This window comes from Halorubrum amylolyticum, assembly GCF_004114995.1.
Lineage (GTDB): Archaea > Halobacteriota > Halobacteria > Halobacteriales > Haloferacaceae > Halorubrum > Halorubrum amylolyticum.
In genome coordinates this window covers 136,457-247,557 of sequence record NZ_SDJP01000002.1, presented here as the reverse complement: position 1 = coordinate 247,557, position 111,101 = coordinate 136,457, and the positions used below count along the sequence as shown (strand labels likewise).

Here is a 111,101-nt window from a genome sequence, read left to right as displayed (position 1 = left end):
TGCCGGCGCGGGCTCGATCACCGTCGACGGAGCGGTCGGCGGGGACGTTCGCGCGGCCGCCGACTCGGTGGTCCTCGGTCCCAACGCGGACGTCGGCGGCGAGTTCCGGTACGACGCCGACGAGTTCGCACAGAGTCCGGACGCGACCGTCGCCGGCGGCGTCGTGGAGGACGCGAGCCTCCGCGGCGACACCGGAGTCGGGATCGGGGGCGACGAGCCCCTTCCGTCGTGGGTCGGGTCCGCGTACGGCGTCGCCGTCAGCCTCGCGCTGGGCGCGGTCCTCCTGCTCGCGTTCCCCCGGTTCTCGCGCGACGTCGCGGGCCGAGTCAGCGAGGGGCCGCTCGCCAGCGGCGGGGCCGGGCTCCTCGCGCTGATCGCCACGCCGATCCTCCTCGTCCTCGTGGCGATCACGATCGTCGGTATTCCGCTGGCGCTCGTCGGGGTCGCGGCCTACGTCGTCGCGCTCTGGGTCGGCTCCGTCTACGGTCGGTACGCCCTCGGATCGTGGGCGCTCGACCGGCTCGACAGGCCGAACCGGTGGGCCGCGCTCTTGCTCGGCGTCGTCGGGGTCGCCCTGATCGGGCTGGTCCCGTGGGTCGGCGGGCTCGTCGACCTGCTCGTCCTCCTGTTCGGGCTCGGCGCGCTCGCGCTCGGGCTCCGGGACCGGTACCGGGGGCGCATCGACGGAACCGCCTCCGACGACGGCCCGAACGGGACCGACTGATCGCGGCTCCCGGCCGCGTCGCTCGGCTCCGATCCCCTCCCGGCCGCGTCGCTCAGCTCCGATCCCCTCCCGGCCGCGTCGCTCGGCTCCGATCCCCTCCCGGCCGCGTCGCTCGGCTCCGATCCCCTTCCGCTCTTCTCGCTCCGCGGCGCTCCCGCTTCCGGCAACCCCCGCCACGGGACCAAAGTCTTTCTCGCGGCCTCCCGAACCGGCGCGCATGAAGGGTCCGGCGTTCCAGTACGGTGCCGTTTCGTCCCCGATCGTGACGCCGTTCGACGCCGACGGCGGCGTCGACAGCGACGCGCTCGCGAACCACGTCGAGACGCTCGTCGACGCCGGTCTCGACGGGGTCGTTCCCTGCGGGACGACCGGGGAGTTCGCCAGCCTCACCGACGGGGAGCGACGGACGGTGATCGAGACCGTCGTCGAGGCGGCCGACGGCCGCGTGCCCGTGATCGCCGGCGCGGCGGACACGACGGTCTCGGGCGCGCGAGACCGGCTCCGGTTCGCCGACGAGGCGGGCGCCGACGCGGGGCTCGTCACGCTCCCCTACTACCACACCTCGACGGGTCCCGACGGCCAGCGGGCCTTCTTCGAGCGGGTCGCCGACGACTCCCCCCTCCCGATCTACCTGTACGACATCCCGTCGACGGTCGGAGAGCCGATCGGCCCCGGCGTCGTCGCCGACCTCGCCGGACGCGAGTCGGTGGTCGGGCTGAAGGACACGTCCGGCGACCTCTCCGGGCTCGACGCCGCCCTCCGCCGGACGCCCGACTCCTTCACCGTCTTCCAAGGGGTCGATGCCCAGCTCTACCCGACCGCGTCGCTCGGCGTCGACGGCGGGATCAACGCGCTCTCGCAGGTGATCCCCGAGGCGTTCGTCGCGCTCGGCGAGGCGCTCCGCGCCGGCGACGACGACCGCGCGCTGGCGCTCCACCGGGAGGCGATCGCCCCGCTGTTCGCCCGGTGCGCCGAGCACGGCTTCGCGCCCGCCGCGAAGGTCGCGGCGGCCCACCGCGGCTTTATCCCCGACCCCCGGGTCCGGCCGCCGCTCACGCTCCCCGACGCGGCGGGGCGCGAGGCGATCGCCGCGGACGTCGACGCGGCGCTGGAGGTCGTTTGAAACCCGTCGGGCGCGCTCTCGCGCTCAGTCCCCGTCGATCGGCGTCCCGTCCGTCTCCTTCGCTCCCTCGGAGTCGAAGACGACCGCGTCGCCGTCGGCGCGCTCGGCGGCGGTCGGGTCGTAGCCGTCGCGCACGCCGATCGCCTCCTCCAGCTCGCGGACCGCGCGCTCCTTCAGCGACGCGGCCAGTTCCTCGGCGTCCTCGCGGGAGATGTCGCGGCCGAGCCCCTCGCACTCGTGGGCGCGGACGACGCCCTCGGCGTCGACGGCCTCGCCCATCGGCTGACTCGTCCCGTCGAGCGCGACGCTGAACGGGTAGGTCCGACAGATGAGCGGCCGGGCGTCGTGGACGGTGCAGGCCCCCTGCCCGCCCGTCTCCTCGTAGAAGGTGCAGTCGCCGCAGTCGTCGGTCGCGAGCGCCCACTCGAACGTCTCGCCCGCGGGCTCCCCGTCGTCGCCCTCGGAGAGCCCGAAGGGCATGGGGCGGGCGGCGTCGCGCCAGTCGTACGGCTCGCCGAACTCCGCCTCGGCGGCGTCGGCGACCGTGCGGACCTCGTCCGGGAAGACGGTGGCCGTGTGGGGCTCGCGGTCGGCCGAATCGTCGCTGTCGCTGTCGCTGTGGTCGTCGCCGTCGTCGCCGTCGTCGCCGTCGTCGCCGTCGTCGCCGTGGCAGTCGGTGCCGTCGTCGCCCTCGTCACCTGCCCCCGCCGGCGCGCCGCCGGGCTCGTCGGGGGCGTAGCCCGTACAGCAGCCCCCGCACCGCGTACACTCGAAGCCGATCGACTCGATGGCGTCGGCGAGCCCGTCGGCGTCGAGGTCGCGGGCGCGTTCGAGCTCGGCTTCGAGCGATTCCATGGGATCGCTTGCGTCGCGGCCGAGTTAACCCCGTCCCTTCGCGAGCCGCACCGTGTCGGCGGTGCGCGGGGTCACATCCGGACGCGCCGGGCGAAGGAGCGAAGTGCGACCGCCTCCTACCGACCGGGCGTGAAGGAGTACGAGCGGAAGGGGCTCCTCGAACGCGTCAACCGCGAGGCGGCGACGGTGGGCGCGGCGATCCCCGAGGCGATCGAGATCCAGGGGGAGCCGATCGAACTGCAGTCGTTCGTCTTCGAGATCAAGCGCCGCGACACGGTCCCGCCCGGCGAGCGCGACCGGGTCGAGCGGGCGAAGCGGAACCTCCGGCGCGAGCGCCTAGCGCGGCTCGAACCCATCGAGGAGAACGAGGTGAGCTACGACCGCGGCGAGGAGCTGGCGGCGTCGATCATCGGGATCGACCGCGCGCTCGACGCCCTGGAGGGGCTCGACGCGCCCGACCCGGAGACGGAGGCGAAGCGGCAGGAGGCGGCCGACCGGAAGCGCTGGATGAGCTTCCTGAAGAAGGCGCTGGGGCGGGACGGCGCGAGCGGCCGGACGCGGTTCTGATCGCCTCGTCAGGGCGCCCCAGTATCGGCCGACGTGAACCGGAGTCGGTAGTCGTAATACCGGTCCTCGTAGCGGATTCGCTCCGACCCCGACTCGGTCCAGCCTCCGTCCTTCCGAACGTTGCCGTCGAGGTACGGGCGCTCGTGAAACGCCCGGAGCAGTTCCGCGTACCCGTCCGAGTACGGGTGCGACTCCTCGTACCCGCCGTGTCTGGCGGCCTCGATCACCCGCCGGGCGTCGGTCGAGAGGTCGTCGTCGTCGTCGATCCGCGCGCCGACAGTCCGCGCTCGGAGGATCGCCTCCATCTCCTCGGGCGACTCCGAGACCGGTTCGCCGGTGGCGCGGTACACGGGTTCGTTAAACCGCTCGCGGGAGATATCGACCCGATAGACGGTGTCGCGGTACGTGACGCGGTTCGGTCCGTCGTCGTCGAGCAGCGCGCTCGCGTCGAGCGCGTCCTCGTCTCGGTAGACGTAGCCGCCGCGCTCCACCAGTCCGACCGGCATCCCCCCGACGTTGCCTCGCGCCCGCGCCGCGAAGTGGGCGATCTCGACGGCGCGGCGGTCGCCTTCGGGGAGCGCCGAGTGTTCGACGGCGTCGGCTCCGCCACCATCGTCGGCTCCGCCACCATCGCCGGCTCCGTTACCGGCGCCGGCTCCGTCATCGGCGTCGCCCCCGTCGGCCTCAAACAGCCGGAGCACGGGACGGGTCGCCTCCGCCTCGTCGACGACGACGGAACTCAACCGGTAGTACGTCCCCCCGTGGAGGGCGTAGGTCGGATCGTCCTCCGTCGAGAAGAACGGCGTCCGGTACTGGATGGTGTGCATCTCGCCGTTCCGGACGGCCGCGAACGCCCCGTCGTCCCACCTCGGATCGGTCTCCGCGGGGTCGACGACGGCGTTGTCCCGGAGCGTCTCTCCCGCGTCGCTGAGGGTGAGAGACAGAACGCGCTCGTCGCCGTCGTCGTTCGCGGCGCCGCCCGTCACTGACCCGTCGAGACAGCCGGCGAGCGCGCCCGCCGCCGCGGCGAGGCCGCCGACGAGCACACGGCGTCTGGAGGGCTTCGAATCGCTCATACGCGTCGTTCGTCCGCCCCGCATAAATGCGCCGGCGTTGCACAAGGAGCCGCTGTCGTCTCCGGGGGCGGCTCCGGTCGGTCTCGGTCCGGTCTCGGTCGCTCCGCCCTCGACTCAGTTCCCGGTGAAGTCGATCCGCGAGTCGCCGGCGTCGTCGTCGCGGGTCGCGTGGCCGAGCCGGACGAACTCGTAGGCGTCGTCGGAGAGGTACACCGCGTCGCCGTCGACGGTCACGTCGACCGATTCCAAGACGGCCCCCTCGCAGGGGCCGAAGTTGCAGTAGCCGCCGTCGGCCTCGAAGGTGGCGCCGTGCTTCTGGCAGAACACCTCCCCGTTGCGGACGAACGCACCGTCGTCCTTGTCGAGGCGCACGTCGGTCCAGTGCTGGCAGGAGTTGCGGAACGCGCGCACCTCGCCGGCCGCCCGCGTGAGGATCGCTTCGGCCTCCGGCGTCCCGTCCTCGGCCTCGCCCACGTCGCCCTCGCCGTCGTCGACCGCGTCGGCGTCGACCGGCCGCAGCGTCACGAGCAGCGTGCTGTCCTCGGGGACCTCCTCGACGGCGGCGATCCGGCTGTCCGCGTCCATACGCGTCCGTGACCGGCGGCGCGTTTCAACCTTCTGCGTCCCGCCGGCTGAGCCCCCCGCGTCGCTACCGGTCGATACCGCCCGCGCCGCCGACGACGCCGGCGACGTCGTCCGGCGTGACCACCGCGAGGTCGCCGTCGACGGTGCGCTTCAGGGCGGCGGTCGCGGCGGCCCACTCCAGCGCGTCGGCGAGGTCGCCGCCGTCGAGGCGCTTCGCGAGGTACCCGGCGACGAACGCGTCGCCGGTGCCGATCGCGTCGAAGGTGTCGGCCTCGAAGACCCCCTGCTCGTGGACCGCGCCGTCTCGGAGCGCGACCGCGCCCTCCGTGCCGCGGGTGACGACCACCGTCTCGAAGCCGAACGCGGACGCGAGCCCGTGGGCGATCTCGACCGCGTCGCCCTCGCGGCCCAGCACCTCGCGGGCGTCCCGTCGGGGGACGAACAGGGTGTCGACGTGCTCGAAGAGGTCCTCGTAGGCGGCGCGGGCGGTTTCGGGGTCCCAGAGCTTCGCCCGGTAGTTGAGGTCGAACGAGCGCGTCGCGCCGGCCTCGCCCGCGGCGCGGAGCAGGGCCGTCGTCGTCTCCGCCGCCCGGTCCGAGAGCGCGGGCGTGATCCCGGTCGTGTGGAAGCGCTCGGCCGACTCCAGCGCCTCGGTCGGCAGCTCCGCGGGCGTGACCGTCGTGATCGCGGCGTCGGCGCGGTCGTAGATCACGTTCGTCCCGCGCGGCTCCCCGCCGTGTTCGAGGTAGTACGTGCCCAGCCGGCTCGTCTCGGGGTCGGCCCACGCCACTCCCGTCCGGACGCCGTGGCTCCGGAGCTCGCCGACGATCCGACGGCCGAGCGGCGAGTCCGGGAGCTTCGAGAGCCAGACGGCGTCGGCGCCGAGCCGGGCGGCGCCGACCGCCACGTTGCTCTCCGCGCCGCCCGCCTGTACGCCGAGCGTCCGCGTGGTCTCCAGCCGCTCGCCGCGCGGCGGCGAGAGCCGAAGCATCGTCTCGCCGAACGTCACCAGATCCGTCACGCCGACCACCCCGTCGGCGCGATCGCCGCGGTCGCTTCGGTGTGCATACCGAAGCGTCGGCGAGGGAGTACAAAAGGACCCCCGATCGGCGGCGGAGCGGTCGTGGGAGGCGGAGCGGAGTGATCGTGCTACTGCTAGTTGATCGCGCGGGCGGTGCGCGCGAGGCGGCTGTCACCGCACCGCGGACGCCAGCGCCACCGCGCCGAACAGGAGCAGCGCGAGCGCGGCGACCGGCTGGTTCCCCGCGGCCGCGAGGTAGACCCCGTAGACGACCGCGACCGAGAGCCCGCCCGCGAGCAGGGACGTGCCGGCGTGGACGGCGACGTTGCGGCGGGTCCGCGCCTCGCGACCTACCTGCTCGCCGACGGCGATCCCGTGGTCCGCGAGGTCCCACGCGAGCGCGAGCGCGACCCCGGCCGCCAGCAGGGGCTCGACCGCCCCGCGGAGGTACCCCGCAACCGCGATCCCGCCCGCGCCGATCGCGGCCGCCCACGAGAGGGTTCGGGGGGACCGCCGGAGCGACCCGAAGAGGAGGCCGAGCGTCGCGAGGCCGACGAGCGCTCCGCCCATCGGGGCGGCGAGGAACGCGGACAGCGCCGCGACTGCGCCGGCGACGAGGCTCGCGGCGACCGCGCTCGTCGGGGAACGGGCGTCGCGTTCGCGGTCGTCAGCCGCGTCAGAGGCGCCCCGAACGCCGGGGTCCGCGTCGTCGTCGGCCGCCCCCCGCCGGCTCACCGCGACCACCTCCCGGTGGCCCGCGCGACCGCGACGGGGAACGACCGGCCGCCCCACTCGACCGCCCGTATCCCCGCCGAGCGCAGCTCGCGGAGGCGCTCGCGGCGTTCGAACGCGACCAGCCGCCTGCCGGGCGTGTCGGCGGCGGTCACGTCCGGGGAGAGCACCGTCACGAGGTGCCCGTGCGCGTCGATCCGGCGCGCGAGCGACGCCGCCTCGTCGTCGACGAGGGGGGTGAAGAAGAGCACCTGCGCGTCGGCCGGGAGCCGCCGGCGGAACCGCCGGAGCCACAGCGCCCGGTAGAATCGTCCCTCGCTCGGCGTCGGCGCCAGCGCGGGGTCGGTCCCGAGGGTCTCGCGGCCGCGGGCCGCGTGCGCCGTGCCTGCACCGGGGGAGAGCCAGCAGTCCCGCGGACCGAGCGCCGCGATCCCGACCCGGTCCCCCCCGTCGAGCAGCGCGGAGAACGCCTGCCCGGCCGCCTCGACGCTCGCCTCCACGGCGGTGTCGGCGTCGGGCTCGCTCGCGGCGTACGCCGACTCGCGGGCGTCGATCAGGAGCACGACGGTCGCGGCGCGCTCCTCGCGGAGCTCGAGCGTCGCCAGCTCTCCGGTCCGCGCCCGCCGGTTCCAGTCGATCCGCTTGGTGGGATCGCCGCGGCGGTACTCCCGGGTGGCGTGGAACTCGACGCCGGCCCCGCCGATGTCGGTCGGAACGCGGCCGTGGTATACCGTCGTTAGCCCCCGGAGCGGAAGGTCCCCGCCGGCCGATAGCTCCGGGGTACAGGCGATCCGGGTCGGGGTCGCGAGCTCGGTCGTGCGCTCCCGCGACCCGGCCGCGTCCCGCGTGATCGCCCGCGCCGGCTCCCACTCGTGTTCCCCGCGGCTCGCCCGGACGGCGTACTCGAAGGTCGCCGTCGCGCCGGGACGCAGCGCGGTCGCCGCCCGCGCCGGCCCGTCGACGACCTCCAGCCCGGGCGGCACCCCGTCGACGAGCCTGAGGTCCGGCAGAGAGGCGTCGCCGACGTTGCGCGCGCGGACCGTGACGACGACCTCGTCGCCGGGCGCCGGGGCGTCGTCGCTCACGGTCCGGTCGATCTCGACCGTCGCCTCGCGCGCCTCGCCGATCCGGGCGTGGACGGCGTACCCGATCCCGACGGCGCCGACGAGCACGAGCCCCGGCTGCCGGGCGACGACGCCCGCGCCGACGAGCGCGAGGGCGACGCCGGCGATCCCGTCCCAGCGGCCCGTCTCGATCTCCCGGAGGGACGTGCGCTCGGTGGGGGCGTCCGCCGCCGAACCGTCGCCGGGCTCGCTCACCGCCGGCCCTCCGCGGGGGCGTCTCCCGCCTCGGCGTCCGCGGACCCGTTCGCTTCGAGCCGCTCGATCGCGTCGAGCGCGGCGCGGAGACCGTACACGTAGCGAGGGCGCCCCCTGACGGCGGCCCGGAGGCGGACGCGGAGGGGGTACGGCTCCCCGCTCGCGAGGAACGCGGCCGCGGTCGGGCCGTCGGTCCACGACCCCGCGTCGACCGCCGTCGCGGCCGCGGCCGCGGCGCAGTTCCGGTCCCGCTCGACGGCCGCGACCACGACCGACCGCACCCGGTCCCGGAGCTCCCGACGAGAGGAGTGACCGCGGCGGGACGAGGTGACGGCCCGAGCGATCCGGTCGTCGAGAGCGGTCCCCGGCACGGTCGCGGGCACCCGGCGCTCCGGATCGCCTGGGTCCGCCGCCCGTCGGTCGCGGCCGCGGCGCCCCCCCGCGTACCGGACCCCCTGTGCGGCGCCGAGCACGCCGATCAGGGTGACGACCGCCGCCGAGGGATCGAGCGCCGCCGCGATCCCGCGGTCGACCGCGGCGACGAGGCCGACCGCGACCGCCGCGACCCCCACGAGCGCGATCGGACGCATCAGTCCGCACCTCCGGAGTCGCCTCCGCCTCCCGGCTCGCGGCGCGTTCCGTCCCCCGACTCGCGGTGCGTCCCGTCCCCCGGCTCGCGGCGCGTTCCGCCGCCTCGGTTCGCGTCTCGGTGCCGCTCCTCGATCCGGCGGAGCGCCTCGACGGCCCGGCGCTCTCGCTCCTCGGTGGCGTCTTCGCCGCCGTACCGCACCCGCTCGAACACGTCGGTGAGATCCGCGACCGGCCCCTCGTCGACGCCGGCGTCGACCGCGGCGGTCGCGAACTCGGCGGGGGTCGAGGAGGCGGGCCGGTCCACGTCGAGGGGGGCCGTCATGTCGCGCCACGCGCGGTACACCTCGTTGTCGGCGTCCGACTCCTCGATCCGGTCGGCCGCCTCGCCGGCGGTCCGACCGACGGCGCCGAGGTCGGGCTCCGCCTCCTCGGCGTCGTCGGCCGGGACCGCGGGGTCGTCGAGGGCCGCCTCGTCGTCGCCGCGAGCGAGGAGGAGCACCCCGAGGCTCGCGACGAGGGCGACGACCACGACGAGCGCGAACAGGAACTCCGGCGCCGAGGCCGCGCCCTCGCCGCCGCCGACGCCCGCCCCGCCCGCCCCGCCCTCGGGGAAAATCCCGTCGGCGCGACCGACGATGCCGAACTCGATGTCGAACGCCCCCTCGCCCGTCGACCCGCAGGCCGCCGCGGCCCACCACAACAGCCCGACCGGGAGGCCGACGGCCGCGGCGACCGCGACCGCGGCGACCGGCGAGCGCGTGTCCCGGTACGCGAGCGCGGCGCTACCCGCGGCGACCCCGGCGAGCAACAGCAGCGCCGGCGGCTCGCGGGGGAAGTCGTAGCACAGGGGCTGTAACACGAGTGTGGGGTCTCCTCCCGCCGACGGTGAGAGGCCGGGGGTCCCCGCCCCGTCGCCGGCGCTCGGGATCTCGCCCTCGGCGCCGCCGAAGCCGCTACCGCCGACGCTGACGGCCGAGTCGAGCGTCGCGGCGGCGGCGCCGAGCGCGACGACCGCGAGGCCGGCGAGGAGGACCGCGAGGAGGGCGTCCCGCTTCACGTTCGGGGATACGCCGTCCGGGAGGAATAGCTTTCGGCGCGAGGACGGCGGGGCGATTCGGGGGCGGTGGGGTGACGCGAGGACGACGGCTCGACTCGGGGGCGGTGGGGCGATCGCCCCCGATCTACCCCTCCGACCCGTCGACCGCGTCGTCGAGCGGGGTGGTCGGGAACAGCGCGTCGACGTCCGGCTCCGGCTCGACCAGCCGGTAGGCGGTTCCGTCGGCCTCGACGACGCCGGCGTCCGCGAGGTGATCGAGGTGCGCGAACGCCTCGCCGGGGCCGTGGAGGACGTGGATCTCCGAGAGCTCGCCGAACAGCGCGGCCGAGACCTCCCACGCGGTCGCGGGTCCGTCGTCGGCGAGCACGCTGAGCACCCGCCGGGTGCGGTGCCGGTGGTGGTCGAGGATCGTCGCGGCCCGCCGGCTCGGCTCGTCGATCCGCTCGCGGTGGCCGGGGTGGGCCGCGTCGAAGCCGCGCGCGACGATCCGCGCGAGGCTCTCGGCGTACGCAGCGAGGGGTCCGTCGACCCGCACGTCTGCGCCGCCGACGTTCGGGGTGTACCGCGGGAGGAGGGCGTCGCCGGCGAACAGCTCCGCGGGGGCGGTCCGATCGCTCAGGCGATCGCGACCAGTCCGCCCGACCGGCTCGTGACCGGGGACCTCGCGGGGGTCGAACGCGAACCCCGTGAGCCCGGCGGTGTGGCCCGGCAGATGGACCGCTTCGAGGGCGACGCCGCCAGCCTCGACCACGTCGCCGTCGCCGAACGCCGTCACGTCGGCGGGGCGCCCGCTGAGGTCGGCGCTCACCGCGTCGAAGAACGCGGTCAGCCGCTCCCGATCGGCCTCGGGCATCCCCCACCGATCGAACGTCTCGCGCTGGAGGTCGCGGTCGAGGAACAGCGGCGCCTCGCTGCCGTCGACCAGCGGGGCGTCCGCCTCGTGGACGTACACGTCGGCGTCGCCCGCGGCCTGGATCTCGCCGGCCAGCCCCGCGTGGTCGGGGTGCCAGTGGGTGAGCGCGATCGCGTCCACGTCGGCGAAGGCGACCCCGTGCTCGGCGAGACCGTCCGCCAACTCCGCGCGCACGTCCGGGAGCGAGACGCCGGTGTCGACGAGCGCGGTCGTCTCACCGTCGAGCAGGTACGCGTCGTTTTCGCCCTCGAAGACGGTGTTACCGAGCTGTATCCGTTTCACACGGATCGGTCGTCGGGAGCCCTTTTGAGGGTTGGCACCGCGGAACCGCGTTCCGCACCGGGACGGAACCGCCGCGAGTGGGCCGCGCCGATTCGGACCCGTTTCGGAGACCGACCCCCATGCGATCGGCATGGAGTACCAACCGTGCGTGTGCAACATCGGACCGGCCCAACGGCGACGGCGGCTCCTCCTCGGGGTCGGATCGCTGCTGCTCGCGGTCGTCACCGTCGCCGCGATCCTCGCGATGGGGTGGCCGCGCTGGACGCTGATCGCGTCGCTGTTTCCCCTGTACGGCGCCGCGATGGGCTACTTCCAGTACCGCGAGCGGTTCTGCGTCGGCTTCGCCGGGATCGGCGTCTTCGACGTCGGCGAGGGGACGCGGCAGGTGCGCGACGAAGAGGCGCTCGAAGCAGACCGGCGGCGCGCGGTGCGGCTGAACACGAAGTCGCTGGCCGTCGGCGCGGTCGGCTCGCTGGTGATCTACGGGGCGTCGCTCGTCGTCGCGTGAGCGCTCGCGAGGCGCCGTCGGGAGGGCGCGCTTCCGCTACCAGTCCGGGCCGAAGTCGGGATTCAGCTGTCGGTCGGTCCGGCCGAGCGTGTCGATCGTCTCGACGTCCTCGTCGTCAAGTTCGATCCCGAGGCTCGCCCAGTTGTCGCGGAGGTGGTTCTCTCCGGTCGCCTTCGGGATGGCGGTGACGCCCTTCTCGCGGAGCCACGCGAGGCTCACCTGCGCCGCGCTGACGCCGTGTTTGTCGGCGATGTCGGCGATAGTCGGGTCGTCGAGGATCTCCCCGCGGGCGAGCGGCGAGTAGCCGACGAGTTCGATATCGTTGGCGTCGGCGTACTCGCGCAGCTCCGCCTGCCGGAGCAGCGGGTGCATCTCAACCTGGTTCGCGAACGGCGCCTCGCCGAGGGCGTCGGCCGCGGCGTCGAGGTGGTGCGGCTCGAAGTTCGAGACCCCGATCCGGTCGATCAGGCCGTCGTCGCGGAGCTCCGCGAACGCGGGCAGCGTCTCCTCGGGGTCGTACTCGCCGGCCGGCCAGTGGACGTACAGCAGGTCGGCGTACTCGGTGTCGAGCTTCTGGAGGCTCTCGCGGGTCGAGGCGGCCACGTCCTCGGGCGCGAGGTCGTCGATCCACACCTTCGTCGCGAGGAACACGTCGTCGCGGTCCACGTCGGCGGCCGCGATCCCCTCGCCGACGGCGGCCTCGTTGCCGTAGATCTGGGCGGTGTCGACGTGGCGGTACCCCGTCTCCAAGGCGGTCCGGACCGACTCGGTACACTGCGTGGGATCGTCGTTCTCCCACGTTCCGAGCCCGAGCGCCGGCATCCCGTCGGTGGTCGGTACCTCGACAGACCGCGGCTCCTGTGACATACGCGAAAGTAGTCGCGTGAGCCGAAAGTCGCTTGCGGTCCCGGTGGTCGAGGTCGTCGCGGGGGGAGGGAAACGAACCCGAGCCCGGCCGGTCAGTCGTCCAGCAGCGCCCGCGAGGAGTTCGTCACGACGAGCAGGCTGGAGGCGCCCATCGCGACCGCGGCGAACAGGGGGTTCAGCAGGCCGGTAACCGCGAGCGGGATCGCGACCGCGTTGTAGCAGAACGCCCAGCCGATGTTCCCCTTCACGCGCCGACCCGCGGCCCGCGACAGCTCGAAGACGGTCGCCACGGAGCCGAGGTCGTCGTCGACGATCGCCACGTCGGCCGCGTCGGCCGCCATCGCGGTCCCACCGCCGAGCGCGACGCCGAGGTCCGCCGCGGCGAGCGCGGGCGCGTCGTTGGTCCCGTCGCCGACCATCACCGTCCGCCCGCGCGCCTTCAACCGCTCGACCGTCTCGGCTTTCCCCTCCGGCGGCACGCCCGCGAACACCGACGAGACCGCGGCGTGCTCGCTGAAGACGGTCGCCGCGCGCTCGTCGTCGCCCGTGAGGACGACCACCTCGACGCCCGAGTCGGCGAGTTCGGTCACGGTCTTCTCCCACCCCTCTCGCAGCTCGTCGCCGACCACGACGACCCCCTCCGCGGCGCCGTCGCGACCGACCGCGACCGGGACGCGACCCACGTCGCGCGCCGACGCGACCGCCTCGCGGATCCCGTCTGAGACCTTCCATCCGCGCTCGTCGAACAAGTCCGGGTGCCCGACGACGACCTCGATCCCGTCGACGACGCCGGAGACGCCGCGAGCGTGGCTCTCGAAGTCGGTGACCGCGGGGGCGTCGTCGGTGTCGGCCTTTCTCGAATCCGTCTCCGCCGCCGGCTTCGTCTCCCCGCCGTCGGCGACCACGGGCGATCCGGCGCCGGAGTCCGACGCGGCCCCGGCGTCTCCGAGAGCTTTGTCGCTCGCGCGCGCCGCGGCGATGGCCCGCCCGACGGGGTGCGCCGAGCGCTCCTCGACGGCGGCCGCGAGCCGGAGGAGGTCGTCGTCGACGTCGGCGGAGACGACCCGCATCTCGCCGGTGGTGAGCGTTCCCGTCTTGTCGAAGACGGCGGTGTCGGCGCCGCGGAGGCGCTCGAAGACGGTGTCGTCGAAGATCACGATGGAGCGTTCGAGCGCGTCGCGAACCCCGGCGGCGACCGCGAGCGGAGTGGCGAGTCCGAGCGCGCAGGGACACGAGACGATGAGCACCGTGAGCCCGACGAGCATCGCCTCCGTCACCCCGTTGCCGAGCGCGAGATTGGCGCCCGCGGCGAGGAGCGCGACCGCGAGCACGACCGGGACGAATATCGTCGCGAGCCGGTCGGCGAGCTTCTGGACGCCGTGATTCCCGCTCTGGAGGTCCCAGACGAGTTCGGCGACGCGGTCGAGGCTGGAGGTCGCGTCCGGGCCGACTTCGACCGTCAGCGAGCCGTCCGCGACCACGGAGCCGCCGACCACGGCGTCGCCGGGCGTCTTCCGGACCGGCATCGACTCGCCCGTGACGACCGACTCGTCGACGGCGGCGTCGCCCGCGATCGCCTCGCCGTCGACCGGGACGCGCTCGCCGGCGCGCACGAGCAGCCGGTCGCCGGGCGCGAGGTCGTCGATGGCGACCTCCTCGGTCTCGCCGGCGGCGGCGTCGGCGGCGCTTCCGCCGTCTCCGTCGCTGGCGCCGTCCCCACCGTCTCCGACCAGCCGCCGGGCGCTGTCGACCTGCACCGCGGTGAGATCGGAGAGGAGTTCGGTCGCGCGCTTCTTGATCGAGTCCTCGTAGTGATTGCCGACGGTGACGATCACGATGATCGCGACGGTCACGTCGTAGTAGACCGACGGCGACTCGACGAATATCACGGCGAGCGTGCTGTAGACGTACGCGCTGAGCGCCGCGAGCGCGACGAGCAGATCCATGTTCGGCGACCGCGTCTTCGCGCTGACGTACGCCCCCCTGAGTATCGGTTTCCCGGTGACGAACAGGACCACCGTCGTCAACACGGCGATCACGATGAAGAAGTACGTCCCCGAGGTCGAGGCCATCGCATGATTGAGGTACTCCAAGGTGCGCTCGTTGTAGAAGGGGAACGCGAAGTACGTCGGATAGATGATGACGATGTACTGGAGCATGACCGACATCCCGACGAGCACGCCGGCCGCGAGCCGCGCCGTCGCCATGTTGTCCGCCTGCCGGCGCGAAAAGGCGTCGTCGCGGTCGTACGCGCTGTAGCCGAGCCCGCTCACCGCCTCCGAGAGGTCGTCGGTGGAGACCGCGTCGGGATCGTGGTCGATCCGCACCGTGTCCGTGACGTAACTCGCGCTGGCGGCGCTAACGCCCTCGGTCTCGGCCGCGACCGTCTCGATGAACGCCTCGCAGGTGGCGCAGTGCATCCCGTCGACTTCGAGAAACGTCGCCTCGTGGGCGGCGGGGACCTCGGCGTCGTCGCTGGCGGCCGCGCCATCCTCGCTCCGGTCCTCGCCGCTCTGCCGCCGTTCTCGCACCGCCTCGGCGTCGACGTCGATGTCGCCGAGCGTCTCGTACACGTCCCGGCAGCCCGTACAGCAGAACTCGTTGCCCGCGTCGTCGACCACGTCGACGCCGTCGGTCGGGAGCTCACAGAGGGTGCAGTCGGGCGCGCTCATCCTCACATCCCCCCCATCATCCCGGCGTCGAGTGGGTTCCAGAAGGGCAGGCTCGGGTGCGGCACGTGGACGCCGACCGCCATCAGCCCGTGCGCGAACAGGACGTAGCCGAGCGCCACGAAGGCGACGCCGAGCAGGCGGTGGACCCGGCGGCGGTGGACCGCGTCGACGCCCTCGATGACGGTGCCGTAGAGGAAGACGGCGGGCATCGTGCCGACGCCGAGCGCACCGAGCGCGAGCGCGCCGCTGACGGCGGAGCCGCTGGCGAACGCGTAGAGGTACGCCGGGTAGAGGATCGGACACGGGAGCAGGCCGTGGACCGCGCCGAGCCCGACGATCCCGGGGCCGTTGGCGAGCCGGTCGACGTGGCCGGTGAGCCAGCCGGTGACGCGGTCGAGGCCGGGGAGGTGGACCCCGCCGGTCGCGCCGCCGAGGGCGTACCGGACCCCGACGAGGATCACGGCCGCGCCGACGCCGAGGCCGACGACGCCGCGGACCGCCTCCGCCGCGCCGGTCAGCGTCGCCGTCGTGACGAGGACGGCCCCGCCGAGCGCGCCGAGCGCCGCGCCGATGGTCGCGTAGCTCGCGGCCCGCCCGAGGTTGAACAGCGCGTGCTGGCGGACCTCGTAGGTCGTCAGGTGGCTCCCGCGGCGGTCGGCGGAGCGGCCGGGTCCGGCGTCGCCGGTCGCCGCGCTCCCGCCGTCAACGCGCTCGCTCTCGTCGCGCATCCGACCGGCGTACACCGTGACGAGCGGGCCGCACATCCCGATGCAGTGGGCGCCGCCGAGCAGCCCGATGGCGAGGAACAGCAGCACGTCGGTCCCGAGGAGCGGCGAGAGGTCCATGAGTCGAATCACCTGCGGTTGGAGTCGCGCGCGCTAATGGGTTTCGTCGCGGACGAGTTCGATGTCCTCGGAGACGAGTTCGATGTCCTCGGGAACGAGTTCGACGGTCCGTGACGAGGCCGGCGCACGTCATTCCTCCACGACGACGGTCCCGACCATACCCCCGGTCTCGTGGGGGATACACACGTAGTCGTAGCGGCCGGCGACCGCGAAGGTGTGCGAGTAGCGGTCGCCGCTCTCCAGGCGTCCCCCGAAGTCCCTGGACCAGGCATCGCGGGCCGTCTCCTCGCCGTCGTACCCGCCCGAGGCGAAGTACTCGGCCTCGTCCGGAATCGCGTTCTCGTAGGCGGTGACCGTGTGGCCGCGCGCGCTCGTGGTCTCCCAGACCACGGTGTCGCCGACGGCGACCGTCACCTCGACCGGCTGGAACGCGGACGCCATCATCCCCACGTCGTAGCCCGGGTCGCCGCCGACGCCGGCACAGCCGGCGAGCCCCGTTAGCGCGCCGACGCCCGCGGCGGCGCCGGTTCGCCGGAGAAACCGTCTGCGGTGCATGGTCGCACTGCGTTCCTCAGGCGTTTCAATACCGCGGTTGCACCCACCGAACGAGAACGGCGGCAGGTCCTCCGTCGACGACCGATCGAAAGAAGCGACCGGCGAGAGACAAACGCTAAACCCGCGGCGGCGGTGCGAACGGGTATGAAACAGGCCATCGTCGCCCGCACCGACATCGGGATGGGCGAGGGGAAGCTCGCCGCGCAGGTCGCGCACGCGTCGCTGTCGGCGTATCAGGACGCCGGCCGGCGCGCCCGCAAGAAGTGGCAGGGGGAGGGACAGAAGAAGGTGGTTCTCAAGGGCGACTCCGAGAGCCAACTGTTCGAGCTGGCCGACAAGGCCGACAAGGAGGGAATACCGTACGCGATCGTCCGCGACGCCGGCCACACCCAACTGGAGCCGGGAACCGTCACCGCGCTCGCCGTGGGACCCGCCCGCGACGACACCGTCGACCGCGTGACCGGCGACCTCTCGCTGTACTGATGGCCCCCGCCGACACCCTCCGCGAGGCGCACCCGACCGAGCGCGCCGCGGGCATCGACCACTACGTCAGCGACGCCGACGGGATCGGTGGCCGGCTCCGCGAGTCGCCCGAGGACTTCCGCGTCCGCGAGCTGGAGGCGTTCGAGCCGGAACCGCTCGACGCGGACACCGGGAGCTACCCCGCGCTCGTCGTCCGCGTCACCCTCCGCAACTGGGACACGAACGACTTCGCGCGCCGGATCTCCGACGCGCTCGGGATCAGTCGCGAGCGGGTCTCGTGGGCGGGGACGAAGGACAAGCGCGCCGTCACCACCCAGCTGTTCACGCTCCGCGAGGTCGACCCCGACGACCTCCCCGCGATCCGCGGCGCCGATATCGAGGTCCTCGGCCGCGCCGGGCGCGGGCTCTCGTTCGGCGACCTCGCGGGCAACGCCTTCGAGATCAGGGTCACCGACGCGGTGAGCGAGGCCCCCGAGCGCGTCGCCGACGTGGTGGCGGACCTGCGGGCGTTCGGGGGCGACGGGGAGGAGCCGGGAGCGAGCGATCCGGACGACGGCGTCTCCGCCACCGTCGGCGTCCCCAACTACTTCGGCCAGCAGCGCTTCGGGAGCCGGCGACCCGTCACCCACCGCGTCGGGCTCGCCGTCGTCCGCGACGACTTCCGCGAGGCGGTGCGGCTGTACGCCGGCAACCCCTCCGAGGCGGAGCCCGACGACACCCGCGCCGCGCGCGACCGCGTCGACGCCGCGTTCGGGGGCGGCGGAGGCGACGCGGGCGGCGCCGACGCCGTCGCCGACTCCACCGCCGACCCCGCCGCAGACGGCACCGGCGACGGCGACTGGGAGGCCTGCCTCGACGCGATTCCGGGCAAGCTCCGGTTCGAGCGCTCGATGGTCCACCGGCTCGCCGAGCGCGACGTGGCTCCCGACGCGCCGCCGGACCACGAGGACTGGCGGCACGCGCTGGAGGCGGTTCCCTCGAACCTCCAGCGGCTGTTCGTCAACGCCGCCCAGTCGTTCCTGTTCAACCGGGTCCTGAGCGAGCGGCTTCGCCGCGGGCTCCCGTTCGACCGCCCCGTCGCCGGCGACGTGGTCTGTTTCGCCGACGGCGACGCCCCCGACGAGCTGTACGCGCCCGACACCGACCGGCTCCAGCGGGTCGACGAGGACCGGGTGTCCGTCGTCACCCGCCACTGCGAGCGCGGGCGGGCGTTCGTCACCGCGCCTCTCGTCGGCACGGAGACCGACCTCGGCGGCGGCGAGCCCGGCGAGATCGAGCGGGAAGTCCTCGCCGACGCGGGGATCGAGCCCGGCGACTTCGCGCTCCCCGGCGACTTCGACTCGGCGGGCACCCGCCGGGCGATCCTCCTCCGGAGCGACCTCGACGTGACGTTCGAGGACGGCGACCCGCGGTTCGCGTTCGCGCTCCCGAGCGGGTCGTACGCGACGGTGCTGCTCCGGGAGTTCACGAAGCGCGGGCCGCTCGACCTGTGATCGATGCGGCCCCTCCGAAGATCGATCCACGTTCGTGTAGTATCGTCGCGTTCTAGCGGCCGAAACCATCACGATACTGCGCTCCGTTCCGAGCTGTTTTTGTGCGGGAGCCGTCAATCAGCGTTATGACCCGGATCGTCGTCATCGACCTCCACGGCCAGTTCACCCACCTCGAACGGCGGGCGCTCCGCGACGTGGGCGTCGACACCGAGATCGTGTCGGCGGACACCGACCCCGCGGAGCTCGACGCCGACGGCATCGTCCTGTCCGGCGGCCCCGACATGGACCGCGTCGGCAACGCCCCCGACTACCTCGATCTGGACGTTCCCGTGCTCGGGATCTGTCTCGGGATGCAGCTGATCGCGGTCGAGCGCGGCGGCGCGGTCGGCGGCGGCGACTACGGCGGCTACGCCGACGTCGACGTGGATATCGTCGACGACGGGGACCCGCTCGTCGGCTCGCTGGCTCCCGAGACGCGCGTCTGGGCCTCCCACGCCGACGAGGTGATAGAGGTCCCCGAGGGGTTCGTCCGAACCGCCACCTCCGACGTCTGCGACGTGGAGGCGATGTCGAACGCCGAGGCGGGGCTGTACGGCGTCCAGTGGCACCCCGAGGTCGCCCACACGGAGCGCGGCGAGGAAGTGTTCGAGAACTTCGTCGCGGTCTGCGAGTCGGCGTAAGCGAGCGGGAGAAGGGAAACCTACTCGCCGATGTGCGCCGTCAGCACCGGGAGCTCGCTGTACCGCACGACCCGCTCGGCGACCGACCCCGCCGTGACGAAGCGTCCGATCCCGGTGCGGCCGTGGGTCCCCATCACGATCAGGTCGACCCCGTAGTCGGCCGCGGCGTCGAGGATCTCCTCGTGAGGCCGGCCGCGCCGGAGGTGGCGCTCGGCCTCGACACCGCGTTCCGTCGCCGCCTCGGCGACGGCGTCGAGCGCGCGCTCGCCGCGCTCCTCCTCGCGTTCGACGACTACGTCCCACTCGTCGGCGCCGGCGATCGCCTCGTCGACGACGAACAGCGCATGGATGCGCGCGCCCGTCAGCGCGGCGAGGTCGCAGGCCTGCTCGATCGCGGCGGCGCTCCCGGCGCTCCCGTCGGTCGGACACAGGATCGCGTCGTACATGTCAGCCTGACCCACGCGCCGATAGGTGTTAACGGTTGGCAGGAAAGCGAACGGCTCCGACCAGCCGGCCCTTTCAGAGCCGGTATCGCCGGACGCGCTCGGTCCCGCAGCTCGGACACTCCCGGTGGTACTCGACGGTCGCGCCCGTGGTCACCGCCTCCCACGCACCCTCCTCGTCGACGAACCCGCACTCCTCGCAGGCGCGAGACCGCCCGTCGAGCCGCGCGCGGAGCCGATCGAAGGCCGAGGTGCCGCCGTAGCTAGATGACATACGGTACCAATACACAACAACATGGTTAATAATTATCGATCGGTGAGGTCGTGGACAGGGACCACGCAACCGGCGTGTGCGCCGCTCATCACCTCGATCAATGCACGGTCCGAAAAAACGACGCGCCGCCCTACGCCTCGAACAGCTCGTCGACCGCCTCGCCGGCGGTCTCGGCCGCCTCGCGGGCGACGGCGTCCGGATCGGGGTCATCAGGGGCGTTCAGGTAGACGTCGACGTCGAGGACGCCCTCCTCGAACGTGACCGTCACGTCCAGATCGGTCACCGCCGACTGGTCGTAGTGGGCGAACACGACGCCCTCGGCCGCTTCCGCAGCGGTCTGGACGACCTGATCGTCGGTGGGCTCGCCGTCGGCGGCCTCGTCGCCCACGGGGTCGTCGGCGCCGGCGTCACTGCCTGCGTCACGCGATCCGTCGGTCGATCCGTCGCTCGGTTCGTCGGACATCGGCGCTTACGCGCCGCCCGCGCCTGGACCGCCCGGACCCATCGGGCCGCCGCCGGCGCCGCCCTGAAGCATCTGCTGAAGCTCGCCCTGCAGGTCGTCGAACTGCTCCTGCACGCGCTCTTCCTGCTTCTCGAGCTGCTCGACGCGCACTTCGAGGGAGTCGACCTTGTCCTCGAGGTCGTCGTAGGCGGACTCGTAGTCCGTCTCGACGAGGACCTCGCCGATCTCGCGGTACATTCCGGCGTCCTCGTCGATGTCTTCGAGGGCGTCGAGGGCCGTCTTGGACTCGTTGAGCGCGGACTGCGCCTGCTCTCTCTGCTCGGCGACCTGCTGTGCGGTCTCCTGCAGCTCCTGTAGCTCCTCGATCTTCTCCTGTGCCTCGGGCGGCATGTTCCCTTGCATGGGCGCAACGAGGCGTCCCGGACGGAAAAACCCCCGACTTCTCCGCCGCCGATCGATTCGCCGGGTACAGGCCCGTTGTGCCGTGGTATCGGCGGATCGCCGCTACTCTCGACCGGTCCCCGAGCCGACGCGCTCGGCGACCTCGACGAGCCGCGACCAGCTGTTGATCCCGGCACGGAGGGCGACGAGGTCGTCGGCGACGACGCGAACCCGGACCGCGTCGCCGTCGCGGGAGACGGTCGCGGCGGAGCGGGCGTCGTCGATCTCGCCGACCTCGGGTTCGAGCGCGTCGCCGACGAGGCGTGCGCGCCGCTCGGAGGGGTAGCGGATCGACAGGAGCGTCTCGTGCGCGCGGTCGGCGGTCACGGCGACGGGATCGGAGGTCACGGTGACGGGTCGGGATCGGAACCCGGAGTTACTCGACGGTGACTTCCTTCACGTCGCCGCCGCGCTCCTTCAGGAGGACGCGGTGGCCGCAGTACGGGCAGCGCACGCCGCCGTACTCGTCGAGGGTGACGTCGCGCTTACAGCGGGAGCACTTGTAGCTCATGACCTATTCCTCGTCGGCGAGCGCGGCGCGGATGGAGCGGCGGACGGTGCGACCGCCGGGCGTCTCGGGGCGGTACGCGCCGCCGGTGAACGTCTCGCCGGTCTCCTCGTTGACCCAGATGCCTGTGCCCTTGCGCGTGACGTCGTCGCCGTCGACGGTGGCGTTCTGCATCTCCTCTTCGATGTCCTGGACCCGCTTGCGGGAGACCCGGCCGTAGCGAGCGCCGAATCGGCCCGCGCTGCCGGTGCTTCGTGCCTTGTCCTCAGCCATAGTGACTCCGTCTACCGCCAGCGCGGGTAAAAAGGCTACGAGTCGGGGACGCCGGAGAGCGCGAGGGATCAGCTCTCGTCGCGACCGCCGAGATCGGCGCCTCACCGATCGCGACGGGCGGCACCCGACCGCAACGCCTTTCACTACTTAGTAATACTACCAAGTTGTATGCACGGATTCGACGGCTTCAGCGACGTGAGCGAGACCGACGTGACGAAGGCGATCGGCAACGAGTGGACCGACGGGTTCCTCGAGTTCACCGACTCGGAGGTGATCATCCTCGGCGGCGGCCCGTCCGGGCTGATGGCCGCCAAGGAGCTGGCCGAGCGCGGCGTGAAGGTGATGATCGTCGAGAAGAACAACTACCTCGGCGGCGGGTTCTGGCTCGGCGGGTTCCTGATGAACACGGTGACGGTTCGGGACCCCGCACAGGAGATCCTCGCCGACCTTGACGTGGACTACGAGCCGGTGGAGGACGTGGACGGGCTCTACACCGCCGCCGGCCCCGAGGCCTGCTCCGGGCTGATCAAGGCGGCCTGCGACGCCGGCGCGCGCGTCCAGAACATGACCGAGTTCACCGACCTGGTCGTCCGCGAGGACCACCGCGTCGGGGGAATCGTGATGAACTGGACGCCGGTCCACGCGCTCCCGCGCGAGATCACCTGCGTCGACCCCATCGCGGTCGAGTCCGACCTCGTGATCGACGCGACGGGCCACGACGCGGTCGCGATCAGCAAGCTCGACGAGCGCGGCGTCCTCTCGGCGCCCGGCATCGAGCACGCGAAGGAGCACAACACCGGGATGGACCAGACCGGCGACGGCGAGTACGGCGCGCCCGGTCACGACTCGCCCGGCCACGACTCGATGTGGGTCGGCGAAAGCGAGGACGCCGTGGTCGAGCACACCGGTGTGGTCCACGACGGGCTGATCGCGTCCGGCATGGCGGTCGCGACCGCCCACGGCCTCCCGCGGATGGGGCCGACGTTCGGCGCAATGTTAGTCTCCGGGAAGCGCGCCGCGCAGGCCGCGCTCGACGAACTCGGCGTCGACGAGCCCGAAGTCCGGCTCTCCGCGGGCGACGCCCCCGCGCCGGCGGACGACTGATAGGTCGATAAGCAGACCGGCAAAACCGCAGTCGCTCGTTTATAAGTAGTCAAGTACGGGTCGGCAGAGAACACCTCCAAAGCCCCAGCCGCGACGACTCGCGCGGCTCCCTGCGCGCTTCAGTCGCTCGCTTCGCTCGCTCCTTCCAGTGCTTGCGTCGCCGAGCTTCGTCCTCGCGGCAGCGAGGCGCTTCGCGCCTCTGGCAGCCGGCGGCTTAGTGAGTGAGAAAACTTTTGGAGATAGAGGACAGACATGTTGTATGGAGAGAAACCGACGGAAAGAAATCAAGCGGCACCTCACTGAAGAGGAACTTGACACGTTGCTGTCTGAGGCAGACGACGAACACGCTCTCCGGCGGATAATCTTCGTGAAGAGCCTCTACAAAGGTGATACACTGAAGGAAGCAGCCGACCGCGTGGGTCGATCTGACGCAACCGCCAGTCGGTGGGCGAATCAATGGAATCGCGGCGGAATGAAGGAACTTGCACCGGATTTCGGCGGTGGGCGACCGCCGAAACTCGACGAGCAGGAACAAGAGCGATTTCTTGATCTCCTCGCCGAAGATGAACCATGGACCTCTCAAGAAATACAACAGTTACTCGATCAAGAATTTTCTGTGGAGTTCCACCCAGATTACCTCAGTTCGTTCCTTCGCTCACTCGGCTTGAAGTACGCAAAACCACGGCCTCGGCGTCCTTCTCGACCAGATGATGCCGACGAGATCCTCGAAGACCGCCTTGGCGACGCGGTAGCGGCGTCTGACGCACCGCAGAATCAGCGTGAAACCGACGAATCAGGCGGTTGGACGCTTGATAACGATGTTTCAACGGATGGCGGAACGGTGGTCGGCTTCTTTCGACGCAGCATGGCCGCAACCGACCGATAACAGCCGCCGCACGTGGTCTGTGGAAGATCCGCACATTGAACGACAACTTCTGCGTGTTGACTGTCCAGGCGTCGGATTCTACGCGCTCAACGGTGAGAGCGTCATCACATTCCCGGAAAAGCAGACGAAAGAGAACATCTGTGCGGCGTTCGAGAAAATCCGCGAGCAAAATCCCGGAAAACGGATTTTGCTCGTGTTAGATAACTTCTCGTCGCATACGTGCGAGTACACACGCAAACGGGCGACGGAGCTGGGCATCGATCTCGTGTTTCTCCCTGTCGCGTCTCCACATCTGAACCCAATCGAACAGGTCTGGAAAAGTCTCAAGTGGCATATCTCTCCAATTGTGGTTACTTCATGTGCGGAATTCCGCGAGGTTATTCGAGGCACGTTCGAGACGTTAACGCGCCGCGTGAGCTTTGCACAAGACTGGATTGATCGCTTCTTGAATATCCAAAAGTTATCTTGAGTACTACGCCGCCGGCGGCTGCCCCTTTGAGTCCCGCCCAGCACCGCAACCGCTCCTCACACCTCCCCAGCCTCGTCGCTGGCGCCGGCGGCGCCAGCGACTCCCTCGCGCGTGCGACTCGCGGCCTACGGCCGCTCGTCGGCACGCGCCACCGCACCGTTCATTTATAAAGAGTATCGTCACGACTCTCGACTGCGGGACCGCGACCGGGCCGTTCAGGCGACCATCACGAACGTTCACTCGGCGGCGACTCAACCGTGTGGCTTTTTCCGCCCCTGCGCCGAATCCGGCGACATGCGAAACGCCAAGATCGTCTGTACGATCGGTCCCGCCTCGGACGACCGGGACGCGATCCGCGACCTCGCCGACGCGGGGATGTCCGTCGTCCGGCTGAACGCCAGCCACGGGACGACGGCCCACCGCGAGGAGGTCATCGAACGCGCGCGCGCCGTCGACGACGAGATCACCGATCCCCTCGCGGTGATGGTCGACCTGAAGGGGCCGGAGGTCCGGACCGCCGAACTCGACGAGCCGATCCAGCTCGCGACCGGGTCCGAGGTGACCTTCGTCGAGGGCGACGACGCCACCCCCGACCGCGTCGGCCTCACCCACTCCATCGCGGCCGCCGGGCCGGACGACACCGTCCTCCTCGACGACGGCCGGATCGAGTGCCGGGTCGAGCGCGTGGACGGCGAGTCCGTGGTCGCTACCGTCGTCTCCGGCGGGAAGCTCAGCTCGCGGAAGGGCGTCAACCTCCCCGGCGTCGCCATCGACGTGGACCTCATCACCGCGGAAGACGAGGCCGAACTCGACCTCGCGGCGCGGGCGAACGCCGACTTTGTCGCGGCCTCCTTCGTGCGCGACGCCGAGGACGTCTATCAGATCGCGGACGCGCTGGAGGCGCGCGGCGTCGACCACATCCCGATCGTCGCGAAGATCGAGCGGGCGGGCGCGGTCGAGAACCTCGACGGGATCGTCGACGCCGCCGACGGCGTGATGGTCGCCCGCGGCGACCTCGGCGTGGAGTGCCCGCTGGAGGACGTACCCGTCATTCAAAAGCGGATCATCCGAAAGTGCGTCAACGCGGGCGTCCCCGTCATCACGGCGACGGAGATGCTCGACTCGATGGTCTCCTCCCGCCGTCCGACCCGCGCGGAGGCGTCCGACGTGGCGAACGCGGTCCTCGACGGCACCGACGCCGTGATGCTGTCGGGCGAGACCGCCATCGGAGACGACCCCGTCAACGTCGTCGAGACGATGGACCGGATCGTCCGAGAGGTCGAGTCCAGCGACGAGTACGCGGAGACGCGCGAACAGCGCGTGCCGGCCGCCGCGGAAGGTTCGCGAACCGAGGCGCTGGCTCGGTCCGCGCGCTACCTCGCACGCGACATCGGCGCCTCCACGGTCGTCGCCGTCTCGGAGTCCGGCTTTACCGCCCGCAAAACGGCGATGTTCCGACCCGGCGTCCCCGTGGTCGCGACGACGCCGAACGACCGCGTCCGACGCCAGCTCGCGCTCTCGTGGGGGGTTCGCCCCGTCCTGACCGAGTACGCCCACGACATGGAGACGATCCTCGACAACGCGGTCGACGCCGCGCTCGACCGCGGCGGGGCCGCCTCCGGCGACACGCTCGTCGTGCTCTCCGGCATGCTGACCGAGTTCGAGGGGACGAACACGACGAACACGCTCAAGGTCCACGTCGCCGCCGAGACGCTCGTGACCGGGAAGGCGGTCGTCGCCGGCCGCGTCGCGGCCCCGGTGTACCGCACCGCCGACGGCGACCTGAGCGAGATCCCCGACGGATCGATCGTCTCGCTCGGTCCCAACTTCGAGGGCGAGTTCACGGGCGATCTGGACGCGCTCGCCGGGATCGTCGATGCCCGCGAGGGGATGACGGGGTACCCCGCCGTGGTCGCTCGCGAACTCGGCGTGCCGATGGTCTCCGGCGCGCGCCTCCCCGAGAGCGTGACCGACGGGAGCGTGGTGACGGTCGACGGCGAGCGCGGCGTCGTCTACGACGGCGACGTGATCGCAGCGACGCGGAAGCGGTAGACGACGAACTCGCTCCCGTCTCCTCATCCTTCTCGTCCCGCCCGCCCGGTTTTTCCCTACCCCACCGCTTCCCTACCCGCCAGTCATTTACTGATGAGCCGCGTAGCCGGGGACATGAGCAGCGACGACGGCCGCGACGGCGGGGACCGCGACGACGTGCGGAGCCGGGCGAACGAGACCCGCCCGGACGACGACGGCGAGGGCGACGACGAGAGCCAGTGGCGGTTCGCCGTCGACGACGTGGGACCGGACGGCGTCGTCGAGGACACGCACACGCCCGAGACGGAGCCGATCGAACCCGGTTCGATCGACCCCGAGCACGCCGTCTTCGTCGTGCTGGGGGTCGTGCTCACTGTGGGCGTCCTCTTCGTCGGGCTCTGATCGGTCGGCGTCGCGTCTCGGGCGTCCCCCCGCTCCGCCGCCGTCCCGCACCACCACTTATACCGCCGCGGCCGTACGTCCGGACATGGACGTGCTCGCGCAGTCCGGACTCCTCTCTCCGGACACGCTCCCCCTGCTGTTGTTGACGGCCGGGCTGTTGCTCTCGATGGCGGAGGCGCTCGCGCCGGGCGCGAACTTCATCGTCGTCGGGATCGCGCTGATCGGGGCGGGGCTCGGCGGCCTCCTCCTCACGTCGTTCGGAGTCGTCGGCGCGGGGCTGACTCTCGTCATGGCGATGCTGACGCTCCTCTTCGGCGCGGCGGCCTTCTACGGCTACCACGAGTTCGACCTGTACGGCGGGAAGGGCCAACGACAGACGAGCGACAGCGACTCGCTGAAGGGGAAAACCGGCACCGTCACCGAGGAGGTGACCACCGCCGGCGGCGAGGTGAAGCTCTCCGGCGGCGGCTTCAACCCCTACTACTCCGCGCGCTCGATCGAGGGGACGATCGAGGAGGGGGAGGAGGTGATGGTCGTCGACCCCGGCGGCGGAAACGTCGTCACCGTGGAGACGATGGGGTACGTCGAGGACGACATCGACAGGGAGCTCGCCGCGGACAGGGCGCGGAAGGAGACGGGACGGGAGGACCGGGAGCCCGCCGACGGCGGCGAGCCAGAGCGCGAGACCGAAACCGACCGCGAGTGACCGGGGGCGTCGCCGGGGCGATGTCCCCTACAGCCGCTCGCCGTCGTAGTACCGCTCTTCCACGCGCCGATCGAACAGCCGCGAGAGCAGCGCGGTCAGCGGTCCCTCGACCGCCTCTCCGTCGCCGTCGACATCCAGCCCGTCCACCGTCTCGACCGGCCGGATCTCCCACGTCGAGTTGGTCACGAAGACCTCGTCGGCCTCGCGTACCGCGTCGGGCGCGTACGACCCTTCCTCGACCGGAATCCCCTCCTCCTCGGCGATCTCGATCACGGCGCGACGCGTCACGCCGGGGAGGATCGGGCCGTCGAGCGAGGGCGTTTTGAGGGCGGTGCCGTCGACGAAGAAGAGATTCGAGGTCGCCCCCTCGGCGACGTTCCCGTCGGGATCGAGCATCAGCGCCTCGTCGGCGCCGGTCACGCGTAGCTCCAGCCGCGCGAGGATTCCGTTGAGGTAGTTGTGCGTCTTCGCGTCGGCCGGGAGCGCCCGCGAGGCGGGCTTGCGCGTCTTCGTCGTCTGGAGCGCGGCGGGACCGTCGTGGACCGGCGCCGAGTCGACGCCGCCGCGGGGGAGCGGCTTCGCGATCACGACGACGGTGGGATCGACCTCGGGGTGCGGGTCGAGCGTGCCGGGTTGGACCCCGCGACTGATGGAGAGCTTCACGTACGCGTCCGCGAGGTCGTTGGCCGCGAGCGTCTCGTCGATCCGGGCCTCCAGGTCCGAATCCGCGAGACCGTGATCGAGCCCGAGCGTCTCGCAGGTGTCCGCGAGCCGCGCCGCGTGGTCGTCCCACCGGAAGATCTCGCCGCCGTACGCGCGCAGCGTCTCGAAGGCGGCGTCGCCGTAGGCGAACCCGCGGTCCTCGACGGAGACGGTCGCCGCCGACGCGGGAACGAGTTCGCCGTCGACGTGGTAGCGCAGCTCTTCGTCCGTGTCGTCCACGTCGCCCGCATCGCCTCCGACCGGTTCCTCACTCATCCCCACACACCTCCACGAAGTTCTGCACCATCGCCTTCCCGCGCGGCGTCAGGATGCTCTCGGGGTGGAACTGCACGCCGACGTGCGGTTTCTCGCGGTGCCGTACGCCCATCACGACCTCGCGCTCCTCGTCCGTGCGCGCGGTCTCGACCAGCTCGTCCGGGAGTTCCTCGCGCTCGACGCACAGCGAGTGGTACCGCCCGACGCGGAGCCGGTCGGGAAGCCCCGCGAACACGCCCTCCCCGTCGTGGGTGATCGTCGACGGCTTCCCGTGGACGACCTCGGGCGCGTGGCCCACCCGGCTCCCGCCGCTCGCGCACAGCGCCTGATGGCCGAGACAGACGCCGAACACCGGGCGCCCAAGCTCGAAGGCGTCGATCGAGACGCCGGCCTCCGCGGGGGTGCCCGGTCCCGGGGAGACGACGACGCCGTCGGGGTCAAGCGCGCGGATCCCGGCCAGATCGACCGCGTCGTTGCGTCGCACCGCGACCGCACCGGCGACCTCGCCGACGTACTGGACGAGGTTGTACGCGAACGAGTCGTAGTTGTCGACGACGAGGACCCGCGCGTCCGACTCCCCGGCGCCGGGGCGCCAGCCGGCGTCGTCATCGTCGCCGCCGGTCCCCGTCATCGCTCAGTTCCCTCCTCGACCGCCATCCCGCCGGCCGCGAGCGCCTCGTCGACCGCGGTCACGAGCGCCCGGGCCTTCGCGAGCGTCTCCTCGTACTCCGCGTCGGGTTCGGAGTCGTGGACGATCCCCGCGCCGACGCGCAGGTGGTACTCGGCGGCCCGCCGCACCAGCGTTCGGATGACGATGTTCAGCGTCGCCCGGCCGTCGAAGCCGGCCGCGAGCATCGAGCCGGTGTAGGGGCCGCGCCGCGTCTCCTCTAACTCGTCGATGATCTCCATCGTCCGCGGCTTGGGCGCGCCCGTGATCGTCCCGCCGGGGAAACACGCCGCGATCGCGTCGGCGAGCCCCGCGTCCGGCCGCGCCTCGCCCTCGACCAGACTCACGAGGTGCATCACCTCGCTGTACCGGTCCACGCGGCGGTACTCCGCCACGTCGACCGTGCCGAACCGCGAGACCTTCCCGAGGTCGTTGCGCTCCAGGTCGACGAGCATGGCGTGTTCCGCGCGCTCCTTCGCGTCGCCGGTCAGCTCCGCCTCCATGTCGGCGTCCGCCGCCGGCGTCTCCCCCCGCGGACGGGTGCCGGCGATGGGTTCGGTGACGAGGCGGGCGCCGCGGTCGTCCCCGTCGCGCCCGGCGCTCGTCCCGATCGCGCCGTCGGCCGGAACCCGCTCCAACAGCAGCTCCGGGCTCGCGCTCACGAGGTCGACGCCGGAGAGTGCGCCCCCGTCCCCGCCTCCGCCGTCCTCCACTCCGCCATCTCCCCGCGAGAACTCGATCAGCCCGGAGTACGGCGCCGGGTTCACCGCCCGGAGCGCGTCGTACGCCTCGACAGGGTGGACCGCGGCCGGGGCGCGCAGCCGCTGGGAGACGTTCGCCTGAAAGGTGTCGCCGTCCCGGACGTACTCCTTCACTCGACTGACCGCCTCGGCGTACCCTTCCCGGCCCGCGTCGCTCTCGAAGGTCGCCGTCGACGCGTCCGGGTCGGGCGCCGGCCCGACCGCGGGGTCGCCCGACTCGATCCGGTCGATCAGGTCGTCAGCGCGCGCTGCGCCCTCGTCGAACAGCGCGTCGAGCGCGTCGCGGTCGTCGTCCGGGTCGTCGAGCCCCTCCGGAACGCGCGGGCAGGCGGTCACCCGGAGGGTGAGTGAGGGGCCGTCGGCGTCGGTGGAATCGGGCGAGTCATCGGCGTCGCCGCCGTCCGCGGAAACCGGACACTCCCACGCCGCCACGCGGTCGAAGACGCCGATCCGGAGCCGCGGGAGCCCTCGGTCGTCGACCGCGCCGGGACCCGCCGGCACCGGCTCCGGGAACGACTCCAGCTCGCGGGCGGCGTCGTACGAGAGCCACCCGAACGCGCCGCACGGATACGGAACGTCGCAGTCGCCGCGCGCGAGGGCCTCGCCGTCGATCAGCCCCTCCAGCGCCGCGAGCGTGGGACTCGAGCGTCGGTAGTCGCCGGTGGACCCACCGTCCCTCGACGCGATCGCCGCGTCCCCGGAGACGGCGAGCCGCTCGACCGGGTCAACGCCGAAGTACCCCCAGCCGGACTGCCCGCCGGTGGTCTCGTAGAGGAATCCGCCCGGCCCGTCGCGGGCGCGCCGGTAGGCCGCGAAGGGGTCGTCGACGGCGACCCGGCGCTCAACCGGGACCCGGGCGCCCGCGGACGCCGCGGCGGCGACCTCGCGGAACCGGTCCCGGTCGGTGTGAACCGAACGCTGCATGCCTCTCGGTTCGGCGGAGGCGACGAAACAGTTGCGGTCGGCCGTCTCAGAAACAGTCGCGGTCGGCCGTCTCAGAAACGGGCGGAGTCGACGGAGTCAGAACTCCTTGGCGCGGTCGATCCACGTCGCTGCCCGGCTCTCGCCGACGCTCGCGCCCTCGGCGACGGCCTCGGCGTCGGCGGCCGCCAGATCCGCGACGGTCTCGATCCCGATCTCGGCGAGCCGCTCCGCGTAGGCCGGACCGATCCCCTTCAGCTCCTCGACGTCGGCGCCCGCGTCGTCGTCGTCGACCGCGACCTCTCCCTCGCCGGTCCCCGCGGCCTCCGCCGGCTCGGCCGCCTCGGACGGGTCCTCGGCGGCCCCCTCCTCGTCGACCAGCGACTCGGTGGAGGCGGCGGCCTCCGTCTCGGCGGCGATCGGTTCGTCGACCGCCGGCTCGTCGTCCGACCCCTCGGCGGCGACCGCGTCATCGGAGTCCTCCGTCGGTTCCGTCCCCGATTCCGATTCCGGCTCCGGTTCGTGCTCGACGGTCACTTCCGGGTCCGTCTCCTCGCGTTCGGCGCGACCGCTCCCGAACCCGAGCTTCTCTTTGAGCTTCTGCAGTAGGGCCATCGTCGGCAGGTACGAACGTCGGATATTTAAAAGCCGTCGCCGTCGCCGTCGGGACGTCTCTCCGACCTCCATCGGCGCCGACCGCCGCGGCCTCCCGTCGGTCGCGTCTCGCCGGTTTATAAGGACCACCGGCGCGTACGGATGGTATGGACGCTCTCAACCCGGTCATGTGGTCGGTCCACGTCGCCTTCGCGGTGCTGTGGACCGGCGGCGTGTTGTTCGTCGCGCTGGCGGTGCTTCCGCCCGCCCTCCGCGGCGAGATCGACGGCGGCGCCCTCGGATCGATCGTCGGTCGCCTCCGGTGGATCAGCCGGATCGCCGCGCTCGCGTTCATCGCCACCGGCGGCCACATGGCGGGCACGCTCTACACGTTCGAGTCGCTCACCGGCAGCGCCCGCGGGTACCTCGTGTTGACGATGATCGCCCTCTGGTTCCTGATCACCGGCCTCGTCGAGGTCGGCAGCGGGAAGCTCCTCGACGGCATCGACGCCGGGAAGCTCCGCGAGCCCGCCCGCGACGCGAAGCCGTTCCTCTACGCCGCGGCCGGGCTCTCCGCGGCGCTCGTCGTCGCGGCCGGTCTGCTCGCGAGCCCGACGCTGTTCTGACGCGGCCGCGGCTCACGTCGGGGTTCTACTTCTCCACCGCTCACTCCAGTTCCGCCCGCAGCGCCGCGTTCATCGCCTCCACCGGCGCGTCGGCGCCGGTCCAGATCTCGAACGCCTCGACGCCTTGGAACAGCAGCATCCACGCCCCGTCGATCGTCGTCGCGCCCGCGGCGGCCGCCTCCCGCAGGAGCCGGGTCTCGATCGGGGCGTACACCGCGTCGAGGACCGCGAGGTCGCCGTGGAGGTGGGCGGCGGGAACCGCCGTCGCCTCCGGTTCGTCCATCCCGACGCTGGTCGCGTTGACTAACACGTCGGTGCCGGCGACGCGGTCGCCGAGGTCGTCGAGCCCGCCGCCGGTCGCGTCGGGGACCGCATCGGCCAGTTCGGCCGCGCGCTCCGCGGTGCGGTTCGCGACGTGGACCGCCGCGCCCGCGTCGGCCAGCGCGAACGCGGCCGCCCGCCCCGCGCCGCCCGCCCCGACAACGACCGCGTCCCGGCCGTCCAGCTCGACCCCGTGGTGAGTGAACGCCCGTGTCACACCCGCGGCGTCGGTGTTGTGGCCGCGGGGGCGGTCGGCGTTGCCGGCGCGGACCGGCGCGAAATCGACCGTGTTGACCGCGCCGATCCGCTCGGCGAGGGGTGCGGGGTCGACCGCCTCCAGCGCGTCCCGCTTGAACGGGACCGTGACGTTGAGCCCGGCGACCCCGAGTGCCCCGGCCCCCTCGATCGCCGCGACGGCGTCGCGGGGGGCCGGCTCGAACGTCACGTAGCGCGCGTCGATCCCGAGCGTCCCGTAGCCGCCCTCGTGCATCGGCGGCGACAGCGAGTGGCCGACCGGGTTCCCGATCAGTCCGTACACGTCCATGCCCGCCCACGCGGCCGCGACCGACAAAAGGGGTGCGGTGTCCGGGAGAACAGCGGGAACACCTCGACGAGCCGCTCCCCGCCTCATTCCCCGTCGGTCTCCCGGTCCGCGTCGATCACGTCCTCCAGCGTCTCCGTGCCCACGTCGCTCGCGAGCTTGACGCCCACGAGCGAGACCACGATGCCGCCGACGATGAACGCCGCGAGCCGCTGGACCGGGGTGACGGCGACGCCCGCCAGCTCGAACGGGTCGAGGATCGCCTCCTGCGCGAGGAAGTAGCCGGCGAACCCGCGGACGACGAGGGCGACGGCGACGATGACGAACGGGAGGTTGAGGTACGGCGTCCGAATCCCCTCGTCGCGGATCAGCTCGTCGAGCAGTCGCCCGACCGCCGCGGTCACGCCCGCGACCGCGAACCACGGGACCGCGGCGTAGGTGAACTCGACCGCCCCCACGAGCGTCGAGGTATCGCCCAGATCCGACGCGGAGAGCACCCCGAAGAAGCCGCCGACCAGTGCGAGCCCCCCGGCGACCACGTAGGTCACGATCGACACCTGCCCGGCGTACAGCGCCTCGCGGACCCGCTCGGGCATCCCCGCGACGAACCGGTCGATGGCGAGGCCCTTGTACAGGAGCGCGGCCCCGAGCAGCCCGGCGACGCCCGCGATCGCCTCGCCGGCGGAGAACCAGTGGAACAGCGCGGGCACCAGGAGCAGCGCCACGCCGAACGGGACGAGGACCGTCGACCGAAGCTGCTCGTCGGCGAGGAACTGCTTGAGCAGGTAGTAGGTCGACTCGATGTCGCGGGCCTGCCGAACCACCACGCGGTCGACGGAATCGACCGGCATCCGCGACTCGACGATCGGGAGCACCTGCTCGTCCTCCGCGGAGTCGACGACGGCGATCGCGGCCCGCGGGTCGTAGCGGTCCACGAGGTCGTCGAGCTGGGCGGCGATCGAGCGGTCGGCGCCGACCGCGCTGTCGCTCTCGGCCGACACGACCGCGACGACCGACTCCTCGCGCTCGTCGCGGAGGTCGCGGGCGACCCGTAGCGATTCGAGCAGGCAGTTGACGCCGGCGTCCTCCGGGTCGCTCAGCCCGGCGTCCGTGACGAGCGAGCGGACCGCCTCCCAGCCTGCGACCGGCATGGGGACGTTCGTGGCCCGTCCGATCGCCCCGGACCGGTCGATGCAGATGACCAGCGTCGTCACGTTCCGACTCTCGATCCGCCCGAATAAAAAGCTCCCCGTCGCCGGGAGATCGGCGCGGTCGGGAGGGGGACCGCCGACCGCAACGGTCTACCGCAGCTCGACGTCGACGTCGCCGCCCTCGCTCGCGAACACGCTCGCGACGCCGTTGCCGGCCGCGAACGCGACGCGCTCCGCACCGATGCCGAGCCGCTCAACGATCCCCCGGTCGGGCGTGAACTCCCGGATCTCGGGCTCCGCGTCGATCAGCGCTTCGAGTCGGTCTTCCACGTCGTCTTCGGTGCCGAGCTCGTCGACGAGCCCGATCTCGGCGGCGTCGGTCCCGAGGTAGACGCGCGCCTCGGTCTCCCGGATCGCCTCCGGGTCCATGTCTCGCCCCTCGCTGACGGTCTCGACGAACTGCTCGTAGTAGCCGTCGATGATCCCCTGGAGGTACTCGCGCTCGTCCTCCTCGATCTCCCGGAGCGGGACGCCGGCGTCCTTGTACTCGCCGGCGGTGAACTGCTCGTAGGAGATGCCGAGCGTGTCGGCCAGCCCGGCCGCGTTGGGGCGGGAGCCGACGACGCCGATCGAGCCGACGAGGCTCGCGTCGCGCGCCCACAGCTCGTCGCAGCCGCTCGCGATCCAGTAGCCGCCGGACGCGCAGGTGTCGGTGGCGTACGCGACCGTGGGGCCGTCGAAGTCGGCCGCCGCCCGCCGGATGTCGTCGCTCGGCAGCACCTCGCCGCCCGGGGTGTTGAGCTCGACGACGAGCGCTTCCACGTCCTCGTCCTCGTCGGCCGCCTCGATCTGCTCGACCACGTCGTCGGCGGTCGCCCCGCCCGGTCCCGAGAGCGGGGACGGTCGGCCGGTGTCGCGGGTGATCGGTCCCGAGACCGTCACCTTCGCCGCGTTGTACTCCTCGGTCTCGCCGAACCGACCGCGGGTGAGTCGGGCGACGAGCCGCTTGCCCGCCACCGTCGCCGTCGCGCCCAGCACGGCGGCCGCGAGGAGGTTCCGTCCGGTCGAACGCGCGTCGCTTGCCATACCGTCGGTAGGACGCGACGCCGTTTATATGCTGTCGCTGCGGGGAAATCGAATCGCGGTCGCTGGCGAGACGAAAAAGACCGCAAAATCGGGGGAATGTCGGCGTCCGGAGTTACAGCAGGCCGGTCTTCTGGAGCTTCATCAGGTCCTCGGTGTCGAGGGTTTCGCCCTCCTTGAACTTCTGGTAGATCTCCTCGGCCTCCTCCTTCTCTTCCTCACGCTTCTCGGCGCGCTCGTCCTTGCGCTCCTCCTCCTCTTCTTTGTCGAGCTCGCGCAGGCGCTTCTGGACGCGCACGAAGTCCTCGTGGTGCTGGTCGGCGGCCTCCTGGGCCTCGACGAACAGCTCGTGCATCTCGTCGGCCTCGTCGCGGATGTCGTCGGCCTCGCGGTAGGCCTCGATCATCTGGTTGTGGTGCTCCTGGGCCTTGTCGGCGAGCTCCGTCACCTTCTGGTGGTGCTGGGACGCCTCGGAGCGAACCTCCTCGGCCTCCTCGACGAGGTCGTCGAGCTCGCTGGTGTCGTCGACCTTCTCCTTTTTCTCCGCGAGCTTCTCGCGCTTCTCGTCGATCTTCTCGATGAGCTCGCGCTCGTCCTCGGCGTCGAGGACCTCCGTCTGCTGACGGAACTCCAGGTCCTCGATCTCCGATTCGAGCTCCTCGATGGACTTGCCGGAGCCGAGCTCCATGTCCTGTTTGAGCTCCTCGACCTCGTCGAACAGCTCGTTGGCCTCGGCGTTGAGCTCGTTGCGCTTGTCCTTGTGCTCTTGGACCTGCTCGTTGAGCTCGTCGCGCTTCTCGCGGTGTTCCTGGGCCTCGTCGACCTTTTCGCGCGTCTTCGCGTTGAGGTCGTCGCGCTTGGAGGCGCGCTCGGAGGCCATCTGGTTCAGCTCGTTGCGTCGGTCGCGCAGCTGTCCGGCGCGTTTGATGAGCTGACCCTTCGACCCGTTCTCAAGGTCGTCCTCAGAAAGGTCCACGTTGTCCGCCTCGTCCATCGCCTCGATATCGTACTGTTCGATGACTTCTTCTTTCGTTACCATTTTTTATCTCTCCATCACCGCTCCGGGGATGGCGAGCGCTCGCCGTCGTGCGTCGAGCCGTACACAAGAGCTCCCGTTCATTTCAGCGTGCGATCCCACCAGCGCCGGAGGCGTTCTGGTACCAGATACTACCGGGGGCCGACATATAAATACTTCGGTGATTCGAGTGTACACCGGTAGCATGGGCCGTGTACCCGTCGATCCGTGATTATCAGTCACACACCGACCGCTATTTATCAATCGTCCCCGCCCGCGCCTCGACGCCTACGCCGCGTCGTTCCCGACCTCGTACGAGAGCACAACCCCGTCGTCGAGCCGATCGACACCGACCAGATCGAGCCGCGGGAACGACTCGGTGAACCCCTCGCCGTCGGCGAGCGTCGGCGCGTCGCGGCCGCCGATCACCATCGAGCCCACGTAGGCGTGGAGCTCGTCGACGACGCCGGCAGCGAAACACGAGTAGATGACCTCGCCGCCCCCCTCGACCATCAGTCGATCGACGCCCCGCTCCGCCAGCGCGTCGACTCCCGCCGCGAGGTCGACGTGGTCTCCGTCCGGCTCGCTCTCGGCCGCGACGCCCTCGACCACGACGACCTCGGCGCCGGCGGCTTCGAGGGCCTCGCGGCGTTCGGGCGGCGTCGCGGGGGAGACGAGCAGATAGGTCGTCGCCGCGTCGTCGAGGATCCGAGCGTCGGCCGGCGTCCGCCCGGTCGAGTCGACGACGACGCGGGCGGGGTTGCCGGGACGGCCGTTCCGGAGGCGCTCGACCCGCCGGTCCTCCTCGTCGAGCGTGAGGTGCGGGTCGTCAGCGAGGATGGTCCCGACGCCGACCAGCACCGCGTCTGCGGCCGCCCTGACGCGGTCGACCCGGTCGAAGTCCTCCGCGCCCGAGATCCGGAGCTGCTCCCGGCGCCGCGTCGCGATTTTCCCGTCGACGCTCTGGGCCGCGTTGACGACGACGTGCATACGCGAGAGTCGCGCGGACGGGGAATGGTCGTTTCGGTCGCGCACCGCGCCGGCGCGGACGGAGTGCCGGACGGAAGCGAACTGATTTAGGTTAGCCTAAATAACGGCCGGGCAACGATGACGATCGCAGACGCGGGGGCGGTCTCGGCGGCGGACGACGATCCGGGCCAGTGCGGGGACGCGATCGACGCGGTGGCGTTCCTCGCTCGCTCGAAACACCGGGTGCGGGTGCTCGAACTGCTGACCGACGGCCCGCGAACGCGGGAGGACCTCGCCGCGGGCACGGACGCGACGCGCGTGACGCTCAGCCGCATCCTCGGCGATCTGGAGGACCGTGGGTGGATCGAACACGACCACGCGGACCGGTCGTACGCGCTGACCCGGTTCGGACGGCTCGTGTTCGGGGACTTCTCGCGGCTGCTCGGCACGGTCTCGGTCGGCCGGGAACACCCGGACCTGGTGAACCGCCTGCCGACGGAGTGGTTCGGGTTCGACCTTCGGTGTCTCGAAGACGCGGAGCGCGTCGCCGCCGCGGACGCGGACCCCCTGTCGGCGGCCCGCGTCGTCGCGAACGCGATCCGCGAGGCCTCGTCGTGCCGGTCGCTGCTCGGGACGTTCATCGCGCTCCCCATGTACTCGGCCGAGGCGGCCGTGCGCGCGGGGGACGCCCTCGAAGGTACCGTCGTCTTCGACCCGAACGTCACCGCGACGATGCTCGGCGACCCGGACCTCCGGTCCCGGTGGAAGCGCCTCGAGGCGGCCGCGGACGGTCACTTCTACTACGCGGTCGACGAGGCGGTCCCCTGTAGCATCGATCTGGTCGACGGAACCGCGTTCCTGACGGTCGACCGGGAGGCCGAACGCGGCTTCGACATCCTCCGGACCGACCACCCGGACGTGGTCGAGTGGGCCGGCGAGACGGTCGAGCGGTACCGCGCCGAAGCGACACCGCTCGCGAACCTAGCCGACGCGAAAGGCGGCGAGTAGCGCACCGATCGCGAGCCACCGATCTGACCGCCACGACCGCCGTCCGACACGGCCTGCACATTCGTTCACGCGGTGAACACGGCGTCACGGCGTGTTACGGTGAACGCTGAGAATCACTAATACGTTTTAGGCGGGCCTAAAGACGTATGCCACGAAGGCGTCAGCTGTTGGCTAGTACCGCTGGACTCGTCACCGCCGGCTTCGCCGGTTGTCTGAACGGAGCGGACGGATCGACCGACGCTGCGGCGGGCGATTCCGGGACAGACGACGGATCGAGCGACGGCGACGAAGCCGATGACAGCTCCGCCGAGTCCGAGGACTCGGGAGCGATCGAACCGTACTCGGTGGAGATCCACCCTCACGGGGAGTTCACCTTCGAGGAGGTGCCGGAGACGTACTCCGTCATCCCGAGCGTCTACTTGGACATCGGGATGGCGCTCGGCAAGCAGCCCGTCGCGGCGACGGACATGGCGCGGGCGCCCCGGAAGTTCTACGACATCCTCCCGGATGTCGCCTTCGACGAGGAGGCGATCACGGCGCTCGCCGCCGGCTCCGAGTCCGGCTACGACAAGGAGAACTTCTACGCCGCCGGCCCCGATGTCAACCTCATCGATCCCCGGGATCTGGGGCGGTTCACCGACTGGGACGACGCCGATATCCGGGAGATCGAGGACGCGACCGGCCCGTTCCTCGCGTCGGGGATCCGGTTCGGCCCCACTCATCCGTTCGGACTCGAACAGGACACCTACTACGAACTGTACGACGTCTTCGAAAAGATCGCGACAGTGTTCCAGCGTCAGGAGCGCTATCAGCAGTGGGTATCGCTCCACGACGAGTTCATGTCGACCATCGAGTCGGACCTTCCCCCCGAAGACGACCGGCCCTCGGTCATCGCGCTGTGGCGCGGCATCGACCCGACCGCCGGGCAGTTTTACCCCTCGCCGATCCACCAGTACCACAACCAGACGCTCCCATTCTACCGGCTCGGCTTGGAGGACGGTTACGACGCCGAGATCCCCGGCGGGGGCACCATCGGCTACGAGGAGCTGCTCGAACACGACCCAGACTACATCGCCGCCGTCGGCTCCCTGACCTCCGACACGCACGAGGAGTTCGTCTCGAACATCGTGGAACCGTTCGAGAACGACTCGAACGGGCAGGATCTCACCGCGGTCCAAGAGGGGAACGTCATCCGGTCCGGCGGCCAGTACATGGGGCCCATCGTCGACCTGTTCGCCACGGAGGCGGTCGCCAAGCAGGTCTGGCCCGACCGCTTCGGCGAGTGGCCGGGTCCCGTCCGCGACGTGCCCGAGGACGAACAGCTGTTCGACCGTCAACGCGTCAGCGACATCATCAACGGGAACTTCTAGCGCGATGGGACAGGTACTCGACCGGCTCGGGGAGCTCCGCTCGGCGAGCGTCGACTGGTACTCCACCTCGAAGCTCGCCGTCATCGCCGTCGGCAGCCTCGCCGTCCTGCTCGGGTCGACGATCCTGCAGGTGAGCTTCGGGGCGTATCCGCTGTCGCTGGGCGAGGCGTGGCGGACCGTCTTCGACGCGGAGGTGCTGTTCAGCGCCGACGTCTGGCGGTGGGCGTTCCTCGGCGCGTCGGTTCCGGAATGGCTCACCCGCCAGCAGATCGTCGTGTGGAACCTCCGGCTGCCGCGCATCCTCGTGGGCGTCCTCGTCGGCGCGAACCTCGCGGTCTCGGGGGCGCTGTTCCAGATCATCACGCGCAACGAGCTCGCGAGCCCGTACATCCTCGGCGTCAGCGACGGGGCCGGCTTGGTCGTGTTGCTCACGCTGACGTTTTTCTACGGGCTCATGCCGGTTCTCCCGCTGTTCGCCGCCGTCGGCGGCGGACTGGCGTTCCTGCTCGTGTACGCCATCGCGTGGAAAAACGGCACCAGCCCCGTCCGACTGGTCCTCGCTGGCGTCGTGATCGGCACCGTCTTCGGCTCCGTCCAGCGCGCGCTGTTCTTCTTCATCGACGACCTCGGCGTCGCGATGGCCGCGCAGGCGTGGCTCTCCGGCACGCTGATGAACGCCGGCTGGCAGGAGGTGCGGATCGCGCTCCCCTTCACGGTGATCGCGATGGTGCTCGCGTTCGCCGTCACGCAGGAGCTGGACGTGCTGGCGCTCGGCGAGGACCGCGCCGACTCGCTGGGGATGCCCGTCGAGAAGATGCGCTTTGCCATCGCCGGGATCGGCGTGCTCTCCACGGCCGCCGCAATCGCGGTCGCGGGCCTCATCGGCTTCGTCGGGCTCATCGTCCCGCACATGGTCCGGAACATCGTCGGCAGCGACTCGAAGCTACTCTTAGCCGGCTGTCTGTTCCTCGGGCCGGCGCTGCTGGTGAGCGCGGACGTCGGCGCGCGGCTCGCGTTGAGCCCCGTCCAGCTGCCGGTGGGCGTTATCACCGGTATCGTGGGCGGCCCGTACTTCCTCTACCTGATGCGGAAGAAGACGAACTTGGGTGAAGTCTGATGAGCAACGGACAGCCCCTGACGAGCGACGAACAACCCTCGCGGACCGAGCGAGAACCGACCGAGGACGCCGTCGAGCGATCCGACGCCGGGCGATCCGACGCCGGGCGATCCGACGCCGAGCGATCCGACGCCGAGCGATCCGACGCCGAGCGATCCGACACCGAGCGATCTGACGCCGCGCGGTCCGACTCGGGGACGGCGGCGGCCGGCTTCACCGGGACGGACCTCGTCTTGGGCTACCCCGGCTTGGACGACCCAGTCATCGACGGCGAGTCGATCGCGGTCCCGCCGGACGAGGTGACCGCCCTCATCGGTCCGAACGGGAGCGGGAAGAGCACGCTCCTGAAGGGGCTCGCGGACAAGATATCGCCCGACACCGGAACCGTCCTCGTCGACGGCCAGCCGATCGACGCGTTCGGGTCGAAGGAGCTGGCGCGCACGCTGGGCCTGCTCTCGCAGGAGAACGTCGTCCCCTCCGGCATCTCGGTCGAGGACCTCGTCGAGCGCGGGCGCTACCCGTACACGGGATTCTTCGACTCGCTGTCGGACGAGGACCGGGAGGCCGTCGACGAGGCGATCCGGCTCGCGGGGATCGACCACCTCCGCGAGCGCGACGTCGACAGCCTCAGCGGCGGCCAGAAACAGCTCGTCTGGATCGCGATGGCGATCGCGCAGGACACGGACGTGCTGCTGTTGGACGAGCCGACGACGTTCCTCGACCCGCAACACCAGCTGGAGGTGATGCAGATCGTGGAGACGCTCTGCGACGAGAGCCGGATCACCGTCGTGCTCGTCCTCCACGACATCGCACAGGCGGCGCGGTACGCCGACCACGTGGTCGCGCTCAAGGACGGCTCGATGCACGCCCGCGGACCGCCGGAGGAGGTGATCACACAACAGCTGCTCGCGGACGTGTTCGAGATCGACGCCGCGGTCCTCGACACGGAGTACGGGCCGCAGGTGGTCCCCCTGACGCCGCTCGGCGACGGCGGTCCCTCCCGGAACGACGCCGACGCTCCGGCCGAGTGAGACGGCGAGGCGGGCGGGCGTCTTTCCCCGCGGTGCGGCCCGCTCCCTTCTGCGGTCCGCCGTTCACTCGGTCGCCCACAGCCCCGCCGCGATGATCGCCCCGAGCGCGAGCGCGCCGGCGAGCAGCCCGAACGCGGGCCGGAACCCGGACGCGTCGGCGACTGCGCCCACGGTCGCGGGGGCGAGCGCGCCGGCGCCCATCAGCAGGGTGCGGACGACGCCGAGCCCGCCGCCGGCGAGCCGGTCGGGGAGCGCCTCGATCAGGTACGCGCCCCGAACGGGGCGGAACCCGTGGGACCCGAGGCCGAACGCGACGACGAGGGCGCCGAGGGCGATCGGTCCCGCCCCCGCCCCCGTTTCCCCGCTTGCGAGCGCGACGACGCCGACGAGGGCCGCGGCCGCGAGCCCGAGCGCAGCGGCCATCACGGGGAAGCGGCCGAGGCGGTCGGAGAGGTCGCCGGAGACGAGCTGGACGAAGGTGACCGCGAACAGCGCCGAGTACAGGAGGTTCGCGGTCGCGGTCGACAGCCCGGCCGCCTCCGAGAGGTACAGCGGGAAGAAGGCGACGGCCCCGTTGTACGCGAACGAGAAGAGGACCGTCACGAGCACGAACGACGCGAGTCGGGGGTCGCCGAACAGCGCGAGGTAGTCGCGCGCGCCCGGTTCCGGTCCCTCCCGCTCCGGGCCGCGGTCGGCGTCGGCCGGGAGCCGCCCCGGAACGCGGAGGTGGAAGGCCGCCGCGAGCGCGAGCGCGACGACGCCCGTGACGACGAACAGGCCGCGCCAGTCAGCGCCCGGCAGCCGCGAGAGGAGGGCGGCGAGCGCGGGCGGCGCGGCGACGAAGAGGGTGACCGCCGCGGGCGCGGCCACTCCGCCGAGCGCGCCAACGGTGTCGTGGGCACCCAGCGCGCGCCCGGTCCGGACCGGGTACACCCGCGAGAGGAGCCGCACCGCGACCGTCTTGTGCGCGCCCGTCCCCGCACCGATCACGAGCATCACCCCCGCCAGCACCGCGAAGGGCGTGTCGAAAAGCAGCGCGAGGGAACCGACGCCCGCCACGGCCGCGCCCGCCGCGATCACCCGGACCGCGCCGACCCGATCCGCGATCGCTCCGCTCGGAAACTGCAGGGCGGCGTAGACGGCCATGAAGCCCGAGAACGCGGCGCCGACGGCGGCGTTGCTCACCCCGTAGCTCGCCTGCAAGGGCTCGAACAGCGGCGGGAACGCGTACCGCACGAACTTCCCGAGAAACCAGATCAGGGCCGTGAGCACGAGCACGTCGTACTCTCGGGTCCGGCCGAGATTCATCGCCCGTGAGTACCCCGGTCACGCTTAAAAACGGACGGAACCGACCGGACGCTGCCGGTCGTCGATCGACGGGTTTCCGGCGACAGCGACGATTTATAAACGGATACTGCGGTGGCGCGTGCCGCCGAGCGCCCGCAGGGCGCGAGGTGCACGCGCGAGGGACGCGGTGAGCGCTCGGAGAGCGCGAACCGCGAGGCTGGGGAGGCGTGAGGCTGCGGTTGCGGTGCGGGCGGGCGGGACTCAAAGGGGCAGTCGCGAGGGCGAAGCACGACGACGCAAGCACCACAGCGAAGGAGCGTCAGCGACTGAGCGAGGAGCGCAGCGAGGCGCGCAAGTCCTCGCGGCTGGGGCTTTGGCGGTGTTCACCGTCGTGTCACCGATCGCGTAGTACCGAGCGGCTGGGGCTTTGGCGGTGTTCACCGTCGTGTCACCGATCGCGTAGTACCGAGCGGCTGGGGCTTTGGCGGTGTTCACCGTCGTGTCACCGATCGCGTAGTACCGAGCGGCTGGGGCTTTGGCGGTGGTCACCGTCGTGTCACCGATCGCGTAGTACCGAGCGGCTGGGGCTTTGGCGGTGGTCATCGGCGGGCCGCCGTCAGTCACTTATCAATCTCCCACGTACGGGGGTCGACACCGTTTTCTCGACGACCACCGATCCAGCGACCGTGTCCGATCCAACCGCCCACCACGTCGGGATCACCGTCGCCGATCTGGACCGCGCCGTCGACTTCTACACCGAGACGTTCGACCTCGACCTCCGCTCGGAGTTCACCGTCGGCGGCGATGCCTTCGCCGAGGCGGTCGCCGTCGAGGGCGCGTCGGCCGAGTTCGCGCACCTCAACGCGGACGGCGCCCGCATCGAACTCGTCGCGTACGACCCCGCCGCCGAGTCGATTGACGCCGCCGACCCCGAACTGAACCGCCAGGGAGCGACTCACCTCGGCCTCTCCGTCGACGACGTGGCGGCCTTCTACGCCGATCTCGACGACGACGTGGAGACACTGAGCCCGCCGCGCACGACGGAAAGCGGGACGACGATCCTGTTCGTCAGGGACCCGGAGGGGAACCTGATCGAGGTGCTCGACGCCTGAAGCGGGCGGGCAGACCCGTGGTTTTTCGCCGACACGCCGCGATCCGAGACCATGCAAACGGACCTCCCGCTGGCCGCGGTCTGCGGGCTCTCGGTCGCGGTCGGCGTCTACGTGCTCCTCGCTTCTGATCCGTTCGTCGCGACGGCGGTAGCGACGGTGTACGCCGCCGCGAGCTACTTCTACCTCGCGTTCGACGCGGCGCTGCTCGGGAGCGCCTTCGAGTTCACCGATCGATCGGACAGGGTCGGCTACGCGCTCGGGATGTTCGGGCTCAGCGTCAGCCCGGTGGCGGTCTGGGCCTACTCCGGGAGTCCGGGCGCCTCGTCGCTCCCGTTCGTGGTCCTCTTTCTCGGTACGATCGCATTCCTGATTCTCGCCGCACAGGCGGACCGTCAGACCGACCCCGCCTGATCGGCGCCGCGATCACCTCTCACGTCAGCCCTGACTGAGTCGGCTCCGCCTCACTTCACCTTCGTGCCCGGTCCGGCGTCCTCGTGGGTGGTGAGGAGGTCGGCCTCCTCGCCGGCGGCCAGCACCATCCCGTTCGACTCGACGCCGAACAGCTCCGCCTTCTCCATGTTCGCGAGCACGGCGACCTTCGTGCCGGGCAAGTCGTCGACGTCGTGGAGCTGTTTGAGCCCCGCCACGATCGTCCGAGTCTCCGCGCCGAGGTCGACGCGGAGCTTCAGGAGGTCGTCGGCGCCCTCGATCCCCTCGGCCTCCTCGATCCGGCCGATCCGAATGTCCAGTTCCTGGAAGTCGTCGAAGCCGATGCGGTCGTCGCTGAGGGGTTCGATGTCGGGCATGTCGTCGGTGTCACCGCTTTCGTCGGCGGTGTCGTTCTCGTCCGTCCCGCCGTCGTCACCGCTCTCCTCCCCGTCTGCCTCGTCGTCTTCTTCGCCGCTTTCGCCGTCTTCTTCGCCGCTTTCGTCGTCTTCCGCGTCGGCGACGCGCGCTTCGAGCTTCTCGTTCAGCGCCGCGACGCGCTCGTCTTCGATCTGCGCGAACAGCTCCGTCGGCTCCGCGAGGTCGCCGGCCGGCCCCTCGCGGGCCGCCTCGACGGTCGTCTCGTGGACCGAGCCGTCCTCGCCGAGCTGGTCCCAGAGCCGCTCGGCCTTCTCCGGCGCGATCGGCTCGAACAGGACCGCGATCGCCTTCGCGATCGCGACGCAGTCGTGGATGACCTGCGCGGCTTTTTCGGGCTCGTCGTCGACGAGCTTCCACGGCTCGCTGCGCTGGATGTACTCGTTGCCGAACCGCGCGAGGTCGGTGACGGCGTCGCCGACCGCGCGCACGGAGTAGTCGTTGACGGCGGCCGCGAACGCATCGATCGCCTCGTCGATCCGCTCGGCGACCTCGTCGCTCGTCGCGTCCGCGATGGGGGCGTCGTCGTAGTTGCGGTGGGCGAACAGCAGGGAGCGGTAGAGGAAGTTGCCGACCGTGCCCACCAGCTCGGTGTTCACGCGGTCGCGGAACTTCTCCCACGAGAAGTCCACGTCCTGCTGGAACCCGCCGTTGGTCGCGAGGTAGTAGCGCAGCGGGTCCGGGTGGAACCCCTCGTCGAGGTACTCGTCGGCCCAGACCGCGCGATCGCGGCTCGTGGAGAAGCCCTTCCCGCCGAGAGTGACGAACCCGCTCGCCATCACCGCGCGCGGCTCGGCGTGCCCGGTCGCCTCCAGCATCGCGGGCCAGAAGATCGTGTGGTGCTGGATGATGTCGCGACCGATCACGTGAACGATCTCGCCGCCCTCGGGGTGGGCGTCGCTCGCGCCCTCCTTCCACGCGGCCTCCCAGTCGAACGCGTCGGCGCCGACGCCCTCGGAGTACTGCTTCGTCGAGGAGATGTACTCGATCGGGGCGTCGACCCAGACGTATAAGACGAGGTCCTGTTCGGCGGTTTCACCGCCTTCCCGAGGCGACTCCGTCGCCTCGCCGCCGGGGTAGTCGATCCCCCAGTCCATGTCGCGGGTGATACACCAGTCCTGGAGCCCCTGCTCGATCCACTCGCGGGGCTGGTTCCGGGCGTTCGAGGTCCCCTCCAAGCGATCGAGGAAGTCGGAGAGGTACTCGGCGAACGCGGAGACCTCGAAGAACTTGTGGGTCCGTTCGCGGTACTCCGCGGGGTTGCCCGTGATCGTCGACTCGGGGTCCTCGACCTCGCCGGGTTCGAGGTGGCGCTGACACCCTTCGTCGCACTCGTCGCCGCGGGCGTGCGCCCCGCAGTACGGGCAGGTCCCCTCGACGTAGCGGTCGGGGAGGTACTGGTCGTCGACGGGGTCGTACGCGACCATAATCTCCTTCTCGTAGAGGTGGCCCGCCTCGTCGAGGTCGCGGACGAGCTGCTGGGTCACCTCCGTGTTCGTCTCGTCGTGGGTGTGGCCGTAGTTGTCGAACTCGACGTTGAACTTCGGAAACGTCGCGGCGTACCGCTCGTGCCAGTCGAGCGCGAACCGCTCGGGGGAGACCCCCTCCTGCTCGGCGTTGACCGCGACGGGGGTGCCGTGCATGTCGGAGCCGGAGACGAACGCGGTCTCTTGGCCGAGTCGTTCGAGCGCGCGCCGGTACACGTCGCCGCCGACGTAGGTGCGGAGGTGGCCGATGTGGAGGTCGCCGTTGGCGTACGGCAGTCCACAGGTCACCACCGCCGGATCGTCGGTGGGGAAGTCGTCGTGGCTCATGTGATGTGTGTATCGAGGTGTCGTGGATACGGGCCTAAAGCCCGCTGGTTCGGGGCCGTCGCCGGAAGGCGCTAGTGCGAGCGTCGCCGGCTCGGGACGCGACTACCGGGGAGACGGACCGGGCGCTACGGGGAGGCGACGGGGTTCGCCGCGGCGTCGGCGCCGACCGCGCTACCGGCCGCCGGCGACGCGGCGGGTCCGCCCGCCGCTAGGAGAGGCGCATCCGCATACCGAAGCGCCCGCGTCGGGTCACGTCCGTCGATTCGGGCGGTCGGCGCTAAAACCTGTCGGCGTCGGTGGAAAGGGGAGGAAGAGGAACGCGACCGCGCCGGCGCTCAGATCAGCCCGCGGACGACTTGGGCCGCGTCCGCCGCGGTCGGCGCGAGCACGTAGACGATCGGCTCGACGCCGACCGCGCCGGTCTGATAGAGGACGAGGGCGTCGCGGGCCTCCGGTATGTCGGCGCCCGCGACCGCGTCGGCGACCGCCTCGCCGGTCGGCCGCTCGGGGTCGAACTCCACGGTCGGGTGCTCGGCGGCGAGCGCCTCGACGGTCTCGGGGGCGTACCGCACGTTCACCGCGCCGCGGGCGGTGGCGCCCGCCTCGCGCGCGGCGAGGAGGACCGTCGCGACGTGCTCGCTCACGCCGAACTCGGGCTCGCCCGGCACCATCGCCTGCCCCTTCACGTCGACGAGCCGGCCGGGCACGGCCGCAACGTCGTCGATCGTCTGCGCGCCGTCGATGCACTCCGCGACGTTGGCGCCGACGTTCGGGATCAGCCCGGCGAAGCCGGAGGCGTTCGTCAGGGTCCGGAGCCCGCGCCGGACCGACGAGAGCACGCGCTCGCGCTCGCGGAGCCCGCTGTCCGGGTCGTGGACGGAGAACTCCACCTCGGTGTCGGCGAGCGCGGGCATCGCCTCCTCGTGGAGGTCCGCGAGGAGGTCACCCTCCTCTAACCGGCGGATCAGCACCTCGATCTCGACGAGCGCCGCGACCGGAGTCATCTCGCCCGCCGCGAGCCCCTCGCCCACGCGCTCCACAAGTTCGCGGACGCGCTCGTCGGCGACGATCCGGTCGTGGCGGGCCACGTCGCCGTGGGCGTACTTCGAGACGGCCGACTGCGAGATGCCGAGCGCGTCGGCCACCTCGCGCTGGGTGAAGCCGCGCTCGCGGAGGTCCTCCGCCAGCATCGAGCGCACCGTCGGGAGGAACTCGTCGACGACGACCTCCTCGATGAACTTCATCTGTGGTCCCCCCTCGCCTCAGCTTCGTCGCTCTCCTCTTCGCTCTCGTCGCTATCGAACTCCGGATCGGCGCCGATCCGGGAGGCCTGCGGGCCGTCTTGGTCCTGATACTTCGACCCGCGCTCGACGCCGTACGGGCGGTTCGCGGGCGACTTGAGCTCCGTGAAGATGAGCTGCGAGACGCGCATGCCGGGCGTGAGCGCGACGGGAGCAGTGCCGAGGTTCGACAGTTCGAGGGTGATCTGGCCCTTGTACCCCGGATCGACGATCCCCGCGGTGGCGTGGATGACGATCGCGAGTCGCCCGAGCGACGACCGCCCCTGCACGGTCGCGAGCAGGTCCGGCGGGATCTCGACGCGCTCCGTCGTCGTCCCGAGCACGAAGTCGCCCGGGTGGAGGATGAACTCCTCGCCCTCTGGCACCCGCGTCTCCGTGACGTACTCGCCGACTTCGTCGGCCTCGGTCGGGTGGATACAGGGGATGTTCGTGCGCTGGAACTCCAGGAAGCGCTCGCCGAGCCGCAGGTCGACGCTCGCGGGCTGGACCTGCTGGTCGACGTCGTCGAGCGGCTCGACCACCAAGTCCCCGTCCGCGAGGCGGTCGAGGATGTCCGCGTCCGACAGGATCATGTCGGGAGAGGGGCTCCGACCGGGTTAAAAACTCCCGAATCCGCGGACGCCCGCGGAGCCGGGTCGCCGCCGGTTACCGGAGCGCGCATCACACCGCCGCGATCAGGAGCCCGAGCGCCGCGAAGCCGCCGGCGACCGCGCCGGCGACCCCTCGATCGAGGTCGTGATACGCCTCCAGTCCGCCGACGACCACGACCCACTGGACCGCGATCACGACCGCGGAGGCGGCCAGAAGCGGTCCTTGCATCGCCGATATCGCGGCGACGATCTCCCTCGAGACCGCCTCCATCGTGGTCCCCCCAACCTCCGTCGACGCGAGCGCGTACCAGATCGCCGCGAGCCCGGCGGCCAGCCGAGCCAGCTCCGCGGCGAGCGCCCACGCCGCGACCGCGAACGAGTCTCCGAGGGAGCCGGCGCCGCCCGCGAGGCGCGCCCCGCCGTGGAGTGCGAGCGCGAACACGACCCACCAGATCGGCACCCCGATCAGCGCGTAGCCGACGTAGTCGCCCGTCGCGCTCCGTAGCTCCTCGCCCACGTCCACGTCGATCCGCTCGGGTCGGTCGCACTGCTCGGCGAAGACCGAGTTGTCGTCGTCATCCCCGAACGCCTCGCAGGTCGACTCCGGCGGGCGGTCGGGGTTGTCGACCGTCACCTCGCGGTCGATCGTCGCGTCGAAGGCGGCTCCGAGTCCGAAAATTCCCAGGGCCGTCGCGAAGGTGACGACCACGACGACGCCGACCGCGATACCCCCGCCGCCCGGCTTGAGTCGGCGGAATGCGGCGCGCGAGCGATCGAGGAGGCTACCGACGAGTCTGGAGAGCGGAGCGAGCGGGGAGGGCATACGCGGAAGATTCGCGAGATCCGACAAGTGTCTTGTCCATCGATCGGTTCAAGACTGGGTAACTACGGCTCTTTATAAACCGATCTGCGGTGGCGCGCGCCTCCTCGCGACTGGGGCTTTGGCGGTGTTCACCGTCGATCGACAGTTACCCGCTTATAAGCGAGCGGCTGGGGCTTTGGGGCTGTTCGCCGTAGCGTCACCGACAACCACTTATAAGCAAGCGGCTGGGTATTCAGCGGTGGTCGACAACGCTCTCTCGGCAACCACCTAAAAGGGATCAACGACCTCATCCTGATCGTCACCCGCCCCGATCGCTCTCACTTATTAGTACCGTCCGGCCGAACCCCCACCCAATGAGCCGCAATGACGAGGTCGCCGCCCTCTTGGAGGAGTTCGCCGATCGGCTCGAAGCGACCGGCGTCGAGTACAAGCCGACCGCCTACCGGCGCGCCGCGGAGAACGTCCGCGAGCACACCGCGCCGATCGAGAACCTCGCGGGGGAGGGCGAGGACGCCGTCGCCGAGATCGACCGCGTCGGCGACGCGATCGCGTCGAAGATCGTCGAGTACTTCGAGACCGGCTCGATCGAGGAGTTAGAGGAGCTGCGCTCGGAGCTGCCCGCCGACATCGAGGCGCTGACCGCGGTCGAGGGGGTCGGCCCGAAGACGGTCGGGAGCCTCTACGAGGCGCTGGAGATCACCACCCTCGACGAGTTGGAGGAAGCGGCCGAGACAGAGAAGATCCGCGAGGTCTCCGGCTTCGGCGCGAAGACCGAGGAGAACATCCTCGACAACATCCCGTTCGCGCGCGAGGCCCGAAAGCGAACCCGCCTCGGCGACGCCCGCCCGGTCGCCGATGCCGCGCTGTCGTACCTCGCCGACCTCGACGCGGTCGCTGAGGCCGAGGTGTGCGGCTCGATCCGGCGCTGGAAGGACACGATCGGCGACGTGGACCTGCTCGTCGCCAGCGACGCGCGCGAGCCCGTCGTCGAGGCGTTCACCGACTGGCCCGAGGCGGACGCGACGATCGAGGCCGGCACCGGGAAGGCGAGCGTCCGCGCGAGCGGCACCCGGGTGGACCTCCGGATCGTCGACGGCGACGAGTTCGGGTCGGCGCTCCAGTACTTCACCGGCTCGCGAGCGCACAACGTGGCGGTGCGCAACCGCGCGATCGACCGGGACCTGAAGCTCAACGAGTACGGCCTGTTCGACGTGAGCGACGTCGACGACCCGGACGCGGGACAGCGGGTCGGCGAGCGCGTCGCCGGCGCGACCGAGGACGGCGTCTACGAGGCGCTCGACATGGAGTCAGTCCCGCCCGAACTCCGCGAGAACAACGGTGAAGTCTCGGCGGCCGCCGCGGAAAGCAACCTCCCCGGCCTCGTCGAGACCGCCGACCTCCGCGGCGACCTCCACACTCACACCGACTGGTCGGACGGCGGGTTCTCGATCGCCGAGATGATCGAGGCGGCCGCGGAGCGCGGCTACGACGTACACGCGGTCACCGACCACGCCGCCGGCCCGGGGATCTTCGGCAACACCGGGCTCGACGAGACCGAGATCGCGGAGCAGGCGGAGGCCGTTGACGAAGCCGTTGACGTGGTCGACGCCGACATCGAGGTCCTCCACGGCATCGAGGCCAACATCGACGCCGAGGGGGCGATCACCACCGACGACGAGACGCTCGCCGACCTCGACATCGTCGTCGCCTCGCCGCACTCGGCGCTGGGGCAGGACTCCGACGCCGCCACGGAGCGGCTTATCCGGGCGGTCGAACACCCGCACGTCGACGTTCTCGGACACCCAACCGGCCGGATCATCAACAGCCGACCCGGGATCGCGCCCGACGTGGACGCCGTGGTCGAGGCGGCCGCGGCCGCCGACACCGCCATCGAGGTGAACGCGAACCCGGCCCGGCTCGACGCCGACGGCGACGCGGTGCGGGCCGCGATCGACGCGGGCGCGACGATCGCCGTTGACACCGACGCGCACGCCCCGCGAGAACTCGACAACGCCCGGTACGGGGTTCACACCGCCCGGCGCGGCTGGGCCGAAACCGCAGACGTGCTCAACGCGCGCTCGCACGAGGAGATTCGGGCGTTCCTCGACGCCTGATGCCGGCCGACGACGACACGCCCGCCGGCGACGACACGCCCGCCGGCGACGGCGAACTCCCTCGCGTCATCCTCGACGCGCTCTGACCCCCGCCGGCCGAGCGAAACCGGTTTGCCCGCGACTCGCCTACGGACTCGCAATGGACCGCGAGCAGGCCGTCGCCCGGCTGGAGACCTTCGTCGACCACGTCGAACGCGAGACTATGCCGGTCCCGGTCCGCGAGGTGTGGGCGTTCGGCGACGTGGCGCTCGGGCTCGACCCGGTCGAGCGCCTCGACGTGTACGTCACCAAAGACGTGATCATGGGCGGCGATCGCGAGGCGGCCGCCGAGTTCGCGGCCGAGTACGGCGTCAAGGGCGTCGGCACCTCCGTCCGCGCCGAGTGGGCCGAGGCCAACCCGGACCGCGTGCGCGTGAGCGACAACGGGTACGCCGCGCCCGAGAAATGCCTCGCGGCCGAGCTCGTCGACGACAGCGAGGGACGTAGTCCCTCTGGCAGCCGGACGCAGCCCGGCGACGACGAGCCGATCCACCTCGAAGTGTGCAACGCGAGCTTCGAGGACAACGTGCGCCAGCGCCTGAAGGGAGCGCTCGCCCGCGACGCCTACGAGGAGGTGCTCGACCCCCGCGGCGTCTGCCTGTGGGTCGACGGCACCCGCGACGAAGAGGCGTTCACCCGGCTGCGCGAGGCCTCGCTCGCGATGCCGACACTCCCCGCCGCCCTCGGCATGCTCGGCGCCGACGAGGGCGTGGCGAACGAGGCCGCAGACGTGCTCAAGCGCCAGCGCGCCGAGCAGGAGGGGGCGTCGGTACGCGGCGACATGGTGTGAGTCGAAGCGAGGGCGGGTGGGACTCAAAGGGGCAGCTGCGAGGACGAAGCTCGACGACGCAAGCACTGGAGGGAGCGAGCGTAGCGAGCGACTGAAGGGCGCAACGAGTCGCGCGAGTCGTCGCGGCTGGGGCTTTGAAGGTGTTCACCGCAGAGTCACCAATCACGTATTAACGGCCGACAGCGACGCCACGACCCGATTTATAAACAACCACCCAGACAGTCCGCTTCACGTACTCCCGTCCCTAATCACGCCACCCGTCCCACGGTCACGTCGAAGGGGACGCGCTCGACGCGCTCGTACTCGCCCGCCTCGATCTCGCCGACCACCTCCCGGCCCATCTCCCGCCAGCGCCGCCGCAGGTCGTCGTACGCGGCCTCGGAGGTCGCCGCGATCAGCTCATCGCGGTGGTCGGCCAGCCCCGCGCCCGAGGCCTTCCGCGCCGCGGCGGTCAGCGCGGGCTCCGCGTACGGCGCCGCGATCCGCTTCTCGTGGACGTAGCGCCGGGTTCGAATCCCCTCCAGCCCCGCCGCCGAGAACGCCTCCCGCACGCGGTCGCCGAGCGCCACGTCGGTGTCGACGCCCTCTAGGTACGCCTCCCGCGCCTCCCGCTCTAAGCGCTCCTCGCTCGCGACGCTCGACGAGACCGTCACGTCCGCGTTGCCGGGCTCGATCGCGGCGACCAGCCCCGAGGAGACCCGTGCGGACTCCCGGACCGCGGCGGCCGGGTCGGGGAGGTTGATGAGGAGCGCCTGACAGGCCGCGAGGTCGACGGCGTCGTCCGAGAGCGGAAGCCGCGTCGCGTCGCCGACGACGTACGGGAGCCCGGTCTCCTCGCGGGCGACCCGCAGTAGCGCCGGGTCCGCGTCGGCGCCGATCACGGTCGCGTCGGGCGGCGTCTCCGCGTCGAGGACGCGAGTGAGCTCTCCGGTGCCGCAGCCGGCGTCGAGGACGCGGCGGCGGTTCGAGAGGTCGAGGTCCGTCAGCGCCTCCCGGCCGTCGGTCCACATCCCGCGGCGGGTGTGTTCGAGGTAGTCCGCGGAGAAGCGTCGCACGCCCCCGCGTTCGGCGTAGGGGAGAATAAACGCACGGAACTCAGTCGGCGGCGGCGGCGTCGTCGACTCACTTCTCGCCGCCTGCCTCGTCCGACTCGCCGTCTCCGCCGTCTCCGCCGCCGACCCCCGCTAGGTCCGCGAGGAGCGCGGCGGTGACCCCGGCGCAGTAGCCGACGAACGCCCCGCTCAGCCCGACGAGCGCGAACGACAGCGTCACCCCGCCGAGCGCCGCGTCGCCGCCGCCCACTCCGGGAACGCCGAACACGGTGCCGACGACCACGAGCGCGGCGAACACGAGCGCGGGCACGACGCCCACCGTCAGACACGCCGGGCCCCCGCAGCGCGCGTACGCACCGGCGGCCGCGATCGGTGCCGGAGCGTAAAACACCAGTAGCGGGACGAGCCGATCGGTCAGCGCCGCCGCGGTCTGGATGTCCGCGAGCTCGGCGACGACCGCGACCGCCAGCGCCAGCGCCACGACGCCGGCGAACCCCCCGACCATCGTGAGGGCCAACCGGCGCCGACGCCCGATGAGCAGCGCCTCCGTGGTGGTCATATCCGTGGATCACGGCTCCGACTACATAAAGGCGCGTCGGACACTTTTAAGCGATTCGACGAATTTCCGCGGGTTCGCCCCCGTGACGGCCCACTCGGCGATGGGTCGTTTCCCCCGACCTCACTCCGCGCGCAGCTCGCGGACGCGGTCAATGTTCCACGCGAAGCTCTTGCCGTCCTCGGTCGGCGTCTCCAGTGCCAGCGGCACGTCCGCCAGATCCGGGTGGTTGAGGAACCGCTCCATCCCGGCTTCGCCGATGAGCCCCTCGCCGACGTGGGCGTGCTCGTCCTTGTTGGTGCCGCAGGCGTGTTTCGAGTCGTTGAGGTGGACGTACTTGAGGTGTTCTAACCCGACCACGTCGTCGAACTCCGCGATCGTCTCGTCGACGGCTTCGGGAGTCGAGAGGTCGTACCCCGCGGCGAACGCGTGGGCGGTGTCGACGCAGACGGCGATGTCGGTCTCCGTGCGGTCGATGACCTCCGCTAGGTGCTCGAACTCGCCGCCGAGCTTCGTGCCCGCGCCCGCGTCGCTCTCGATCAGGATCGTGACGCCGTCGGGCACGTCGAGCTCGTCGATCACCGACGCAGCGTTGTCGAGCCCGCCCTCGACGCCCGCGCCCGTGTGCGCGCCGAGATGGACGTTGACGTACGGGATTCCGAGCGTGTCGGCCGCGTCGACCTCCTTCTGCATCGAGTCGAGCGACTTCTCGCGGAGCCCCTCCTTGGGCGTACAGAGGTTGACGAGGTACGACGTGTGAATCACCCACGGTCCCTCCAGCTCGCGTTCGGTGCCCTCGCGGAACCGCTCGGCCTCCTCGTCGCCGATGTTCGGGTCCTGCCACACCTGCGGAGAGTGGGTGAATATCTGTCCGCAGTTGCCGCCGACCTCCACTTGGTTATCGACCGCGTTATCCACGCCGCCCGCGATCGAGACGTGTGCGCCGACCTTGTGAGTCATACCGTCTCCAGGTGGGCGCCGGAAAAAGCCCCTTCGGAACCGGTCGACTCTCGTCTGCGACGTCGTCGCCCCTCTGAACCCCCGCGGCGCTCTCTGAACCCCCACGGCGCTCTCTAAACCCCCGGCGCTTACCCGGTTTCGGCTCCGTCTCCGTTCCCGTTCTCGTTCTCCTTCCCCTTCCCGGGACGCGACCGCACCCACTCTTCATCCCGATACTTCGTCTCGACGAGTTCCTCGGCCCGTCGCAGCTCCGCGTCGGTCCACGATCCGTCGCGACCGAGAGCAACTCTCCCGCTTCCGTCGCCGCCCTCGCGGTCGTCGTTCTCGCGGTCGCCGCCCTCTCCGACCACCCACGCGACGAGCGCCTCTTCCACCGCGGTCACCGCGTCCGCCCGATCGAGGTCGGCGAGTTCGTCCATCCCGACGACCCGATCGCGGAACCCGTCCGCCGTCACGGGTGGGTCCGCGAACGTTCCGAGGTGCCGCTCCGCCTCGACCGAGAACGTCAGCGAGCCGTGCTGGATGACGGCGTCCCGCTTTCGGTACTGGGCGTTGCCGGCGATCTTCCGCCGACGATCGCCGCTCTCACCGCCGTCACCGGATCGGCCGGCGACCACGTCGTGTGCCGGATGCAGTTCCCGCAGGTAGCAGGCCGGGTGGTACAGCTCCGGCACCCCCTCCTCGACGTAGCCTGCGTCGAGCCCGAGCCGGTCGAACGCGTCGAGGACGGGTTCACAGAGCAGGTGGTAGCAGTCGAGCAGTTCGCCCGGCACGTCGGCGGCCGGGACGACGATCGAGTAGGCCACGTCGCCGCGCGTGTCGTGGTAGATCCCGCCGCCGCCGGTCTGGCGCCGGGTCACGTCGATCCCCTCGCGCTCGCAGAACGCCCAGTCGACCGTTGCCGGGTCCTGTCGGTAGCCGAGCGTGAGACAGCTCGGGTCCCACCGGTACGTTCGCACCGTGGCCGGGCCGCCGGCAGCCACCGTCTCGGCGGCGACCTCGTCGAGCGCCATCTGCATCGGTCCCGGCCGCGACTCCTCGCGGATCAGCCGCCAGTCGCCCGCCGGCGCGCTCACCGTCCACCACCCGCGCTCCGCGATCGGCTATCGCCTCCGCCCTGCGCTTCGTCGGCGTGCATACGTCCTCCGTCGGCGCCCTATCCGAAAGCGGTTGCGTTCGGGGAGCTGCGACGGCGCGGCACCGTCGCAAGCGGAACCGCCGGACGCGTCTCGGTCGTAGCGCTCCGGCCGCGCTCATCGCCACCTCGGTGTGAAGCGGGGCCGCCGCGGCGAACCATCATCCCCCACGTGCGAGACGAATCAGTTCGACGGAGTGATCGGTCTGATACCCAGAAATATAGTTATTGAATGTATTAGTTATAATTGATATTTAGATTTCGTCGACTTGAGACCTGCTTGAGTGTGAGAAAAAACCCGGGTTTAGGTATTTCAAGCCGGAATATCGATCGGGAATATTCCGATCGAAACGGGGTCGACGCCGGCACTACTAAAATATTCCAACAGTATATTTGGAATATATCGGAATATCCCGTCTATACTATCATTATATGAGATATAGTGAAAAACATCGCATAAATTTTAAAATAATAAATGCGGTGGGGTAGAATAATTCTATATTTTGATACATATTTGGAGATATATGATTACAGTTATTTCTGTTGTCGTCGGATACGACTCGACGGCTCGTTCGGCACACCGAATCACGCCGAATCCGAACCCCGAGCGTTCGACTACTGCATTACAATACTACTGATGTAATTGATTTCCATTCGATGCGTCGCTGGCTCGCCACCGTGAGCGCCGTCTCGCGGTGGCCCCTTCCCTGACGCGCACGGTCGACATCGCAGTAGAACGCGTCGAAGCCTTCCGAGCAGCCGGGCGCTCCACGCGACTCACGCGACGTGTGCTGTTCTCTCGCACGCATTCACGATCACTAACGATCATCTATATTACGACCCGCCATGCGGGACAGAGTTCGCGTCCAGGCAGTTCGATCCGCGTCAGTTTCCTCGATGAATCCCCCGGATGTCGGACGAAACGAGGAGATGGCTCCGCCAGTCGCCACACCTGTCGGTCGGTTCCGTTTATCCTCATCCCGCATCGCGGGAAACACGCTGACCGACTCGTGACGCCGTCCGCCGGTCGGTCGTTTACGGATCGGGCGCGTGCAGGGTGGACAGTCGGTCGCCTCGGTGGGCGCCCGGGGCGGTCACAGGTACTCGATGTTCAACTCGATCTCGTTGACGGTGCCTAAGAGGAGGTTCGGCAGTCCCTCGCGGAAGTAGTCGCCCGTCAGCCGGTTCGCCGGTCCCGACACGCTGATCGCCCCGAGCACCGTGTCGGTCTCGTACTGGACCGGAACGCCGACCGCCCGAAGTCCGGACGTCGACTCCTCGTCGTTGAACGCGTACCCCCGCTCTCTGACGGTTTCGAGCTCCTCGTCGAGCGCTTCCCGTTCGGTCGTTTCGGGCGCGGCGACCCCGTCGAGAATCCGCCTCCGGCGATCGGCCGGTAGGTTCGCCAAGATCGCCTTTCCCGCCGCGCTCACATGAAGCGGGCCGCGCTTCCCGATCGTCGCGTCAGTCTTGACCGCGTCCGGACCCGCGTGGGTGTACATGTACACCCGCTCGCCGTGCTCCTCGGTGATGAACTGGACGCGTTCCGACGTATCTTCGCCCAGCTGTCTGACTTTCTTGTGTATCAGCTCGTTCGCGGGGAGCGTCTTCCGTCGCCGTCCGCCGTGGGTCAGGAACCGGAGGCTCAACTCGTACTCGTTCCCCTCGCGTACGATGTATCCGCGCTCGTGCAGCGTGGTGAGGTGGCGGTGGGCGGTGCTCGTTCCGACCCCGACGCCCTCCGCAACCTCCTCGATGTTCGCCGACCCCGCCCGGTGGAGGTACTCGACGATGTCGAGCGTCGTGTCGACCGCTTTGACCCGCCCGCGATCCGGCGTGTGTTCCATGCCGCTTCCAACGAGACCGAGTGTGATAATTGTCCCGCACCGCGGGATGAGCTGTGGTCATTTCCGTGCGATCGACTCGCACGAAGTCGGTCCGCGATCGGTCCGCGACCGGTCCGCCTCCTGAATCCGTGCCGTCAGGCGGACGGTGGCACGAACGAGTTCACTCCGGGCGGTAGTATCCCGTTCCGTCCATCAGGCGACGCTGCGTCCGGTAGACGGTGACCGACTCGACATCGGGGATCGACCGATCGACCTCGGCGGTCGCGGTCATCGTGCCCTTCGGGTGCCCGAGCGTCACCGTCGACTCGGGGTCCGCGGCGACTTCGTTGGGGATCGTCCCGGGGATCTGCGCCGCGGCCGCGGTACAGGAAACGCCGGTGACCGCGTACACCGGATGGAGCTTCCCCATGCTCATGTACCTCGCCGTCAGGTCGGTCTCCTCGGCCGCGACGTCGCCTCCCTCCGGCGTCGTGTAGTCCGTCGGCGGAGCCACGAAGACCAACTTCGGGTAGCCGGGCGTCTCGATCGAGGCCTCGTCGGGATCGTCGACGAAGCCGAGTTCGACCGCGACCGTCCCCCGAATCCGTTCGAGCCGTTCGAGGAGTTCCGCGTCGCCGTCGATCTCCGCCCGACCCTCGGTAGCGGTGAGTCCGATGTCCTTCGCGCGGACGAAGGCGATCGGCGTCGTGACGTCGAGCACGGTCGTCTCGATCGTCTCCCCGTCGACGTCGATATCGATCGTCGGGCCGCCGAGCGGGAACAGCCCGTTCGTCATCGCGCCGGCCGGATCGTGGAACGTCGTGTCGATCTTCGCACCGGTACCGGGGACGCCGTGGATCTTGAAGTCGCCGACGCTCGCCGCGCGGCCGTCGGCAAGCGGCACCGTCTGAGTGATATCCGCGCCGGTGTTCGTGTTGTACAGCTCAACCGTGACCTCCCCGTCGTCGGGGTCGACCGGAACCATCCCCTCGTCGACGGCGAAAGATCCGATCGCGCAGGTGAGGTTCCCGCAGTTGCCGCCGTAGTCGACGACCGCCTCCTCGACGGCCACCTGCCCGAACGTGTAATCGATATCGATCCCCTCCCGATCGCTCGGAGAGACGACCATCAGCTTCGAGGTCGTCGACGTTGCGCCGCCGAGTCCGTCGATCTGTCTGTCGTCGGGGCTGCCGAACAGCGAGAGGATCGCTTCGTCTCGGTTCTCTTCCGGCAGGTTCGACCGGGGGATGAACACGCCCTTGCTCGTGCCGCCGCGAACGATGGCGCAGTCGATCGCGCGCTGATCGCCGACCAGTGTATCGTTCATTCGCCCGACCCGACGTAGTCGACGGTCTCTTCGGCTGCGATCTTCCCGAACACCGCTCCGTTAGCGAGGCCGGTCCCGCCCGGGTAATTGTCGAAGAACAGCCCGCCGGTCGTGTTCCCGGCGACGTACAGGCCCGGAATCGGTCGGCCGATCGTGTCGAGCGCCCGGGCGCGGTCGTCGGTCGCAGCACCGCCGAAACTGAAGGTGATTCCGCCCGTGACCCGGTAGCCGTGATACGGCGGCTCGTCGAGCGGAAGCGCCCAGTTGGACTTTTCGAGGTCGAGCCCCGCGGTTCGGTTCCCGTCGAGCGAATCGGGGTCGAACTCCCCGGGATCCGTCGCCGCGTTGAACTCCTCGACGGTCGAGGCGCCCGCGTCGGGGGCGTCGCATTCGAGCGCTTCGAGCACTTCCTCGACGGTGTCGCCGGTGACCCAGTCGCCCGGACCGGTCGCACGCATGTGCTGTTTGAGAGGGTCGTCGATGACGATGAACGCCTCGTGTCCCGGCTCCTCGAAGATGATCCGACCGAGCTTGGCGTAGGTGTGCGCCCGGGCGTCCTCGCCCTCGTCGAAGAACCGTTCCCCGTCGTTGTTCAACAGCACCCCGTACTGGTAGCCGTCGACCCGGTTCGCGCCGCCCTCGTACTCGGGCGACTCGCTGTCGATGAGCGCCATGTGGGCTCCGCCCCACTGGCCGTCTGCCCGGGCGCCCGCGTCGAGGACCATCTCGATCCCCTCGCCGGTGTTGTACCGGCTCCCGCGGACCGTCATCGCGTCGTAGTCGGAGCCGTAGTACCGGGTCCGCTTCTCCTCGCTCGACTCGTAGCCGCCGGCGGCGACGACCACGGCGTCGGCGCGATACTCGACATCACCGTCGTCGTTTCGCGCGCGGAGGCCGGACACCACGCCGTCGTCGAACAGGATTTCGCGGGCTTCGGTTCGATACTCGAACGTCGCGCCCTCCGCCTCGGCGGCCTCGACGAGGTCCGCGACGAGTTCCTCGCCGTCGAAGAAGGTCCGAGCGACCGTGTATCCGACGTTGAGCGGCTCCATGTCCCACTTGACGCCGCGCCCGGTGAGCCAGTCGACGGTGGGGCCGATGTTGTCGACGATGGTCCGGGCCAGGTCCTCGTCGGCCCGCCCGTTCGTCTGTTTCATGATGTCCGCGTAGAAGTCGTCGGGCGTGTAGTCGTCGATGTTGTACTCGTACCCGTGCTCTTCGAGGTCCGAGTCCGACGACGCGACCCGGAAGGACTCGCTGTACCGCGTGTGTCCGCCTCGCTTGTCTTTCGGCGACTTCTCCAGGACGGTGACGTCTAACCCCTGCTCGACCGCGCGGTTGGCCGCGCTCAGTCCGGCGATCCCACAGCCTACAACGACGACATCCTGGTCGGTGACGATTTGCATCTCCGCTGACCATCTATGATGAACGGACATAGACGTTTCGTCCCTTTACCGTCGCCGTCAGAGGATATATTCGTGCGGCCGTCGAGGTGAGCGGTATGGACGCAGTCGTGATAGACGAGTTCGAGTCGTTCGACGTGATCGACACCCCCCGTCCGGAGCCCGGATCGGGAGAGGTCCTGATAGACGTGTCGCGGGTCCAGTTGAGCGTGACCGAGTGCCTGCTCTACCGCGGCGAGTCGGTCGCGCACTACGACGCGGTGCGACGGCGAATCAGGGACGAGAAGCCCGGTGCGCGGCTGTTCGGTCACGAGTTCTGCGGGGTCGTCGCCGAGTGCGGTCCGGACGTCGGCGGCTACGAGGTCGGTGACCGCGTGTACGCCCCCGGCAAGATCCACTGCGGAGCGTGTCCGTACTGTCGGTCCGGGTACGAGAACTACTGCCCGGACACCGAGGCGATCGGCTACGATCGGCCGGGAGCACTCGCGGAGTACGTCCGGCTCCCCACCGAACCGCTCCGGCCGGTCCCGGAGGACGTATCGGACGCCGAGGGAGCTGCGCTCCAGCCGCTCGCGAGTTCCGTGCTGTGCGTCGCGGATGCCGAGATCGATCCCGGCGACGACGTGCTCGTCGTCGGCGCGGGCGTCATGGGGTTCCAGTGCGCCCTGCTCGCGAAGCGATTCGGGGCCGGGACGGTGTACGCCGCGGACGTTCGCGACCGCCCGCTGGAGATCGCGGCGGCCAACGGCGCGATCCCGATCGACGCGACCGAGACAGACCCCGTCGCGGCGGTCCGCGAGGCCACCGGCGGCCTCGGAGCCGACGTGGCCATCGAGGCGGTCGGCGGCGGTCAGTCGCACGCGACCGACGGAGACGACCCCCTGGCACAGGCGTTCCGCGCGGCTCGCCGCGGCGGGACTGTCCTGCAGGTCGGTCACCTCTCCGGCGACGTCGAGATGACTCCGCGATCGGCCCGGTCGAAGGCGGTCCGCTGGGAGAACCCGCGGAAGGGCGTCGCCGACCTCGGCCCGGGGACCGACACGGGGACGCTCGCGGGCGACCTCATCGCGAGCGGCGCGGTCCCGATCGGCGAGTACGTCACCCACGAGTTCCCCGGCCTCGATTCGTTCGGGACCGCCGTCGATGTCACGCTCGACAAGGGCGCACACGACGCGCTCGGCCCCGCACAGATCGTCCTCGACTGACGATTTCGACTGACGATCGCCGCCCGAATCGGTGCCGACGGCGGCGGTGGCAGTCACCGGTCCCGACGTTTTCGAGAACGACCGTGCCGTTCAGTCGAAGAGCGATTCGACGAGCGCGCCGTCGTCGACGACGACCTCGCCGTCGAGTCGGACGGTCGGCGTCCGGACGACGCCGTCGAGGTGGATGTCGCTTTTGAGCGTGCCGCCGAGCGACTCGTTGTCGCCGACCGCGAAGTGGACGGTCCCCGCCTTCTTCTTGTCCTCCGCGAGGTTCCCGATGAGCTTCGCCTCGGGGTTGGTCCCGATCGCGAACTCCGCGATGTTGCCGGCGTTCTCGTCGTTCTCGTCGATGATGCGCCGGAGTTCGTCGGCGTCGTCGCCCCCGGTGACGCCCGTGACGAAGCCGTCTTCCACCTCGAGGGTGATCGGTTCGTCGACCTGCCCGAGGTTGTCCATCGAGACGTCGATGACGATCTCGCCGTTCGCGGTTCCCTCCGCCGGGTGAGTGGGTGATTCTCCCGGCGGGAGCGTCGCGAAGCCGTAGTTCTCGTGGTAGTAGCCGTCCAGCGAGAACGCCGAACACCCCTCCAGGCTGAAGGAGATGTCCGTCCCTTTGTCGCTCGTGATGTGGGCCTCCGTGGCCGCATCGAGCACGTCGCGGACCGCCTCGGTCCGTCGGCGGAGCTCCTCGAAGTCGACGCTCATCGCGCCCTCGACCATCATGTCCTCGGTGACGCTCCGCAGGATGCCGAACCGAGTACCGGCCTCCGCGGCCGCCAGCCGCGATCGCGTGTGCGTGATCGCGTGGCTCGTGCAGGTGAACGCGACGTCCGCGGCGGCCATCGCCTCCGCGACCGTCTCCGGCGGCTCGTTGCCGTGGCTTTCGAGGAGGGGCATCGTCGTCGTGATCGCCTCGGCGCCCGCTCCCGACGCGGCCCGAGCGACGCTCCGGGCGACCCGTTCTTTTCTCGCGTCCGCGATAACGAGGACCTCCTCGCCGGGTTGCACGTCGAGACAGTCCTCGACGATACCCCGTGCTGCCGCCGCCATCTCGACATCTAACATGAACGATTCACCAGATTCGCTCGGATATAATAAACACACCGGTGGAGGCTCTCTTCTCGTTTCTCACCTCATACTCGAGAATGTTCAACCGTATTTTATTTCAATTGGTCGTTGCTATACGTTTCGCCGAACCGTCCGCACCGCGCCCGCGTCGATTAGGCGGCGGCGCTCGGTCGGCGGCGCTCGGTCGGCGGCGCTCGGTCGGTCTTACACGAGTAGCGACGCGGCAGGGGAAGACGATGTACACGATCGAACCCGATCGTATCAGGAACGTATTTGTAACCCGCTGCCCGTTCTCTGTGTATGGACTCCGTTCAGGAGATGAAGGGAGCGAGTATCGTCGTCGACACCTGTGCCGCGATCGAGGCCGGTGAGGACGTGCTGGTGGTGACCGATTGGCAGGTCGCGGATGTCGCCGAGCGCGTCGCCGCGGCGGCCAACGAGCGCGACGCCAACGTGACGATGACGATGATGGACCCCCGCGAGTACGACGGGAACGAGCCCGAGGACACGGTCGCGGCCGCGATGATGGAGGCGGACGTGATCATCACGCCGGTCCACCGGTCGATCACGCACTCGAGCGCGACCGCCGAGGCGAAAGCGAACGGCGCGCGCGTCATCAGCATGGTGAAGTTCACCGACGAACAGCTCGTCCGCGGCGGGCTGTACGCCGACTACGAGGGCATGCGCCCCCACTGCGAGGAGATGGCGCGGAAGTTCTCCGAGGCGAGCGAGGCGCGCGTCACCTCTCCGCAGGGGACTGATGTCACCGTCGATCTGGAGGGGCGAGACGGCAACGCGCACCCGGGAATCGCGGACGAGCCGGGAGAGTTCACCGCGCTGGTGCATATCGAGGCGAACATCGCGCCGGTCGAGGGGGGCACCGACGGCACCGTCGTCTTCGACGGCGCGATCCCGAACCTCGACATCGGCGTTCTCGAGGAGCCGGTTCGGATGGAGATCGAAGACGGCGCGGTCACCTCGGTCGAGGGCGGCAAGGAGGCGAAGACGATCGAGCGCGTTTGGGCGGAACACGACGATCCGGCGGTCTACAACATCGCCCAGCTCGCGGTCGGCATGAACCCCGAGTGTCCCGAGTTCAACGGCTGGTTCTCGAACGACCACGGCCGCTACGGTAACGTCCACTTCGGGATCGGTACCAGCAGCAACCTCGGCGGCACCACTCGCGCGCCCGTCCACTTCGATGCGATGATGGCCGAGCCGACGCTCGAACTCGACGGCGAGGTCGTCGTCGACGGCGGGGAGTTCGCGTTCTTCTGATCTGTTCGCTATTTCTTTATAGCACAACTTTCACTGCCGGATGAACGCGAATAACTTGAGATACAGAACTTATTAGCTCTCCACAGTAAATTTGTTAATAAACTCAATTTAGTAACAGAGTCTTGTACCAAAAGGTTCAAATAGGTATCTTCCATTTGCTGCGATGTATGGGAGACAATAACGATCGATCGTCTGCTACCCGTCGGGACTACATCAAGTACGCCGGTGCCGCATCGGCTGCGGCAATGACCGGCCTCGCGGGCTGTTCGGACGGTGGCGACGGCGAGTACCCCAACGAAGACATCACGTACATCATCCCCTTCTCGGAGGGCGGCGGAACCGACACGTACGCCCGTCAGTTCATCAGCCACATGGGTGACGAGCTCGGCGTCAACATCGCGATCGAGAACGTCCCCGGCGCGGCGTCGCTTCGGGGTACCGGACAGCTGTACAACTCCGACGCCGACGGCTACACCATCGGCGGCTTCAACCCGCCGTCGACGCCGGTCTCGGCCATGGTCAACCCGCCGGAGTTCGACATGACCAAACTCGAGGGAGTCGGGACGTACGCCCGGACGCCGTTCGTCGTCGTCGCCAACCCCAGCTACGGGATCGAGGACTTTGACGACCTGCTGTCCCGCTACGCCGACGGCGAGCTCGAGATCTTCTCGGGCAAGGAACGCGGGGGCGTCGACCACGTGCTCGCCTTACTGATGCAGGGGAACGACAGCTACGACTTCCAGTGGGACCGGTACGTCGGCTACGACGGAACCGGTCCGGCGGTTCAGGCGACGATCTCCGACGAGGTACCCGCGGCGATCGCTACCGACACCGGCGCCGCCGGCGCGGTCGAGGACGACCGTCTCGACGTGATCGCGTGTCTATCGAGTCAGGGATCCGAGGTGTTCCCCGACATTCCGAGCACCACCGATCTCGGATACGAAAACATCGACTTCCTCGGGCAACTCGTTCGCGGTATCTTCGCTCCGGAAGGGACCTCCGAGGATCAAATCCAGGTGCTGACGGAGGCCCTCGAAGCCGCCCTCCAGACGGACGAAGTCCAGAACTGGTCCGAGGAGACCGGTAACGTCGTCGAGTACGGCGGTCCCGAGAGCGCGTCCAACGCGGTCACCGACGCGTTCGAACAGATCCCCGAACAGGTCGACCTCGAATCGGTCCGCGAGGCCGCGGACGAGTAGGCGCACCGCTTTCCCGCCCCGGGTTTATCATCCGCCGCACCACCAGTCGAGACCATGTGTATTAATATCAGTCAACCTCCAGCATCACACAGGCATGTCACGTAACTCGCTGTATCGACGGCTGTCCGAACGGTTCGATCAGGAGCGATTTCTCCTGATCGTGTTCATCCTCGGATCTGGTATCGCACTCGCCGAGACCTTCCGCTTCGACATCAGCTCAGCCGCACGCTTCCCGCGACTGACGGGATCGGTCGTGTTCGTCGGTGCGCTTCTGCTGTTCTTCTCGAAGTACCTTCCGGGGCCGATCCGAGCCGCCGTGGAGGAGTCGAGCAGCGTCTTCGAGGCCGACGAGGAGTTCGAGAAGCGTCAACAGAAGACCACGGACCAGCAACAGGAGGGACGGGGCACGACCGAACCCGACGCGGCCGAGACGGACCGAAACGAGCTGTCCACCGTCGGGCGCCCGATCCACGACTCCGTCTTTACCGGTCTCATCGCGACCGGATACGCCGCGCTCGGCTTCGCGATCGGCATCCTCTGGGCGACCCCGATCTTCGTCGTCGTGTACGGCTACTGGTTTAAACTGCCCCGGTACCTCACGGCGGTGCTCGCCGTCATCGGATTCGCGATCGCGTACGGATTCATGTCGGTGCTCGGCGTCCCGCTCGATCGCGGTCAACTGCTCGTCACGAGCGGGGTGTTCTGAATGACGGCGCTCGCTGCCTTCACGGAGGCGCTCTCGATCGTCTTCAGCTGGCCGACGCCGATCTGGATCGTCATCGGGCTAACGCTCGGCATGATCGGCGGAGCGCTTCCCGGGATCGGGTCCTCTCTCGGGATGGCGATCGTCTTGCCCTTGACGCTTCCGTTGGGTCCGATCAACGCAATCATCCTTCTCGTCAGCATGTACAGCGGGGCGATGTACGGCGGCAGTATCTCCGCCATCCTCGTGAACGTCCCCGGGACCGGCGGAGCGGCCGCGACGACGTTCGACGGGTATCCGATGGCGAAACAGGGGCGAGCCGTCGACGCGCTCTCGATGTCGGCGACCGCGTCCGCGACCGCCGGGTTCCTCTCGGTGCTCACGCTGCTGCTCATCTCGCCGATTCTGATCGAGGTCGTGCTGCTGTTCGGTTCGCCCGAGTACTTCCTGATGGCGATCCTCGGGCTCTCGATGATCACCATCGTCGCCGACGGGTCCATGGTCAAAGGGCTCGTCGCCGGCGCGGCCGGCCTGCTGATCACGACGGTCGGTATCGCCCCGAACTCACCGGAACTCCGGTACACCTTCGGGAGCCTCGGGCTCTACGACGGGATCGACTTCATCGCGGCGCTCATCGGGATGTTCGCGGTCGCCGAGATGTTGAAGCTCGCCGGCCAAGAGGGCGGGATCGCCGACGCCGAGATCGATCTGTCCGGAAACACGTTCTCGGGCGTTCGGGAGACGCTTTCGCACCCGTGGCAGATCATCAAATCCGGCTACGTCGGCATGTTTATCGGTGCGATTCCGGGCGCCGGCGCCACCGTCTCAAACTTCCTCGCGTACGGCGAGGCGATGCGGAGCTCCGACGACCCCGGTCGGTTCGGCAACGGGGAGCCCCTCGGCGTCATCTCCAGTGAGGCGTCGAACAACGGCACCATCGGCGGATCGCTGATCCCGACCATCTCGTTCGGGATCCCCGGCAGCGGCTCGACCGCCGTGCTGCTCGGCGGACTGCTGATGCACGGACTGCGCCCCGGCCCGCAGCTGTTCGAGGCCGACCTTCACATCACCTACGCGTTCCTGATCGCGCTGCTGTTCGGTAACATCTTCATCGTCCTGATCGGCGTGCTCGTCGTGACGCGCCTGGCGAAACTCACCCAGGTCGACACCCACGTCATCATCCCGCTGATCCTCGTGTTGTCGATGGTCGGCGGCTACACGCTCCGATCCAACTGGGTCGACGTGATCACCGTTCTCGTCCTCGGATTCCTCGGGTACATCATGGTTCGGAAGAACTACTCGATCATCGCGTTCGTGCTCGGGGTCGTCTTGGGACCGATCGCCGAGGAGAACCTCATGCGATCGCTTCAGATCTCCGGCGGCTCCTACGACATCTTCGTCACCAAGCCGCTGTCGCTGCTCATCACGGCGGGGATTCTCGTGATCCTCCTCGGACCGTACGTCAAACCCGCGCTCGAACGGCGGCTCGGATAGCCCCGTTCCGGGCGCGGGTCCGGTTCGTCATCCCTTCTGATCGGCCGTCGCGACCGTACCGTCCGCCGGTGGCTCCCTTCTCGACCGCTTGCGACGGAGCGCGCCGCCGCCGCTTCCGACGGTCCGCCCGCGCCGTCCGGACGGGATACCCGGTGCGTCGACTTCGTCCTCGGCACCACGCCGGAGAGCCCGTCACACGACGAGCGGCCAGTAAACGAGCCACGACAGCGCGATCACGACGACCCCGTGGACCATCGTCACGAGGCCGAAGACGAGCACCTCTCGGAGCCCCAGCGGTCCCTTGTCGTACGAGAGCAGCACCGAGGTGGTGTTGAACGGGAAGAACGTCGTCGAGCCGACGGCGATCAGCACGGACAACGCGAGGTAGAGGCGGTTGAGTTCGAGGACGTTCGCGAACTCCATGATGATCGGCAGGGCAACTACGATCGCGGCCGATGCGGTCGAGAACCACGAGCGGATGACGACGGCGAGCGCGAGGAGCGTCCCGATCACCAGCCACGGCGCCATCGCCGCGAACGGGACGACCTCGATGAGCGTCTCGACGACGTAATCGAGCGTCCCCGTCGTCTCCATCGCGTCGAGGATGGAGAACATCGCTCCGATGAGAAAGAGAATGCCCCAACTGACATCGGCGATCAGGTCGCGATCGACGATGCCCACGCCCGGAACCGAGAGCACTGCGACCGCCGCGGCCGCCGGAACGATCGTCGGGACGCCGACGAAGGAGCCGGCGATCCACGCCACCACCGCGCCGAGCATGACGACGCTGACGATTCGCTGATCTCGCGTCAGCGTGACCCCGCCGTCGCTCGAATCGCCGATCCCGTCCGCGTCGAACGCGTCACCCGTCTCGTCTTCCGGCTGCCCCCCGTTCGACGAGGCGTCGCCGTCCCGCTCGCCCGATTCGAGCGTCAGGTCGTCGTCGACGCCGTACACGACGAGGACGCTGACCGTCGACAGCCAGAACAGGAGGATCATCGGGGGGATCATGTACACGGCCCACTGGACCCACGTGATCGTCCGAACTGATTCGTTGATCAGCTGTGACGTGATGATCGCCATCCCCCCGCCCGTCATCAGCATCATCGACCCGATCGGGTTAATGTGGCCGAGAACGATGAAGCAGGCCCTGCGAAACGTCCCGTCGTCCGAAAGCCCGTACGCGTCCGTCATCCGGTTGACGACGGGAATGAACGTCACCGTCCGGGCGACCGCCGACGGCATCAGGAGCGACAGTCCGAACAGATGCGTCGCAAGCGATCGAACGGTCGTTCGCGGCGTGCTCCGCGTCGAGAGCATCCGCCCCGCGACGATCCGCCCCAGACCGACCTCGGAGATCGCCCCGCCGAGGAGCAACAGAAGCAACAGAAAGAACACGAGCGTCGAGGCGAATCCGCTGACCGCGTCCTCGAACGTCGGGACGAGTTCGAGAGCGAACAGCAGGACCGACGCGGCCGTGCTCGAAACGACGTACGGGACGGCTTCCGTCAGCCACAACACGAGCGCGAAGAGAAAGACCGCGAGCACGAGCTGCATCTCGCGCTCGAGGCCGCCGAGCGGCGGCGCGAAAATCCCACCCACCAGCACGGCGATCGATATCCAGATCCCCGCGACGCCGAAGCTCGGGAGCGATATGCGATTGACGGAAGCGCGCAATCCGCCCTGGGAGGGTGGCATGTTGCCCTACCAACGCGGGTACACCTCAAAAACACCACGGACCCAGCAAGCGCGACGGTCGCGATCCACTGAAATCGCGATCCACTGAAAGTTATAAGGGTGCTCGCCACGGAGAAGATGGCAACCATGACTATCGTCGCTGGGGTCGAACGGATCGATCGGGAGAGCAACGCCGTGATCGAGGGGCGAAACCACGCCGAAGCGTTCGGGGAGGACCTCCACGTCGTCCATGTGTTGAGTCAGTCCGCGTTCCGCGACCTCGAACAGGACAGCCTCAGCGACACGGGGAAGACCGTCCCCGTCGACGACGTTCGGGCGTACGCCAAAGAGACGGCCGAAAGCGTCGCGAGTCGAACGACCGACGACTACGAGGCCGTCGGCCTCGTCGGCGACGCCGGCGAAGAGATCGTTCGGTACGCGAACGAACAGGACGCGAGCTACATCTGCGTCGGCAGTCGCCGCCGCTCTGCGGTCGGCAAAGCGCTGTTCGGCAGTGTCACCCAGGACGTGCTGTTGAACGCGGAGTGTCCCGTCGTCACCCACGTACGACCGGATCGAGAGGAATGACGGGCGGAGCGCCGCGCGCGCTCGTCGATCAAGACGTGAAGCCGCGCGACGCGCTCGAACGCGAAGTCGGCGACGCCCTCGCGCTCGAAATCGGCGTCGAGCCGACCGAAGAGGCGCTTATCGAGGCGCTCGACGGCGTCGAGATCCTCTTTACCACGTCCCGGCTTCCGGTCACTCGACGGGTGCTCGAACGGGCCGACTCGCTGCGGCTCGTCGCGAAGATCGGGACGGGGATCGACACGATCGACCTCGACGCCGCCGCGGACACCGGCGTGGCCGTCGTGTACACTCCGGGAATGAACGCGCTCTCGGTCGCCGAGCACGCCCTGACGCTGCTTCTGGCGGTCAAGCGGAACGTCTTGACGGGCCAACGCGCGCTGGAGGCGGGGAAGTGGCGCGACGAGGTACCGAACGCGCAGGCGGTCGCGGGCACGTCGGTCGGGATCGTCGGCTTCGGCAACGTCGGATCGCGGCTCGCGGGCCTGCTCGACGGCTTCAACGTCGACGTGTACGCCTACGATCCGTACGTCCATGACATCGACACGCAGATCACGGGCGCGACGCTGACCGATTTCGAGACCGTGCTCTCGGAACCCGAAGCCGTGGTCGTCACCGCCGAGCACACGTCCGAGACGCGGGGGATGATCTCCGAGCGCGCCCTCGCGACGATGGACGACGACGCCGTGCTCGTGAACACGGCCCGCGGGCCCATCGTCGACACCGAGGCGCTCGTCGACGCGCTCAGGGCCGGCACGCTCGGGGGCGCCGGCCTCGACGTGTTCGAAACCGAGCCGCTCCCGTCCGATTCGCCGCTTCACGACTTCGAGAACGTCGTGACGACGCCCCATATCGCGGCGTCGTCGGTTCGAGCGCGCTCGGCGATCATCGAGACGCTCGTGGAGTGCGTGTTCACGTTCCTCGACGGGGAGGCCCTTCCGGAGCGGTTCGTCGCGGTCGATCCGGCGGCGGGAACGCGCGTCGCCCCCGCCGACTCCGGCGGGAGCTAGTCACACGGCGGACGCCTCCGTCGATCCCGCCGTTTTCGGCTCGCGGGATCCGTTGCCGTTCGGTCGCCAATTCCTCGATCTATCCGTCGCCGAACTTCCCGTCACCCGATGAATCGTGGGCTCGCCGCAGCTCTCGGTATATATCGCTTCACATGTTCGGGAGAACTGTTTCGGCAGTCCGCCCTCCAGTCGCAGGTGGTTATCGAGATATATGTCCAACGAACAGTACGATGCGGTCGTCGTCGGCTGCGGGCTCGCCGGGCTCGCCGCAGGGATCCGTCTCGCGGAACGCGACTGCTCCGTGGTCGTTCTCGAGAAATCCCCGAAAGCGCACCGAGGCGGTCACACTCGCTTCACCGAATCGTTCCGGATCCCCACGGCGGACATCGACCTCGACGTCGAGTTCAACGTCGAAGACTACACCGCCGCGGACTTCTACTCGGACCTGATGAAGACGACGAACTACCGGGCCGACAACGAGTTGGCTCGCACGGTCACCGAGGGGGCCGCGGACACCTTCGAGTGGCTCACCGAGATGGGACTCGACTGGGAGTATCAGGCACCCCATCCCGGGTACACCGCGGGCCGCGTCTGGCTCGACGGCGAAACGATGATCGACGACTTGGTCGAGCACTACGAGTCGCTCGGCGGGGAGGTGCGGTACGACGCCACGGTACGGGACGTGCTCAGGGCCGACGACGGCTCCGCTTCCGGTGTGTCCGGATTCGTCGACGGGCGCCGCGTTCGGTTCGAGGCGGACGCCATCGTCCTCGCCGCCGGCGATTACGGCTCCAGCAAGGAGAAGCGGACGCGGTACTTCGGGCCGGGGTACGGGAACATGAAGGTCCGCGGGAGCCGATACAACACCGGCGAGGTTATCGATTCCGCGATGGACGCCGGCGCGAAGTCCGACGGCGAGTGGGGCGACGCCCACATGGCGATCATCGACGCGGGATCGCCCGACGTCGAGGGCGGGATCACCCGGATCGACGGGTACCAGTACGGGCTCATCCTGAACCACGACGGCGAGCGGTTCGTCGACGAGGGCGAGGACTCGCGAGCGCACACGTACGCGAAGTTCGGTCGGCGGATCTTCGAACAGCCGTACCACGAGGCGTTCATCGTCGTCGACTCGAAGGTGGTCGACGACGTGGCGCACATGGGGCCCTCCCGGGCGATCACCGCGGACTCGATCGAGGCGCTGGTGCGGCGGCTCGACATCGAGAACCCCGAACGGGCGGTCGAGACCGTCGACGCGTACAACGAGGCCTGCGCCGCCGACGCCGCGGCGGCGTACGACCCGGACGCGCTGGACGGGAACGCGGCGACCGATGTCGATCCGCCCAAGTCGAACTGGGCGCTTCCCCTCGACGAGCCGCCGTTCACCGGCTATCCCGTCACCGGCGGCATGACGTTCGCCTTCGGCGGCGTCGCGATCACGCCGGACGGCGAGGTGCTGGACACTACCGACACCGTCATCCCCGGCCTGTTCGCGGCCGGCAACGTCACGGGCGGGCTGTTCTACGACAACTACCCCGGCGGCTCCGGTCTGACGAACGCGGCGGTCTACGGTCGCATATCCGCCGACACCGCGGCCGAGTACGTCTCGGAGACGGCTCCTAGACGATCGATCGACGACTGACCGGGGCGACGGGAGGTGTCTCGCAGAGCCGGTCCACGGCTCCGCGCCCAAGTACGCGGGCGAAGACAAGGTAAACCCCACGGCGATGATCCTCTCCGGTCGCGAGATGCTCGACTACCTCGGCTGGTCAGACGCCGCGGACCTCGTGCGCGACGCGGTCGAAGAGACGATCACGTCCGGGAAGGTCACCTACGACCTCCACCGACAGATCGAGGGCGGCGAGAAGCTCGCGTAAGCGATCGGTTCGTTCCCCTTCGGGAGACCGCGGATACCCATTCTTCGCGGACCGTCAGCCGTCGGCGGCGACGATCGCCGTCTGCGACGGGGATGTGAGGCCCGTTTGACCCTCCGCTTTTAACTTCTCTTCCCCGCTCGGTAGGGTATGGTACGCAAGTACGACCCGGAAAGCATCCCGTCGGTGTACAACCTCTCTGACGCCCCCGTCGCGAAGGAGGGGCCCGGGTTCGAACAGGTCGTCTTCCGAGGCGTCGACCAGATGGTCGGCATGACGACGATCGGACCGGACAGGGAGGACAAGCCGCAGCACACCCATCCGTGGGAACAGACGACGATCGTCATCGAAGGGGAAGTCGACTTCCTCGTCGACGGTGAGCGGGTCTCGCTCGGCGTACACGACGCGGTGGAGATCCCGCCGGATGTCCCGCACGCGTCTCGCGCCGTCGCGTCGGAGCCGGCGCGCTTGCTCGCCTTCTGGCCCCTGCGGGAGGACCGACTCGACGCGACCGATTACCAGGCGGAGTTCGATATCTAACCCCAGCGACCGGCCGAGCGAGGGTCGCGAGGTGACCCGGGAACTCGACCGCGTGCTCGCCGTCAACTTCAGAAGAGGTTCCAGACGACGCAAGCGGTCGTCCCGGACACGATCGATCGGGACGGCGGGTCGATCGTGAACCTGATCGGGGCGATGGTGTATCTCGGTGAACACGGCCACGCTCACAGTAGACGCGAACTCCACCCGCCGTCGACGGGCAACACCGACCCGGTGACGTACGACGCGGCCGGGGAGGAGACGAACGCAACCGCCTTCCCGAACTCCTCGGTCGTTCCCATCTCCGGCAGCGGGAGTTCCGCGACCCGGAGATCGCGCACTTCCGCCTCCGTCAGCCCCTCGCGTTCCGCCCGCGCCGAGATCTTCGACTCGATCCGGTCGGAGAGCACTCCTCGGGGGGCGACGCAGTTCGATCGGACCCCGTTTTCTCCTTCCTCGTTGGCGATCGTCTTCGAGAGCCCGTAGATGCCCGGTCGGAACACGTTTCCGAGGGTTCCGTGTGGAGTCGGCTCCGCCGCAGAGGCGGCGACGAGGTGCGTGATCGCGCCGCCGCCGTCGCGGAGCCCGGGCAAGGCGGCCTTGCACTGAACGACCGTGCTCCGGAGCACGTCGTTGTACCCGGCGTCGAACGCCTCCAACGAGGTGTCCTCGAAGGAGGCGTTGTTCGGACCGCCGTGGTTGGTCACCAACACGTCCAGTCCGCCGAACTCCTCGACGGCGGCCGCGATTCCCGACTCGATCGCGTCGGCGTCCGTGAGATCCATCTCGACGGTGAAGATCGCGTCGTCGTCACAGCCGGTCTCGTCGAGTATCGTCTCGCGGGCCGCGGCGAGGTTGTCCGCGCTCCGAGAGGCGATCGCGACGTTCGCTCCCTCCGCGGCGAACTGCGTCGCCGCACCGAGTCCGAGTCCTTTGCTTGCCGCGGCGACGAACACGGACGCTTCGCTGAGTCCTAACTCCATGGGTTGTTGTCTCTTTGAGGCTAGGTAACATTTCTGTTCGCGGTAGGACGCGAGGCAGGCGCACGACCGACCACTCACGCGTGTCGGTCGGCGTTCCCGCCGTCGACGGTGCCGGTCAAGCCCACCGGTGGGCCGCTACCGGTGCGCCGCGTCCACCCGCTCTCGCACGTCGGCGACGAACGACCCGAACTCGGGGTTTCCGCCCTCGCGAACCCACCGGTACGTGACGATCCCGTCCGAATCGATCACGAACACGCTTCGCTGAGCCGACTCGATAGAGCCGTACATGTCCGGGTAGACGACGTCGTACGCGCGGATGACCTCGTGATCCCAGTCCGAAAGCATCGGCACGTCGAACCCCTCCCGCTGTATCCAGACGTTCTGGGCGAACGGGAGGTCGACGCTAACGCCGTACACCGACGCATCGAGCGCCTCGAAGGAGTCGAGTTCGCTCCCGAAGGTACGCATCTCCTCGGTACACCCCCCGGTGAACGCTCCCGGCACGAACGCGAGCACGATCGGTCCGTCGCCCACTGCCTCCGACAGCGTAAACTCGGAGACATCGTCGTAGCGTCCTCCTCCGGCCAGCGGAACGGTGAAATCGGGTGCGCGGTCGCCTTCGAAGACCATGTCGGATCATGGCACGTACAGCGACCTAATGATACCGGGTCGCCACCGACCACGAGTACTTCTGGCGCTTCTGACGGTGCAAACTCGATCGTCGACTTGACGCACCGGAGAGTACCGGTTCTCCCCGTGTGCTATCCAACGACGGTGTGTGTCCGTCCGCGTTTCTCCGTCGTCGATCGGTGAGCGCCCATTCATATCACAAAAGGTGTTCTTTCCATCAACAATCAAAAATAATGTGCTTGAATGAAGAATCGCAATTCTCGGTCGGTTCGGTGAGAGTCACCGACACGATCGGGGCCAAATGCGCCCGATGAAACGACATTTACCGGTGTCGGAGCAACCGCGACGCTCAGTTGCCTCGGTCTGCCGTTCGATCGGAATTAGCTACCGATCTGACGAATCACAAGCCGTCATTCGAGAGAAAACCGCATTTCGGTCTCGATTTCGAGCTGCGATCCGATTTTGCTCGAGTCCCCAACCCATCAGCTGATGTATCTGTATATCAGATCGACAGTATCGGAAGCGATCGTGACTACTCGCTCCGACGTGGCGCGCCGACCCAAAATCATTTGATATCGCGTGATGCGATTTATCCCGCCGCCCACCCAACGCGCGTCCCTTTTAGGAATCGCCGGAGTAGGGGCGCGTATGGTTCGAAACGTCGCCGGCGACATGGCCGAGCTCGACCCCGAGGACTTCTATCTCCTCTCGGGCGTCGAGCAGGGGATGCGCTTCTCCGAATGGGTCCGCCGGGACAAGATCCCCGACTACGCCGACCTGACGCACGAGGAGGTCGACTACCGGATCGACCGGTGTCTCGACCGCGAGCTGATCGAACGCAAGACGATCCAGTACGAGGGGTACCAGCTCACCTTCGAGGGGTACGACGCCTTAGCCCTCCGCACCTTCGCCGAGCGCGAGACCATCGACGGCGTGGGCTCACCCCTGGGGTTCGGCAAGGAGGGAGACGTGTACGAGGCGCAGTCGTTCAAGCCGCTCGCCTTAAAGTACCACCGCGAGGGGTACACCAACTTCCGCGAGGTGAACCGCGAGCGCGAGTACACCGCCGACCGCGACCACGTCTCGTGGCTGTACACCGCGCGCAAGGCGGCCGAACGCGAGTACGAGGCGATGGAGGCGCTGTACCCCGACGTGTCGGTGCCGCGGCCGGTCGATCACAACCGCCACGCCATCGTGATGGACAAGTTCGACGGCGTCGAACTCGCTCGCGCGAAACTCGATCCCGAACAGGCGATCGGCGTCCTCGATCTCGTCCTCCGGGAACTCGTCACCGCCCACGACCTCGGATGGGTCCACGCGGACATGTCCGAGCACAACGTCGCGGTCGCGGAGAGCGGGATCACGATCTTCGACTGGCCGCAGGCGGTCCCCGTTGATCACGAGAACGCCCGCGAGTTCCTCGAACGCGACGTGGAGAACCTCCTGCGGTTTTTCGGACGAAAGTACCCCCACGAGGTGTCGCGAAACGAGGACATCGACGGGATCGCCGACGCGATCGTCGACGGCTCGTTTACCACGATCCGGACGTTCGGCGAAGAATAAATCACGCTCCGCTATATCGAATCGATTAGCGACCTCGCGCGCCCGTCGGGGTTCCAGTTTTGTTCCCGATCTCCGCGCCCCCGCGGCGCTTCTGTTCCCGATCCGTAACCGATTTATATTTTTAGGGTGGCCTAAAACCATGGCGCACGTCGGCGAACCGGGGTCCACGCGGACGGCCCGGTACCTTCTCGCGCTGTACATCGCGGAACACCGAGCGTCGCCGCCGATCTCGCCCGGACGGATCGCCGAGATGCTCGACCGCTCTCCGGCGGCGACGACGGAGATGCTCCAGCGGCTTGCGGCCGACGGGCTCGTCGCTCGGGAACCGTACGAGGGGGCGACGCTCACCGACGCCGGCCGAGCGCGCGCGGACGAGCTCCACGAGACGTACGTCGCGCTGTCGTGGTTCTTCCGCGACGTGCTCGACCTCGACGCGCACGAGCGCGAGGCGATGGAGATGGCCGGGCTGGTCAGTCCCGCGGTCGCCGAACGGCTCGCCCACCTGCTGTTCGAAGACATCGACGTCGATACCGAGACCCGTCCCGACGACCTCGGCGTCTCACCGACACGCACGGAATGACCGTCGCCGTCGATCGCATCCTTTTTGTTTTAGGTCCACCTAAAGACACGTAATGTCCGCAGGCGCTCGGTCTCGCACCGACTCTCGTCGCGAATCGGAATCCGAACAGATCCCGGCTGTCACCGTCTGTGAGGGATGTCCCGGCCGATCGGTGTTCATGGAATCCGAGAATACGGACGGGTGGATCGCGAGCGACCACGTCGTCGACGTGACTCGGTGAGATGACGGACGAATCAGCTTCGGACGAGGCACCGTCGTCCGCCGCTGACGACGGCCGGACGGTGATCGCGGGTCGGAACTTCGAACAGGAGTACCGACTCGACGCGAGCGAGGCCGGCGAGTTCCTGATCGCGCTCGGCGAACAGCTGCGCGACGGCGACGAGCTTCGGATCGAGGCCGACGAGTGGGAGCTACCGTTCGCGTTCGGCGAGCCCGTGGAGCTCGAGATCGACTTCGAAGGAGTCGGGGAGCCGGAACTCGAGATAGAGCTCGAACTGCCGGGGCGGACCGATCAAACAGCGCCGGACGTTCGGTAAAAAGCAGCCGTTTCTCCGTCAGTTCGTCGCGGACTCGGTCACGAGCGTGTCGTCCTCGAGGTAGTGTTCGATGTGGTGCGCGTGCTCTTCGATGTCCTCCAGCTGCTCGCGGAGCATCTCCGCGGTCGCGTAGTCGCCGAGCCCCTCCGCGAGTTCGATGTGTTGCCGATAGCTCTCGATGATGTCGCCCATCATCTCCAGATCGTTCGCGAGCGACGTGCGGATATCGTAGACGTCCTCGTCTTCCGGCTCGACGGTGGCGTTCTCCGCGAGCGTCGTCATGCTGGCGTGCGGCACGCCGCCGAGCGCCTGCAGCCGTTCGGCGAGCTCGTCGGCGGCCGCCTCGACGTCCTCGTACACCTCTTGGAGGAACACGTGGATGTCCAGGAACTCCGCGCCCTCGACGTTCCAGTGGTGTTTGTGGAGCTGGTGGTAGAGGACGTACGCGTCCGCGAGGTCGACGTTCAGCGCCTCGATGATCTGTTCCGCCTTCTCGGGTTCGAGCCTGAGAGCGTTCTCTTCGACGGTGTCGGCGCGCTGCCGAGTCTCCTTTTGCGTGCTCATAACACTAACTCGTACGCCCTCTACCTACTTATAAGTTATCAATGTAAAAACATTTTTTCGTACGACCTAAAACTCTACCACACCGGTAACAGAGCCCACGTGGGCGTTGAATCTTCTATTTATATAGAGTATATTATATTTCGTCGGTCGGTCGACACTCGGGGGAGGAACGCGCGAGATGGGCGCAACCTCTCGATTTAGGCCCACCTAAGATTCGAAAGCGATTTAATTCTTTAGGGAGGCCTAATCAATATGGAAAAGGACGCGGACCGAACCCCTCCGACGCGCCGGAACGTGATCAGGTACGGCGGCGCGGTCGCGGGGGCGGGACTGCTCGCGGGCTGTCTCGGAGGCGGTTCGGGCGAATCCGGCTCTGCTGGCTCCGACGGCGCCGACGGATCTGACGGTGGTGACGCCGGCGGGTCGGACGGCTCCGATGAGGGGTCGGACGGAGGCGACGGGTCCACGGACTCCTACTCCGTCGAGATGGCGCCGGTCGGCGAGGTGACCTTCGACTCGGTCCCCGAGGACGTGATGGTCTACAGCCTGCTGTACGCGGACATGGCGGTCGCGTTCGGCCACGGCGACGCGGTGAACTCGCTCGGCTTCGACGCGGACGCCGGCGGGAACACGCTCGACGCTTACTACGCCGAACTCGACGGCGTCGCCTTCGACAGAGAGGGAGTCCGGCAGCTCAACACGGGCTCCGGCGACGGGATCACGGTCGACCGGGAGCTGCTCTACGAGCTCGACTCCGACCTCCACCTCGCCGACCCCTGTCTGTTCGTCTCCTTCGAGGGGTGGGACGAGGGCGACGTGGCGGAGATCCGCGACAACGTCGGTCCGTGGTTCGGCAACGTGCTCAGCCGCCGGAACTCCGAGCCGCCGGAGTCGTGTCGCGACGGCTACGAGTACCACACCCTCTGGGAGATCACCGAGCGCGTCGCCGGCGTGTTCCGGGAAGAAGAGCGCTTCGAGGCGCTCTCGACGGTCCACGACGACCTGATCGAGACGGTGCAGGCGGACCTCCCGCCGGCGGAGGAGCGCCCGACGGTCGGCACGCTCCTCTACATGGACGGGACCCACTACCCCTCGCGGATCGACGACCCGGGGTTCGCAAACGCCCACGTGCGCCCCTTCGGGGTGCCCGACGCGTTCGGCGCCGACGGCGTGAGCTACGAGACCGCCTACGATCACGAACAGCTGCTGGAGATCGACCCCGACGTCATCCACCACCAGTACGGGATCGAGTCCTACTACGACGTGGCCGGCATCCGCGAGGAGCTCGCCGATCACCCCGTCGCCGGCGAGCTCTCCGCGATCGAGAACGACCGGTTCTACCCCTCGGGGGACCCGGTACAGGGGCCGATCATGAACCTCTTCCAGATCGAAATGACCGCCAAACAGCTGTTCCCCGAGCGGTTCGGCGAGTGGCCGGCCTACGAACTCGGCGACGGCTACCCCGAGATCCCGGAGTCCGAGCGGCTCTTCGATCGCGACCGGGTCGCGGCGATCGTCGCCGGTGATTCGGAATGAGCGACGGGAGAGACCGGGACGACACCGACCGCAACGAGATCGACCGCGACGAGGCCGCCGACGTCGACTACGACGCGGTCGTGGTCGGCGGCGGCCCCGCCGGCTGCTCGGCCGCCGTCTTCCTCGCCCGCGAGGGGGTCGAGGTGGCCGTGTTCGACCGGGGTCGGTCGTCGATCGCGCGATGCGCGCACCTCGGCAACTACCTCGGATTTCCGGCCGGGCTCGACGTCGAGACCGTCTACGGCCTCATCCACGATCACGTCGAGCGCGCGGGCGGCGAACTCGTCGACGACCTGATCGAGTCGGTCGACCCGATCGAGTCCGGCGAGCAGCGCGGTGACGACGCGGCGGAGACGCGCTTCCGCGTCACCCCGCAGGAGGGCGAGCCGGTCACCGCCCGCCGCGTGGTCGCGGCGACCCGGTACGACGGCGAGTACCTCCGCGGGCTCGACGACGACGCGGCGATGTTCGAGGCCCACGACCACGGCGGCGAGACGCACGAGCATTTCGACCGGGAGTACGCCGACCCCGACGGGACGACGCCGGTCGACGGGCTCTACGTCGCCTCGCCCTCCGAGGCCGCCCAGCAGGCGATCACGGCGGCCGGGCGCGGCGCCCGCGTGGCCCGGCGAGTCGTGACGGACGCCCGGATCGCGGACGGCTGGTGGCCCGCGGCGGCCGAGGGCGTCGACTGGGTGCGCCGCGAGGCCGAGCGCGAGGAGGAGTGGGCGGACCGCGATCGGTGGGTCGAGTGGTTCGACGAGCGCCACGCCGACGCCCCCGTCGATCCGGACGCGGAGCGGTTCGCCCGGGTCCGCGAGGCGGCGATCGACGCCGCGCTGTCGGCGTACGTCGACGCCGACGAGGCCGAGGCGCGGGCGTCCGAGGGGCGGCGCGCGCTCGCCGACCACCTCGACCCCGACGCCCTTGTCGACGCTCACGGCGCCGAGGCGCTGCTCGACGCGATGGACGACGAGGACGTCGCCGCGTACGCGGAGGAGGCACGATGAGCGGCGGGGGGTCGGTCGCCGGGGGAGACGCGGCGCGCCGGCCGACGGAGGGGCGGATCGGCTGGCTGTTCGATCCCAAGCTGATCACGGTCGCGTTCGCGAGCGTCGCGGTCGTCGTCGCCGGCGGGCTCGTGCAGGTGAGCTTCGGCGCGTACTCGATGACGGTCGGGGAGGCGTGGCGCGCCGTCCTCGACCCCGCGGTCCTCCTCGACCCGCGCTGGCTGCTGAACTTCCTCGTCGGCGAGGGACTGATGCGCTCGATCACGGGCTTTCAGGGGGAGCTGCCCGAGCTGGCGCACGGGACGCTCATCGTCTGGAACATCCGGCTCCCGCGGGTGTTCGTCGCCGCCATCGTCGGGATGAACCTCGGCATCTCGGGGGCCATCTTCCAGGCGGTCACCAGAAACGAGCTGGCGAGCCCGTTCATCCTCGGCGTCTCCTCCGGCGCGGGGCTGATGATCCTGCTGACGCTCGTGGTGTTCGGGGGACTCTCGGCGTTCCTCCCGCTGATCGCGGCGCTCGGCGGCGCGGTCGCGTTCCTGATCGTCTACGCGATCGCGTGGAAGAACGGGACGAGCCCGGTCCGACTCGTGCTCGCGGGCGTGATCGTCGGGACCGTCTTCAACAGCCTCCAGACGGGGCTGTTCTTCTTCGCGGACGACATCGGCGTCGTCCAGTCGGCGATCCAGTGGACGACGGGGTCGCTGACCAGCACCGACTGGGAGCAGGTGCGGATGGCGCTGCCGTGGACGGTCGTGGCAGTGGTGCTGTCGCTCGCGGGGTCGCGCCAGCTGAATCTCCTCCTCCTCGGCGAGCAGACGGCGAAGTCGCTGGGGATGTCGATCGAGAGGGTTCGGTTCGCGCTCTCCGGCGTCGCCGTGCTGGCGGCCGCCGCCAGCATTGCGGTCGCGGGCATCGTCAGCTTCGTGGGACTCATCGTCCCCCACATGGTGCGGAACCTCGTCGGCAGCGACTACAAGCGGGTGATCGTCGGCTGCCTGTTCGTCGGGCCGGCGCTGATGGTCGCGGCCGACGTGGGCGCGCGCCTCGGGATGGGCGTGATCACGGGCGCCGACGCGCAGATCCCGGTCGGTATCGTCACCGGGCTGATCGGCGGCCCGTACTTCCTGTACCTGATGCGGCGGCAGCAGAACATGGGTGAACTCTGAATGTCAACGGAAAACGCGGACACGACACAGATCGACGCGACGGACGGACCGGACGGATCGAACGGCGCGGACGCCTCGGCGGTGGAAACTCCGGACGAGTCGGCCGCGACGGACGCGAGCAACCTCGACGGCGAGGAGCTCGTACTGGGGTATCCGGACGCCCCGGAGCCCGTCATCGACGGCGAGTCGATCGCGGCCGAGCCCGGCGCGGTCACGGCCCTCGTCGGCCCGAACGGCTCGGGGAAGAGCACCCTGCTGAAGGGGTTGGCGACGCAGCTCGCGCCGGAGGACGGCTCCGTGCTGGTCGACGGCGGCGACGTGCACGCGATGGACACGAAGGCGCTCGCCCGGAAGATCGGGCTGCTCTCGCAGGAGAGCACCTCGCCGAACAGCATCACGGTCGAGGATCTGGTGTACCACGGTCGGTACCCCCACCGCGGGTTCTTCGAGCGGACGACCGACGAGGACGCTATCGCGGTCGAGGACGCGCTCGAGCTGGCCGGCTGCGGCCACCTGCGCGACCGCGAGGTCGGGAGCCTCAGCGGCGGGCAGAAACAGCTGGCGTGGATCGCACTGGTGTTAGCGCAGGACACCGACGTGCTCCTGTTGGACGAGCCGACGACGTTCCTCGACATGCACCACCAGATGGAGGTGATGGAGATCATCGAGACCCTGCGCGACGAGAGCGACGTGACCGTCGTCGTCGTGCTCCACGACATCGAGCAGGCCGCCCGGCTCGCCGATCGGATGGTCGCGCTCAAGGACGGGGAGATCCGCGCCCGCGGCGCGCCCGAGGAGGTCGTCACCGAGGACCTGCTCGCGGACGTGTTCCGCGTCGACGCCGACGTGGTGCAGACCGAGAACGGACCGCGCGTCACCCCCCTCCGCGCGCGACACGAGGGCGCCGAGTAGCCACCGGACGCTCCGGCGCGTACGGTACCGCCGGATCACCGAGTGTTTTAGGTTGGCCTAAAGATCGGAACGGTTATGTTCTTTTAGGTGAGCCTAAAATATATGTCGAAGGACGAGACCGCATCCCGGCGGTGGAACGGCGAGACCGCACCTCGGCGGACGCGACGGGAGTACGTGGCACACGCGGGCGCGGTCGTCGGCGGGGGACTGCTCGCCGGCTGCACCGGAAACGGCGGGGGAACCGACGGAGCCGGGAACGGCTCGCAGGCCGCGTCGACGACGGGCGAGGGGAGCGACGGGGGGGACGCCTCCAGCGGCGGGGACGCATCCGACGGGCCCGACGGGAGTCCGTACGCCGTCACGATGGCGCCCGCCGGGGAGGTTCGCTTCGAGACGGTCCCGGAGCGCTGGGTCGCGTCCGACGGCGGCTTCGCGGACATGGCGGTCGCGCTCGGACGCGGCGGCGGGCTGGCCGGCGTCGGCAACGCCAGCCGGTACTACCGGGAGGTGTACGACGAGCTCCCGGGCGTCGACGTCGACCGCGACGCGATCGAGTCGCACCCGGAGGTCAGGACGAAAGAGGAGTTCTACGAACTCGACGCCGACCTCCACCTGTACGATCCCCAGATGCTCGTCAACTGGTTCGACTGGGGGGACGACGACGTCGCAGAGATACGGGACAACGTGGCACCGTTCCTCGGGAACCTGATCTTCCGGCGCTCCGACGGGTGGCACGACTACCGTTACTACACGCTGTACGAGGCCTTCGAGAAGGTCGCCGAGGTCTTCCAAGAGCGCGAGCGGTACGAGGCGTTCGCCGAGCTTCACGACGAGTTCGTCGCGGACGTGCAGGCGCGCCTCCCCCCGGCGGACGAGCGGCCGAACGTGTTCCTCACCTTCGAAGGGACCGACGAACCGGAGACCTTCTCGCCGTACCGGCTGGTCGACAAGGGGACGAGCAAGAAGCAGTGGCTCGATCTGGGCGCGGTCGACGCGCTCGCCGGAACGGACATCGAGAACCTGAGCAGCACCAACCGCGGCGAGCTCGACTACGAGAACCTGCTGTCGATCGACCCGGACGTGATCCTCGTCCGAGGCCACGAGCGCAAGTCGCCGGCGGAGTTCCGAGACACCGTCCTCGCGTACATGGAGGACCACTCCGTCGGCGGCGAACTCACGGCCGTCCGGAACGGCCGCGTGTACCGCGGCGGCTACCTCCACCAAGGGCCGATCCACAACCTCTTCCTGACCGAACGGGCGGCACAACAGCTGTATCCCGAGGAGTTCGGCGCCGTAACGAGCGACGAACGGCTGTTCGACCGACAGGCCGTCGCGGACATCGTCAACGGGGAGTTCGAAGCGTGAGCGACGCGGCCGACGCGACCGATGCGATCGACGCAGCCGACACGGCCGACGCGACCGATGCGATCGACGCAGCCGACACGGCCGACGCGACCGATGCGATCGACGCAGCCGACGCGACCGACGCGACGTCGGGACCGACCCGTCGCGGCTACCTGGCGTGCGCGGGCGCCGCGATCGGCGGCGGGGCACTCGCCGGCTGTCTCGGCGGCGCTTCCTCCGCGGAATCACCGGAGGACGGCACCGAGTCCGGCGGTTCGGCCGAGTCCCCCGCCTCGGAGGAGAGCGGCCGGGAGGCCGCCGATGAAGAGGGGAGCGACGGAAGCGGCGACGGAACGGGGAGTTACACGGCGTCGATCTCGCCGGTCGGCGAGGTGACCTTCGAGGCGCCGCCGGAGACGGTATTCACGCGGCTCACGCACCACGCGGACATGGCGCTCGCGCTCGGCCGCGGCGACGGGGTCACGGCGATGCACGCGCCGGACTACTACGACGCGCTCTGGAACCAGTTCGTCGCGCGCCTGCCGGGCGTGTCGCTCGACTGGTCGGGGCTCTACTCCTCGTGGGGGCCGGACAAGGAGACGCTGTACGAGCTCGACAGCGACATTCACCTCGCGGACCCGGCGTGGGTGACGCAGGTCGAGGGGTGGGACCGGTCCGACGTCGACGAGATCGCCGAGAACGTCTCGCCGTGGTTCGGCAACTCTCTCAGCGATCGCCATCAGGAGCCCGCCGCGGAGTGGGCCGACGGCTACGAGTACTACGAGCTGTGGGAGCAGTTCGGGCGCGTCGCCGACGCGTTCGGCGAGCGGGCGCGGTACGAGGCGCTCGCGGCGGTCCGCGAGGAGCTGCTCGCGGCGATCGACGAGCGGCTCCCGCCCGAGTCGGAGCGGCCGAACGCGGCGTTGATCGCCTCCGGCGACATGGAGACGGTGTACGCCTACGCGCTTGACAACCCGGGGTTCCTCACCTCGCACGCGCGCCCGCTCGCGCCGAACCCCGCCTTCGACGGGTCCGTCGAGTCCGGCGCGACGGTCGACTTCGAGCGGCTGCTCGAGGCCGACCCCGACGTGATCCTCTTCCTCGGCGGGATGCAGCCCGGCACGAGCATGGCCGAGGTCCGGTCGACGCTGGAGGGCGATCCGGTCGCCTCGGAGATCACGGCGGTCCGGAACGAGCGGGTCCACCCGCAGGGCGCCCGGTATCAGGGGCCGATCTTGAACCTCTTCCAGCTGGAGATGACCGCCAAGCAGCTGTACCCCGACGCCTTCGGCGAGTGGCCGACGTACGACGAGGGGCCGTACCCGGAGATCCCCGAGCCCGAGCGGCTGTTCGACCGCCAGCGCGTCGCGGACGCGATCAACGGGGAGCCGTAGATGCGCGCCCGCGAGTGGACGGTCGCGGCCGCCTTCGGCGACCCGACGGAGTACGACGTGCCGGCCCTGCCGGCGTGGCGGGTCGAGCGCGGCGACGACGGCGACCTCGCGTTCGCGGCGGCCGGCCGCGACGAGCCGTTCATCGCGGCGGAGCGACCGGTTCGCGTGCGGCGATGATCGCGCAGCGCCCCCGTCCCGACGAGGCCGCGGGTCGGGCCGGAGCCGAACCGGTCTCGGACCGAAGCGACTACGACGGCTCGCGCGCGCCGACGGGTATGGCGAACGGAAACGACGACTCGCGACTTGCACGGGGGATCGACCGATGAGCGGGGACGAGGCGCCCGCGAGGGGCGAAGCGGGTGCGGACCGCGACCCGCACGCGGACAGCGACCCGAACGGCCCCCGTGACGTGGTCGTCGTCGGCGGCCTCTCGGCGGCCGTGTTCACGGCCCGGCAGGGGCTCGACACGCTCGTCATCGACCCGGGCGAGTCGCTCCTCCGACGGAACGCGCACTTGGAGAACTTCCCCGGCTTCCCGCTGGGCGTCAACGCCCGGCAGTTACTCGATCTCCTCGGCGAACAGGCCGGGGACGCGGGGGCCGACCGGCTCGACGCCCGAGCGACGCGCGTCTCGGCCGTCGGCTCCGGTGACGCGGACGGCCCCGATCCGGGAGACGACATCCGGTTCGTCGTCGAAGTCGACCGCGGCGACGCGAACGACCACGGCGACGCGAACAGCCGCGGCGACGCGATCCGGACTCGGTACGTCGTCGCGGCGACGAAGAACGAGGTCGGCTACCTCGCGGACGTCGACGGGATCGGCATCCTCGACCGGGGGAAGTCGTACGTCGACACCGACGAGCGCGGGCGGACCGGCGTCGACGGGCTGTACGCGGCCGGCCGGCTCGCGGAGAAGCCGCATCAGGCGGCGGTGTGCGCGGGCCACGGGGCCGAGGTCGGCGTGACGATACTGGAGGCGGACGACCGCGGGTTCTACCACGACTGGGTCGCGCCCGAGGGGTACTTCACCGACCGCGGCCGGCAGGTGCCGCCGGGCTGCGAGGAGATCGGCGACGGCGAGCGCCGCGAGCGCGAGGAGGAGTCCCGCGAGGCGATCCGGGAGCGGTTCGCGGCGCCGCACCCGGACCCGCAGGAGACGCACCCGAGCCTAGAGGAGTGAGCCGCGAGAAGAGGTGACACCACGTGATCGGAACGACGCTACTCGAGATCAGCGACCACATCGAATCGCTCGCGAGCGAGACGGGCGAGTACTCGCTCGTCTGCGCGCGGTACGGCGACCGACCGGTCCCGGCGGCCGGGCTCCGGTTCGAGAGCCGCGCCGTCGCGCGCGCCGCGGCGCGGGCCACCGAGCAGTACCGCGACGCGCTCCGCCGGTACGACCCGCGGCTGCCGTACTACGACGTGATCGTCCGACAGGAGTTCGTGGGCGACGAACCGGGAGCGACGCCGTCGGCGCTGACCTCCGGAAGGCGAGGCGGTCCGGCGGCCGAAACCGACGCCGGCTCCCGCAATTCGGACGGCTCTCCCGATCCGGACGACCCCCGCGATCCGGACGATCCCCACGACGTGCGTCGGTTTTCCGCGACGGAGGCGGCCGAGTGGAGCCTCTCCGACCCCGTCGTGGAGGGCGGGGGCGACGACCGGCGCCGCGACCGCGTCGAGTTCTGCCACGAGGCGGCGGCCGCGGTGTTCGAGGCGCTGTCGGCGGGCGGTCACGACGACGCCGAGTCGGCGGTGATGGACGCGTACTTCGAACTCGCGGAGCGGGTGAGCGACCCGGACGACCTCTGTCTGTGCCTCCTCGAAGCGATGGCCGAGGCCCTCCACCGGCGGCTCACGCCGGACGAACAGGCGTCGGTGCTGTCGGCCGCGGCGGCGGGGCTCCCGCCCGTCTCGGGGGGCGATCCGGTCTCCGGCGCGTTCGACCGCCTCTCGGGGGCCGGCGTCGTCGACGGCTACGTCCGCGAGTCCGACTCGGCGTCCGGGAGCGCGGCCGAACGCGCCACCGTGCTGGTGTCCGACTGCGCGCTCACGCCCCGAGACGGCCGGTTCCCGACGCTGCCGCTCGTCCTCGAACTGTACCGCAGAACGGAGCCGAGTCGCCGACACGACGCGGTCCGGATCGCTTCCGCCGAGGAGGGATGGCGGATCAGCCTCGCCGCCGGCTCCGGCGACGGCCCGGTCGGGCTCGCCAGCGCGGCGATCCGGTCGTAACCGGCTGCGAGCCCGCTGCCGTCTCGCCGTTACTCGTCGTCCGCCACGTCCGCCTCGTCGGAGCTTTCTTCGTCCGTCTCCGCGGCCCCTTCCTCGTCCGCCTCGATCCGCACGAGGTCGGCCTCAACGTCCTCCACGAAGGCGCCCTGCCCCCCGACCGTGACGGTCTCGCCGTCGTCGGTCTCGACGACGAGCGAGTGCTCGACGGGGAACTCGTTGGTCGTCGGCTCCACCATCCCCTGTTTCGCCTCGACGACGCGGCCGCTGATCTCGACCGACTCGTCGTCGTCGGTCCACCGACCGCCCACGGTGACGCGGGGGGGTTCCTCGGCCCGGAGACGGAGCGTCGCCTGGAGGACGGTGTGCCTGAAGTTCGCGTACTCGATCGGAAGCGGCGCGGGCGCCGCGGTCGCGACCTCGTTCGCGGCCGGCCAGTAGTTCCCGAGGAACGAGCCGACGATCACCGGCGCGAGCTGCTCCTGCGAGAAATGGATCGCCTGTCGGTCGGTGTCGGACCGGCGCAACAGCTCGGGGGGGACGACGACGCCGGCCGCCGAGTCGACGGTGAGCAGCGTCGGCATCGCCTCGCTCCACGTCCGGACGACGCTGGCGACGCCGTCGAGGCCGCCTTCGACGTCCGCCGGCTCCCCGCCGGCGTCGGAGACGATGAGCAGCACCAGGACGCCGCGGTCGACCGCCTCGACGAGGGAGTCGCGGACCTCGGGGAGGTGACCGGCGGTGATCGACAGCGTCACCTCGTCGTCGGCGTCCGCGAGCAGCGACCGGACCCGCTTTATCACCGTCGCCCGGGACTTGATCACCTCGAACTGCTCGGTCTGTCGCTCCACCCGCGAGAAGCGCTCCTCCAACCCGGGGCGGATCGCGTCCACGTCCGAGCGGAGCCGGTTTACCACCTCGTCCGGCGGGTTCGCGCGGATCGTCGTCGGCACGACGTGGTCGTTCACCTCGACGAAGCCGCGCTCCGCGAGCGACTCGCTCACGCTGTAGACGTAGCGTTTCGACACGCCCGCGGCGTCGGCGACGGTGCTCGCCTTCGCCTCGCCGTGCGCCAAGAGGCTGAGGTACGTGTCGACCTCCTTGTCCGAGAGCCCGAACCGGCGGAGGAGATCGGTCAGCGTCCGGTCGTCCATGGCGGAGATGCGCGAGGGGACCACTTATAAGAGTCGGAGGACCGGCGCGGCGGCGGGCGCGTCGCGGATGGCCCGCTCGTAGGTTCCGCCGGAATCGGGGCTCCGCGGGGCCATCTCGACGGATTCGCCGACTCTCGTCGTGCGCGGCGAACCGGGTTCGTGCATGCGGGCTACCGGCGGCACCCCGGGTTGAGATCCCCGTCTTTCAAATGAATGAATAATAATTACACCAAAACTTCATACGCGGAGGGGTCGTTTACCAGCGTAATGCAACTCCGCGACGCGCTCGACGACTACAAGCGAAACACCGGGCACGCCACCCGGTTTCCCGGCGAACGCCGGACCGTCACCGGTCGGTTTTCGGGCGGCGAGGGGCGGCTCGTCCACGTCGACGCCGACGGCGAGATCCGGGACTTCGGCTACCCGCTGACCGGTCGGACGGGACTCGTCCGCTCGCGCGTCGGCCTCGCAGTCGGCGACGAGGTCACGTGGCTCGACGAGGTCGCGACCGAGCAGCGCTACGTCGGCGACACGACCCTGATCGAAACCGTTCACGAGACCGACCGCGGGACGGTGATCCGCCACGACGCGACGATCGGCGACGCCCACCTCACGCGCGCGGCGATCGACGTGGGCGACGACGGGCACGCGAACGTCGACCCCGCCAACCTCTCGCTCGTCGTGTACGCCCGGTTCGCGCCCGACGGGCGCGACGACCGGGTGGGGCAGCTCCGGTACGACAACGCCATCGAGGTGTACCACGACGACGAGCACGACTTCCTCGCGAGCGACACCGGCTTTTCCGACCTGCGCGGCCAGCTCCCGGCGACGTTCCCGGAACTGCTCGACGACGCGCCCACCGACCTCCCCCGCGACCGCGACGGCGACCGCTACGAGGAGGAGCGGCTCTCCGGCGAGGTCATCGTCGACGCCCCGTTCGAGGAGGGCGTCGCGACCGTCGGCACCCTGCTGACCGACCGCGAGGAGACGACGCGCGAGGCCGCCCGCGACCGGCTCGCGGAGCTGTTCGCCGAGAGCGACGACGTCGACGCGCTCGCCGCGGCCGCGGGCGAGACGACCCCCTCGGTCCCCGAGTCAGTCCCGTCCCGAGAGTCGGCGGTCGCCGACCTCCGGGTGCTCTCGCTGCTCTCCGCGGCGTCCGGGCTCCGGATCGCCGGCCCCGACTTCGACCCCTTCTACGCGACCTCCGGCGGCTACGGCTACACGTGGTTCCGCGACGACGCCGAGATCTCGGCGTTCGCGCTCGACGCCGACGACCGGCTCGGGCTCGGGCTCGACGACTGGCACGCGCGCTCCGCCGAGATGTACGTCGCCACCCAGCGCCCCGACGGCTCGTGGCCACACCGCGTGTGGCCGCGGAACGGCGCGCTCGCGCCCGGCTGGGCGAACGCGCGCATCGAGGACGGCCCCGACGTGGACTACCAGGCCGACCAGACCGGCAGCGTCATCGCCTACCTCGCGCAGGCGCGCGCCGCGAGCGTCGGCGTCGAGGGGCTCGACGAAACCCTCGTCGCCGCGCTCGCCGGGCTCGACGAGACCCTCGCGTCCGACGGTCGCCCGGTCGTCTGCCAGAACGCGTGGGAGGACAGCGCCGGGCGGTTCGCGCACACGACCGCGACGTTCCTGGAGGCGTACAGCGAGTTCGCCCTCCACGGCGAGGGGCTGGACGCGGGCGCGCTCGACGCGGGCGCGCTCGATCCGAACGCCGATCTCGACCCCGCCCTCCCCGACGACCTCGTCGGCCACGCCCGCGATCAGGCGACGCGGGTGTACGGCGCCCTCGACGATCTCTGGGTCCCCGAGCGCGGCTGTTACGCGCTCCGCGAGACGCCTCAGGGGGCGATCGACGATCGGCTCGACTCCTCGACGCTGGCGCTGGCGAGCGCGCACCGCTCGTTCGACGCGCTCGGGAGCGACGGCGGGGACGGGAACGGAGGCGACGGCGACGACTCCGACGAGGGCGGCGCAGTCGACGCCGAGCGCCTCGACCGGCTGGTCTCGCACGTCGAGACGGTCGTCGACGGCCTCGCCCACGAGACCGACGAGATCGCGGGACTGATCCGGTACGAGGGCGACGGCTGGCGGCGGGCGGGTCAGCGCTCCGAGAAGGTGTGGACCGTCTCGACCGCGTGGGGCGCGAACGCCTGCGCCGAGCTGGCGATCCTGCTCGCCGACCGCGACGATCCGCGCGCGACCGGCATGGCCGAGCGGGCTCGGGAGCTGCTCGCGCGCGTCTCGCCCGGCGGAGCGCTCTGCGAGTCGACCGGCTACCTCCCCGAGCAGTTCTTCGACGACGGGACGCCCGACAGCGCGACGCCGCTCGGGTGGCCCCACGCGATCCGGCTGGCGACCGTGGCGCTGCTCGACGACGCGCGGTTCCGCCCGGCGGACCGGGTCGCGGCCGCCGACTGACCGCCCGCGCGGTCGGGCGACCGGACCGCCTCACCGAACGCTCGTCTCTCGGGACCGACGGGTACACAAGCGGGCCGCCCCCACGAGTCGGTATGGACGACATCGACGTCGAGCCGGTGGATCGCGTCGAGGAGTCGGAGCGCGGAGGGGACGGCGACGCCCCGAGCGACCACGGGGACGCTCCCGACGCCTCGGCCGACGGGTCCGACCTCCCGACCGAAACCGACGCCGCCACCGACCTCCCGGCCGGCGTCGACGCCCCGGAGTACGTCCTCTACGGCGGGAAGGGCGGCGTCGGGAAGACGACGATGGCGGCCGCGACCGGGCTCGCCTCGGCGGCGGGCGGGGTCAACACCCTGGTGGTCTCCACCGACCCGGCCCACTCGCTGTCGGACACCTACGAGACGGATATCCCCGCGGAGCCGTCGCGCATCCGCGAGGAGATCCCGCTGTACGCCGCCGAGATCGACCCCGACGACGCGATGGAGGAGGGAATGTTCGGCGCCGACGGCGACCCCCTCGGCGGGATGGGGGAGATGGGGGACGCGATGGGCGGGATGATGGACGGCGCGGGCGGTGCGGGTGGCCCCGCCGACGGCGCGGGCGACGAGGAAGCGGAGGGCGGCCTCGGCTCCCTGCTCGGCGGGACGATGCCCGGCGCCGACGAGGCGGCCGCGATGCGCCAGCTGCTGGAGTACCTCGACGACCCGCGCTTCGACCGGGTCGTCGTCGACACCGCGCCGACCGGGCACACCCTCCGGCTGCTCCAGCTGCCCGAGATCATGGACTCGATGATCGGCCGGGTGATGAAGCTCCGCAACCGCTTCTCCGGGATGATGGACGGGATCAAGGGGATGTTCGGCGGCGGGGACGACGACCCCGACCCCTCCGCCGACCTCGACGAGCTCCGCGAGCGGATCGAGCGCCTCCGGAGCGTGCTTCGGGACCCCGCGAAGACCGACTTCCGCGTGGTGACGATTCCGGAGGAAATGAGCGTCGCCGAGTCCGAACGGCTCGTCGCACGCCTCGACGAGTTCGGCATTCCGGTGAACACCCTCGTCGTTAACCGGGTGATGGAGGGCGTCGGCGACGTGACCGACGGGAGCGGGGCCGCGATCGATCCCGACTGGATCGTCGAGCCGAACCCGGACACCTGCGAGTTCTGCGCGCGGCGGTGGGCGGTCCAGCAGGACGCGCTGCGCCGGGCGGCGGACCTGTTCCGCGGGCGCGACGTGAAGCGGGTCCCGCTGCTCGCGAAGGAGGTCCGCGGGGAGGCCGCGCTGCGGGTCGTGGCCGCGTGTCTGCGCTGAGCCTTCCCCGTCCGGACCCTACTCGTCGCGCCCCGGGAACAGCCCCTCCCTGACCAGCTCGGCCACGCCCGTGAGGTGCGCCTGTCCGAAGGTCGCCACGAGCAGGGCGCCGATCGAGTTGTACAGCAGGTCGAGCACCGTGTCGTCGAGCCCGTGCTGGGCCAGCGGCATGGAGACCCCCGTCGCGTCCGCGGCGATGTCGAGGGCGAACTCGAACAGCTCCCAGACGACGCCGAACGCGAGGACGACGACGAAGATGAAGACGAACGCGAAGCGCGGCGGAATCCGGATCTCGTCGCTGTGGAGGTCGACAGCGCGCAGCGTCGTGTACCCCGCGCCCGCGACGAGCGACGCCGAGAGCGCGTGCGTGAGGTGGTCCCACCACCCGATCTGCACGTAGAACCACGCGGACCCCAGCGTGTGGAAGAACACCGCCGACGTGATCCACACGCCGAGCCACGGGTCGAGCGGGATGTCGTAGTTACGGTCGACCAGCGCCGGCACGAACGTGACGAACAGCCCGAGCCCCCCGTTGGTGATCGCCTTCGGCTCGCCGGCGACCGCGCCGTAGACGATGATCGCGGCGAGGAGGACCTGCATCCCGCGGGTGAGGCGGCGCTGGTTGGCGACGGACGGACGCGGGAGCGACAGGCGAGCGACGGTCATCGGCGCACCACCCGCCGGAGGGCGCGTCGGAGCCGCAGCCCGCGGCGCCGGAAGTAGGCGTCGAAGAGGGCGCCGGCGACGAGCCCGGCCAGCGTGACGTAGATCCACTCGACCATCAGCACCTCGTTCGTCGTCAGGTAGGCGGTGTCGTACAGTCGGTCGGCGTTCCACCGGAGGACCGTCCACACCGCCGCGGTCGCCATCGTCGTCATCACGACGAGGACGACCGCGAACCAGTGGGTCACCCGCAGCGCGGTGAACATGTGGAGATCGACGGTGATGGCGAGCGCCAGCGCGGCGATCGCGAGGTACGTCGCGAAGACGCCGAGCTCCCCGCCGAGCAGCGCGCGCACGAGGATGGGCAGCAGCGCGAGTCCGAGCAGCTCCCACGGGAGCATCGCGCGCGGCGTGCGCGCCGCGACCGCCGGCGCGACCACGACGGCGGCGATGGCCCCGACGAGAGCCATCGAGAGCAAGTCGAAGTCGAGCAGGCTCTCGACGAACACCCCCGCGAGCACCGCCACCATCGCCCACGCGATCGCCGCGTTCGTCCGCCCGTTTCGGAACAGCTGTAACGCCCACCCCTCGTCGACGGTCTCCTCGACGAGGTCCGCGGGCGGGTCCGGCCCCGGGAGCGTCGACCCGTCGCCGGTGTCGGTCGGTTCGACCGCCCCGTCGGCGCCGTTCGGATCGGTCGGTTCGACCGTCCCGTCGGCGCCGTTCGGATCCCCCGGCTCGCCGCGGTCGGTGTCCATACCGCTCATCGGGACGGCGACCACTAATATGGGTTGCTTCGCCGAACGGACGCGCTTTTATCCGCCACGGCCCTGTCTTCGCTATGAACTGCCGGCGGTGTGGAACCCCCCTCCGCAAGCCCGGGGACTACTGTCTCACCTGCAACACCGCCAACGCCGACGCCGTCGTCGTCGTGTTCGAGGAAGACCGCGCCCGGCTCACGATGCTCGACGAGGACGAGGTCGTCGGCGAGACGACCGTGACCACGCGCCCCGAGAGCGACGAGCAGCTGACGGAGATCCAGCTCCGCAACTTCGCCGGGCGCGTCGCCGACGAGATCCGCCGGAAGCGGCCCGACACCGTCCACGCCGCCGGCGCCCGAGAGCCCCTCCGCGAGACGCGGGCGCAGGTCCACCACGAGTTCTACCGCGTCCCCGACGCCGGCGTCGACGAGGACACCGGTGACGATCCGGAACGCGAAGGCGAGAGCCCCGTCGTCTCGTGGGTGCTCGACCGCCGCGGCGACCGCGCCTTACAGGTCGTCGAGACGCCGCCGCGCGAGAAGATCGGCGGGTCGCACTCGACGCTCATCGGCGACCGAAAGGGCCGGAAGGCGGTCAGCACGGTCGCGCAACACCCCCACGTCAAGAAGATCGTCCCCGGCCCCATCGACGCCGGGGGCACCGGCTCTCGGACGGGACTGCGCGCGAAGGCGACGCGCGCGGGCACGAACGGGAACGTCCGGCTCCTCCTGCGGGACGGCTCCAGCGTGCAGGAGAACCGGATCGTCACCACCGCGATGGACCGCGAGACCGGCGAGCGCGTCCGCGAGGACCTCAACGAGGCGCTGCGGGACGCGGAGCTACAGGACGAGTGAGGTCGGGGTGAGCCGGCACCCGTACCGCTTCCCGGTAGGTATTTCCGCCGGCGCCCGCGATCGCTTATAAATGCTGAGCGACGTGATGGAGGACTACCTGAAGGCGATCTACGTCCTCCAGTCCGAGCGGGAGCCTCCCGTCTCGACATCCGCGATCGCGGAGTACCTCGACAAGACCTCCCCGTCGGTCACCGACATGCTGGGCAAGCTGGAGGAGCGCGGGCTCGTCGAGCGCGAGCCGTACCGCGGCGCGGAGCTGACGGCGGAGGGCGAGGTGGTCGCCCTGGAGATCGTCCGCCACCACCGACTGCTGGAAGCGTTTCTCGCGGAGCGGCTCGACTACGACTGGAGCGAGGTCCACGAGGAGGCCGACGCCTTGGAACACCACATCTCCGAGGCGTTCGAGCGCCGCGTGGCGGAGGCGCTCGGCGATCCCGCCGTCGACCCCCACGGCGACCCGATCCCGAGCGCGGACCTCGAACCGGTCGACGAGGGCAGCGGCGCGCGGCTCGCGGACCGCGAGGAGGGCGACCGCGTGGTCGTCGCCCGCGTCTCCGACCGCGACGAGGACGAGCTGGAGTACCTCGCCGACGCCGGAATCACGCCCGGCACCGAGATGGAAGTCGTCGACGTCGCCCCGTTCGGGATGGTGACCGTGACGACGCCGACCGGCGAGCAGAGCCTCCCGGCGGAGATCGCCCGCTCGATCCGGGTCGAGGACGCGAGGTGACCGCGGCCGAGGGCGACTCGCTCCCGCCGACCGCAACACCCGATCTCGCTCCCCGACCGCAACACCCGACAGCAACCGCCCATACTCGTACATCGATGCGGATTCCTCGGCCGTGACGACCACCATTCGTTCGCGAGGTTTTTCACGAAAACGACCCTCTCGAACGGTGTGAGTCTCCTCGTAACGCTCGGCGCCGGCGTCGTCTTCGGACTGGCGCTCGCGGCCCCGCCCGGACCGATGAACGCCGTGATCGCCGAGGAGGCGGTGCTGCGCGGTCGCCTCGCCGGCTTCCGCGCCGGCCTCGGCGCCGCGACCGCCGACGCGATCTTCTTCGTGCTCGCGTACCTCGGCGTCGTCGCGATCGTGGAGTCGTTCCCGCTGTTACAGGGCGCCATGGTCGCGGTCGGCGGCGTCCTGATGCTGTACTTCGCCGTCGACGCGGCCCGCGGCGCGCGCGCGTCGTTCCGACCCACCGCGGGCGACGAGCCCGCCGTCGCGGAGGGGAAGGGGTTCCGCAAGGCGCTGGTGCTCGCCCTGACGAACCCGTACCAGGTGCTGTTCTGGCTGACGATCGGCGTCGGGCTCCTCCGTCCGGGCGAGCTCGACGTGCTCGCTCAGCTCCCCGTCGTCGGCGAGGACCTCGCCGGGACGCTCGTGGTCGCCACCGGCTCGCCGGCGCTCATCGGCGGGTTCTTTCTCGGCGTGTTGACGTGGGTCGTGGGGTTCCCGACCGGGCTCGTCGCCGCCGAGCGCCGGATCGAGACGTTCGCGCCGCTCGTCGCGGTCGGCTCCGCGGTCGTGCTCGCCGGGTTCGGCGTCTACTTCCTCTACGACGCGGCGACGACGCTAACGACGCTGGCGGCGGTCGGGGTCTGAGTCTCCGGCGGCCGAAACCGCTCGAAGAGCCGGGCCGACGCCGACGATCCGCATGGACAACGGCTTTCACCCGCGGGCGCGACCGCCCGGTATGTTCGAGAAGACCACGTGGATCAAGCTCCCGCGAAACGTGCTCGTGGGTCACGGCGTCCTCGACGACCTCGGGGCGGCGGTCGGCGAGCTGTACCTCACGGGGCGGCCGCTGATCGTGACGAGCCCGACGCCCAACGAGATCGCCGGCGACCGGGTGCGCGCGCAGTTCGACGACCCCGCGACCGCAGTCGTCGAGGAGGCCTCCTTCGAGGCGGTCGAGGAGCTCACCGAGACCGCGGAGGCGGTCGACCCCGGCTACCTGATCGCCCTCGGCGGCGGGAAGCCGATCGACATCGCGAAGATGGCGGCCGACCACCTCGGCGTCGGCTTCGTCTCCGTCCCCACGGTCGCCTCCCACGACGGGATCGTCTCGGGACGCTCCTCGATCCCCGAGGGCGACACGCGCCACTCGGTCGCGGCCGACCCGCCGCTGGCGGTCGTCGCGGACACGACGCTGATCGCGGAGGCCCCGTGGCGGCTCACCACCGCGGGCTGTGCGGACATCATCTCGAACTACACCGCGGTGAAGGACTGGCGGCTCGCCCGGCGGCTCCGCAACGTCGAGTACAGCGAGTACGCGGGCGCGCTCTCGGAGATGACCGCGGAGCTGCTCGTCGAGAACGCCGACATGATCCGGCCCGGGTTAGAGGAGTCGGCGTGGGTCGTCGTGAAGGCGCTCGTCTCCTCCGGCGTCGCGATGTCGATCGCGGGCTCCTCGCGGCCCGCCTCCGGCGCGGAACACCTCATCTCCCATCAGCTCGACCGGACCGCGCCGGGGAGGGCGCTCCACGGCCACCAGGTCGGCGTCGCCTCGATCATGACGGAGTACCTCCACAGCGGCGAGAACGGCGAGTGGACCGCGATCCGGGACGCGCTCGCCGAGCTGGACGCCCCGACGACCGCCGCCGAACTCGGGATCGACGACGCGGAGCTGATCGCCGCCCTCACCAGCGCCCACGAGATCCGCGACCGGTACACGATCCTGCAGGGCGGGATCAACGAGGCGGCCGCGATCGAGGTCGCGACCGCAACTGGCGTCATCGACGGGTGAGCTGCCCCCCTGACAGCCGGCGACGCGTTCCGCGCTCGAAAGCGAATTAACGGTCCCGCGACAACGGCGCGTATGTCCACCGCCAGCGTTCGCGATCGGGTCAAAGAGCGGGCCGGCGCGGTCACCGTGCTACTCACCGTCGTCGGCTACGGCGCGGTCGGGGGCGTGTTCCTCGTCCCGCAGTTTCAGGCGCTGTTCCCCGAGCTGACGCGGGGGACCGTCGACCTTCTCGCGCACGCCATCGCCGCCGTCAACACCGTCACGATCATCACGCTCTCGCTCGGCTGGTACTGGATTCGCAACGGCGAGGTGAAGAGACACGCCGCGGCGATGACGACCTCGTTCGCCCTCATCCTCGTGTTCCTCGGGCTCTACCTCCCGAAGGTCGCCGGCGGCGGGACGCGGGAGTTCGTCTTGGAGTCGGCGTACGCGTGGGTCCCACTGTGGAATTGGATCTACTACGCGTACCTCCTCATGCTCGCGATCCACATCGTCCTCTCCGTCGTCGCCGTGCCCGTCGTCCTCTACGCCGTCGTCCTCGGGCTCACCCACTCGGAGGCGGAGCTCCGGAACGAGACCCCGCACCGCCGGGTCGGTCGGATCGCCGCGAGCGCGTGGCTCCTTTCGCTCGTGCTCGGGGTCGTCACCTACCTCATGTTGAACCACGCGTACGACTCGACGTTCGCGGCCGCCGAGGCCGCGACGGCGCTTCTCCCGGCGATTCCCGCCGCGTAACGTCCCGCGTCGGGTCGCCTCCGAGCGCCGCGACACCCCACCGAATCCGGCCCCGTCCGCCGCCACCGAAATGTTTGACTCGCATCCCGGACACTCACACGCATGACCGACTGGATCGGCGACACCTTCACGAGCGACGCCGGCTGGGACCACCTCGTATCACTCGTCGACGTCGACGACCGCATGGCCGGCTCGGACGGCGAGCGCGCCGGACTGGAACTGACCCGCGACGCGCTGGCCGACGCCGGCGCCCGGGACGCGCGGATCGAGGAGTTCGAGATTCAGGGTTGGGAGCGGGGCGACAGCGAGATCCGACGCGGCGACGAGGTCGTCGCGAGCGGCCGAAACGCCTGCATCGCGCTCCCGCGGAGCCCGAGCGGCGAGGCGACCGGCGAGTTCGTCGATCTCGAGTACGGCGTCCCCGAGGACTTCGACGAGGACCTAACCGGGACGGTCGTGATGGTCTCGTCGGACACCCCCGACTCAGTCGACCGGTTCGTCCACCGCCGCGAGAAGTACTACCACGCCGTCGAGGCCGGCGCCGCGGCGTTCGTCTTCGCGAACCACGTCGAGGGGACCCTCCCCCCGACCGGGAGCGTCGGCACCGCGGACGCGCCGATCGGCGAGATCCCGGCGGTCGGCGTCTCGAAGGAGACCGGCGCGCGCCTCGCGCGCCGTCGCGAGGGCGAAGAGCTCACCGTCGCCGTCGACTGCGAGACGCCCGACGCGACGAGCGGGAATGCGGTCGCCGAGCTGGGCCCCGACACCGACGAGTACCTCGTCGTCTCCTGTCACGTCGACGCGCACGACCTCGCGGAGGGGGCGATGGACAACGGCGCGGGCACCGCGACGCTCGTCGAGGTCGCCACCGCCCTCGCGGCTCGGGAGGACGAACTCGACACGAGAGTGCGGCTCGTCGGCTTCGGCGCCGAGGAGGTGGGGCTCGTCGGCTCCTCACGGTTCGCCGCGGGCGTCGATCCCGACCGCGTCAAGGCCGTCGTCAACGTCGACAGCAACGTGTTCGGCCGCACGCTGCGGCTCGACCACCACGGGTTCGACGCGCTGGCGGCGGCCGGCGAGCGCGTGCGCGACCGGTTCGATCACCCGATCGCGCTCGGCGAGAAGCTGGTCCCGCACAGCGACCACTGGCCGTTCGTCGAGCGGGGAATCCCGGGATACATGGTCTCCGGAGAGACTGAGGGGCGCGGCCGCGGCTGGGGGCACACCGGCGCGGACACGCTCGACAAGCTGGAGCCGCGGAACCTCCGGGAGCAGGCGATCCTCCTGACGGCGCTCGTCGTCGACCTCGCCGGCGACGACGTCTCGACCGCGCGGCGGCCGACCGACGATATCGCGGCCGCGCTCGAACGGGAGGGGAAGGCGACGGGGATGAAGATCACCGGCGACTGGCCGTTCTAGCCCCCCCCGTTCGACGCGAACCGGGAGGTTTTCACACGCGCCGGCCGGACCACCGGGCATGGAAGCGTCGGAACGCCGCGTCGCCGTCGTCGGCGGCAGTGAGCGCGCGTCGGATCTCCGGGACGCGGTCCGAGACGCCGGGGGGCGGCTCGCGGACCTCGCGAGAGCGAGCACCGAGACGGAGGCGACCACGGGGGCGGAGGCGATCGGTGACGGCGACGCGGCCCTCCTCGTGGCGGTCGGCGACGAGGCGATCCGGAACGCGGTCGTCGCGGCGCCGGACGGGACGGTGATCCCGGTCGCCGATCGACGGCTGGCGTTCGACCGCGACGGCGCCGTCGACGCCCTCCGTCGGCTGCTCGACGGGGAGGAGACCGGAGAGCCCGTCAGGCACGTCACGCACCCGGTGCTCGCCGTCGACGACGGAGGGGTCACGTCGACCAGAGCCGCGTTCGACGTGGCCCTCGTCACCGACGAACCGGCGCGGATCTCGGAGTTCGCGGTCGGGTTCCCCCGCGGTCGGGACGAGTCGGTCCGCGCCGACGGCGTCGTCGCCGCGACGCCGCTGGGGAGCGACGGGTACGCGAACGCCGCCGGCGGCCCCCTCGTGGAGCCCGGCGGCGGGCTCCCCGTCGCGCCGATCGCCCCGTTCAGCACTCGGACGGACGCGTGGGTCACAGCGGATCGGGTCCGACTCACCGTCGAACGGGAGGGCGAGCCGATCGCGCTCGTGGTCGACGGGGAGCGACGCGGGGCCGTCGAGCCGCACCGGCCGATCGAGATCGAGGCGGTCGATCGGGTGGCGTTCGCGGCGCCGAGGGGGCGTCGCGAGCGCGCCGATCGGAAACACTCTAATAACTCGTGACCGGAAGTGTCGGTATGGACCCACTGCAGTTCCTCGTTCCGCTCGGCTGGCTGTCCGAAGTCGGACCGATGCTGCCGTACGCGATACTGGTGATGGCGGTCGCGAACCTCGCGACCCGGCACATCGCGCACCGGCACCACGTCGAACGGGGGAGCGACGGCGACAGCGTCGAGCCGTACACGCCCCACGCGTTCACGAACATCGGACTGATGCTCCTGACGTTCCTGTTCGTCCTCGACTCGCCCGTCAGCGGGACGATCCTCGCGGTGATCGTGATCACGATGCTGATCGCCGACCTGTTCGAACTGGAGGCGCGCAACGTCGAGGCCCGCAATGACATGCCGATCGAGGCCCCGAAGAGCTCGATCGCCGCCTCGCTGATCGTGTTGGTGTTCGCCGGCTACTACTCGCTGTTCTTCCTCGTCTCGGGGATCTGGAACCAGTTCGTCGTCGCCTAGGCGAGCGCGACCCGACGAACCGTTCTGTCCCCGATCGCCTCGATCGGGAACGCAGGAGTTCCGTGGATATTCTCAACAGAGGACAGATTCTGACTTGCTGTGGTGAGCGTGTCATAGAATCGTCCCCGCAAAATTATTTTCACCCTGTCCCTCGGCGGATAAACTGATAGATAGCCGTACGCTCTGTATCTATCACTTTGATCACTTCGAATGGTACGAGAAGAGTTCTCTGACATGTTCGTGGTGAGTACGGGAGCGGCCGTGATCGATATCGGGAGTGAGTGAATCTGCTCGACAGCAGCGACGACATTTGAACAACCGTGAGCGGCGGCGACAATTATACAAATAAACGCTGTGCGGTGGCGCGCGCCTCCGAGCGCCCGCAGGGCGCGAGGAGCGCGTGCGAGGGAGTCAGTCGTCCCGGAGCGAAGCGGAGGGCGACTGACGAGGCTGGGGAGGCGTGAGGTGCGGTTGCGGTGCTGGGCGGGTGGGGCTTTGGAGGTGTTCGCCGCAGAATCGTCGATCACGGATAAACGGCCGCCAGCAACACCACTCATTCGCTTGTGACTCAGAACCGAACCCATCGTGCGGTCGACAGCGAGCCGAGCGATCAAAACGCGGAGCCGACACGACGACAGAAACGAGGCAGAGGGTGAAAGATCGAAGCCGGAGCGGTCGCGGTCAGTTCGCAGCCTCGCCTTCGTTACCGAGCACGTCGCGGAGCTGGCGGCTTGCCGGGATGAACACCCAGAACGTGAGCGCCCCGAGGATCATCAGCCAGAACGACGCGTCGCCGACGACCAACCCGATCTCGCCGTACGCCGTGTTGACCCCTTCGGCCGGGTTGACGAGCTGGACGATGTCGTAGTACGAGGGCGTCCGGTACCACCCGCCGAAGGTGAGCCAACCGAGACCGCCGAGCGTGAAGAGGGTGAACCCCTTGATGAACTCGTCTGCCATTATCTCAGGTTTCGCTGGAATCGCCTTGAGGCTTTCCCATCCCTTGCCCGCGGAACCGCGTGCCGAGAACGTACACCGCCGTTCCGGCGACGAGGAACCCGATTCCGGTGATCGCGAGGACCGCCACCAGCAGGTCGTCGGACGGGGAGAGCCCGGCGCTGTTGAGCAGGTAGACGATCGTCGTCCGGACGAAGCTGATCTGCAGCGTCGCCGCGTCGATCAGCGTGAAGCCGATCAGGTACGCGATCACGGCGGCGAGCGTGGAGAAGACGGTGACGGCCTTGTACAGCCGGAACGGGACGACGATCTCCCGACCCTCGGGACCGACGCGCGGCCCGGTCGGTTCGTTTCGCGGGTCCTCGTCGGCGTCCGTCGCGACGGGATCGCCCGTCTCGTCGTACGACTGGGTGTCGTCGGCGTCGGCGTCGGCGTCGGTGTCTGGTGGTGGTGACATCGTGACGGAGACCGCAAAATCGGGGCAGTTCGGCCCGTTACTTCGGGGGCCGCAGCATGTAGTACCGGCGGTTCAGGTCGTACATGTACCCTTCGCGCATCGTCTTCAACACCGCGTAGGTGATGATGCCGCCGAGTACGGGCAACACGAACGTGAGGGAGAGGAGCAGGTCGAGCGAGATCGGGAAGAAGTTCTGGATCGCGAGCGCCGCGAGCGTGAACGCCAGGATAACGCCCGTCACGCCGACGGCGGCCCAGAACGGCTGCTCGACGGGACGGCGTGCGCTCCCCTTGTTGAGGAACGGCACGAGCCCGATGACGCCGAAGATGATCCCGTGGGCGACGATGCCGAGCAGCTCGTTCGACATCACGATGTTACCGCCGAGCACGGCCAGCTCGGGGTTGAGCGGGTTGAGCTTCAGCAGGCCGAACGACCAGTAGAGGTACCAGTCGGGGAGGATGATCGCCGGCGTCGAACCGGCGTTGGCGGGCTCGCCGAAGTGCGCCGGCATCAGCGCCGCGACGAGGATCATTACCCCGACGAAGAAGCTCGTGATCGCGAGGTTCCGGAGCGTCTCGTGGGGCCACGTCGGGAAGCCGAGCACGTCGCGCTCGACGTACGTCGACTCGGCGCGGAGGTCCTCGTCCTCGCGGCGGGAGCGCTCGAAGTACTGGTAGGTGAGCTGGGCGAGCCCCTGCGAGCGCTCCTTGCGCTCCGACCAGGTGGGCGTCTCGTCGTCCGGCGGCACGGTGGCCGGCGGACCGCCGTCCGTGCGCGCTTCCGCGTCGGTGCCTCCGTCCGTCATGGGAGTGTCGTCGTCGGTCATTGGTTTAGTGCGGCTCCGCGATGCCCTGCACCCAGACGATGCCGACGTGGAGGGCGATGAGCCCCGTCACCACGAACGGCAACACGAAGACGTGCAGGATGTACATTCTCACGAGCGTCGCCTGTCCGAGCGTGAAGCCGCCGAACAGGAGCTGTGCCGCCCACTCGCCCACGAGGGGCGTCGCGAGCGCCATCTCGACGCCGATCTGTGCGGCCCAGTACGAGAGCTGCTTCCACGGGAGCACGTACCCGGAGAAGCCGAACAGCAGCGTCAGACCGATGAGAACGATCCCGAGTACCCAGTTGACCTCGCGGGGCTCCTTGTAGGAGCCGGTGAAGTACACGCGAAGCATGTGGAGGAACACCGCCGCCACCATGAACTGGGCGGCCCAGCGGTGGATCGAGCGGAGCATGTACCCGAACTGCACGTCCTTCATGATCATCACGAGCGAGTCGTACGCGGCCGTGGGGTCGCCTTGCGCGGCGGCGCCGGCGGTCGACGGGGCGTAGTAGAACCCGAGCAGCGCGCCGGAGACCGCGGCGAGCAGGTACGCGATGATCGACAGGGAGCCGAGCGAGTACAGGGGGTACCAGTACCAGAACTTGTTGTCGAGGTCGTACTGTTCGGTGTGGCTCTTCGGCATCTGGAGGTTCGCGCGGTAGTACATCGTCTCCAGCAGTTCGAGGTAGTCGACGATGCGGAGCCGCTTGTCGAGCCAGATGAGCGTGGTGAGGAACGCGGTCTCGATGACCGTCAGATCCTGCTTTTTGAGCCACGCGGTGTGGTCCATCTCGTCTTGTTTTTTGAGGCTCATTGTCAGGTTACTTCTTGTAGTACGGGTAGACGGCCCGCTTGAGCGTCTCGGACAGGTCTCCGGTGTCGACTCCGACGCCGTCTTTCTCCTCCTCGCGGACGTAGAGGTCCTCCCACTTGCGGCGGCGCTTCTTTACGATCATCACGTCCGGCAAGAACTCCTTGCGGTACAGGAGGAGGATGAAGGCGAGGTCGATGAAGATCATCGCCAGCAAGGCGCCGGCGAACATGTTCCCGAACTCCGTCGAGGCCCAGGCGGACATGAGGCCGAAGACGAACAGGGAGACGAACACGACCTCGACGACGGTGAGAAGCACGATCGCGATCGCGGCTGCGGTGCTCTCGCGGGCCGGCTCGTACCGGTGGATGTCGCCGTACGAGGAGCCGCCGGAGCTCATTGGGCCCCCCCGTGGCCGGTGTGGGTGGACTCACCGTACTTCAGCAGGTAGAAGGTGAACACGAAGGTCAGCGCGATGCCGAGAATCGCCGCGATGCCGACCCAGTGGGCGTGCAGCGGGACGCCGACGTGGGCGATGTTCTCCGGCCACCCGGTGTTTCCGCCGCCGGTCGACTCGGTCTCGATGTCCTCACCGACGGCGAGGCCGCCGTGCATGTCGACAGCAGCGTGGGGGACGCACTGGTAGTGGGTGATGCCGACATCCTCCTCGGTCACCTCGTACTCGTAGGTGTATCCCTCCTCGCCGACCGGGTCGCCGCTGTCGAGGCTGGCCGGCCCGCCGCCCTCAACGGTTTGGACGTTGTGGTCGCCGCCGTTCCCAGTCCACTCGAACGTGATCGTCGTGCCGGTATCGACCCACAGCATGGTCGGATCGAACGCGAGCCCGCTGTCGCCCGCGCCGACATGAATGGTCACCTCGCTCTCGCCGCGGGCGTCTTGGTACGTCCCGAGGTTCCCGCTCGTGACCCCGCTCGGCCAGACCGGTTGTTGCTCCTGTGCGGCGGCCGTCCCGGTCCCCCCGGCACCGGCCGCGGCCACGGCGGTCGCACCGCCGGCCGTGCGCACGAATTCCCGCCTTTTCATACAGGTTCACTCGGGACGGGGTGCGCTTAAACCCACCGACTGAACCCGTCGACTCGGAGGCCTTTACAAGGCCTGTGTCCCGCGATATCGGCGGTTCACTCGTCTTGCTCCTCCTCGTTCACGACCCCGCCTTCGACCGGGACGAAGTCGGGGCGCTCCTTGGCCTGTCGGAGGGCCCGCAGCCGCTCGCGGTACTCCTCCGAACGGAACCGATCGGAGAGCCGCGCGTTCGCGACCATGACGAAAAGCAACAGTCCGATGAGCAGGAACACGATCCCCATCACCGGCGCGACGATCGTGTTCAGGTCGGCGACAAGCGAGGCGACGAGCAGCGCCGCCCCGGCGAGCACCTGCACGACCGCGATCACTTGGATCATCAGGTTGCCGAACTCGCCGGAGCCCTCCGGAACGGTGTCGGGATGCGGGAGCGACCAGTCGTCCGGGGGTTCGGGCACGTCGTACGACTCCATCGCCGCCAGCGCGACGATCGGCTCGACATCGCGGAGCACGGTCCCTTGACCGGTCACCTCGCCCGTCGGCCGGACGATCACGTACCCCTCGTCGGAGTACACGAGGAGTCGATCGTCGCCGTCCTCGTGGACGTGCTCCAACACGCCGAACACCTCCCGGCGTGCGATCCGGGATTTCAGCTCCGCCTCGGCGCGGTCAAGCAGCCGGTCGCCGGTGATCCACGAGTCCGGATCGAACGCGGCGTCCCACTCCTCGGCGCTCATCCGGGCCATATCGGCGGGGCCGAAGTCGTCGAAGTCGTACTCCTCGTCGACCCGCTCGCGGAGCGCGGCGAGGTCGTCCGCGGCGTCGGGAGCATCGGACGCGGCGTCGGATGCGTCTCCGTTCCCGTGGGACGCGCCGCCTTCGGGAGACCCGTCGCCGTCGGGCTCGTCCGGTGCCCGGTCCGACTGCGACGCCGGCTCCGGTCCCGTCGAGGTGTCCTCCATCGCCCGGTGGTACGCGCTCCGGACGCTAACTGTTTTCGTCTACGGGCGGGGCGATCCGTGGCGGGGCGATCCGTGGCGGCGCGGTCCCTGAGGATGCCATGACCGCGGAGCCGCGGATCGCGAGGCTTTACGCGCCGGAGACGCAACCGCGGACAATGGTCGACGAGTCGGTTATCGCGGCGGCGGCCGGGCTGTCGGTGACGGCGAGCCTCCCGTTCCTGCTGTACGGGGCGTGGATCATGATCGACACCGAGACCGTGACGTGGACCGTCCTCATGCGCCACCTGCGGTACATCGCTGCCGGGCTGGTGCTCACGACCGTTCCGATCGTCGGGTGGATGATCCCGCGGCTCTTCATGCACCTGTCCGGGCTCGCCGTGATCCACGCGTTCCTCGGGGTGCAGGCGTACGCGCTGTTGGCGTTCGCGCTCACCGGCATCGCCCGAATTCTGCAGGCGAAGCGCAACGCCGACGCCTACGAGGACCCGGACGTCGACATCGACGAGATCCACGAGGACATGGGCCACTGGCGCGCCCGGCTCCGAGCCGGCGTGGCCGGGTTCATGCTCCTCTGGCTCTGCGCGTGGGTGACCGGGCTCTACCGGTTCTACGCGCTCCACGTCGCGCCGATGTTCTGACGAGCGCGCCCCGACGGGGGTCCGAGCGTCCGGACGATCCCGGAACCCGGTATCGACCGCGCCGACCGACAGGTTCAATCCCGCTTTCGCCGTAGTTCCGATACTGTGGCAGTCACTTTCGATCTGTTCGGGACCCTCGTCGACGTCGAGTACCCGTCCGACCCCGCGGAGATCGTCGCGCGCGAGCTGGAGTCGCGCGGCGTCGCGGTGCCGGACGACTGGCACGTCGCGTACGGCGAGCGACACGTGGACGCCCCGGCGGGCGCCGAGGTCCCCCTCCCCGCGCACGTCGCGCACGCGCTCGACTCCCGCGGCGTCGAGGCCGCGGACAACGTCGTCCGGCACGCGGTCGTCGCGGCGTTCGACCCGGACGTGACCCGGCGCGACGGCGCCAGAGAGGCCGTCCGCGACGTGAGCGACCGCGGCCCCGTCGGCCTCCTCTCGAACTGCGCGGTGCCCGAGTTAGTCCCCAAGACGCTGATCCGCGCCGGCCTCCGCGGCGAGTTCGACGCGGTCACGACCAGCATCGGCTGCGGCTGGCGGAAGCCCCACCCGAAGGCGTTCGAGGCGGCGGCCGAGGCCCTCGGCGTCGCGCCCGCATCGCTGGTTCACGTCGGCGACGACCCCGAGACCGACGGCGGCGTCAAGGATGTCGGCAGCCGGTTCGTGGACGTGACCGAGACGCCGCTCGACGAGCTGGCGGCCAATCTCGAAGCCGAACCCTGACGCCGGCGAACCCTGACGCCGACGAACCCTGACGCCGACGAACCCTGACGCCGACGAACCCTGACGCCGACGGAAGCGCTTACTCGTCGGGCGCCTCGCCGTCGATCCGATCCGCCCACTCCCGACCGATCCGTCCCTCCGCGAGCAGCTTTTCGAGGTCCGCGACGACCGTCGCCCGCGCGAGGTCCGCGACGCCGGTCAGGTCCTTCTCGTAGGCGGCGTCGACCACGGCGTCAACGTCGTCAGCGCCGGCCTCGACCGCACCGAGGACCGCGCGCTCGCGGTCCAAGCGGTGATCGATCAGGCGCCCGCAGACGGGGACCGGGTCGTCGACGGCGGGTCCGTGTCCCGGGTACAGCCGCGCGTAGTCGGCGTCTCGGACCCGTTCGAGGCTGTCCAAGTAGTCTCGAAGGTCGCCCTCGGGGGCGCCGACGACGACGCTCCCCTCGGCGACCGCGAGGTCGCCACAGAGGAGTTCGCGGACCGTGCCCTCCCCGGCACCTCTACCGCACTCACTCTCCGACTCGACCGCGAACGCGACGTGATCCGGGGCGTGCCCGGGCCTCTCGATCGCGCGGACGGGAGCGTCGCCGACGCGGTCGCCGTCGCGGAACGTCCCGTCCGGCTCGACGCCGGTCTCCCCCGCGAACCGGTCGACGTGGTCCGCGTGCGCGAACACGGGCGCGCCGGTCAGGTCGGCGTACGCGGCGACCGCGCCGACGTGATCGGGGTGCGTGTGCGTGACCGCGATCGCGTCGACTGCGACGTTCTCCGTTCCGTTTCCGCCCGCTCCGTCGATGCCGATCGCCGCGTCGAGCGCGTCGGTGCGGGCCGCGGGGTCGACGAGGAGTCCGGCCGCGAGGTAGGCGTTCGTCGTCCCGCCGGGCGCGCGGGTGTCGACCGCGACCTCGACGCGAGTGACCGGCGACTCCGGGTCCGGCGCCGCCATCGACTCAGTCCCCGCGGCCCACCGAGGAGCCGTCGCGCCGATCGAGCAGGGAGCGCGCGGCGGGACCGGGACCAGATCCGGCGCGCTCGCGGCCCGGAATCGGCACGTTCGTGTCGTCGGCGACGGCGAACCGCGAGAGATCGGCGACGCCGGCGTCGACCTCGTCGACCGAGCCGTAGGGGCGGCCGACGACGATGTCGCCCGCCTTGCTCCGGTTGATGCCGGGGATCGCGGTCAGCTCGTCCATCGACGCCGCGTTCACGTCGAGGGGGTACGGGACGCCAGTGACGGAGCGGTAGCCGTGGTCCGTGATCGCTACGTCGATGGCGGTGCCGAGTTCCCGTTCGCCGGGGACGGCGACGAGGAGCGCGTACGTGCCGAGCTGGCGCCCGAACGTCTTGCCGTCCTGATGGTACTCCAAGTGAACGTCGGGGAGGACGGTCCCAGGCGGGACGACCCGGTCGAGCATCGGGTTGTCGACGGTCTCGCGGACTTCCTTCTTGTACGCTTGGAACTGCTCTTTGTGCTCCTGTGCGATGTCGGCGCCCGTCTCGGCCATCTCCGTGCCGGCGAACGCCATCACCTGCCGGATGTTGATCCGGCGGAGCATGAGCCCCTCGTCGTAGACGGTCTGGAGGAACGCCTTGTTGTGCTCGTACGTCTCCGGCCGCTCGCCCGCGAGCCCGTGGACGAGGTTGATTCCGGGGAGGAGCTTCGGCAGCCGCGGCGAGGCGTCCGGCCCGGTCGAGGGACCGGTCACCCGGTCGTCGGCGCCGGGCGTCGACTCCGGCGTGTCGCCCGGCCGCCAGCCGCCCTCCTCGTTGACGACGCGGACGGCCTCCAGACACTCCTCGGCGGTGACGAGCAGGTTGTTCTCCTCCTGGACCACCGGGTCCGCGGACTCCAGCCCGAACGCCGCGGTGTCGCCGGGCGTGTTGTGCTCGGCGATCACGCGGATCGCCTCGCGGGAGGCCTCGGGGTAATCGGTGATCGTCACCGGGTTCATGTTGTCGAGGTGGAGCGTCTGCAGGTCGGGCGCGACCTCGCGAATCCCGCCGTACAGCTCCCGGAGGGCGTCCGGGTTCGGCGCCTCACCGTCGCCGCCGAACGCGAGGATGTCGGCCTGTCGACCGAGCCGGAAGTGTTTGACCCCGCGGTCGGAGAGCGCGTCGACCTCGCCGACGACCGACTGCGCCTCGCGGAACGCCGGGCTCCCGTACAGCGGCTCCGTGCAGAACGAACACCGGTAGGCGCACCCGCGGGAGGTCTCCATCTCGCAGATGAGGTAGTCGGGGTGGTTGGGGTGTTGCTCGACGACGAACGCCCCCTTCTCGGCCCACCGGTCGATCTCCGCGTTGTCGCGCATCCGGTTGCCGAACCCCTCTAACCCCTCGCGGACGAGGTCGTACGCGGCCGCCTCCACGTCGCCCATGGCGACGAAGTCGTAGTCGAGGTCGTCGCGCTCGGTCTCCTGCGCGCCCGCGTTCTCGTCGCCGACGCCGAACCGCACGGGACCGCCGAGCAGGGTGACGCCGTCCGCGGTCCACCCCAGCTCCCGGACCTCGTCCGGCTCCGCGGGGGTCCCGCCGACGTACTTTCCGGGAACCGTCATCCCGCCGACGTACACCATGAGGTCCGCGTCGGCCACGTCGGCGTGCTTGCCACGGTCCTCGCGGAGTTCGTCGATGGTGTGGTAGGTGATCCGCGACTCGGGGACGCCCGCGTCGACGAGCGCGCCGGCGGTGTACCGCGGGTACGTCGAGATGTACGGCGGCACGCCGAAGTGGGCCGGCTCGTCGACGTAGCCGTCGACGATGGTGACGGAGAGGTCGTTCGGGTCGGCCGGGAGCGAGCCCCGGCCCGACGCGGGCGAATCGGTCATGTTGCCCCATCGTAGTCGGCCGAGACGGGAAAAGCGTGCGGAACGTCGGGGGCGGCGCGGAACGCGGCGGGGAATCGTTTATGTCAGACGGCTCAGAAACGAGATCTATGCCCTCCGAGACGATTTCAACCCGGCTCCGCGTCGTGCGGTACATCGTACTCGCCGGATTCTGCCTCTTCGCCGCGGGACAGTTCTACGCCGCCGAGCCGCGTCCGTGGGGCATCGCGGCCGCGTGGGCGGTCGGCACGGCCCTCGTCTTCGGACCGATCGCGTGGCTGGCGCGGGACCGGATTCCGAGCGACCGCCGCGAGACGTTGACGTACGTCGCCGCGGGCGCCGGGATTCTCCTCGCGTCCGTCTGGCTCGGCGTCTCGCTCGCGTTCGCCCCGGCGCTTTTCCCGTACGGGCCGGGCTTCATGGCGGGAGTCACGCTCGGGGTCCTCGTCGCGTTGCTCGCGGAGCGGACGGTCGTTCCGGACCGCATGCGCGGAGCGGGAATCTGATCGCCGCGGCGATCACACCGCCACGGCGGCGCGCGCTCCGCACGCCTCGACCGCCGCCGCCACGCCGTTTAAGCCCTCGCCGACACAACACGTCGGTATATGCCATCGACGACGGAGGTCAAATGCGAGAGCGACGACTGCGAACTCGACATGTTCGAGAACCACTACACCTACGACGTGCCCGACGACCACGCGGTCGAGGACCTGTCGTGCCCGTACTGCGGCGGGAGCGATCTCGCCGAGATCGAGGTGTAGCCCGTGAGCGGACTCGTCGAGACCGGGCGGTCGGTCGTCCGCCGCGCCCTCGAACGCCTCGGCCGCGGGTGGAGCAAGATGCAGGAGCGGCGGCCGCTCTCGTACGACCTCCTCGAGAGCGACGACGCCTACCTCGTCGTCTTCGACGCCCCCGGCGTCCGCGGCGAGGACCTGACCGTGACGTTCCTCGACCACACGGTCGAGGTCGAGCTCGACCGGTTCCGCGACTTCTACGACGGCTACGAGATGCTGTTCCCCGGCCGCGGCGTCTCGCTCTCGGGGAGCGCCGAGCTCCCCCGCGACGCGAACGTGACGCCACAGGGCGCGAACGCGACGCTGACGCGGAACGGCACCCTTCAGGTCGAGATCCCGAAGAAGGACGACGGCCGCGACGTGGCCGTGGTGGAAGAGGAGGACGAAGCGGAATCAGACCCGACTGAAGACACGAAGCCCGACGCGGACGACGACGCGGAGTCCGATCCGACCGACGACGGGGAGCCCGACACGAAACCCGG

Annotated in this window: 114 protein-coding genes and 2 pseudogenes (1 of these 116 cut by a window edge); 58 read left to right on the top strand and 58 right to left on the bottom strand. The window is 69.8% G+C overall.

Translation table 11 applies throughout. The annotated features are described in order from the left end of the window. A protein-coding gene (locus ESO89_RS03730) for a bactofilin family protein (RefSeq protein ID WP_128904332.1) crosses the window boundary here: on the top strand, positions 1–724 show its 3' portion. It extends 377 nt beyond the left edge of the window; only the last 724 of its 1,101 coding nucleotides appear in the window; its start codon lies off the left edge, out of view; it ends in the stop codon at positions 722–724. A 217-nt stretch (positions 725–941) separates the two neighbouring features. Further along, positions 942–1,847, top strand: a complete 906-nt coding sequence (locus ESO89_RS03725) for a dihydrodipicolinate synthase family protein (protein ID WP_128904331.1) — start codon at positions 942–944, stop codon at positions 1,845–1,847. Positions 1,848–1,871: 24 nt separating this feature from the next. Here the strand turns inward: ESO89_RS03725 and ESO89_RS03720 are convergent, their stop codons facing one another. After that, the gene (locus ESO89_RS03720; RefSeq protein ID WP_128904330.1) at positions 1,872–2,702 is read right to left on the bottom strand and encodes a YkgJ family cysteine cluster protein; all 831 of its coding nucleotides are present in this window, start codon (positions 2,700–2,702) and stop codon (positions 1,872–1,874) included. A 129-nt stretch (positions 2,703–2,831) separates the two neighbouring features. Between ESO89_RS03720 and ESO89_RS03715 the strand changes: the two genes are divergently transcribed. Then, on the top strand, positions 2,832–3,269 hold the full coding sequence (locus ESO89_RS03715) for a DUF5788 family protein (RefSeq protein ID WP_128904329.1): 438 nt from the start codon (positions 2,832–2,834) through the stop codon (positions 3,267–3,269). An 8-nt stretch (positions 3,270–3,277) separates the two neighbouring features. Here the strand turns inward: ESO89_RS03715 and ESO89_RS03710 are convergent, their stop codons facing one another. The 8 genes from ESO89_RS03710 to ESO89_RS03675 form a co-directional block, all read right to left on the bottom strand. Then, positions 3,278–4,345 (bottom strand): hypothetical protein, encoded by a 1,068-nt coding sequence (locus ESO89_RS03710; RefSeq protein ID WP_128904328.1) that lies wholly within the window; start codon positions 4,343–4,345, stop codon positions 3,278–3,280. Positions 4,346–4,459: 114 nt separating this feature from the next. Then, positions 4,460–4,930 (bottom strand): Rieske (2Fe-2S) protein, encoded by a 471-nt coding sequence (locus ESO89_RS03705; protein WP_128904327.1) that lies wholly within the window; start codon positions 4,928–4,930, stop codon positions 4,460–4,462. 64 nt (positions 4,931–4,994) lie between these two features. Continuing rightward, entirely contained in the window at positions 4,995–5,960 is a 966-nt protein-coding gene (gene kdgK1 / locus ESO89_RS03700; RefSeq protein WP_206731719.1) for a bifunctional 2-dehydro-3-deoxygluconokinase/2-dehydro-3-deoxygalactonokinase, read from the bottom strand. Positions 5,961–6,122: 162 nt separating this feature from the next. Next, complete coding sequence (locus ESO89_RS03695) at positions 6,123–6,743, bottom strand: DUF7519 family protein (RefSeq protein ID WP_128904325.1); 621 nt, start codon at positions 6,741–6,743, stop codon at positions 6,123–6,125. Beyond that, entirely contained in the window at positions 6,683–8,002 is a 1,320-nt protein-coding gene (locus tag ESO89_RS03690) for a DUF58 domain-containing protein (RefSeq protein ID WP_128904324.1), read from the bottom strand. The genes ESO89_RS03695 and ESO89_RS03690 overlap by 61 nt, the downstream gene beginning before the upstream one ends. Further along, positions 7,999–8,592 (bottom strand): DUF7269 family protein, encoded by a 594-nt coding sequence (locus ESO89_RS03685; protein WP_128904323.1) that lies wholly within the window; start codon positions 8,590–8,592, stop codon positions 7,999–8,001. Before ESO89_RS03685 ends, ESO89_RS03690 begins: the two co-directional genes overlap by 4 nt. Continuing rightward, positions 8,592–9,650: a DUF4129 domain-containing protein gene (locus tag ESO89_RS03680; protein ID WP_128904322.1), complete on the bottom strand. Its 1,059-nt coding sequence runs from the start codon at positions 9,648–9,650 to the stop codon at positions 8,592–8,594. Before ESO89_RS03680 ends, ESO89_RS03685 begins: the two co-directional genes overlap by 1 nt. Positions 9,651–9,774: 124 nt before the next feature. After that, positions 9,775–10,845: an MBL fold metallo-hydrolase gene (locus tag ESO89_RS03675; protein WP_128904321.1), complete on the bottom strand. Its 1,071-nt coding sequence runs from the start codon at positions 10,843–10,845 to the stop codon at positions 9,775–9,777. A 130-nt stretch (positions 10,846–10,975) separates the two neighbouring features. Here ESO89_RS03675 and ESO89_RS03670 point away from each other — a divergent pair, with 130 nt between their 5' ends. Next, positions 10,976–11,353, top strand: coding sequence for a hypothetical protein (locus ESO89_RS03670; protein WP_128904320.1), 378 nt, complete (start codon positions 10,976–10,978; stop codon positions 11,351–11,353). A 36-nt stretch (positions 11,354–11,389) separates the two neighbouring features. On the opposite strand, the gene ESO89_RS03665 is transcribed toward ESO89_RS03670, so the two are convergent. The 4 genes from ESO89_RS03665 to ESO89_RS03650 form a co-directional block, all read right to left on the bottom strand. Further along, entirely contained in the window at positions 11,390–12,175 is a 786-nt protein-coding gene (locus ESO89_RS03665) for an aldo/keto reductase (protein ID WP_128904381.1), read from the bottom strand. 137 nt (positions 12,176–12,312) lie between these two features. Then, complete coding sequence (locus ESO89_RS03660) at positions 12,313–14,892, bottom strand: heavy metal translocating P-type ATPase (protein ID WP_128904319.1); 2,580 nt, start codon at positions 14,890–14,892, stop codon at positions 12,313–12,315. A gap of 2 nt (positions 14,893–14,894) precedes the next feature. After that, positions 14,895–15,737, bottom strand: coding sequence for a sulfite exporter TauE/SafE family protein (locus ESO89_RS03655; protein WP_128904318.1), 843 nt, complete (start codon positions 15,735–15,737; stop codon positions 14,895–14,897). Positions 15,738–15,866: 129 nt separating this feature from the next. Next, entirely contained in the window at positions 15,867–16,292 is a 426-nt protein-coding gene (locus ESO89_RS03650) for a plastocyanin/azurin family copper-binding protein (RefSeq protein WP_128904317.1), read from the bottom strand. Between the two features lie 144 nt (positions 16,293–16,436). On the opposite strand from ESO89_RS03650, the gene pth2 reads away from it, so the two are divergent. From pth2 to ESO89_RS03635, 3 genes are all read left to right on the top strand, one after another. Next, positions 16,437–16,775, top strand: coding sequence for a peptidyl-tRNA hydrolase Pth2 (gene pth2 / locus ESO89_RS03645; protein ID WP_095636301.1), 339 nt, complete (start codon positions 16,437–16,439; stop codon positions 16,773–16,775). Then, on the top strand, positions 16,775–18,268 hold the full coding sequence (gene truD, locus ESO89_RS03640) for a tRNA pseudouridine(13) synthase TruD (RefSeq protein ID WP_128904316.1): 1,494 nt from the start codon (positions 16,775–16,777) through the stop codon (positions 18,266–18,268). The genes pth2 and truD overlap by 1 nt, the downstream gene beginning before the upstream one ends. A gap of 125 nt (positions 18,269–18,393) precedes the next feature. Continuing rightward, the gene (locus ESO89_RS03635) at positions 18,394–18,948 is read left to right on the top strand and encodes a GMP synthase subunit A (protein WP_128904315.1); all 555 of its coding nucleotides are present in this window, start codon (positions 18,394–18,396) and stop codon (positions 18,946–18,948) included. A 20-nt stretch (positions 18,949–18,968) separates the two neighbouring features. On the opposite strand, the gene ESO89_RS03630 is transcribed toward ESO89_RS03635, so the two are convergent. The 7 genes from ESO89_RS03630 to ESO89_RS03600 form a co-directional block, all read right to left on the bottom strand. Next, positions 18,969–19,394 (bottom strand): universal stress protein, encoded by a 426-nt coding sequence (locus ESO89_RS03630; RefSeq protein ID WP_128904314.1) that lies wholly within the window; start codon positions 19,392–19,394, stop codon positions 18,969–18,971. A 73-nt stretch (positions 19,395–19,467) separates the two neighbouring features. Continuing rightward, the gene (locus ESO89_RS03625) at positions 19,468–19,665 is read right to left on the bottom strand and encodes an HVO_0649 family zinc finger protein (RefSeq protein WP_128904313.1); all 198 of its coding nucleotides are present in this window, start codon (positions 19,663–19,665) and stop codon (positions 19,468–19,470) included. 130 nt (positions 19,666–19,795) lie between these two features. After that, positions 19,796–20,128 carry a DUF3194 domain-containing protein gene (locus ESO89_RS03620; RefSeq protein WP_128904312.1) on the bottom strand — a complete coding sequence of 111 codons (333 nt, stop codon included), beginning with the start codon at positions 20,126–20,128 and terminating at the stop codon, positions 19,796–19,798. A gap of 6 nt (positions 20,129–20,134) precedes the next feature. Next, entirely contained in the window at positions 20,135–20,518 is a 384-nt protein-coding gene (locus tag ESO89_RS03615; RefSeq protein ID WP_128904380.1) for a prefoldin subunit beta, read from the bottom strand. 114 nt (positions 20,519–20,632) lie between these two features. Beyond that, on the bottom strand, positions 20,633–20,896 hold the full coding sequence (locus tag ESO89_RS03610; protein ID WP_128904379.1) for a KEOPS complex subunit Pcc1: 264 nt from the start codon (positions 20,894–20,896) through the stop codon (positions 20,633–20,635). Positions 20,897–20,945: 49 nt separating this feature from the next. Next, a complete protein-coding gene (locus ESO89_RS03605) occupies positions 20,946–21,080 on the bottom strand; it encodes a DNA-directed RNA polymerase subunit P (protein WP_128904311.1) in 135 nt (44 codons plus the stop codon). A 3-nt stretch (positions 21,081–21,083) separates the two neighbouring features. Continuing rightward, positions 21,084–21,350: an eL43 family ribosomal protein gene (locus tag ESO89_RS03600; RefSeq protein ID WP_008004716.1), complete on the bottom strand. Its 267-nt coding sequence runs from the start codon at positions 21,348–21,350 to the stop codon at positions 21,084–21,086. Positions 21,351–21,518: 168 nt separating this feature from the next. On the opposite strand from ESO89_RS03600, the gene ESO89_RS03595 reads away from it, so the two are divergent. The 5 genes and pseudogenes from ESO89_RS03595 to ESO89_RS03575 all read left to right on the top strand — a co-directional run bounded on the left by ESO89_RS03595 (position 21,519) and on the right by ESO89_RS03575 (position 26,948). Next, positions 21,519–22,454 (top strand): thiazole biosynthesis protein, encoded by a 936-nt coding sequence (locus tag ESO89_RS03595; RefSeq protein WP_128904310.1) that lies wholly within the window; start codon positions 21,519–21,521, stop codon positions 22,452–22,454. Between the two features lie 259 nt (positions 22,455–22,713). Next, positions 22,714–23,809: pseudogene (locus ESO89_RS03590) on the top strand (IS630 family transposase). A 294-nt stretch (positions 23,810–24,103) separates the two neighbouring features. Then, on the top strand, positions 24,104–25,861 hold the full coding sequence (gene pyk / locus ESO89_RS03585; protein ID WP_128904309.1) for a pyruvate kinase: 1,758 nt from the start codon (positions 24,104–24,106) through the stop codon (positions 25,859–25,861). A 114-nt stretch (positions 25,862–25,975) separates the two neighbouring features. Further along, positions 25,976–26,242, top strand: a complete 267-nt coding sequence (locus ESO89_RS03580) for a DUF7312 domain-containing protein (protein WP_206731718.1) — start codon at positions 25,976–25,978, stop codon at positions 26,240–26,242. Positions 26,243–26,327: 85 nt separating this feature from the next. Then, a complete protein-coding gene (locus tag ESO89_RS03575) occupies positions 26,328–26,948 on the top strand; it encodes an NfeD family protein (RefSeq protein ID WP_128904307.1) in 621 nt (206 codons plus the stop codon). Between the two features lie 27 nt (positions 26,949–26,975). Here ESO89_RS03575 and ESO89_RS03570 read toward each other — a convergent pair whose 3' ends face one another. The 4 genes from ESO89_RS03570 to ESO89_RS03555 form a co-directional block, all read right to left on the bottom strand. Further along, positions 26,976–27,926 carry an aminotransferase class IV gene (locus ESO89_RS03570; protein ID WP_128904306.1) on the bottom strand — a complete coding sequence of 317 codons (951 nt, stop codon included), beginning with the start codon at positions 27,924–27,926 and terminating at the stop codon, positions 26,976–26,978. Continuing rightward, entirely contained in the window at positions 27,919–28,557 is a 639-nt protein-coding gene (locus tag ESO89_RS03565) for an anthranilate synthase component II (protein WP_128904305.1), read from the bottom strand. The genes ESO89_RS03570 and ESO89_RS03565 overlap by 8 nt, the downstream gene beginning before the upstream one ends. After that, on the bottom strand, positions 28,554–30,278 hold the full coding sequence (locus ESO89_RS03560) for an anthranilate synthase component I family protein (protein WP_128904304.1): 1,725 nt from the start codon (positions 30,276–30,278) through the stop codon (positions 28,554–28,556). The genes ESO89_RS03565 and ESO89_RS03560 overlap by 4 nt, the downstream gene beginning before the upstream one ends. A 96-nt stretch (positions 30,279–30,374) precedes the next feature. Continuing rightward, a complete protein-coding gene (locus ESO89_RS03555; RefSeq protein WP_128904303.1) occupies positions 30,375–30,890 on the bottom strand; it encodes a helix-hairpin-helix domain-containing protein in 516 nt (171 codons plus the stop codon). Positions 30,891–31,036: 146 nt separating this feature from the next. On the opposite strand from ESO89_RS03555, the gene ESO89_RS03550 reads away from it, so the two are divergent. Further along, on the top strand, positions 31,037–31,495 hold the full coding sequence (locus ESO89_RS03550; RefSeq protein WP_128904302.1) for a transporter: 459 nt from the start codon (positions 31,037–31,039) through the stop codon (positions 31,493–31,495). A gap of 40 nt (positions 31,496–31,535) precedes the next feature. Here ESO89_RS03550 and ESO89_RS03545 read toward each other — a convergent pair whose 3' ends face one another. The 5 genes from ESO89_RS03545 to ESO89_RS03525 form a co-directional block, all read right to left on the bottom strand. Then, positions 31,536–32,360 (bottom strand): shikimate dehydrogenase, encoded by an 825-nt coding sequence (locus tag ESO89_RS03545; RefSeq protein WP_128904301.1) that lies wholly within the window; start codon positions 32,358–32,360, stop codon positions 31,536–31,538. Positions 32,361–32,443: 83 nt separating this feature from the next. After that, positions 32,444–33,571 carry a DUF373 family protein gene (locus tag ESO89_RS03540; RefSeq protein WP_128904300.1) on the bottom strand — a complete coding sequence of 376 codons (1,128 nt, stop codon included), beginning with the start codon at positions 33,569–33,571 and terminating at the stop codon, positions 32,444–32,446. 87 nt (positions 33,572–33,658) lie between these two features. Continuing rightward, on the bottom strand, positions 33,659–34,594 hold the full coding sequence (gene sppA, locus ESO89_RS03535) for a signal peptide peptidase SppA (protein ID WP_128904299.1): 936 nt from the start codon (positions 34,592–34,594) through the stop codon (positions 33,659–33,661). A 112-nt stretch (positions 34,595–34,706) separates the two neighbouring features. Then, entirely contained in the window at positions 34,707–35,630 is a 924-nt protein-coding gene (locus ESO89_RS03530; protein WP_128904298.1) for a coiled-coil protein, read from the bottom strand. A 264-nt stretch (positions 35,631–35,894) separates the two neighbouring features. Beyond that, the gene (locus tag ESO89_RS03525) at positions 35,895–36,596 is read right to left on the bottom strand and encodes a 2,5-diamino-6-(ribosylamino)-4(3H)-pyrimidinone 5'-phosphate reductase (protein WP_128904297.1); all 702 of its coding nucleotides are present in this window, start codon (positions 36,594–36,596) and stop codon (positions 35,895–35,897) included. A gap of 117 nt (positions 36,597–36,713) precedes the next feature. Between ESO89_RS03525 and ESO89_RS03520 the strand changes: the two genes are divergently transcribed. From ESO89_RS03520 to ESO89_RS03505, 4 genes are all read left to right on the top strand, one after another. Next, positions 36,714–37,583 (top strand): helix-turn-helix transcriptional regulator, encoded by an 870-nt coding sequence (locus tag ESO89_RS03520; protein WP_128904296.1) that lies wholly within the window; start codon positions 36,714–36,716, stop codon positions 37,581–37,583. A gap of 146 nt (positions 37,584–37,729) precedes the next feature. Further along, positions 37,730–38,953 carry an ABC transporter substrate-binding protein gene (locus ESO89_RS03515; protein ID WP_128904295.1) on the top strand — a complete coding sequence of 408 codons (1,224 nt, stop codon included), beginning with the start codon at positions 37,730–37,732 and terminating at the stop codon, positions 38,951–38,953. Positions 38,954–38,957: 4 nt separating this feature from the next. Beyond that, on the top strand, positions 38,958–40,070 hold the full coding sequence (locus ESO89_RS03510; RefSeq protein WP_128904294.1) for a FecCD family ABC transporter permease: 1,113 nt from the start codon (positions 38,958–38,960) through the stop codon (positions 40,068–40,070). Next, positions 40,070–41,101: an ABC transporter ATP-binding protein gene (locus ESO89_RS03505; RefSeq protein WP_206731717.1), complete on the top strand. Its 1,032-nt coding sequence runs from the start codon at positions 40,070–40,072 to the stop codon at positions 41,099–41,101. The genes ESO89_RS03510 and ESO89_RS03505 overlap by 1 nt, the downstream gene beginning before the upstream one ends. Positions 41,102–41,164: 63 nt before the next feature. On the opposite strand, the gene ESO89_RS03500 is transcribed toward ESO89_RS03505, so the two are convergent. Beyond that, complete coding sequence (locus ESO89_RS03500; RefSeq protein ID WP_128904293.1) at positions 41,165–42,409, bottom strand: MFS transporter; 1,245 nt, start codon at positions 42,407–42,409, stop codon at positions 41,165–41,167. Positions 42,410–43,074: 665 nt separating this feature from the next. Here ESO89_RS03500 and ESO89_RS03495 point away from each other — a divergent pair. Together ESO89_RS03495 and ESO89_RS03490 are read left to right on the top strand one after the other, a co-directional pair. Then, positions 43,075–43,500: a VOC family protein gene (locus tag ESO89_RS03495; protein WP_128904292.1), complete on the top strand. Its 426-nt coding sequence runs from the start codon at positions 43,075–43,077 to the stop codon at positions 43,498–43,500. A gap of 51 nt (positions 43,501–43,551) precedes the next feature. Continuing rightward, positions 43,552–43,911, top strand: coding sequence for a hypothetical protein (locus tag ESO89_RS03490; RefSeq protein ID WP_128904291.1), 360 nt, complete (start codon positions 43,552–43,554; stop codon positions 43,909–43,911). A gap of 50 nt (positions 43,912–43,961) precedes the next feature. On the opposite strand, the gene metG is transcribed toward ESO89_RS03490, so the two are convergent. The 4 genes from metG to ESO89_RS03470 all read right to left on the bottom strand — a co-directional run bounded on the left by metG (position 43,962) and on the right by ESO89_RS03470 (position 48,892). Continuing rightward, the gene (metG, locus tag ESO89_RS03485) at positions 43,962–46,178 is read right to left on the bottom strand and encodes a methionine--tRNA ligase (protein ID WP_128904290.1); all 2,217 of its coding nucleotides are present in this window, start codon (positions 46,176–46,178) and stop codon (positions 43,962–43,964) included. Positions 46,179–46,513: 335 nt separating this feature from the next. Then, positions 46,514–47,422, bottom strand: a complete 909-nt coding sequence (locus ESO89_RS03480; protein WP_128904289.1) for a thiamine-phosphate synthase family protein — start codon at positions 47,420–47,422, stop codon at positions 46,514–46,516. Further along, positions 47,419–48,051, bottom strand: coding sequence for a dCTP deaminase (gene dcd, locus ESO89_RS03475; protein WP_128904288.1), 633 nt, complete (start codon positions 48,049–48,051; stop codon positions 47,419–47,421). Before dcd ends, ESO89_RS03480 begins: the two co-directional genes overlap by 4 nt. A gap of 88 nt (positions 48,052–48,139) precedes the next feature. Next, positions 48,140–48,892, bottom strand: coding sequence for a YIP1 family protein (locus tag ESO89_RS03470; RefSeq protein ID WP_128904287.1), 753 nt, complete (start codon positions 48,890–48,892; stop codon positions 48,140–48,142). Positions 48,893–49,245: 353 nt separating this feature from the next. Here ESO89_RS03470 and polX point away from each other — a divergent pair, with 353 nt between their 5' ends. Then, positions 49,246–51,006 carry a DNA polymerase/3'-5' exonuclease PolX gene (polX, locus tag ESO89_RS03460; protein ID WP_128904286.1) on the top strand — a complete coding sequence of 587 codons (1,761 nt, stop codon included), beginning with the start codon at positions 49,246–49,248 and terminating at the stop codon, positions 51,004–51,006. 139 nt (positions 51,007–51,145) lie between these two features. Continuing rightward, a complete protein-coding gene (locus ESO89_RS03455) occupies positions 51,146–51,835 on the top strand; it encodes a DUF7095 family protein (RefSeq protein WP_128904285.1) in 690 nt (229 codons plus the stop codon). Positions 51,836–52,083: 248 nt separating this feature from the next. Here ESO89_RS03455 and ESO89_RS03450 read toward each other — a convergent pair whose 3' ends face one another. The 7 genes from ESO89_RS03450 to tcuA (ESO89_RS03420) all read right to left on the bottom strand — a co-directional run bounded on the left by ESO89_RS03450 (position 52,084) and on the right by tcuA (ESO89_RS03420) (position 60,097). After that, complete coding sequence (locus ESO89_RS03450; protein ID WP_128904284.1) at positions 52,084–52,890, bottom strand: class I SAM-dependent methyltransferase; 807 nt, start codon at positions 52,888–52,890, stop codon at positions 52,084–52,086. Positions 52,891–52,957: 67 nt separating this feature from the next. Next, positions 52,958–53,446 carry a hypothetical protein gene (locus ESO89_RS03445; RefSeq protein ID WP_128904283.1) on the bottom strand — a complete coding sequence of 163 codons (489 nt, stop codon included), beginning with the start codon at positions 53,444–53,446 and terminating at the stop codon, positions 52,958–52,960. Between the two features lie 120 nt (positions 53,447–53,566). After that, positions 53,567–54,403 carry a deoxyribonuclease IV gene (locus ESO89_RS03440; protein ID WP_128904282.1) on the bottom strand — a complete coding sequence of 279 codons (837 nt, stop codon included), beginning with the start codon at positions 54,401–54,403 and terminating at the stop codon, positions 53,567–53,569. A gap of 128 nt (positions 54,404–54,531) precedes the next feature. Continuing rightward, positions 54,532–55,479 carry a lipoate--protein ligase family protein gene (locus ESO89_RS03435; RefSeq protein ID WP_128904281.1) on the bottom strand — a complete coding sequence of 316 codons (948 nt, stop codon included), beginning with the start codon at positions 55,477–55,479 and terminating at the stop codon, positions 54,532–54,534. Between the two features lie 1,153 nt (positions 55,480–56,632). After that, positions 56,633–57,385 (bottom strand): IclR family transcriptional regulator, encoded by a 753-nt coding sequence (locus tag ESO89_RS03430; protein WP_128904280.1) that lies wholly within the window; start codon positions 57,383–57,385, stop codon positions 56,633–56,635. Positions 57,386–57,545: 160 nt separating this feature from the next. Then, a complete protein-coding gene (locus tag ESO89_RS03425) occupies positions 57,546–58,691 on the bottom strand; it encodes a 2-methylaconitate cis-trans isomerase PrpF family protein (RefSeq protein WP_128904279.1) in 1,146 nt (381 codons plus the stop codon). Then, on the bottom strand, positions 58,688–60,097 hold the full coding sequence (gene tcuA, locus ESO89_RS03420) for an FAD-dependent tricarballylate dehydrogenase TcuA (protein ID WP_128904278.1): 1,410 nt from the start codon (positions 60,095–60,097) through the stop codon (positions 58,688–58,690). The genes ESO89_RS03425 and tcuA (ESO89_RS03420) overlap by 4 nt, the downstream gene beginning before the upstream one ends. A gap of 95 nt (positions 60,098–60,192) precedes the next feature. Here tcuA (ESO89_RS03420) and ESO89_RS03415 point away from each other — a divergent pair, with 95 nt between their 5' ends. Next, on the top strand, positions 60,193–61,299 hold the full coding sequence (locus ESO89_RS03415) for a zinc-dependent alcohol dehydrogenase (RefSeq protein ID WP_128904277.1): 1,107 nt from the start codon (positions 60,193–60,195) through the stop codon (positions 61,297–61,299). A 90-nt stretch (positions 61,300–61,389) separates the two neighbouring features. Here ESO89_RS03415 and ESO89_RS03410 read toward each other — a convergent pair whose 3' ends face one another. Then, positions 61,390–62,364 (bottom strand): aminopeptidase, encoded by a 975-nt coding sequence (locus tag ESO89_RS03410; protein ID WP_128904276.1) that lies wholly within the window; start codon positions 62,362–62,364, stop codon positions 61,390–61,392. Between the two features lie 303 nt (positions 62,365–62,667). Between ESO89_RS03410 and ESO89_RS03405 the strand changes: the two genes are divergently transcribed. From ESO89_RS03405 to ESO89_RS03390, 4 genes are all read left to right on the top strand, one after another. Then, positions 62,668–63,645: an aminopeptidase gene (locus tag ESO89_RS03405; protein ID WP_128904275.1), complete on the top strand. Its 978-nt coding sequence runs from the start codon at positions 62,668–62,670 to the stop codon at positions 63,643–63,645. A gap of 167 nt (positions 63,646–63,812) precedes the next feature. After that, complete coding sequence (locus tag ESO89_RS03400) at positions 63,813–64,844, top strand: Bug family tripartite tricarboxylate transporter substrate binding protein (protein WP_241686095.1); 1,032 nt, start codon at positions 63,813–63,815, stop codon at positions 64,842–64,844. Positions 64,845–64,938: 94 nt separating this feature from the next. Further along, positions 64,939–65,550, top strand: coding sequence for a tripartite tricarboxylate transporter TctB family protein (locus tag ESO89_RS03395; protein ID WP_128904274.1), 612 nt, complete (start codon positions 64,939–64,941; stop codon positions 65,548–65,550). Then, positions 65,551–67,041 carry a tripartite tricarboxylate transporter permease gene (locus ESO89_RS03390; RefSeq protein ID WP_128904273.1) on the top strand — a complete coding sequence of 497 codons (1,491 nt, stop codon included), beginning with the start codon at positions 65,551–65,553 and terminating at the stop codon, positions 67,039–67,041. 192 nt (positions 67,042–67,233) lie between these two features. Here the strand turns inward: ESO89_RS03390 and ESO89_RS03385 are convergent, their stop codons facing one another. Then, positions 67,234–68,739 carry an SLC13 family permease gene (locus ESO89_RS03385; RefSeq protein WP_128904272.1) on the bottom strand — a complete coding sequence of 502 codons (1,506 nt, stop codon included), beginning with the start codon at positions 68,737–68,739 and terminating at the stop codon, positions 67,234–67,236. A 126-nt stretch (positions 68,740–68,865) separates the two neighbouring features. On the opposite strand from ESO89_RS03385, the gene ESO89_RS03380 reads away from it, so the two are divergent. From ESO89_RS03380 to ESO89_RS03360, 5 genes and pseudogenes are all read left to right on the top strand, one after another. Next, a complete protein-coding gene (locus ESO89_RS03380) occupies positions 68,866–69,306 on the top strand; it encodes a universal stress protein (RefSeq protein ID WP_128904271.1) in 441 nt (146 codons plus the stop codon). Then, a complete protein-coding gene (locus ESO89_RS03375; RefSeq protein WP_128904270.1) occupies positions 69,303–70,313 on the top strand; it encodes an NAD(P)-dependent oxidoreductase in 1,011 nt (336 codons plus the stop codon). Before ESO89_RS03380 ends, ESO89_RS03375 begins: the two co-directional genes overlap by 4 nt. Before the next feature lie 211 nt (positions 70,314–70,524). Then, the gene (gene tcuA / locus ESO89_RS03370; RefSeq protein WP_128904269.1) at positions 70,525–71,955 is read left to right on the top strand and encodes an FAD-dependent tricarballylate dehydrogenase TcuA; all 1,431 of its coding nucleotides are present in this window, start codon (positions 70,525–70,527) and stop codon (positions 71,953–71,955) included. A gap of 4 nt (positions 71,956–71,959) precedes the next feature. Then, positions 71,960–72,190, top strand: a pseudogene (locus ESO89_RS03365) (isocitrate/isopropylmalate family dehydrogenase); the annotation flags it as partial. A 147-nt stretch (positions 72,191–72,337) separates the two neighbouring features. Beyond that, positions 72,338–72,727: a cupin domain-containing protein gene (locus ESO89_RS03360; protein WP_128904268.1), complete on the top strand. Its 390-nt coding sequence runs from the start codon at positions 72,338–72,340 to the stop codon at positions 72,725–72,727. A 182-nt stretch (positions 72,728–72,909) separates the two neighbouring features. Here the strand turns inward: ESO89_RS03360 and ESO89_RS03355 are convergent, their stop codons facing one another. After that, positions 72,910–73,707 (bottom strand): SDR family oxidoreductase, encoded by a 798-nt coding sequence (locus ESO89_RS03355; protein WP_128904267.1) that lies wholly within the window; start codon positions 73,705–73,707, stop codon positions 72,910–72,912. Positions 73,708–73,842: 135 nt separating this feature from the next. Continuing rightward, on the bottom strand, positions 73,843–74,337 hold the full coding sequence (locus tag ESO89_RS03350) for a redoxin domain-containing protein (protein WP_128904266.1): 495 nt from the start codon (positions 74,335–74,337) through the stop codon (positions 73,843–73,845). Between the two features lie 648 nt (positions 74,338–74,985). Here ESO89_RS03350 and ESO89_RS03345 point away from each other — a divergent pair. The 3 genes from ESO89_RS03345 to ESO89_RS03335 all read left to right on the top strand — a co-directional run bounded on the left by ESO89_RS03345 (position 74,986) and on the right by ESO89_RS03335 (position 77,016). Further along, the gene (locus ESO89_RS03345; RefSeq protein WP_128904265.1) at positions 74,986–75,900 is read left to right on the top strand and encodes a serine/threonine-protein kinase RIO2; all 915 of its coding nucleotides are present in this window, start codon (positions 74,986–74,988) and stop codon (positions 75,898–75,900) included. A 139-nt stretch (positions 75,901–76,039) separates the two neighbouring features. Next, positions 76,040–76,480, top strand: a complete 441-nt coding sequence (locus ESO89_RS03340; RefSeq protein WP_128904264.1) for a metal-dependent transcriptional regulator — start codon at positions 76,040–76,042, stop codon at positions 76,478–76,480. 221 nt (positions 76,481–76,701) lie between these two features. Then, positions 76,702–77,016 (top strand): amphi-Trp domain-containing protein, encoded by a 315-nt coding sequence (locus ESO89_RS03335; protein WP_128904263.1) that lies wholly within the window; start codon positions 76,702–76,704, stop codon positions 77,014–77,016. A gap of 18 nt (positions 77,017–77,034) precedes the next feature. Here the strand turns inward: ESO89_RS03335 and dpsA are convergent, their stop codons facing one another. Beyond that, positions 77,035–77,580: a DNA starvation/stationary phase protection protein DpsA gene (gene dpsA, locus ESO89_RS03330; protein WP_128904262.1), complete on the bottom strand. Its 546-nt coding sequence runs from the start codon at positions 77,578–77,580 to the stop codon at positions 77,035–77,037. A gap of 252 nt (positions 77,581–77,832) precedes the next feature. Between dpsA and ESO89_RS03325 the strand changes: the two genes are divergently transcribed. The 9 genes from ESO89_RS03325 (at position 77,833) to ESO89_RS03285 (ending at position 87,180) form a co-directional block, all read left to right on the top strand. Then, positions 77,833–79,116, top strand: a complete 1,284-nt coding sequence (locus tag ESO89_RS03325; protein ID WP_128904261.1) for an ABC transporter substrate-binding protein — start codon at positions 77,833–77,835, stop codon at positions 79,114–79,116. Further along, entirely contained in the window at positions 79,113–80,126 is a 1,014-nt protein-coding gene (locus ESO89_RS03320) for an FAD-dependent oxidoreductase (protein WP_128904260.1), read from the top strand. The genes ESO89_RS03325 and ESO89_RS03320 overlap by 4 nt, the downstream gene beginning before the upstream one ends. Further along, positions 80,123–81,295, top strand: a complete 1,173-nt coding sequence (locus tag ESO89_RS03315; RefSeq protein WP_128904259.1) for a FecCD family ABC transporter permease — start codon at positions 80,123–80,125, stop codon at positions 81,293–81,295. The genes ESO89_RS03320 and ESO89_RS03315 overlap by 4 nt, the downstream gene beginning before the upstream one ends. Then, the gene (locus tag ESO89_RS03310; protein WP_128904258.1) at positions 81,296–82,207 is read left to right on the top strand and encodes an ABC transporter ATP-binding protein; all 912 of its coding nucleotides are present in this window, start codon (positions 81,296–81,298) and stop codon (positions 82,205–82,207) included. A 102-nt stretch (positions 82,208–82,309) separates the two neighbouring features. Beyond that, a complete protein-coding gene (locus ESO89_RS03305; RefSeq protein ID WP_128904257.1) occupies positions 82,310–83,572 on the top strand; it encodes an ABC transporter substrate-binding protein in 1,263 nt (420 codons plus the stop codon). Between the two features lie 98 nt (positions 83,573–83,670). Beyond that, positions 83,671–84,945: an ABC transporter substrate-binding protein gene (locus ESO89_RS03300; RefSeq protein WP_394345370.1), complete on the top strand. Its 1,275-nt coding sequence runs from the start codon at positions 83,671–83,673 to the stop codon at positions 84,943–84,945. Then, positions 84,946–85,122 (top strand): hypothetical protein, encoded by a 177-nt coding sequence (locus tag ESO89_RS18410; RefSeq protein WP_164932737.1) that lies wholly within the window; start codon positions 84,946–84,948, stop codon positions 85,120–85,122. 145 nt (positions 85,123–85,267) lie between these two features. Beyond that, the gene (locus tag ESO89_RS03290; protein WP_241686094.1) at positions 85,268–86,125 is read left to right on the top strand and encodes a thioredoxin reductase; all 858 of its coding nucleotides are present in this window, start codon (positions 85,268–85,270) and stop codon (positions 86,123–86,125) included. Positions 86,126–86,148: 23 nt separating this feature from the next. After that, the gene (locus ESO89_RS03285) at positions 86,149–87,180 is read left to right on the top strand and encodes a DUF7551 domain-containing protein (protein WP_128904255.1); all 1,032 of its coding nucleotides are present in this window, start codon (positions 86,149–86,151) and stop codon (positions 87,178–87,180) included. A gap of 29 nt (positions 87,181–87,209) precedes the next feature. Here ESO89_RS03285 and ESO89_RS03280 read toward each other — a convergent pair whose 3' ends face one another. Next, on the bottom strand, positions 87,210–88,331 hold the full coding sequence (locus ESO89_RS03280; protein ID WP_128904254.1) for a TrmB family transcriptional regulator: 1,122 nt from the start codon (positions 88,329–88,331) through the stop codon (positions 87,210–87,212). Between the two features lie 267 nt (positions 88,332–88,598). Between ESO89_RS03280 and ESO89_RS03275 the strand changes: the two genes are divergently transcribed. Both ESO89_RS03275 and ESO89_RS03270 read left to right on the top strand, forming a co-directional pair. Beyond that, complete coding sequence (locus ESO89_RS03275) at positions 88,599–90,764, top strand: glycoside hydrolase family 15 protein (RefSeq protein ID WP_128904253.1); 2,166 nt, start codon at positions 88,599–88,601, stop codon at positions 90,762–90,764. A gap of 92 nt (positions 90,765–90,856) precedes the next feature. Next, positions 90,857–92,074, top strand: a complete 1,218-nt coding sequence (locus ESO89_RS03270) for an ArsA family ATPase (protein ID WP_128904252.1) — start codon at positions 90,857–90,859, stop codon at positions 92,072–92,074. A gap of 18 nt (positions 92,075–92,092) precedes the next feature. On the opposite strand, the gene ESO89_RS03265 is transcribed toward ESO89_RS03270, so the two are convergent. Beyond that, positions 92,093–92,674, bottom strand: a complete 582-nt coding sequence (locus ESO89_RS03265; RefSeq protein WP_394345369.1) for a hypothetical protein — start codon at positions 92,672–92,674, stop codon at positions 92,093–92,095. A 62-nt stretch (positions 92,675–92,736) separates the two neighbouring features. Next, entirely contained in the window at positions 92,737–93,495 is a 759-nt protein-coding gene (locus ESO89_RS03260; RefSeq protein ID WP_394345366.1) for a hypothetical protein, read from the bottom strand. A gap of 83 nt (positions 93,496–93,578) precedes the next feature. Here ESO89_RS03260 and ESO89_RS03255 point away from each other — a divergent pair, with 83 nt between their 5' ends. The 8 genes from ESO89_RS03255 (at position 93,579) to ESO89_RS03220 (ending at position 100,579) form a co-directional block, all read left to right on the top strand. Then, entirely contained in the window at positions 93,579–94,352 is a 774-nt protein-coding gene (locus ESO89_RS03255; protein ID WP_128904249.1) for a DUF2103 domain-containing protein, read from the top strand. A gap of 70 nt (positions 94,353–94,422) precedes the next feature. Next, positions 94,423–95,082 (top strand): metal-dependent transcriptional regulator, encoded by a 660-nt coding sequence (locus ESO89_RS03250; RefSeq protein WP_128904248.1) that lies wholly within the window; start codon positions 94,423–94,425, stop codon positions 95,080–95,082. A gap of 168 nt (positions 95,083–95,250) precedes the next feature. Beyond that, positions 95,251–95,958 (top strand): LysE family translocator, encoded by a 708-nt coding sequence (locus ESO89_RS03245; RefSeq protein WP_128904247.1) that lies wholly within the window; start codon positions 95,251–95,253, stop codon positions 95,956–95,958. A gap of 91 nt (positions 95,959–96,049) precedes the next feature. After that, complete coding sequence (locus tag ESO89_RS03240) at positions 96,050–97,102, top strand: NAD(P)-dependent glycerol-1-phosphate dehydrogenase (RefSeq protein WP_128904246.1); 1,053 nt, start codon at positions 96,050–96,052, stop codon at positions 97,100–97,102. Between the two features lie 72 nt (positions 97,103–97,174). Beyond that, positions 97,175–97,837, top strand: coding sequence for a DUF420 domain-containing protein (locus tag ESO89_RS03235; RefSeq protein ID WP_128904245.1), 663 nt, complete (start codon positions 97,175–97,177; stop codon positions 97,835–97,837). 102 nt (positions 97,838–97,939) lie between these two features. After that, positions 97,940–99,256 carry a M28 family peptidase gene (locus tag ESO89_RS03230; RefSeq protein ID WP_128904244.1) on the top strand — a complete coding sequence of 439 codons (1,317 nt, stop codon included), beginning with the start codon at positions 97,940–97,942 and terminating at the stop codon, positions 99,254–99,256. Between the two features lie 58 nt (positions 99,257–99,314). Next, on the top strand, positions 99,315–100,121 hold the full coding sequence (locus tag ESO89_RS03225; protein ID WP_128904243.1) for an NAD(+)/NADH kinase: 807 nt from the start codon (positions 99,315–99,317) through the stop codon (positions 100,119–100,121). Positions 100,122–100,135: 14 nt separating this feature from the next. Continuing rightward, the gene (locus ESO89_RS03220; protein WP_128904242.1) at positions 100,136–100,579 is read left to right on the top strand and encodes a DUF7313 family protein; all 444 of its coding nucleotides are present in this window, start codon (positions 100,136–100,138) and stop codon (positions 100,577–100,579) included. Positions 100,580–101,260: 681 nt separating this feature from the next. On the opposite strand, the gene ESO89_RS03215 is transcribed toward ESO89_RS03220, so the two are convergent. From ESO89_RS03215 to ESO89_RS03185, 7 genes are all read right to left on the bottom strand, one after another. Next, positions 101,261–101,539, bottom strand: coding sequence for a DUF7314 family protein (locus tag ESO89_RS03215; RefSeq protein WP_128904241.1), 279 nt, complete (start codon positions 101,537–101,539; stop codon positions 101,261–101,263). Positions 101,540–101,543: 4 nt separating this feature from the next. Further along, on the bottom strand, positions 101,544–101,993 hold the full coding sequence (locus ESO89_RS03210) for a DUF7315 family membrane protein (RefSeq protein WP_128904240.1): 450 nt from the start codon (positions 101,991–101,993) through the stop codon (positions 101,544–101,546). Between the two features lie 37 nt (positions 101,994–102,030). Continuing rightward, positions 102,031–102,819 (bottom strand): cytochrome b family protein, encoded by a 789-nt coding sequence (locus ESO89_RS03205; RefSeq protein WP_128904239.1) that lies wholly within the window; start codon positions 102,817–102,819, stop codon positions 102,031–102,033. A 4-nt stretch (positions 102,820–102,823) separates the two neighbouring features. Next, positions 102,824–103,633, bottom strand: coding sequence for a cytochrome b (locus ESO89_RS03200; protein WP_128904238.1), 810 nt, complete (start codon positions 103,631–103,633; stop codon positions 102,824–102,826). A gap of 7 nt (positions 103,634–103,640) precedes the next feature. Then, complete coding sequence (locus tag ESO89_RS03195; protein ID WP_128904237.1) at positions 103,641–104,030, bottom strand: DUF7318 family protein; 390 nt, start codon at positions 104,028–104,030, stop codon at positions 103,641–103,643. Further along, entirely contained in the window at positions 104,027–104,674 is a 648-nt protein-coding gene (locus ESO89_RS03190) for a halocyanin domain-containing protein (RefSeq protein ID WP_128904236.1), read from the bottom strand. Before ESO89_RS03190 ends, ESO89_RS03195 begins: the two co-directional genes overlap by 4 nt. A gap of 95 nt (positions 104,675–104,769) precedes the next feature. Beyond that, positions 104,770–105,633, bottom strand: a complete 864-nt coding sequence (locus ESO89_RS03185; RefSeq protein ID WP_128904235.1) for a DUF7319 domain-containing protein — start codon at positions 105,631–105,633, stop codon at positions 104,770–104,772. A gap of 155 nt (positions 105,634–105,788) precedes the next feature. On the opposite strand from ESO89_RS03185, the gene ESO89_RS03180 reads away from it, so the two are divergent. Continuing rightward, entirely contained in the window at positions 105,789–106,271 is a 483-nt protein-coding gene (locus ESO89_RS03180; protein WP_128904234.1) for a DUF7321 family protein, read from the top strand. A 105-nt stretch (positions 106,272–106,376) separates the two neighbouring features. Next, a complete protein-coding gene (locus ESO89_RS03175; RefSeq protein WP_128904233.1) occupies positions 106,377–106,997 on the top strand; it encodes an HAD family hydrolase in 621 nt (206 codons plus the stop codon). Between the two features lie 79 nt (positions 106,998–107,076). On the opposite strand, the gene ESO89_RS03170 is transcribed toward ESO89_RS03175, so the two are convergent. Further along, complete coding sequence (locus ESO89_RS03170) at positions 107,077–107,946, bottom strand: MBL fold metallo-hydrolase (RefSeq protein WP_128904232.1); 870 nt, start codon at positions 107,944–107,946, stop codon at positions 107,077–107,079. Positions 107,947–107,950: 4 nt separating this feature from the next. Beyond that, positions 107,951–109,828, bottom strand: a complete 1,878-nt coding sequence (locus ESO89_RS03165; protein ID WP_128904231.1) for a radical SAM protein — start codon at positions 109,826–109,828, stop codon at positions 107,951–107,953. Positions 109,829–109,935: 107 nt separating this feature from the next. Here ESO89_RS03165 and ESO89_RS03160 point away from each other — a divergent pair, with 107 nt between their 5' ends. The 3 genes from ESO89_RS03160 to ESO89_RS03155 form a co-directional block, all read left to right on the top strand. Next, a complete protein-coding gene (locus ESO89_RS03160; RefSeq protein ID WP_128904230.1) occupies positions 109,936–110,331 on the top strand; it encodes a hypothetical protein in 396 nt (131 codons plus the stop codon). A gap of 99 nt (positions 110,332–110,430) precedes the next feature. Continuing rightward, a complete protein-coding gene (locus ESO89_RS18405) occupies positions 110,431–110,586 on the top strand; it encodes a DUF7559 family protein (RefSeq protein ID WP_164932736.1) in 156 nt (51 codons plus the stop codon). A 3-nt stretch (positions 110,587–110,589) separates the two neighbouring features. After that, positions 110,590–111,101: Hsp20/alpha crystallin family protein (locus ESO89_RS03155; RefSeq protein ID WP_241686093.1), on the top strand; the 512-nt coding region annotated here is incomplete at its 3' end.

Bases quoted from the DNA above. Each gene is read 5' to 3' on its own strand.
- ESO89_RS03725 (WP_128904331.1), top strand. From the start codon at position 942: ATGAAGGGTCCGGCGTTCCAGTACGGTGCCGTTTCGTCCCCGATCGTG.
- ESO89_RS03720 (WP_128904330.1), bottom strand. From the start codon at position 2,702: ATGGAATCGCTCGAAGCCGAGCTCGAACGCGCCCGCGACCTCGACGCC.
- ESO89_RS03710 (WP_128904328.1), bottom strand. From the start codon at position 4,345: ATGAGCGATTCGAAGCCCTCCAGACGCCGTGTGCTCGTCGGCGGCCTC.
- ESO89_RS03705 (WP_128904327.1), bottom strand. From the start codon at position 4,930: ATGGACGCGGACAGCCGGATCGCCGCCGTCGAGGAGGTCCCCGAGGAC.
- ESO89_RS03685 (WP_128904323.1), bottom strand. From the start codon at position 8,592: ATGCGTCCGATCGCGCTCGTGGGGGTCGCGGCGGTCGCGGTCGGCCTC.
- ESO89_RS03670 (WP_128904320.1), top strand. From the start codon at position 10,976: ATGGAGTACCAACCGTGCGTGTGCAACATCGGACCGGCCCAACGGCGA.
- ESO89_RS03665 (WP_128904381.1), bottom strand. From the start codon at position 12,175: ATGCCGGCGCTCGGGCTCGGAACGTGGGAGAACGACGATCCCACGCAG.
- ESO89_RS03660 (WP_128904319.1), bottom strand. From the start codon at position 14,892: ATGAGCGCGCCCGACTGCACCCTCTGTGAGCTCCCGACCGACGGCGTC.
- ESO89_RS03655 (WP_128904318.1), bottom strand. From the start codon at position 15,737: ATGGACCTCTCGCCGCTCCTCGGGACCGACGTGCTGCTGTTCCTCGCC.
- ESO89_RS03650 (WP_128904317.1), bottom strand. From the start codon at position 16,292: ATGCACCGCAGACGGTTTCTCCGGCGAACCGGCGCCGCCGCGGGCGTC.
- pth2 (WP_095636301.1), top strand. From the start codon at position 16,437: ATGAAACAGGCCATCGTCGCCCGCACCGACATCGGGATGGGCGAGGGG.
- truD (WP_128904316.1), top strand. From the start codon at position 16,775: ATGGCCCCCGCCGACACCCTCCGCGAGGCGCACCCGACCGAGCGCGCC.
- ESO89_RS03635 (WP_128904315.1), top strand. From the start codon at position 18,394: ATGACCCGGATCGTCGTCATCGACCTCCACGGCCAGTTCACCCACCTC.
- ESO89_RS03630 (WP_128904314.1), bottom strand. From the start codon at position 19,394: ATGTACGACGCGATCCTGTGTCCGACCGACGGGAGCGCCGGGAGCGCC.
- ESO89_RS03625 (WP_128904313.1), bottom strand. From the start codon at position 19,665: ATGTCATCTAGCTACGGCGGCACCTCGGCCTTCGATCGGCTCCGCGCG.
- ESO89_RS03620 (WP_128904312.1), bottom strand. From the start codon at position 20,128: ATGTCCGACGAACCGAGCGACGGATCGACCGACGGATCGCGTGACGCA.
- ESO89_RS03615 (WP_128904380.1), bottom strand. From the start codon at position 20,518: ATGCCGCCCGAGGCACAGGAGAAGATCGAGGAGCTACAGGAGCTGCAG.
- ESO89_RS03605 (WP_128904311.1), bottom strand. From the start codon at position 21,080: ATGAGCTACAAGTGCTCCCGCTGTAAGCGCGACGTCACCCTCGACGAG.
- ESO89_RS03600 (WP_008004716.1), bottom strand. From the start codon at position 21,350: ATGGCTGAGGACAAGGCACGAAGCACCGGCAGCGCGGGCCGATTCGGC.
- ESO89_RS03595 (WP_128904310.1), top strand. From the start codon at position 21,519: ATGCACGGATTCGACGGCTTCAGCGACGTGAGCGAGACCGACGTGACG.
- pyk (WP_128904309.1), top strand. From the start codon at position 24,104: ATGCGAAACGCCAAGATCGTCTGTACGATCGGTCCCGCCTCGGACGAC.
- ESO89_RS03580 (WP_206731718.1), top strand. From the start codon at position 25,976: ATGAGCAGCGACGACGGCCGCGACGGCGGGGACCGCGACGACGTGCGG.
- ESO89_RS03575 (WP_128904307.1), top strand. From the start codon at position 26,328: ATGGACGTGCTCGCGCAGTCCGGACTCCTCTCTCCGGACACGCTCCCC.
- ESO89_RS03570 (WP_128904306.1), bottom strand. From the start codon at position 27,926: ATGAGTGAGGAACCGGTCGGAGGCGATGCGGGCGACGTGGACGACACG.
- ESO89_RS03565 (WP_128904305.1), bottom strand. From the start codon at position 28,557: ATGACGGGGACCGGCGGCGACGATGACGACGCCGGCTGGCGCCCCGGC.
- ESO89_RS03560 (WP_128904304.1), bottom strand. From the start codon at position 30,278: ATGCAGCGTTCGGTTCACACCGACCGGGACCGGTTCCGCGAGGTCGCC.
- ESO89_RS03555 (WP_128904303.1), bottom strand. From the start codon at position 30,890: ATGGCCCTACTGCAGAAGCTCAAAGAGAAGCTCGGGTTCGGGAGCGGT.
- ESO89_RS03550 (WP_128904302.1), top strand. From the start codon at position 31,037: ATGGACGCTCTCAACCCGGTCATGTGGTCGGTCCACGTCGCCTTCGCG.
- ESO89_RS03545 (WP_128904301.1), bottom strand. From the start codon at position 32,360: ATGGACGTGTACGGACTGATCGGGAACCCGGTCGGCCACTCGCTGTCG.
- sppA (WP_128904299.1), bottom strand. From the start codon at position 34,594: ATGGCAAGCGACGCGCGTTCGACCGGACGGAACCTCCTCGCGGCCGCC.
- ESO89_RS03530 (WP_128904298.1), bottom strand. From the start codon at position 35,630: ATGGTAACGAAAGAAGAAGTCATCGAACAGTACGATATCGAGGCGATG.
- ESO89_RS03525 (WP_128904297.1), bottom strand. From the start codon at position 36,596: ATGCACGTCGTCGTCAACGCGGCCCAGAGCGTCGACGGGAAAATCGCG.
- ESO89_RS03520 (WP_128904296.1), top strand. From the start codon at position 36,714: ATGACGATCGCAGACGCGGGGGCGGTCTCGGCGGCGGACGACGATCCG.
- ESO89_RS03515 (WP_128904295.1), top strand. From the start codon at position 37,730: ATGCCACGAAGGCGTCAGCTGTTGGCTAGTACCGCTGGACTCGTCACC.
- ESO89_RS03510 (WP_128904294.1), top strand. From the start codon at position 38,958: ATGGGACAGGTACTCGACCGGCTCGGGGAGCTCCGCTCGGCGAGCGTC.
- ESO89_RS03505 (WP_206731717.1), top strand. From the start codon at position 40,070: ATGAGCAACGGACAGCCCCTGACGAGCGACGAACAACCCTCGCGGACC.
- ESO89_RS03500 (WP_128904293.1), bottom strand. From the start codon at position 42,409: ATGAATCTCGGCCGGACCCGAGAGTACGACGTGCTCGTGCTCACGGCC.
- ESO89_RS03490 (WP_128904291.1), top strand. From the start codon at position 43,552: ATGCAAACGGACCTCCCGCTGGCCGCGGTCTGCGGGCTCTCGGTCGCG.
- metG (WP_128904290.1), bottom strand. From the start codon at position 46,178: ATGAGCCACGACGACTTCCCCACCGACGATCCGGCGGTGGTGACCTGT.
- ESO89_RS03480 (WP_128904289.1), bottom strand. From the start codon at position 47,422: ATGAAGTTCATCGAGGAGGTCGTCGTCGACGAGTTCCTCCCGACGGTG.
- dcd (WP_128904288.1), bottom strand. From the start codon at position 48,051: ATGATCCTGTCGGACGCGGACATCCTCGACCGCCTCGCGGACGGGGAC.
- ESO89_RS03470 (WP_128904287.1), bottom strand. From the start codon at position 48,892: ATGCCCTCCCCGCTCGCTCCGCTCTCCAGACTCGTCGGTAGCCTCCTC.
- polX (WP_128904286.1), top strand. From the start codon at position 49,246: ATGAGCCGCAATGACGAGGTCGCCGCCCTCTTGGAGGAGTTCGCCGAT.
- ESO89_RS03455 (WP_128904285.1), top strand. From the start codon at position 51,146: ATGGACCGCGAGCAGGCCGTCGCCCGGCTGGAGACCTTCGTCGACCAC.
- ESO89_RS03445 (WP_128904283.1), bottom strand. From the start codon at position 53,446: ATGACCACCACGGAGGCGCTGCTCATCGGGCGTCGGCGCCGGTTGGCC.
- ESO89_RS03440 (WP_128904282.1), bottom strand. From the start codon at position 54,403: ATGACTCACAAGGTCGGCGCACACGTCTCGATCGCGGGCGGCGTGGAT.
- ESO89_RS03430 (WP_128904280.1), bottom strand. From the start codon at position 57,385: ATGGAACACACGCCGGATCGCGGGCGGGTCAAAGCGGTCGACACGACG.
- ESO89_RS03425 (WP_128904279.1), bottom strand. From the start codon at position 58,691: ATGAACGATACACTGGTCGGCGATCAGCGCGCGATCGACTGCGCCATC.
- tcuA (WP_128904278.1), bottom strand. From the start codon at position 60,097: ATGCAAATCGTCACCGACCAGGATGTCGTCGTTGTAGGCTGTGGGATC.
- ESO89_RS03415 (WP_128904277.1), top strand. From the start codon at position 60,193: ATGGACGCAGTCGTGATAGACGAGTTCGAGTCGTTCGACGTGATCGAC.
- ESO89_RS03410 (WP_128904276.1), bottom strand. From the start codon at position 62,364: ATGTTAGATGTCGAGATGGCGGCGGCAGCACGGGGTATCGTCGAGGAC.
- ESO89_RS03405 (WP_128904275.1), top strand. From the start codon at position 62,668: ATGGACTCCGTTCAGGAGATGAAGGGAGCGAGTATCGTCGTCGACACC.
- ESO89_RS03400 (WP_241686095.1), top strand. From the start codon at position 63,813: ATGGGAGACAATAACGATCGATCGTCTGCTACCCGTCGGGACTACATC.
- ESO89_RS03395 (WP_128904274.1), top strand. From the start codon at position 64,939: ATGTCACGTAACTCGCTGTATCGACGGCTGTCCGAACGGTTCGATCAG.
- ESO89_RS03390 (WP_128904273.1), top strand. From the start codon at position 65,551: ATGACGGCGCTCGCTGCCTTCACGGAGGCGCTCTCGATCGTCTTCAGC.
- ESO89_RS03385 (WP_128904272.1), bottom strand. From the start codon at position 68,739: ATGCCACCCTCCCAGGGCGGATTGCGCGCTTCCGTCAATCGCATATCG.
- ESO89_RS03380 (WP_128904271.1), top strand. From the start codon at position 68,866: ATGACTATCGTCGCTGGGGTCGAACGGATCGATCGGGAGAGCAACGCC.
- ESO89_RS03375 (WP_128904270.1), top strand. From the start codon at position 69,303: ATGACGGGCGGAGCGCCGCGCGCGCTCGTCGATCAAGACGTGAAGCCG.
- tcuA (WP_128904269.1), top strand. From the start codon at position 70,525: ATGTCCAACGAACAGTACGATGCGGTCGTCGTCGGCTGCGGGCTCGCC.
- ESO89_RS03360 (WP_128904268.1), top strand. From the start codon at position 72,338: ATGGTACGCAAGTACGACCCGGAAAGCATCCCGTCGGTGTACAACCTC.
- ESO89_RS03355 (WP_128904267.1), bottom strand. From the start codon at position 73,707: ATGGAGTTAGGACTCAGCGAAGCGTCCGTGTTCGTCGCCGCGGCAAGC.
- ESO89_RS03350 (WP_128904266.1), bottom strand. From the start codon at position 74,337: ATGGTCTTCGAAGGCGACCGCGCACCCGATTTCACCGTTCCGCTGGCC.
- ESO89_RS03345 (WP_128904265.1), top strand. From the start codon at position 74,986: ATGGTTCGAAACGTCGCCGGCGACATGGCCGAGCTCGACCCCGAGGAC.
- ESO89_RS03340 (WP_128904264.1), top strand. From the start codon at position 76,040: ATGGCGCACGTCGGCGAACCGGGGTCCACGCGGACGGCCCGGTACCTT.
- ESO89_RS03335 (WP_128904263.1), top strand. From the start codon at position 76,702: ATGACGGACGAATCAGCTTCGGACGAGGCACCGTCGTCCGCCGCTGAC.
- dpsA (WP_128904262.1), bottom strand. From the start codon at position 77,580: ATGAGCACGCAAAAGGAGACTCGGCAGCGCGCCGACACCGTCGAAGAG.
- ESO89_RS03325 (WP_128904261.1), top strand. From the start codon at position 77,833: ATGGAAAAGGACGCGGACCGAACCCCTCCGACGCGCCGGAACGTGATC.
- ESO89_RS03320 (WP_128904260.1), top strand. From the start codon at position 79,113: ATGAGCGACGGGAGAGACCGGGACGACACCGACCGCAACGAGATCGAC.
- ESO89_RS03315 (WP_128904259.1), top strand. From the start codon at position 80,123: ATGAGCGGCGGGGGGTCGGTCGCCGGGGGAGACGCGGCGCGCCGGCCG.
- ESO89_RS03310 (WP_128904258.1), top strand. From the start codon at position 81,296: ATGTCAACGGAAAACGCGGACACGACACAGATCGACGCGACGGACGGA.
- ESO89_RS03305 (WP_128904257.1), top strand. From the start codon at position 82,310: ATGTCGAAGGACGAGACCGCATCCCGGCGGTGGAACGGCGAGACCGCA.
- ESO89_RS18410 (WP_164932737.1), top strand. From the start codon at position 84,946: ATGCGCGCCCGCGAGTGGACGGTCGCGGCCGCCTTCGGCGACCCGACG.
- ESO89_RS03290 (WP_241686094.1), top strand. From the start codon at position 85,268: ATGAGCGGGGACGAGGCGCCCGCGAGGGGCGAAGCGGGTGCGGACCGC.
- ESO89_RS03280 (WP_128904254.1), bottom strand. From the start codon at position 88,331: ATGGACGACCGGACGCTGACCGATCTCCTCCGCCGGTTCGGGCTCTCG.
- ESO89_RS03275 (WP_128904253.1), top strand. From the start codon at position 88,599: ATGCAACTCCGCGACGCGCTCGACGACTACAAGCGAAACACCGGGCAC.
- ESO89_RS03270 (WP_128904252.1), top strand. From the start codon at position 90,857: ATGGACGACATCGACGTCGAGCCGGTGGATCGCGTCGAGGAGTCGGAG.
- ESO89_RS03265 (WP_394345369.1), bottom strand. From the start codon at position 92,674: ATGCAGGTCCTCCTCGCCGCGATCATCGTCTACGGCGCGGTCGCCGGC.
- ESO89_RS03260 (WP_394345366.1), bottom strand. From the start codon at position 93,495: ATGGACACCGACCGCGGCGAGCCGGGGGATCCGAACGGCGCCGACGGG.
- ESO89_RS03255 (WP_128904249.1), top strand. From the start codon at position 93,579: ATGAACTGCCGGCGGTGTGGAACCCCCCTCCGCAAGCCCGGGGACTAC.
- ESO89_RS03250 (WP_128904248.1), top strand. From the start codon at position 94,423: ATGCTGAGCGACGTGATGGAGGACTACCTGAAGGCGATCTACGTCCTC.
- ESO89_RS03240 (WP_128904246.1), top strand. From the start codon at position 96,050: ATGTTCGAGAAGACCACGTGGATCAAGCTCCCGCGAAACGTGCTCGTG.
- ESO89_RS03235 (WP_128904245.1), top strand. From the start codon at position 97,175: ATGTCCACCGCCAGCGTTCGCGATCGGGTCAAAGAGCGGGCCGGCGCG.
- ESO89_RS03230 (WP_128904244.1), top strand. From the start codon at position 97,940: ATGACCGACTGGATCGGCGACACCTTCACGAGCGACGCCGGCTGGGAC.
- ESO89_RS03225 (WP_128904243.1), top strand. From the start codon at position 99,315: ATGGAAGCGTCGGAACGCCGCGTCGCCGTCGTCGGCGGCAGTGAGCGC.
- ESO89_RS03220 (WP_128904242.1), top strand. From the start codon at position 100,136: ATGGACCCACTGCAGTTCCTCGTTCCGCTCGGCTGGCTGTCCGAAGTC.
- ESO89_RS03215 (WP_128904241.1), bottom strand. From the start codon at position 101,539: ATGGCAGACGAGTTCATCAAGGGGTTCACCCTCTTCACGCTCGGCGGT.
- ESO89_RS03210 (WP_128904240.1), bottom strand. From the start codon at position 101,993: ATGTCACCACCACCAGACACCGACGCCGACGCCGACGCCGACGACACC.
- ESO89_RS03205 (WP_128904239.1), bottom strand. From the start codon at position 102,819: ATGACCGACGACGACACTCCCATGACGGACGGAGGCACCGACGCGGAA.
- ESO89_RS03200 (WP_128904238.1), bottom strand. From the start codon at position 103,633: ATGAGCCTCAAAAAACAAGACGAGATGGACCACACCGCGTGGCTCAAA.
- ESO89_RS03195 (WP_128904237.1), bottom strand. From the start codon at position 104,030: ATGAGCTCCGGCGGCTCCTCGTACGGCGACATCCACCGGTACGAGCCG.
- ESO89_RS03190 (WP_128904236.1), bottom strand. From the start codon at position 104,674: ATGAAAAGGCGGGAATTCGTGCGCACGGCCGGCGGTGCGACCGCCGTG.
- ESO89_RS03185 (WP_128904235.1), bottom strand. From the start codon at position 105,633: ATGGAGGACACCTCGACGGGACCGGAGCCGGCGTCGCAGTCGGACCGG.
- ESO89_RS03180 (WP_128904234.1), top strand. From the start codon at position 105,789: ATGGTCGACGAGTCGGTTATCGCGGCGGCGGCCGGGCTGTCGGTGACG.
- ESO89_RS03170 (WP_128904232.1), bottom strand. From the start codon at position 107,946: ATGGCGGCGCCGGACCCGGAGTCGCCGGTCACTCGCGTCGAGGTCGCG.
- ESO89_RS03165 (WP_128904231.1), bottom strand. From the start codon at position 109,828: ATGACCGATTCGCCCGCGTCGGGCCGGGGCTCGCTCCCGGCCGACCCG.
- ESO89_RS03160 (WP_128904230.1), top strand. From the start codon at position 109,936: ATGCCCTCCGAGACGATTTCAACCCGGCTCCGCGTCGTGCGGTACATC.
- ESO89_RS18405 (WP_164932736.1), top strand. From the start codon at position 110,431: ATGCCATCGACGACGGAGGTCAAATGCGAGAGCGACGACTGCGAACTC.